The sequence below is a fragment of the Winogradskyella sp. UBA3174 genome (assembly GCF_002364335.1).
In the GTDB taxonomy this organism is placed as follows: domain Bacteria; phylum Bacteroidota; class Bacteroidia; order Flavobacteriales; family Flavobacteriaceae; genus Winogradskyella.
In genome coordinates, this window is the sequence record NZ_DEXW01000004.1 from 1 (window position 1) to 115,343 (window position 115,343).

The 115,343-nt window shown below is 32.0% G+C and carries 101 protein-coding genes, 1 tRNA gene and 2 pseudogenes (1 of these 104 running past the window's edge); 62 read left to right on the forward strand and 42 right to left on the reverse strand.

Translation table 11 applies throughout. The features are described from left to right. On the reverse strand, positions 1–247 hold a 247-nt coding region (locus B2U95_RS00075; protein ID WP_296311015.1), incomplete at its 3' end, for an RICIN domain-containing protein. 1,191 nt (positions 248–1,438) lie between these two features. Between B2U95_RS00075 and B2U95_RS00080 the strand changes: the two genes are divergently transcribed. The 7 genes from B2U95_RS00080 to B2U95_RS00110 all read left to right on the forward strand — a co-directional run bounded on the left by B2U95_RS00080 (position 1,439) and on the right by B2U95_RS00110 (position 9,537). After that, positions 1,439–1,798: a T9SS type A sorting domain-containing protein gene (locus tag B2U95_RS00080; protein ID WP_296311018.1), complete on the forward strand. Its 360-nt coding sequence runs from the start codon at positions 1,439–1,441 to the stop codon at positions 1,796–1,798. A 6-nt stretch (positions 1,799–1,804) separates the two neighbouring features. After that, complete coding sequence (locus B2U95_RS00085; protein WP_296311021.1) at positions 1,805–4,603, forward strand: RagB/SusD family nutrient uptake outer membrane protein; 2,799 nt, start codon at positions 1,805–1,807, stop codon at positions 4,601–4,603. Positions 4,604–4,734: 131 nt separating this feature from the next. Continuing rightward, positions 4,735–5,232, forward strand: a complete 498-nt coding sequence (locus tag B2U95_RS00090) for a hypothetical protein (protein WP_296311024.1) — start codon at positions 4,735–4,737, stop codon at positions 5,230–5,232. Positions 5,233–5,596: 364 nt separating this feature from the next. Beyond that, complete coding sequence (locus tag B2U95_RS00095) at positions 5,597–5,923, forward strand: hypothetical protein (RefSeq protein WP_296311028.1); 327 nt, start codon at positions 5,597–5,599, stop codon at positions 5,921–5,923. A gap of 618 nt (positions 5,924–6,541) precedes the next feature. Beyond that, positions 6,542–6,712 carry a hypothetical protein gene (locus B2U95_RS00100; RefSeq protein ID WP_296311032.1) on the forward strand — a complete coding sequence of 57 codons (171 nt, stop codon included), beginning with the start codon at positions 6,542–6,544 and terminating at the stop codon, positions 6,710–6,712. Positions 6,713–6,844: 132 nt separating this feature from the next. Then, positions 6,845–8,872 carry a tetratricopeptide repeat-containing sensor histidine kinase gene (locus B2U95_RS00105; protein WP_296311034.1) on the forward strand — a complete coding sequence of 676 codons (2,028 nt, stop codon included), beginning with the start codon at positions 6,845–6,847 and terminating at the stop codon, positions 8,870–8,872. After that, positions 8,869–9,537 carry a response regulator gene (locus B2U95_RS00110; protein ID WP_296311038.1) on the forward strand — a complete coding sequence of 223 codons (669 nt, stop codon included), beginning with the start codon at positions 8,869–8,871 and terminating at the stop codon, positions 9,535–9,537. Before B2U95_RS00105 ends, B2U95_RS00110 begins: the two co-directional genes overlap by 4 nt. Before the next feature lie 253 nt (positions 9,538–9,790). Here B2U95_RS00110 and B2U95_RS00115 read toward each other — a convergent pair whose 3' ends face one another. Then, positions 9,791–10,288, reverse strand: a complete 498-nt coding sequence (locus tag B2U95_RS00115; RefSeq protein WP_296311041.1) for a DUF456 domain-containing protein — start codon at positions 10,286–10,288, stop codon at positions 9,791–9,793. A gap of 121 nt (positions 10,289–10,409) precedes the next feature. On the opposite strand from B2U95_RS00115, the gene B2U95_RS00120 reads away from it, so the two are divergent. From B2U95_RS00120 to B2U95_RS00135, 4 genes are read left to right on the forward strand one after another with little or no spacing between them, the layout of a single operon-like run. Continuing rightward, positions 10,410–10,769, forward strand: coding sequence for a BlaI/MecI/CopY family transcriptional regulator (locus B2U95_RS00120; protein ID WP_296311044.1), 360 nt, complete (start codon positions 10,410–10,412; stop codon positions 10,767–10,769). Between the two features lie 2 nt (positions 10,770–10,771). Continuing rightward, positions 10,772–13,147: a M56 family metallopeptidase gene (locus B2U95_RS00125; RefSeq protein ID WP_296311048.1), complete on the forward strand. Its 2,376-nt coding sequence runs from the start codon at positions 10,772–10,774 to the stop codon at positions 13,145–13,147. Between the two features lie 23 nt (positions 13,148–13,170). Further along, entirely contained in the window at positions 13,171–14,298 is a 1,128-nt protein-coding gene (locus B2U95_RS00130; protein ID WP_296311050.1) for a tetratricopeptide repeat protein, read from the forward strand. 40 nt (positions 14,299–14,338) lie between these two features. After that, positions 14,339–14,815: a hypothetical protein gene (locus tag B2U95_RS00135; protein ID WP_296311053.1), complete on the forward strand. Its 477-nt coding sequence runs from the start codon at positions 14,339–14,341 to the stop codon at positions 14,813–14,815. On the opposite strand, the gene B2U95_RS00140 is transcribed toward B2U95_RS00135, so the two are convergent. From B2U95_RS00140 to B2U95_RS00155, 4 genes are all read right to left on the reverse strand, one after another. Then, positions 14,812–15,549 (reverse strand): Bax inhibitor-1/YccA family protein, encoded by a 738-nt coding sequence (locus B2U95_RS00140; protein ID WP_296311055.1) that lies wholly within the window; start codon positions 15,547–15,549, stop codon positions 14,812–14,814. The genes B2U95_RS00135 and B2U95_RS00140 overlap by 4 nt on opposite strands. Continuing rightward, complete coding sequence (locus B2U95_RS00145) at positions 15,549–16,412, reverse strand: hypothetical protein (protein WP_296311058.1); 864 nt, start codon at positions 16,410–16,412, stop codon at positions 15,549–15,551. The genes B2U95_RS00140 and B2U95_RS00145 overlap by 1 nt, the downstream gene beginning before the upstream one ends. Positions 16,413–16,475: 63 nt before the next feature. Continuing rightward, positions 16,476–17,630, reverse strand: coding sequence for a glycosyltransferase family 2 protein (locus tag B2U95_RS00150; RefSeq protein ID WP_296311060.1), 1,155 nt, complete (start codon positions 17,628–17,630; stop codon positions 16,476–16,478). Beyond that, a complete protein-coding gene (locus B2U95_RS00155) occupies positions 17,627–18,595 on the reverse strand; it encodes a lysylphosphatidylglycerol synthase domain-containing protein (RefSeq protein WP_296311062.1) in 969 nt (322 codons plus the stop codon). The genes B2U95_RS00150 and B2U95_RS00155 overlap by 4 nt, the downstream gene beginning before the upstream one ends. Positions 18,596–18,622: 27 nt before the next feature. Here B2U95_RS00155 and B2U95_RS00160 point away from each other — a divergent pair, with 27 nt between their 5' ends. From B2U95_RS00160 to B2U95_RS00235, 16 genes are all read left to right on the forward strand, one after another. Next, on the forward strand, positions 18,623–19,261 hold the full coding sequence (locus B2U95_RS00160) for a cell envelope biogenesis protein OmpA (RefSeq protein WP_296311064.1): 639 nt from the start codon (positions 18,623–18,625) through the stop codon (positions 19,259–19,261). A 2-nt stretch (positions 19,262–19,263) separates the two neighbouring features. Beyond that, positions 19,264–19,818: a crossover junction endodeoxyribonuclease RuvC gene (gene ruvC / locus B2U95_RS00165; protein ID WP_296311066.1), complete on the forward strand. Its 555-nt coding sequence runs from the start codon at positions 19,264–19,266 to the stop codon at positions 19,816–19,818. 36 nt (positions 19,819–19,854) lie between these two features. Then, positions 19,855–20,220 carry a hypothetical protein gene (locus tag B2U95_RS00170; protein ID WP_296311068.1) on the forward strand — a complete coding sequence of 122 codons (366 nt, stop codon included), beginning with the start codon at positions 19,855–19,857 and terminating at the stop codon, positions 20,218–20,220. 41 nt (positions 20,221–20,261) lie between these two features. Then, positions 20,262–21,389 carry a radical SAM family heme chaperone HemW gene (hemW, locus tag B2U95_RS00175; protein ID WP_296311071.1) on the forward strand — a complete coding sequence of 376 codons (1,128 nt, stop codon included), beginning with the start codon at positions 20,262–20,264 and terminating at the stop codon, positions 21,387–21,389. A 2-nt stretch (positions 21,390–21,391) separates the two neighbouring features. Then, complete coding sequence (locus B2U95_RS00180) at positions 21,392–22,141, forward strand: cyclase family protein (RefSeq protein WP_296311083.1); 750 nt, start codon at positions 21,392–21,394, stop codon at positions 22,139–22,141. Between the two features lie 47 nt (positions 22,142–22,188). Further along, positions 22,189–22,800 carry a DUF4230 domain-containing protein gene (locus B2U95_RS00185; RefSeq protein ID WP_296311085.1) on the forward strand — a complete coding sequence of 204 codons (612 nt, stop codon included), beginning with the start codon at positions 22,189–22,191 and terminating at the stop codon, positions 22,798–22,800. Then, complete coding sequence (locus B2U95_RS00190) at positions 22,797–23,162, forward strand: MmcQ/YjbR family DNA-binding protein (RefSeq protein ID WP_296311086.1); 366 nt, start codon at positions 22,797–22,799, stop codon at positions 23,160–23,162. The genes B2U95_RS00185 and B2U95_RS00190 overlap by 4 nt, the downstream gene beginning before the upstream one ends. A gap of 538 nt (positions 23,163–23,700) precedes the next feature. Continuing rightward, on the forward strand, positions 23,701–24,114 hold the full coding sequence (locus tag B2U95_RS00195) for a response regulator (RefSeq protein ID WP_296311087.1): 414 nt from the start codon (positions 23,701–23,703) through the stop codon (positions 24,112–24,114). After that, on the forward strand, positions 24,114–24,653 hold the full coding sequence (locus B2U95_RS00200; protein ID WP_296311089.1) for a heme NO-binding domain-containing protein: 540 nt from the start codon (positions 24,114–24,116) through the stop codon (positions 24,651–24,653). The genes B2U95_RS00195 and B2U95_RS00200 overlap by 1 nt, the downstream gene beginning before the upstream one ends. Beyond that, positions 24,653–27,493 (forward strand): PAS domain-containing sensor histidine kinase, encoded by a 2,841-nt coding sequence (locus B2U95_RS00205; protein WP_296311091.1) that lies wholly within the window; start codon positions 24,653–24,655, stop codon positions 27,491–27,493. Before B2U95_RS00200 ends, B2U95_RS00205 begins: the two co-directional genes overlap by 1 nt. A 2-nt stretch (positions 27,494–27,495) precedes the next feature. Continuing rightward, on the forward strand, positions 27,496–28,629 hold the full coding sequence (locus tag B2U95_RS00210; RefSeq protein ID WP_296311093.1) for an FIST signal transduction protein: 1,134 nt from the start codon (positions 27,496–27,498) through the stop codon (positions 28,627–28,629). Then, a complete protein-coding gene (locus B2U95_RS00215) occupies positions 28,629–29,675 on the forward strand; it encodes a sensor histidine kinase (RefSeq protein WP_296311094.1) in 1,047 nt (348 codons plus the stop codon). Before B2U95_RS00210 ends, B2U95_RS00215 begins: the two co-directional genes overlap by 1 nt. 4 nt (positions 29,676–29,679) lie before the next feature. Beyond that, complete coding sequence (locus tag B2U95_RS00220) at positions 29,680–29,997, forward strand: Hpt domain-containing protein (RefSeq protein ID WP_296311095.1); 318 nt, start codon at positions 29,680–29,682, stop codon at positions 29,995–29,997. 11 nt (positions 29,998–30,008) lie between these two features. Then, a complete protein-coding gene (locus B2U95_RS00225) occupies positions 30,009–30,719 on the forward strand; it encodes a LytR/AlgR family response regulator transcription factor (protein ID WP_296311097.1) in 711 nt (236 codons plus the stop codon). Positions 30,720–31,031: 312 nt separating this feature from the next. Continuing rightward, entirely contained in the window at positions 31,032–34,268 is a 3,237-nt protein-coding gene (locus B2U95_RS00230; RefSeq protein ID WP_296311098.1) for an ice-binding family protein, read from the forward strand. Positions 34,269–34,411: 143 nt separating this feature from the next. Further along, entirely contained in the window at positions 34,412–35,206 is a 795-nt protein-coding gene (locus B2U95_RS00235) for a DUF3050 domain-containing protein (protein ID WP_296311099.1), read from the forward strand. A 158-nt stretch (positions 35,207–35,364) separates the two neighbouring features. Here B2U95_RS00235 and B2U95_RS00240 read toward each other — a convergent pair whose 3' ends face one another. Next, positions 35,365–37,428, reverse strand: coding sequence for a tetratricopeptide repeat protein (locus tag B2U95_RS00240; RefSeq protein WP_296311101.1), 2,064 nt, complete (start codon positions 37,426–37,428; stop codon positions 35,365–35,367). Between the two features lie 155 nt (positions 37,429–37,583). Between B2U95_RS00240 and B2U95_RS00245 the strand changes: the two genes are divergently transcribed. Genes B2U95_RS00245 through B2U95_RS00255 form a run of 3 tightly spaced genes read left to right on the forward strand, consistent with a single transcriptional unit; the run spans position 37,584 to position 40,495 of the window. Continuing rightward, positions 37,584–37,865 (forward strand): STAS domain-containing protein, encoded by a 282-nt coding sequence (locus B2U95_RS00245; RefSeq protein WP_296311103.1) that lies wholly within the window; start codon positions 37,584–37,586, stop codon positions 37,863–37,865. A gap of 31 nt (positions 37,866–37,896) precedes the next feature. Next, the gene (locus B2U95_RS00250; RefSeq protein WP_296311105.1) at positions 37,897–39,246 is read left to right on the forward strand and encodes an oligosaccharide flippase family protein; all 1,350 of its coding nucleotides are present in this window, start codon (positions 37,897–37,899) and stop codon (positions 39,244–39,246) included. A gap of 22 nt (positions 39,247–39,268) precedes the next feature. Further along, positions 39,269–40,495, forward strand: coding sequence for a glycosyltransferase (locus tag B2U95_RS00255; RefSeq protein ID WP_296311108.1), 1,227 nt, complete (start codon positions 39,269–39,271; stop codon positions 40,493–40,495). On the opposite strand, the gene B2U95_RS00260 is transcribed toward B2U95_RS00255, so the two are convergent. From B2U95_RS00260 to B2U95_RS00270, 3 genes are read right to left on the reverse strand one after another with little or no spacing between them, the layout of a single operon-like run. Continuing rightward, positions 40,485–42,002 carry a glycoside hydrolase family 2 TIM barrel-domain containing protein gene (locus tag B2U95_RS00260; protein ID WP_296311109.1) on the reverse strand — a complete coding sequence of 506 codons (1,518 nt, stop codon included), beginning with the start codon at positions 42,000–42,002 and terminating at the stop codon, positions 40,485–40,487. The genes B2U95_RS00255 and B2U95_RS00260 overlap by 11 nt on opposite strands. Then, positions 41,995–43,212, reverse strand: a complete 1,218-nt coding sequence (locus B2U95_RS00265; RefSeq protein WP_296311111.1) for a hypothetical protein — start codon at positions 43,210–43,212, stop codon at positions 41,995–41,997. Before B2U95_RS00265 ends, B2U95_RS00260 begins: the two co-directional genes overlap by 8 nt. Continuing rightward, positions 43,212–46,301: a hypothetical protein gene (locus B2U95_RS00270; RefSeq protein WP_296311114.1), complete on the reverse strand. Its 3,090-nt coding sequence runs from the start codon at positions 46,299–46,301 to the stop codon at positions 43,212–43,214. Before B2U95_RS00270 ends, B2U95_RS00265 begins: the two co-directional genes overlap by 1 nt. A 184-nt stretch (positions 46,302–46,485) precedes the next feature. Between B2U95_RS00270 and B2U95_RS00275 the strand changes: the two genes are divergently transcribed. The 6 genes from B2U95_RS00275 to B2U95_RS00300 all read left to right on the forward strand — a co-directional run bounded on the left by B2U95_RS00275 (position 46,486) and on the right by B2U95_RS00300 (position 50,669). Continuing rightward, complete coding sequence (locus tag B2U95_RS00275; protein ID WP_296311117.1) at positions 46,486–47,673, forward strand: response regulator; 1,188 nt, start codon at positions 46,486–46,488, stop codon at positions 47,671–47,673. A gap of 20 nt (positions 47,674–47,693) precedes the next feature. Continuing rightward, entirely contained in the window at positions 47,694–48,185 is a 492-nt protein-coding gene (locus B2U95_RS00280) for a glycosyltransferase (protein ID WP_296311119.1), read from the forward strand. Positions 48,186–48,202: 17 nt separating this feature from the next. Next, positions 48,203–49,180 (forward strand): type I phosphomannose isomerase catalytic subunit, encoded by a 978-nt coding sequence (locus B2U95_RS00285; RefSeq protein WP_296311122.1) that lies wholly within the window; start codon positions 48,203–48,205, stop codon positions 49,178–49,180. 59 nt (positions 49,181–49,239) lie between these two features. Then, the gene (locus B2U95_RS00290) at positions 49,240–49,815 is read left to right on the forward strand and encodes a PhnA domain-containing protein (RefSeq protein ID WP_296311125.1); all 576 of its coding nucleotides are present in this window, start codon (positions 49,240–49,242) and stop codon (positions 49,813–49,815) included. 88 nt (positions 49,816–49,903) lie between these two features. After that, positions 49,904–50,161 carry a DUF1272 domain-containing protein gene (locus B2U95_RS00295; protein WP_296311128.1) on the forward strand — a complete coding sequence of 86 codons (258 nt, stop codon included), beginning with the start codon at positions 49,904–49,906 and terminating at the stop codon, positions 50,159–50,161. A 217-nt stretch (positions 50,162–50,378) separates the two neighbouring features. Beyond that, positions 50,379–50,669 (forward strand): hypothetical protein, encoded by a 291-nt coding sequence (locus B2U95_RS00300; protein ID WP_296311130.1) that lies wholly within the window; start codon positions 50,379–50,381, stop codon positions 50,667–50,669. Positions 50,670–50,755: 86 nt separating this feature from the next. Here B2U95_RS00300 and B2U95_RS00305 read toward each other — a convergent pair whose 3' ends face one another. The 4 genes from B2U95_RS00305 to B2U95_RS00320 form a co-directional block, all read right to left on the reverse strand. Next, on the reverse strand, positions 50,756–51,226 hold the full coding sequence (locus B2U95_RS00305) for a DUF4440 domain-containing protein (protein WP_296311133.1): 471 nt from the start codon (positions 51,224–51,226) through the stop codon (positions 50,756–50,758). A 147-nt stretch (positions 51,227–51,373) separates the two neighbouring features. Beyond that, on the reverse strand, positions 51,374–52,474 hold the full coding sequence (locus B2U95_RS00310) for a DUF4407 domain-containing protein (protein WP_296311136.1): 1,101 nt from the start codon (positions 52,472–52,474) through the stop codon (positions 51,374–51,376). Positions 52,475–52,601: 127 nt separating this feature from the next. Beyond that, positions 52,602–56,075, reverse strand: coding sequence for a M56 family metallopeptidase (locus tag B2U95_RS00315; RefSeq protein WP_296311139.1), 3,474 nt, complete (start codon positions 56,073–56,075; stop codon positions 52,602–52,604). A 2-nt stretch (positions 56,076–56,077) separates the two neighbouring features. Then, positions 56,078–56,443, reverse strand: a complete 366-nt coding sequence (locus B2U95_RS00320; protein ID WP_296311141.1) for a BlaI/MecI/CopY family transcriptional regulator — start codon at positions 56,441–56,443, stop codon at positions 56,078–56,080. 120 nt (positions 56,444–56,563) lie between these two features. Here B2U95_RS00320 and B2U95_RS00325 point away from each other — a divergent pair, with 120 nt between their 5' ends. After that, complete coding sequence (locus B2U95_RS00325) at positions 56,564–57,949, forward strand: M28 family peptidase (protein ID WP_296311144.1); 1,386 nt, start codon at positions 56,564–56,566, stop codon at positions 57,947–57,949. 1 nt (position 57,950) lies between these two features. On the opposite strand, the gene B2U95_RS00330 is transcribed toward B2U95_RS00325, so the two are convergent. Next, positions 57,951–59,339 carry a dipeptidase gene (locus B2U95_RS00330; protein ID WP_296311147.1) on the reverse strand — a complete coding sequence of 463 codons (1,389 nt, stop codon included), beginning with the start codon at positions 59,337–59,339 and terminating at the stop codon, positions 57,951–57,953. A 119-nt stretch (positions 59,340–59,458) separates the two neighbouring features. Between B2U95_RS00330 and B2U95_RS00335 the strand changes: the two genes are divergently transcribed. Beyond that, positions 59,459–59,540 (forward strand) — tRNA-Leu (locus B2U95_RS00335). Positions 59,541–59,607: 67 nt separating this feature from the next. Here B2U95_RS00335 and B2U95_RS16240 read toward each other — a convergent pair. Beyond that, a pseudogene (locus tag B2U95_RS16240) lies at positions 59,608–59,817 on the reverse strand (DUF4174 domain-containing protein); the annotation flags it as partial. Positions 59,818–60,003: 186 nt separating this feature from the next. Here B2U95_RS16240 and B2U95_RS00340 point away from each other — a divergent pair. Beyond that, a complete protein-coding gene (locus tag B2U95_RS00340; protein ID WP_296311149.1) occupies positions 60,004–62,376 on the forward strand; it encodes a GAF domain-containing protein in 2,373 nt (790 codons plus the stop codon). Here B2U95_RS00340 and B2U95_RS00345 read toward each other — a convergent pair. Further along, positions 62,366–63,595: a Pycsar system effector family protein gene (locus B2U95_RS00345; protein WP_296311153.1), complete on the reverse strand. Its 1,230-nt coding sequence runs from the start codon at positions 63,593–63,595 to the stop codon at positions 62,366–62,368. The genes B2U95_RS00340 and B2U95_RS00345 overlap by 11 nt on opposite strands. A 125-nt stretch (positions 63,596–63,720) precedes the next feature. Here B2U95_RS00345 and B2U95_RS00350 point away from each other — a divergent pair, with 125 nt between their 5' ends. The 6 genes from B2U95_RS00350 to B2U95_RS00375 are packed head-to-tail and all read left to right on the forward strand — an operon-like array spanning position 63,721 to position 72,672. Beyond that, positions 63,721–65,283 carry a protein adenylyltransferase SelO gene (locus tag B2U95_RS00350; protein ID WP_296311155.1) on the forward strand — a complete coding sequence of 521 codons (1,563 nt, stop codon included), beginning with the start codon at positions 63,721–63,723 and terminating at the stop codon, positions 65,281–65,283. A 20-nt stretch (positions 65,284–65,303) separates the two neighbouring features. Beyond that, a complete protein-coding gene (locus B2U95_RS00355) occupies positions 65,304–65,585 on the forward strand; it encodes a DUF427 domain-containing protein (RefSeq protein ID WP_296311158.1) in 282 nt (93 codons plus the stop codon). Continuing rightward, positions 65,585–66,808 (forward strand): bifunctional alpha/beta hydrolase/OsmC family protein, encoded by a 1,224-nt coding sequence (locus B2U95_RS00360; RefSeq protein ID WP_296311159.1) that lies wholly within the window; start codon positions 65,585–65,587, stop codon positions 66,806–66,808. Before B2U95_RS00355 ends, B2U95_RS00360 begins: the two co-directional genes overlap by 1 nt. A gap of 3 nt (positions 66,809–66,811) precedes the next feature. Next, the gene (gene egtB / locus B2U95_RS00365) at positions 66,812–67,978 is read left to right on the forward strand and encodes an ergothioneine biosynthesis protein EgtB (RefSeq protein WP_296311163.1); all 1,167 of its coding nucleotides are present in this window, start codon (positions 66,812–66,814) and stop codon (positions 67,976–67,978) included. Next, complete coding sequence (locus tag B2U95_RS00370) at positions 67,979–68,917, forward strand: L-histidine N(alpha)-methyltransferase (RefSeq protein WP_296311167.1); 939 nt, start codon at positions 67,979–67,981, stop codon at positions 68,915–68,917. 50 nt (positions 68,918–68,967) lie between these two features. Beyond that, positions 68,968–72,672, forward strand: a complete 3,705-nt coding sequence (locus tag B2U95_RS00375; protein ID WP_296311170.1) for a metallophosphoesterase — start codon at positions 68,968–68,970, stop codon at positions 72,670–72,672. Here the strand turns inward: B2U95_RS00375 and B2U95_RS00380 are convergent. Then, positions 72,669–73,478, reverse strand: a complete 810-nt coding sequence (locus B2U95_RS00380) for a hypothetical protein (protein ID WP_296311172.1) — start codon at positions 73,476–73,478, stop codon at positions 72,669–72,671. The genes B2U95_RS00375 and B2U95_RS00380 overlap by 4 nt on opposite strands. A gap of 30 nt (positions 73,479–73,508) precedes the next feature. Here B2U95_RS00380 and B2U95_RS00385 point away from each other — a divergent pair, with 30 nt between their 5' ends. After that, entirely contained in the window at positions 73,509–74,726 is a 1,218-nt protein-coding gene (locus B2U95_RS00385; RefSeq protein WP_296311175.1) for an NAD(P)/FAD-dependent oxidoreductase, read from the forward strand. Here the strand turns inward: B2U95_RS00385 and B2U95_RS00390 are convergent. Further along, positions 74,693–76,708 carry a hybrid sensor histidine kinase/response regulator gene (locus B2U95_RS00390; RefSeq protein ID WP_296311178.1) on the reverse strand — a complete coding sequence of 672 codons (2,016 nt, stop codon included), beginning with the start codon at positions 76,706–76,708 and terminating at the stop codon, positions 74,693–74,695. The two genes, B2U95_RS00385 and B2U95_RS00390, sit on opposite strands and share 34 nt — an antisense overlap. Positions 76,709–77,055: 347 nt before the next feature. Here B2U95_RS00390 and B2U95_RS00395 point away from each other — a divergent pair, with 347 nt between their 5' ends. The 12 genes from B2U95_RS00395 to B2U95_RS00450 all read left to right on the forward strand — a co-directional run bounded on the left by B2U95_RS00395 (position 77,056) and on the right by B2U95_RS00450 (position 89,153). Continuing rightward, the gene (locus B2U95_RS00395; protein ID WP_296311180.1) at positions 77,056–77,598 is read left to right on the forward strand and encodes a DUF1697 domain-containing protein; all 543 of its coding nucleotides are present in this window, start codon (positions 77,056–77,058) and stop codon (positions 77,596–77,598) included. 5 nt (positions 77,599–77,603) lie between these two features. Further along, the gene (locus B2U95_RS00400; protein ID WP_296311183.1) at positions 77,604–78,677 is read left to right on the forward strand and encodes a diphosphomevalonate/mevalonate 3,5-bisphosphate decarboxylase family protein; all 1,074 of its coding nucleotides are present in this window, start codon (positions 77,604–77,606) and stop codon (positions 78,675–78,677) included. Positions 78,678–78,700: 23 nt separating this feature from the next. After that, positions 78,701–79,630, forward strand: a complete 930-nt coding sequence (locus tag B2U95_RS00405) for a mevalonate kinase family protein (RefSeq protein ID WP_296311185.1) — start codon at positions 78,701–78,703, stop codon at positions 79,628–79,630. Positions 79,631–79,702: 72 nt separating this feature from the next. Then, positions 79,703–80,605, forward strand: coding sequence for a geranylgeranylglycerol-phosphate geranylgeranyltransferase (locus B2U95_RS00410; RefSeq protein WP_296311188.1), 903 nt, complete (start codon positions 79,703–79,705; stop codon positions 80,603–80,605). Beyond that, positions 80,606–81,553, forward strand: coding sequence for a carbon-nitrogen hydrolase family protein (locus tag B2U95_RS00415; protein WP_296311190.1), 948 nt, complete (start codon positions 80,606–80,608; stop codon positions 81,551–81,553). It abuts the gene before it with no gap. Between the two features lie 42 nt (positions 81,554–81,595). Beyond that, entirely contained in the window at positions 81,596–82,435 is an 840-nt protein-coding gene (locus B2U95_RS00420; protein WP_296311193.1) for a pseudouridine synthase, read from the forward strand. An 845-nt stretch (positions 82,436–83,280) separates the two neighbouring features. Continuing rightward, positions 83,281–84,726, forward strand: a complete 1,446-nt coding sequence (locus B2U95_RS00425) for an arginine decarboxylase (protein ID WP_296311195.1) — start codon at positions 83,281–83,283, stop codon at positions 84,724–84,726. Between the two features lie 35 nt (positions 84,727–84,761). Further along, positions 84,762–85,703 carry an agmatinase gene (speB, locus tag B2U95_RS00430; RefSeq protein WP_296311198.1) on the forward strand — a complete coding sequence of 314 codons (942 nt, stop codon included), beginning with the start codon at positions 84,762–84,764 and terminating at the stop codon, positions 85,701–85,703. Next, positions 85,693–86,667, forward strand: coding sequence for a deoxyhypusine synthase family protein (locus B2U95_RS00435; RefSeq protein WP_296311202.1), 975 nt, complete (start codon positions 85,693–85,695; stop codon positions 86,665–86,667). Before speB ends, B2U95_RS00435 begins: the two co-directional genes overlap by 11 nt. Next, the gene (locus B2U95_RS00440) at positions 86,667–88,196 is read left to right on the forward strand and encodes a bifunctional GNAT family N-acetyltransferase/carbon-nitrogen hydrolase family protein (protein ID WP_296311204.1); all 1,530 of its coding nucleotides are present in this window, start codon (positions 86,667–86,669) and stop codon (positions 88,194–88,196) included. Before B2U95_RS00435 ends, B2U95_RS00440 begins: the two co-directional genes overlap by 1 nt. Positions 88,197–88,241: 45 nt before the next feature. Beyond that, positions 88,242–88,568, forward strand: coding sequence for a hypothetical protein (locus tag B2U95_RS00445; protein ID WP_296311206.1), 327 nt, complete (start codon positions 88,242–88,244; stop codon positions 88,566–88,568). A 294-nt stretch (positions 88,569–88,862) separates the two neighbouring features. After that, positions 88,863–89,153 carry a hypothetical protein gene (locus tag B2U95_RS00450; protein WP_296311208.1) on the forward strand — a complete coding sequence of 97 codons (291 nt, stop codon included), beginning with the start codon at positions 88,863–88,865 and terminating at the stop codon, positions 89,151–89,153. Between the two features lie 15 nt (positions 89,154–89,168). Here the strand turns inward: B2U95_RS00450 and B2U95_RS00455 are convergent, their stop codons facing one another. Beyond that, positions 89,169–90,533, reverse strand: a complete 1,365-nt coding sequence (locus B2U95_RS00455; RefSeq protein WP_296311211.1) for a mannosyltransferase — start codon at positions 90,531–90,533, stop codon at positions 89,169–89,171. A gap of 238 nt (positions 90,534–90,771) precedes the next feature. Between B2U95_RS00455 and B2U95_RS00460 the strand changes: the two genes are divergently transcribed. Then, a complete protein-coding gene (locus tag B2U95_RS00460; protein ID WP_296311214.1) occupies positions 90,772–92,727 on the forward strand; it encodes an adenylate/guanylate cyclase domain-containing protein in 1,956 nt (651 codons plus the stop codon). On the opposite strand, the gene B2U95_RS00465 is transcribed toward B2U95_RS00460, so the two are convergent. The 5 genes from B2U95_RS00465 to B2U95_RS00485 are packed head-to-tail and all read right to left on the reverse strand — an operon-like array spanning position 92,717 to position 98,689. Then, positions 92,717–94,150 carry a cellulose synthase family protein gene (locus B2U95_RS00465; protein ID WP_296311283.1) on the reverse strand — a complete coding sequence of 478 codons (1,434 nt, stop codon included), beginning with the start codon at positions 94,148–94,150 and terminating at the stop codon, positions 92,717–92,719. The two genes, B2U95_RS00460 and B2U95_RS00465, sit on opposite strands and share 11 nt — an antisense overlap. A gap of 56 nt (positions 94,151–94,206) precedes the next feature. Beyond that, a complete protein-coding gene (locus B2U95_RS00470; RefSeq protein ID WP_296311218.1) occupies positions 94,207–94,896 on the reverse strand; it encodes a glycosyltransferase family 2 protein in 690 nt (229 codons plus the stop codon). Beyond that, complete coding sequence (locus tag B2U95_RS00475; RefSeq protein ID WP_296311220.1) at positions 94,893–95,720, reverse strand: toxin-antitoxin system YwqK family antitoxin; 828 nt, start codon at positions 95,718–95,720, stop codon at positions 94,893–94,895. The genes B2U95_RS00470 and B2U95_RS00475 overlap by 4 nt, the downstream gene beginning before the upstream one ends. Then, positions 95,720–97,300: a 4Fe-4S binding protein gene (locus tag B2U95_RS00480; protein ID WP_296311223.1), complete on the reverse strand. Its 1,581-nt coding sequence runs from the start codon at positions 97,298–97,300 to the stop codon at positions 95,720–95,722. Before B2U95_RS00480 ends, B2U95_RS00475 begins: the two co-directional genes overlap by 1 nt. 39 nt (positions 97,301–97,339) lie before the next feature. Further along, entirely contained in the window at positions 97,340–98,689 is a 1,350-nt protein-coding gene (locus tag B2U95_RS00485; protein WP_296311226.1) for an NAD(P)/FAD-dependent oxidoreductase, read from the reverse strand. 120 nt (positions 98,690–98,809) lie between these two features. On the opposite strand from B2U95_RS00485, the gene B2U95_RS00490 reads away from it, so the two are divergent. The 3 genes from B2U95_RS00490 (at position 98,810) to B2U95_RS00500 (ending at position 101,201) form a co-directional block, all read left to right on the forward strand. Next, positions 98,810–99,817, forward strand: a complete 1,008-nt coding sequence (locus B2U95_RS00490; protein ID WP_296311228.1) for a glycoside hydrolase family 113 — start codon at positions 98,810–98,812, stop codon at positions 99,815–99,817. Between the two features lie 3 nt (positions 99,818–99,820). Next, on the forward strand, positions 99,821–100,552 hold the full coding sequence (locus B2U95_RS00495; RefSeq protein ID WP_296311231.1) for a metallophosphoesterase family protein: 732 nt from the start codon (positions 99,821–99,823) through the stop codon (positions 100,550–100,552). Between the two features lie 118 nt (positions 100,553–100,670). Continuing rightward, a complete protein-coding gene (locus B2U95_RS00500) occupies positions 100,671–101,201 on the forward strand; it encodes a hypothetical protein (protein WP_296311233.1) in 531 nt (176 codons plus the stop codon). A gap of 66 nt (positions 101,202–101,267) precedes the next feature. On the opposite strand, the gene B2U95_RS00505 is transcribed toward B2U95_RS00500, so the two are convergent. From B2U95_RS00505 to B2U95_RS00585, 17 genes and pseudogenes are all read right to left on the reverse strand, one after another. Then, on the reverse strand, positions 101,268–101,966 hold the full coding sequence (locus tag B2U95_RS00505) for a TIGR04283 family arsenosugar biosynthesis glycosyltransferase (RefSeq protein WP_296311236.1): 699 nt from the start codon (positions 101,964–101,966) through the stop codon (positions 101,268–101,270). A gap of 77 nt (positions 101,967–102,043) precedes the next feature. Next, positions 102,044–102,940 carry a DUF547 domain-containing protein gene (locus B2U95_RS00510; RefSeq protein ID WP_296311240.1) on the reverse strand — a complete coding sequence of 299 codons (897 nt, stop codon included), beginning with the start codon at positions 102,938–102,940 and terminating at the stop codon, positions 102,044–102,046. 12 nt (positions 102,941–102,952) lie between these two features. Then, complete coding sequence (locus B2U95_RS00515) at positions 102,953–103,855, reverse strand: sterol desaturase family protein (protein ID WP_296311243.1); 903 nt, start codon at positions 103,853–103,855, stop codon at positions 102,953–102,955. Between the two features lie 46 nt (positions 103,856–103,901). After that, positions 103,902–104,870 carry an arsenosugar biosynthesis arsenite methyltransferase ArsM gene (gene arsM / locus B2U95_RS00520; protein ID WP_296311245.1) on the reverse strand — a complete coding sequence of 323 codons (969 nt, stop codon included), beginning with the start codon at positions 104,868–104,870 and terminating at the stop codon, positions 103,902–103,904. A gap of 76 nt (positions 104,871–104,946) precedes the next feature. Then, positions 104,947–105,759: a purine-nucleoside phosphorylase gene (locus tag B2U95_RS00525; RefSeq protein ID WP_296311248.1), complete on the reverse strand. Its 813-nt coding sequence runs from the start codon at positions 105,757–105,759 to the stop codon at positions 104,947–104,949. Position 105,760: 1 nt separating this feature from the next. Continuing rightward, positions 105,761–106,363, reverse strand: a complete 603-nt coding sequence (locus B2U95_RS00530) for a TIGR04282 family arsenosugar biosynthesis glycosyltransferase (protein WP_296311253.1) — start codon at positions 106,361–106,363, stop codon at positions 105,761–105,763. Further along, positions 106,356–106,871 carry a rhodanese-like domain-containing protein gene (locus tag B2U95_RS00535; RefSeq protein ID WP_296311255.1) on the reverse strand — a complete coding sequence of 172 codons (516 nt, stop codon included), beginning with the start codon at positions 106,869–106,871 and terminating at the stop codon, positions 106,356–106,358. Before B2U95_RS00535 ends, B2U95_RS00530 begins: the two co-directional genes overlap by 8 nt. 38 nt (positions 106,872–106,909) lie before the next feature. Further along, entirely contained in the window at positions 106,910–107,965 is a 1,056-nt protein-coding gene (arsS, locus tag B2U95_RS00540) for an arsenosugar biosynthesis radical SAM (seleno)protein ArsS (protein ID WP_296311257.1), read from the reverse strand. Between the two features lie 57 nt (positions 107,966–108,022). Next, the gene (locus B2U95_RS00545) at positions 108,023–108,358 is read right to left on the reverse strand and encodes an arsenosugar biosynthesis-associated peroxidase-like protein (RefSeq protein WP_296311259.1); all 336 of its coding nucleotides are present in this window, start codon (positions 108,356–108,358) and stop codon (positions 108,023–108,025) included. Between the two features lie 225 nt (positions 108,359–108,583). After that, entirely contained in the window at positions 108,584–108,709 is a 126-nt protein-coding gene (locus tag B2U95_RS00550; protein ID WP_296311262.1) for a hypothetical protein, read from the reverse strand. Positions 108,710–109,159: 450 nt separating this feature from the next. Next, complete coding sequence (locus B2U95_RS00555) at positions 109,160–109,678, reverse strand: SRPBCC family protein (RefSeq protein WP_296311265.1); 519 nt, start codon at positions 109,676–109,678, stop codon at positions 109,160–109,162. A 54-nt stretch (positions 109,679–109,732) separates the two neighbouring features. Next, the gene (locus B2U95_RS00560; RefSeq protein ID WP_296311267.1) at positions 109,733–110,209 is read right to left on the reverse strand and encodes a hypothetical protein; all 477 of its coding nucleotides are present in this window, start codon (positions 110,207–110,209) and stop codon (positions 109,733–109,735) included. A 142-nt stretch (positions 110,210–110,351) separates the two neighbouring features. After that, entirely contained in the window at positions 110,352–111,224 is an 873-nt protein-coding gene (locus B2U95_RS00565) for an RNA polymerase sigma factor (protein ID WP_296311270.1), read from the reverse strand. A gap of 216 nt (positions 111,225–111,440) precedes the next feature. After that, the gene (locus B2U95_RS00570; protein ID WP_296311273.1) at positions 111,441–111,926 is read right to left on the reverse strand and encodes a peptidoglycan DD-metalloendopeptidase family protein; all 486 of its coding nucleotides are present in this window, start codon (positions 111,924–111,926) and stop codon (positions 111,441–111,443) included. Positions 111,927–112,225: 299 nt separating this feature from the next. Beyond that, positions 112,226–112,540: a hypothetical protein gene (locus B2U95_RS00575; RefSeq protein ID WP_296311275.1), complete on the reverse strand. Its 315-nt coding sequence runs from the start codon at positions 112,538–112,540 to the stop codon at positions 112,226–112,228. Positions 112,541–113,704: 1,164 nt separating this feature from the next. Beyond that, positions 113,705–114,844, reverse strand: a complete 1,140-nt coding sequence (locus tag B2U95_RS00580) for a T9SS type A sorting domain-containing protein (protein WP_296311278.1) — start codon at positions 114,842–114,844, stop codon at positions 113,705–113,707. 238 nt (positions 114,845–115,082) lie between these two features. Further along, positions 115,083–115,343 (reverse strand): annotated as a pseudogene (locus B2U95_RS00585) (DUF885 domain-containing protein) (it continues 1,484 nt past the right edge of the window).

The following is a 115,343-nucleotide window of genomic DNA, read 5'->3' on the forward strand; positions in this document are numbered from 1 at the left end:
TTCTATAGGTGTTTTTTTCATTTTCCACAGGAACAAAAAGCCATTTTTGATTATTTATTTTCAACTTTTCGGTGTCTTGCCATTGAGCAATATTAGCTCCATTATTAGTCTTTTGTCCAGCTACATCTAAATAAAGATTGCTGTGTTTGGCTTTTATTTTATAGTAAGAGGTTTTACTAGGGGTTTGACCTTGAATCGCAAAAGTAAATAGTGTAAATAATCCAAGAAAAATATTTTTAATTTTCATTTGTTTTTATAATTAAATTAGAGCTAGCCACTTTATGACTAGAACTTCAAATTTAAAGCAATAAATAGGGCGGTCATATACGTAGTTCTACTTATTTTTTAAGTAGTGCTACGTATTTTTTTAGAATAGTTTTACTTTAATCAGGGGCCTATGTCAACCATAAAATGGATGTATTTTATTGAATTATCATATTACAAATAGTTAAATACGCGTTATACACTATTAAAGTGTGTTTATCAGAAAGTGATACGGATAATCTAAACAACTACAATCTGAAGCAAGGATGAAGCCGTTATTAAATAGCTTTGTACTGCATGAAACACACCTCTTATTTTAGTCAGACATTAAAGCGCAATGGTACTCCTTATCTCAGTCAGTATATGTTTGCCTTATACATGAATATAATGAATTTAGAGGGTCGTATAACTTAACAAACCTAGCGAGTAGGATGACCAAAAGTCTGTATAAAGGCTTAAAATTGATACTATAGAGGATAAAATAAAGGCACTTTCCAATAGGATGGAGCCTTTAAATTATTGCATTCACTTCTTGAGAATTCAATAATTTAAAGGCTTGCATGAAACAGCATCATTATTGTATAAACGACTATAATTTGAAGCAACTCTCTTGAGACTTTTATTTTGCCATACAATCGTATAGCAAGCTGTTAGTCGCACATAGAGTCCCATGCATTAGCATAGAGCAACATAAACACCTTTTTAATATCGTAGCTTAGAAAGTAGAGCGGTTAAAACAGAATAAAAAGGATGCTTTGGAAATTAAAATCCAATCATTGAGGATATCCGTAATTTATAAGCTTTTTATTTTTATAGTTTTGTTTTTATTAGCTGATTTGTATCATAAAATAGTTTCAGCTAGTAGTTTACCTTTGAATAACTGAATAACTGAATAACTGAATAACTGAATAAATATATAGAAGTAAATATTTCGCACAACTAATAGCTCTAGGAGATATAAACACCATAGTGTTTATCCTAACGTTGTGGGTAATGCAAAAAAAATTAACATTCTAAAATAGAAAACATGAATAAAACTTACTTTTTGTTAATCTTGTTGTTTTTAAGCAGCCTGCTTGGGAGCTCACAATCTTTATATGTCAATGATGTTAATGGTGATTTGAACATTTTGAGTATCAGTGACATAAAAAAAATTACATTTTCAAGTATAAATATGCGAATTACTCTAAATTCAGGTGATATAATATTTCAACCTTTAAATGAGCTAGAAAGCTATAGGTACGACCAAAATTCGTTAAGTCAATCAGATCTTGAATCTTTGAATAACGATTTAAAAATTTATCCAAACCCAACCAAACACTCTGTTACGTTTAGTTTTAATCCTAAATCTAATACACCCTATGATTACAGGTTAGTTGATATGTTAGGTAAAGTGATTTTAAGTAAAGATTTAGGCGTGCTAAGCGGTCCTTTCTCTAATACGCTTGACATACAAAGTTTACCATCTGGTGTATTCTTTTTAGAGCTCAGAAATGCAACAGAAAAAATTTCAAAAAAAATTATAAAATTTTAGATGGCTATGAAACAATTATTCTTTTTACTCGGCCTAATTTTTACTTTCAATTTAAGCTTTGCTCAAATTATGGAGGTAACGCACCAAACTAATGGAACCGTAATACAATTACCAATAGAATCTATAGATAGTGTTAAGATTAATACAAATAATAACCCTGTGTTAAAAACTGTTTATCAAAATAATGGTAACATTTTAGGTATTGCAATACAATCTATAGACAGCATAACTTATAGTGTACCTAATAGTTTAGATCTTCCAATATTAAATACAGTGTCAATAGTATCTATAACTTCTAATTCTGCAGTTGCGGGTGGTAATGTATCGTCTATTGGGAGTAGCGCAGTAATACAAAAGGGTGTTTGTTGGTCGCTCTCTGCAAACCCTACAATAGCAAATAGTTATACTATTGATGGTTCTGGTCTAGGTGCTTTTACATCACAGTTAATACCATTGTCTTCTAATACTACTTACTTTTTTAGGTCTTATGCTACAAACGCTTCTGGAACGGCTTATGGGAACGAATTAAGTTTTGCTACTACAAATACCGATCAATCTTCGGATTTACCAAGTGTTATTACAAATGATATACTTTATGATGATGGTTTGGTAGCATCTGGTGGTGGTTCGGTAACTCTAAGTAGTGGAAGCATAACGTCTAGAGGATTATGTTGGGCTATTGGTGCAACTCCAACTATTAATTCTAATCATACTTTAGATGGTGAGGGTTTAGGTACTTTTACTAGTGCTCTAAATGATTTATTACCTAATACACTTTATCGCGTAAGGGCTTACGCAACAAGTAGTGCTGGTTTAGCCTATGGTGAAGAAGTTTTATTTAGAACAAATGATTATGCTAGTATTTTTACTGCTAATGTTGCCGCTTCTTATACTAATACTATTGCTGTTGAGGCTAGTGTTTTATATGACGGAAATTCAACAATAACAGAACGTGGATTATGCTGGAGTACTGAACTTAACCCTACATTGCTAGATAATGTCATTAGCCTTGGCGCTGGTGAAGGTTCTTTCAATACCTTCTTACAAAGCGACTTAAATTTAGACCCAAATATAGTTTATTACTTTAGGCCTTTTGCGACAAACGGTGTCGGAACGTCTTATGGTAACTCATTCCCTGTACAAACTAGTAACACTATTATTAATTTATATGATATTTATGATTTCATGTATCAACAAGGTGCAGGTGGTACTAACGGTCAAGACGATTTTGGACAAAAATCTAATGATATATTTTCAGATATGCTTAGCAGTGATATGGCACTATCTAACAGTGCTTTTGGATGGTATAGATCAGGAATAACCGAGTTTGAATCCACGCAAGATGAGGATGAGACAGATGCAAATAATGATAATAAACAAGTGTTTAATTATTATTGGAGTATCATTTTACGATGTTCTACCATTATTGAAGCGCTTACTCCTTTTGATAGTACACCAACTGATGAAGCACAACGTGCTATTTTGGGACAAGCTCTAGCGTTAAGAGCACATTCTTATCTTTCCCTATTGCAGTTTTTTCAAGAAGATTACAACCCTAATGAGGCAGTTATTCCTGTATTTAGTGGTTTAGAAGCAAATACGGATCTAGCTAACACTGGTGAAGTATACACTTTAATTGAGAATGATTTAACTGATGCCATAGATTTTTTAGAGACTTATAATAGACCAACAAAAAAGTATATTAATCAGTCTGTAGCTAAGGCTATTTTAGCTTATGTAATTGCTTCTACTCGCACAAGATGGGATGAGGTTGCAGCTTTAGCTAATGACGTGTTAACTGAGTCTGGTGCAGTACTTATGCCATCAGACAATAGTACATTTGGTATATTAGGCGGTTTTAACAACGTACAAAACCCAAGTTGGTTATGGGGTGTAGGTATTAATTTTAGCGATGGTCTTGGAATAATTTCATGGTGGGGTCAGGTAGATTTTTTCTCTTACGGCTATGCTTCGGTAGGTGATTCTAAAGCTATAGATGCTGGTTTGTATGCAAGTATGAGGGCGGATGACATAAGAAGAGGTCAGTTTCTTAATTTAACAGGTGATCATTATTTACAACCTCTAAATAAGCAATTTGATGCCTCAAGAATTGAGTTTGGTGTAAATACTACTACGTCTTCTGATTATCATTATATGCGCTATGCAGAGTTTGTATTATTAAAAGCTGAAGCTGAGGCTAACATGAATTTAGATGCTGTTGCGAAAACAACATTAAATGAGCTCGTTGCTGCGCGTATTACGGATGCTTCTTATTTAAATGCTTTAAGTGGGCAATCACTCAAAGATGAAATATACAAACAAACACGTTTAGAACTTTGGGGTGAGGGTAAGTCTTACCTCGCAATGAAGCGAAATATGGCAACTACGCAAAGAGGTGCAAATCATTTATCTTTTGTGGGTGAGCCCATTGCCCATGATGATCATAGATTGACTTTTGATTACAGTGTGGTAAGCCCTAATTATACACCAAATGCCTTGGCAGAATTGAATTGTGATGAAGTAGTTTACAATGGTCAAGCCCCTGTAGAAAACGAATCTGTTTTAGGGTTTCAATTTACATTACCATATACAACAAATACTGGTGGTGATTATAGCGATATGATGATTCCTTCTCAAAATGTCTCAGGGCTGACAGCTTCTTTAGATGCAGGAACATTTGGTGAGTTTGAGGGCGAATTAGTGTTTAATGTTTCTGGTACTCCTATTAGTGCAGGTATCGCAAGGTTTGATATTAATATTGGTGGAAGACTTTGTACCGTTTCTTTTAATGTTGAAAACAATTAGTGTAATTCTTTTCTTATCCTTTTGTCTATTGAATTTGATGGAACCCAGAGGAAACTTATTGGGAGTTATATAGTACAACTAATCCTTCTATACCTCTGTTTTCTGCCGGTGTTAATAGTGCTTATGCAGACATGACTTCTATAGTCATACCATTTTGCCTTGAAGATGGGGACTATGTATTGTCATTTTTTGATACTAACAATAATAGTATGATTGGTGGTAATTATAAGTTACAAGATCTGGAAGGAAATTTATATGTATGTGGTGGTTTATATAATGACCAACAAATTTCTACGTTTTCAACTGAGGTTTTTAATGATTTAATAGAGGTTACATTCCAATTAACATTAGACACATATCCAGGAGAAACAACATGGGCGATTTTTGATGTTAGTGTTTCTCCAGCGGTAGAACTATTCTCAGGTGGGCCTTTTGTTGATCCTGATGATGACTTTGCTATTTTAACCTATAATTTATGTTTAGAACCAGGTAGCTATGATGTCTTAGTTAACGATGCATATGGTGATGGAATAACAGATGGCGGATTTACTGTAACTGTCGGTAATACTGAAGTAGTTAATAGTATTGTTAATGGTACTGGTAGTTCAGCCACATTTACAGTAGACTAGGTAATAATTTAATAAGTTTTAATTTAATGTAATAAAACCCACCAATGGCTTTGGGTGAGTTGTCATTAAATTCCCTTCCAGACCGCTAAAATTGCAAAAAAAAGCTCTAAGAAATTAGAGCTTTTTTAGTACAATGAAGTTGTGTTGTTCCAAGAGGAATCTTGGAGTAGTAGTAAGATTCTCAATTATATTGAGAACTTGCCGATGAAAGGCTTTCCTTTTTTCTGAACAAGAAAATCGGGATGCTTTTTTGTTTTGTAGCACAATGCGTTGTGTTCAATCTATAGATGTGTAAAATGTTGGAAGTGTTTTTGAAAATAACAGTATTATTTATGCGTTAACTTTAAAACATAATAAAACGACTATGAGATTTTTCATCCTTCTCTTCTTTTTAGTCCACTATCATTTTTTATATAGTCAGCATAGTGAGAGGTTTACAAATCTTGTTATAAACCTTATACCTATAGATTCTTTATATGTTCAAGATTATTATTCTGATGGTTCTATAAAAAGTAAGGTGCGTTATTGTATTATGATATGCCAGAATATAAATATTAAAAAAACTGGTTTATGGCTGCAATACTTTAATAATGGTGAAATTAAAATTAAATCATTGTATGATTTAGAGGGTTCTATTTCTAGTGAAATGATAGCCACCTTAATCTATTATTTAGCTTTCAAATCCGAATGACTATTTCCTAATGAATGAAGCGGAAACAATTACTTTAGGAATAAAGAACTATAAATTTGGTAAAGATATAGACGAAATTTATCTAAGAGAAATAGGACTTGTAACATGAGGTAAAAGAATAGATGTATGGAAGATATATACGCAAAAAGGAAAATTAGAAAAAGAAGTAAATTATGCCGAAAAATAAATTTAATAATTAGAGACTTTCTTTTTTACTTATACACCATAGCTTTAGCAAAGGTGTGTTAATGTAGATTGACGAGTTTTTCTATCGTATGTCATAAAACACCGTTAAAGTGAACTTTTCAACATGTTATGAACATACGTGTTGCTTTTAATCGATTAAAAAATACATTTAATCGGCATTTTACTTGTTTGTATATTTATTAATATTATATTTGTTTTTCTTTATTAAGACCTCAAATCGCTTATAAAGGAAAATTTTAGTCCATTTTACTAGTAGACACGTGTTGTCTAAAAAAACATCCCTCGTTTTTTATTTTAGTATAATTTTAGGTTTCACCTAGAATAGTTAATAATCCATTCCCTTCCCTCAACGCAATATTTTGTATTGCACGATTTAATGTTGACTATTATTTAAACCCTAAATTATAATTTATGAAGACCCTTAAAATTACTTTAATGTTAGTTGCAGTATTGTTATTAACTGTATCCGGTGTAAAACCTAATGACTTTGATAAGCAAGGACAAGAAATTAACAAACAGCCTACAAAAACCGACTTAATAGCTCACGGTAAAATTAAATTGAAGATACCTAGACAAGGATAGTACTTAAAATATTTAAATATAAAATAACAGCTCTTGTAACGTTTACAAGGGCTATTGTTGTTTATATATTTTAACTTAAAATGGTTGTGAAATAATTTTAACTTAAATTTGATTCTCTAAATAGTTAAAAAATTGAAGCAGCTTTTTTTATTTCTTGTATTAATTTCATTTCATCAAGATTCTTATACGCAACGGAACCAAAAAATCCTAGATAGTATAAGAGTCCTCCAGAGTAAGGTTGAAGAGAATAACAACTCTGATGATGATAAAATTAAAGTCTCAGAGGCTATTTATCAATTAGCTCTAAAAACTAAAATAGACTCTATTATTCTAAAAACTGGTAAAGACCTTTCTCTTGTGTATGCAAACGCAGGTAAATTTGATTTGTATAAAACTAAAAATGAAGAGAACTTAATCTTAGCAACTAAGCTAAAAGATACTAGTGCTATAGCAACTGCAAATTTTAATTTAGGGTGGTATTATTATAGGAATGATAAAAATTATGAGGCTTATAATTATTATTTAGAAGCATTAATAAACTTTGAACTTACTGGCAATATTCAATATAAAGCATCTTGTTTATTAAACATTGCTCATGTTCAAAAAGATGAGAAAGATTATTTAGGGAGTGAGCAGAATGCTATTAAAGCGCTTAGAATTTTTAATAGCTTACCAGAGGATAATAACACCTTATACGATAAAGATTCTGCTTATACCGTATTGGGTTTAACTTCTTTTAGTTTGGGTAACTATGAGAATGCATTGATTTTTCATAATAAAGCGCTAAATATTAGTGAAAAGTTAGATGATTATTTTGGTATTTTATATTCAAAAAATAATATTGCCATGACCTATAGGGTCATGGGTGATTTAGATAGAGCTAAAGGTATTTATAAGCAGCTATTATCTGAGCCTAATTTAGAAGAAAATGATCCGTCTTTTTATGCTTTAATTTTAGATAATGATGCCTACACGTCTTTTATATCTAAAGACTACAATAAGGAAAAGGTGGAAAATCAGTATAAGAAAGCATTAAGCATAGCAGATAGTATTGATCATAGCAAAACTAAGCTTATTATTTTTAAAGACCTTGCTAATTTATATCTAACTAATAACGAGTTAGATTCATCTTTAGTTTATTCCAACAAAACGTATGCGCTATCTAAAGAGATTTCAGCTAATGATTATTTATTAGAATCGATGTTATTGTTAGCAAAACTAAAAAGTGGAGACCAAAGCAAGACATATCTTGAAGAATATATAAAGTTTAACGATAGTCTACTTAAAGTAGAACGCGCAGTTCAAAATAAATATGCAAGATTAAAATATGGTACAGATGAATTGGAAGCTGAGAACGAACAAATTTCTAAAGAAAACTTATATTTAGTTATTCTATCTGTCGGACTTTTGCTTACAGCTATTTTGGTTTATTTATTTATCTCACAACGCGCTAAAAATAGAAAGTTAAAACTCATCCAAGTACAACAGAAAGCAAATGAGGATATTTATAACCTGATGCTTGGTCAACAAGATAAAGTTGATGAGGCTAGAGCTAAAGAAAAAGTAAGAGTTTCTAAAGAATTACACGATGGAGTCTTAGGTCGCCTTTTTGGAACACGCTTAAGTTTAGATAGTATGAATTTTAGAGATGGTAAAGAAGCCATGATGACCAGAGCTCATTATATTGGAGAACTTAAAACCATCGAAGAAGATATTCGTAAAATATCACACGAGTTAAATACAGATTTTGTTTCTGGTACTGGTTTTATGGATATTGTGTCAGAACTTATTGAGACTCAAACTATGGCTTACGGATTAAAGTATGAGTTCGATTATACAGATGATATAAGTTGGGATTTAGTATCAAATAAAACTAAAATTAATATCTATAGGATTATACAAGAATCCATGCAAAACATCTATAAACATGCTAATGCTAATAAATTAAAAATTAGTATTTCATTAGAAAAAGCTGTAATTTGCTTAAGAATTACAGATGATGGGGATGGTTTTGATACCTCTAAAAGTAAAAAAGGAATTGGTCTAAAAAATATGATATCTCGTGTTGAAGATATTGAAGGAATAATCTCTTTTACATCCCAATCTGGAAATGGTACAATTGTAAATGTTAACGTTCCCTACACCAACCAGCCAACATGAAACATATTAACATATTAATGGTAGATGATCATCCAATAATTATTGAGGGCTATCAGAATGTGTTAATGGCCACAAAAGCAGATGATCAAACGTTGTTAATTGATACAGCAAATAATTGTGATACAGCACAATTAATGATTGACAGAGCTTCAAAAGGTACTCACTATGACGTTTGTTTTTTTGATATAAGCCTGCCAGCTTCAGCTGATGGTAAATATGCTTCTGGAGAAGATTTAGCATTGTTAGCTAAGCAAGTGATGCCAAAGGCTAAGATTATTATATTAACGATGTTTAATGAGTCTTTTAGAATTCATAATATTATAAAAGAAATTAATCCTGATGGATTTTTAATTAAGAGTGATTTAACTTCTATGGAATTAGCCGACGCTTTTCAGCAAATTCTATATGCACCACCATATTACAGTAGTACGGTAAATAATTATGTAAAAAAGACTATAAGAAGCGAGATTTACGTGGACGATGTTAACCGAAAAATTTTGCATTTACTTTCTCAAGGTATAAAAACAAAAAGCTTAAACGAGTACATTCCACTATCTACAAGTGCACTAGAAAAAAGAAAAAAGCAACTTAAACTTTTATTTTCTGTAACAGACGGAAAAGACGAATCCTTGCTGCAAGAAGCTAGAGAAAAAGGCTATTTGTAGAAAAACTATAAAAAAGCACCATTTATTCAAGGTTAAAAAATACCTGTAACTACTGTCGTTATTGAAAACTACGGTTTTTCCACAACAAGTTTGCGGTTTTTCCGCAACAAAAATCTAAAACACTTATATATATTTACATCAGTCAACAAGAATTAATTAATCCCTTTTAAGTAATTGTTGAGTTAATAGCAAGAATATAAACCTGGTAGTATAAGCTACCAGGTTTTTTATTTTATAAAGCCAGATGTTATACCTATAGCCAAGGAGCATTATGCTCAGATAGCTTCACTATAAAAAATCCAAGAAAAATTATAGCAACTACAAACTTTAAAAATGTTGAGGCTATAAATCCTAAAAATGATCCAAAAGCAGCTTTAAGTGCTTTATCTAAATCATTCCTATGAATCATTTCACCAATAAGTGCTCCTATAAAAGGGCCAATTATTATTCCGAACGGTATTGGCGAAAATAAACCAACAATTAATCCCAGAGTTGTTCCAACCATTCCGGCTTTGCTACCTCCAAAACGTTTTGTGCCAAGTGCTGGTATAATATAATCTAACACATAAATAAATACGGCTACTAAAAGCGTAATAATTAGAAATGTTTGGCTAAGCTCAATACCATCGGTAAAGTGTAATACTAAAAGACCTGCCCAACTTGTTAGTGGTCCTGGTAATACAGGTAAAAAGCTTCCTAAGATGCCTAGTACCATTAAAAGTAGTGCGGCTAACACTAAAAAAAGTTCCATGTAATAATTTATTAATTCAAATGATAAGACGCAATAAGCAGACCAATGTTACATTTTAAACTACATAATTAGTTTAAACTAAAATATTAGTTATATTTGTTATAACTAAAAAATTAGTTCTATGAAGCAGTTGACAAAAGCAGAAGAAGAGATTATGCAAACCTTATGGCAATTAAAAAAGGCTAATGTGAAATCTGTCATAGAAATTTTACCAGAGCCCAAACCTGCATATAATACGGTTTCTACCATTATAAGAATTCTAGAATCTAAAGGGTTTGTAGATTATGAAAAGCAAGGGAAGGGTCATATTTATTTCCCAGTAGTTGCTAAAGAATCTTATAGTAATCAGTCTATAAATAAACTGGTAGATAATTATTTTCAAGGGTCCTTTAAAAGTATGGTCTCTTTCTTTGTAGAAAAGAATAACGTAGATGCTAAGGATATTGAGGTGTTACTAGAAGAAATTAATAAAAAGCAATAATTATGCTCCATACAATAATTCAAATTATAGCATTTCAGGCCTTATTTTTATTGGTTTATGATTTGTTTCTAAAAGGTGAAACCTTTTTTAATTATAACAGAGCTTATCTATTAATAACTTCTGTGTTGTCATTAATACTCCCTTTTATAAATCTACCAAAGCTTAAGACTATGGCAACGAATAATTTTATTATTCAGTTACCAGAAGTGTTTTTAGGAACCAAACCACCTACAGATTACGATATTTTCATTGCAGAACAAGCAGGTATAATTATAGATCAACCTACAACTCCACTATGGCAAACGGTTTTAATATCGGGTATTGTACTTACTACGCTGTTTTTCTTATTTAAAATTACAAAGCTGTATGTGATGAAAAAGCGAAATCCGCAACGTTGGAAAGGTAATATCCTTATTGTAAGCCTAATTAAAAGCACAGCTGCTTTCTCGTTTTTTAATACTATTTTTCTTGGTGAGCAGATTCCAGAAACTGAAAAACCTACCATATACAAGCACGAATTGGTACATATAAAGGAGTACCACACTGTAGATTTATTATTCTTTGAAGTCTTACGAATTTTTATGTGGTTTAATCCTTTAGTGTATCTCTATCAAAATAGAATTAAGGAACTACACGAATATATTGCTGATGAAAAAGCAGTAAAACATGATGGTAAGTCTATGTATTATCAAAATTTATTGAATCAAATTTTTGATGTTCATAACGTGTCTTTTACAAATACGTTCTTCAAAAAATCATTAATCAAAAAACGAATCGCTATGTTACAAAAATCGAAGTCTAAGCAGCTAAACCTTATTAAATATGCATTGCTTATACCTATGGTGTTTGGGATGTTAATCTATACGTCAACAGAAGTTAGAGCTCAAGAAAAAGTTGCAAGTAAAACTGAAGTAAACCAAGAACTCACAGATGCTGAACTTCAGAAAAAGTATTATGATGAGTTAGTTGCTATGGCTAAAAATGGTGCTTCATTTACGGAAATTATGAATTATGTTGGTTTTACGGATAAAAATAAACACAACTATATTAAATCTCGTAAAGAATATTTAAAGATAAGAGCCTACATGGAGTTTACGGCAGACGGAATGTTAGAAAGAAAATCTGAAAATATGACTCTAACACAACAAGATGTTAGTTCTGCTGAAAGGATGAAGCTCAATAGGTTTAAATCTTATGAAGATTATAGAGTATGGAAAAAAACAGATGAAGCAAAAGAGCTATGGGAACTAAATAAACAAGATGGAGTTTTAAGACTTGTTGTTAAGGATTTAGGTAATATGACCGACAAAGAACGAAAACGTTTTGACGATCTTAATAAACAAATGGGAAATGATAGTTATTTAAGAAAGCTAGTAGTTAGTGAGGCTCTCGGAGGTTCTCGTTTTATTGTTGATTCGCCAAACAATTCTCAACCAGATTCAAACGGTACTGTAGAAGTTTTGGAATCTATAGAAGTCCCATTCTCAGTCATTGAGGAAGTCCCAACACTAAAAGAATGCAAAGATTTAGCAACAAATACAGAACGTAAAAAATGCATTAGTACTTTCATAACAAAGTTTGTTAATAAACACTTCAATGTTGACCTTGCGGATTCGTTAGGTCTCTCTAGTGGAAGAAAACGTGTTTTTGTGTCCTTCAAAATAAATAAAGAAGGTTTTGTTAGTGAGGTGAAGGCAAGAGGTGCACATCTTGCACTCGAAACTGAAGCTGTTCGTGTTGTTAGTATGTTGCCACAATTTATTCCAGGGAAGCAAAAAGGTAAAGTTGTCACTGTACCTTATTCGTTGCCAATGGTGTTTCAAGTTCAAGGTGAAAACACTTCTAATACATCTATGTATGATGAATTTATTAAAGATTTACAAGACAAAAAAATAAATGAAGATTCATTATCTAAAGACAAAAAAGATGAATTATATAAATCTTACACTCAAAAAAGAAAAGAAGAACTTTATTTTAGATATTTAGAGGAAAAAATTAATCAATTAGAAGATAACACAGATGCAATTCCGTTTTCTGCAGTAGAGCTTGCACCAGCATTTGTAGATTGTGAGTTAATAACAGATAATAATGAGCGTAAAAAATGCACGTTTAACAGCGTTGCGAGTTTTGTGAATAAAAATTTCAATTTAGATTTGGCGTCTAAACTTGGTGTTAAAGGCAGACAGAAAATTTTTATATTCTTTATAATTGATAAAAAAGGTAATGTAACTAATATTCAATCTAGAGCGATGTATCCGGAATTAGAAAGTGAAGCAAAACGCGTTATAAATATGTTGCCAAAGTTTATGCCAGGAAAGCAAGAGGGTGAGGTAGTAGGTGTTTCTTTTTCAATACCTGTTGTTTTCGAAGTACAATAATCTATAAAGATGAAGTGGAATCTATGAAGTTAAAATTAGTACTAGTGTGTTTGGGTTTTGTTATAAACTTAGGAGCTCAAAATTCTGATAAGGCAGATCAACTTTATGCAACAGGTAATTATGCCAAAGCTATTAAAGCTTATAAAACATCTAAAGATGTTGAGACTGTTTTAGCTAAGATTGCTAAGTCTTATATAGCTATTGGAAATTATGAGGAAGGTCTTTCTTATTACATAAAAGCAATAGAAGCCAACTCAGATGATGCGTTATTAAAGTATGATTATGCCAAACTATTAAGTAGAACTAAAAGTTATGAAGCTGCCAATAGTATATTTAGTAATCTAATTAAGAACGACAGTTTAAACCCAAATTATCATTACGAATTAGGCCTCGTTCTGCAAAAACAAAAAGATACCACAGCACACGATGAATTTCTAAAAACGTTTGATTTAGACGCAACACATCAAAAAGCAATTTTTAAAGTTGCAAAACAACTTATTATTAAGCGAAAATTTGAAGAAGCACATCGTTTTTTAGATAAAGGTTTAGAAAGCTATGCGAATAATGTAGAACTTATAAGTCTAAAAGCACAAGCATATTACTTTCAAGAGTATTACACACATGCTGTTGTTTGGTTTAATAAGCTTATTGATTTAGGTGAAGTTTCAGAATTTATACATGAAAAATTGAGTTTAAGTTATGCTCAGAATTCAGATTACCAAGATGCCATAAAGCACAGAAAACTAGTGCTTAATTACAGTCCTAAAGATGCAAATGCTATGTTTGTTATAGGTGGTTATTACCAGCGTATTAGTGATTTCGAAAATGCAGAAAAATTTATTTCTGCAGCATTACAACTTCAAGATGTATCATTATCAGAAGAGTATCAAACCTTGGGAACCATTCTTAATCGTCAGAAAAAATATGAAGCTGCGATTAAAGCATTTCAAAAATCATTAAAAGAAGATGCGTCTAACATAATGGCCGAGTTTTTTTTATTAAGAACAAAAGATGAGTTTTATGCAGATATAGACACCAAGATTACGATGTACGAAAAGTATTTGGCAAAACACAAAAAAAGTATGTTTTTGACTTATGCAGAAAGACGCCTTAAAGAGTTAAAAGAAGAAAAGTTTTTACAGGAAGATTAAAATCTAAAAAAATCGTATTTTCGATTTTATATTACTGTCAATGAACCGATTTGCCTTTCTTTTTCTAATTATACTTTTCACGTCTTGCGATTATTTTGAAAAGAAAAAAGTCTATTCAGACGATTTACTCGAGGAAGAGCTAAAAACCTTTAATTGGAATGAGGTTGATACGTATCCCACGTTTAGTAGTTGCGATTCTATTACTGTAAAAGCAGATAGTAAAGTCTGTTTTCAGAATACATTAATTACAAATGTAAATCAGTTTTTATCAGAACAAAATCTGGTGGTGTCTAATGATATCAATGATACAATTACACTCAAAATCAGTATTGATAAAAAAGGAATTCTACAAGTAGAGTCAATCCGTTATAAACCAGAAACAGAACAAGAAATCCCAGAGATAGATAGTCTTTTAAGACAAAGTTTAAAGTCTATACCAAAAATATATCCTGCCATTAAAAGAGGTCAACAAGTCACTACAGCTTTCGAATTACCTATAATTGTAAGGATAAATTAAAACCGAATTACTAGCTTTTGCATTAAGCGTAAAATTTCTATATATAACCAAATAAGCGTCGCTAAAAGCCCCCAAGTAGCAATCCATTCTTTATATTTTGGAGCTTTGTTTTTATAACGCTCTATGTAATCAAAGTCTAGAAGCAACGCAAAAGAAGCTACTACGATAGCAATACCATTAAATGCAATGGCAAACCAAGACGTTCCCCAAATGTAATTTTTAATACTAAAAAAGCTTAGAACCCAAGAAATTAAATAAACAACCATAATACTTATAGTTGCAGTTATAATAACACTTCTTAGTTTTTTAGTAACAACAATGATACGCAGTTGGTAAAGTATAAGCATTACAAAAAATGTAATAATAGTGACACCTATAGCTTGGTATGGTAATTCCGGGGAATTGTGATTTGCATAAGCTGAAAAACCACCTAAAAAAAAGCCTTTGGCTACAACATAAAGCGGCACTAAAATGTGAGCCCAATTCTGACGTACAGAAATTAAAACACTAATAACTATTGCTGCAAACATACCACCAAGCGTAAACCATTTCATTGGTGTGCCTGCTTCGTTTAATTTCCATAAATAAGCTGTTATAGCTGCAATTACAAGAATACCAAACATAGATTTAATAAAAACACCAAAGACAGACATCGTCTTTATAGATGATTTTTCATCATCCCAAAAATATCTATTAAAAACAGGGTTTGAAGTTCTAAAATCTCTTAAACTCATTAAAGATTAAATTTATAGCCTATTGCTATATCTGTCGAAAAATTACCTTGATTATCTAATAAGCCAGCAAACAATTCGCCATAAATAATAGTAATAAAACTATTTTCACTCACTTTAATATCAGATCCAATCCCAAAAATCAGAGGCACATCAAATGCTGTTTCATTTAGGTCAACTTCCATATTGTTAGCATCTGTAAATGTCACATCTGTAAAGTTTAAAGTCGCCAGTTTTACTTGTCCGTAAATCGAAAAAGAAGAGGTATTAATAAACCTGTAGCGATAGCCTAAAGAGAATTCTGTGGTACTGTATTGAAAATCCTCATTATTAAAAGCATGGCGAGCTTCCAAAAAACCAGAAGATCTTGGTAAACCACGAGATTCAAAAATTTCTAATTCTGCACCTATAAGAGGGGTTTTTACGTTGTCTGGATTTCCAACAAACGGATTATTCGTTATACCACCAGAAAAACCTAATCGTAAGCCTATTCTTGGTTCAGGTTGCAATGATACATAACTAGAATCTACGGAAGTATTATACAGGTCAAAGTAGTTTCTTAAATCGTAACGTGTTAGTTTGAGTTTATATGTAGATTGTCCATTTGTGAATCCTTCAAGTAAAACCTTGTACTCTTCGTTATAGTTCTTATCTGCTCCTTTAGTGTTTTTTAATTCAGTAATAGTATTATCTTCTGTTCTAACAAAATATCTGTATTCACCATCTATTGTATTCCAAAGTAAATCTAATTGGCCTTCAATTTCTGTTATAAGTTCTAAAGTTTCTCCTTTAATTGTATAGGTCTGCTGGCTATAACTAAAAACACTTATACTTAGTAATGCGAATAATAGGATGCGTTTTTTCATTAATTATAATTTATCTTATTTGGGACTAGATTTGAGTAAAGCTATTAAAAATATTTAAAACACCTATTTTTTGAAGGTTCTACCTTTCCAATTAAAGGGTTTGTAAAATGATAATACCGCAATGTAGATGCTAAAAATTGGGTAAATAAAACTCGAAAACAGGTATGATAATAATAGAGTTTCTTGCTTAAAAAATCGAGAAGCTTTAAATAACAATAAAAAATCGATACCAAGTTTAATGACTAAAAGAGAAATGATTGTTTTAAAGCTTACTAACCCAAAAATAGCGAATGGAATAAACGCTAAACAAACAAAGTTTGCTAATAAGACAGTGATTCCAACAAGTTTTGCAAATCGGTTATTATAAGATGATGTTTTAGAAGCCCAGCGTAAACGTTGCTCAATTAAGGCTTTTAAATTTTCGGCTGGTTTTGTGTTTACAATCGCTTTATTAGATTTAAGATATTGAATGCTTTTAGCATCTTGTTTAATTAGTTTTTCTAATAAAAAAAGATCATCACCACTTGCAATATCAGTATTACCGTCAAAACCATTTAAAGCTATAAATGCAGATTTCTTGTAAGCGAGATTTGCACCATTACACATAAAGGGTTTTTTAATACCAAAGCCACCTATAGTTGCTCCTTGTAAACTCAAAAAATCTAAAATTTGAAACCGATTAAAAAACGAATTTTCACCTTTATATTTTACGGGAGCTACAATGCAGTTTGGCTGCTTCACTTGAATACACTCATCTATCGCATCTAACCAATATTTTGGTAACTTACAATCTGCATCTGTGGTAACAATCCAGTTGAATTTTGAAAGCGAAACCGCTGAGGTTATGGCATCTTTCTTAGGTGAGTTTGTAATTCTATTATTATGAGTTATCTGAATATTATCACTTCGACTGAAATCCTTTTTGAAGGATTTTGTAGCCATAATTTTTTCAATCACAGCGACCGATTGATCTTCCGATGCATCATTAACAAGAATAATTTCAAAATGAGATTTAGGATAATTTAAGTTAGAAATAGACTTTAGTAGTTCAGGTAAATTATCTGCTTCATTCCGAAACGGAATAATAATAGAAAATTTAGTGAAAGGCTTTAAATCTTGAAGTTTAAAACTTTCAACCTTATCAAAACCATAAGTTAAACTGCCAATGAGAATAAAATAAATTAGAATAACGGCTATGACTATTGTTGATAGTATCATTTTTCTGTTTGAGGTAATTTAAAATTGAGAACAAAGTAACTTCCAAATAAACTCGGAATGGCAAAGTTAAGCAACCACATTAATGTAACAATAGATAATATGGTGAGCTCGTTTACTTCAACATAACCGAACAAAAATACGGCAATACTTCCTTTAATTATAACATCGAATATTGAAATTGACGGTACTATGGATGCTAAAAAATACATACTTGTAATCACCACCATAGCTTTAGAATAATCCACATTCACACCAAAAAGTGTTAGCAGATAATAAAACTGAAACGAAAAAATTAAATATCTAATTAGTGAAAACCCGAGTGTTATAGTGTGCGTTTTTATGGTGATACGTTTTATGAAATCTATAATATGTTGAAACGAAAATCCCTTAATTTTAAACCGCTTTTGTTTAATGCCAAATGCTGTAAAAAGACTAATCATAAGTAAGATTAAAACAAATCGCAACACTTTATAATATTCAAAATCGATTTGATATCGGCTTATAAAAATCATAAAACCAACTAAGCCAAAAACAGTTGTAATTGCCATTTGAGCCATATTGCCCAAAAGATTCAAGAGAACAACTTTGGTTCTAAGTTTCTTAACATAATAAACAGCTTTGGCTCCATAATCACCAATACGATTTGGTGTAATTATAGATGCAGTTAAGCCACCTAAACTTTGTTCTAAAGCATTTCTAAATGAAATCTTTTGAATGGTTTTAACTAAATACTTCCACTTTAAAATTTCAAAAAACCAATTAAAAATAGATATAATGACTAAAAAAATGATGTTTTTTGGCGAAAATGCATCATTTTCCTTTAAAAATGAAATAAACGCATTGTATTGTAAATTCTCATTTTCTGAGATTCTTGTATAAATAAAATAAAAAGCACCAACAATAATACTCAACTTTATAAGAACAAAGAAGAATTGCTTAGTTTTGTATGGCACGTCGTAATGCATGTTACAAATAAAACTAAAAACATACAGATGCAGCAGTATTTAAAACAATACCTTTTCTTTTTTTTTGCGGTTTTTATAACATCTAGTAGTTATGCTCAATTTAGAGATACGAGTAAATGGAAAGCGCTTTTTGCAGTTGGTCTTAATTACCCAACAACAGATGGTTTTGTTAAAGGGACTTATGCGCAGCCTGTTAATTTACCTGCGGTAAATATTGGTATTCAGCATATGTTAAAACGTCAGTACGGTGTAAAGTTAGATTTTGGTTTTAATCGTTTTAAAAACGATGATGATTCTCCAGAGTTTAAAATAAACTATACACGGATTAATGCACAATTTATTTATAATCCTTCAGAGTATTTAGGCTTTCTTCCAGCGCGAATGCAAACTGTTTTACACTCAGGGCCAGGTGTTTCTTTTGTTAAGCCCTTAGGTAATTTAGGTGATAACAAGCAAACTTTTTTAAACCTTAATTTAGGTTTTGAATTGCATTATGCGATCAATAAAAAACTATCGATTTACACAGATATTGCTTATTTGTATGGAGTTACCTCTTTAGAAGATTACGACCCAGTATTAAGTGGGTTGGGAGCATTTAATGGTAGTGTATTAAACCTTACCTTTGGTTTGGCAGTTTCATTAAGTGGTTGCCAATACTGTGATTAGAAATGAGTAAAGAACAAATTATTTTAGGCATAGATCCTGGCACAACGATTATGGGTTTCGGACTCATTAAAATTGTGGGTAAGAAGATGGAATTTATGCAACTGAATGAGTTAATGCTCAAAAAGTACGATGACCATTACTTAAAACTAAAACTCATTTTTGAACGTACAATAGAACTTATAGATACCTATCACCCAGACGAAATAGCCATTGAAGCTCCTTTTTTTGGTAAAAACGTACAGAGTATGTTAAAGCTAGGCCGTGCTCAAGGTGTGGCAATGGCAGCTGGTTTATCTCGCGAAGTACCAATTACAGAATACGCTCCAAAAAAGATAAAAATGGCAATTACAGGAAACGGAAATGCCAGTAAAGAACAAGTTGCTAAAATGCTTCAAAGTATGTTGGGACTTAAAACAATACCAAAAAATCTAGATTCAATGGATGGATTGGCTGCTGCAGTTTGTCATTTTTATAATCAAGGTCGTGTAGAGATTGGTAAAAGTTACTCAGGTTGGGGCGCTTTTGTGAAGCAGAATGAAGGACGCGTAAAGAAGTAGATAGTCACAATCGCAGTAATCAGTTAAGAATAGTACATGAGAATCATTATCATCCTTTTAGTCTGCAGTCAATCTCTTTTTGTTTTTAGCCAAGGGCAAGTTGAAATGAATGATATTGCACACAAAAATTGGTCTCAATCTCAAAAAATTAAGGATTCTTTAGTTGTTGAATTATTGAAAATTAACAAAAACGATTCTACCTTTATTAAGACGTTTGAAGCTTCGGAAAAACTATGGAATACTTTTGTAGAAGAACAATTCAACCTTAAATTCCCAGCTTATGAATCTTGGGGAACCAGAAGAGAACAATATGGTAGTCAGTTTGATATGCTAAACTTTAATTTTATGAAATCGTATTGCGATTTACGGATTGCAACGCTATATGATTTGTTTGAAGAGTAATATGAAGAACTTTAATCTGAGACTGAATTCTGAAAACTAAAATGAGCGGCATCTACATCCATATACCATTCTGCAAACAAGCTTGTCATTACTGCGACTTTCATTTTTCGACCTCATTAAAAAATAAAGACCCACTTATTAATGCATTAGTCAGAGAATTAGAACTTCGTAAAGACGAACTTAAAAAGACAACAGTAGAAACGATATACTTTGGTGGAGGAACACCATCATTATTAACCAATGAAGAGTTGCGATTTATAATTGATGCAGTTTATAAAAATTATACCGTTTCAGATCATCCTGAAATAACTTTAGAAGCCAATCCAGATGATTTATCCAAAGACCGTATAATAGAACTATCTAAAAGTAGAATTAATCGTCTTTCAATTGGCATACAATCTTTTTTTGAAGCTGATTTGAAGCTTATGAATCGTGCTCATAATGCTAACGAAGCAAAATTATGTTTAGAAGAAGCCACTAAGTACTTTGATAATATTTCTTTAGATTTAATTTATGGAATACCAGGATCTTCAAATGAGCAATGGCTCGATAATATTGAAAGCGCTTTAAGCTATAATATACCTCATATTTCAAGTTATGCTTTAACAGTTGAGCCAAAAACAGCATTAGCATCATTCATTGAAAAAGGTATTATTGATAATGTAGATGATGAGCAAGCACACGACCAATTTCATATTTTAAAAGATAAATTAGAAGCGGAAGGTTTTGTGCATTATGAACTTTCTAATTTTGGAAAAGAAGGTTTTTTTAGTAAAAATAATTCGGCTTATTGGCAAGGAAAATCATACATAGGAATTGGGCCTTCCGCACATTCTTTTAATGGGAAACAACGTGGCTGGAATGTTAAGAACAATTCAAAATATATTAAAGTTATTCAGCAGGACGCATTACCGATAGAAATAGAGACCTTAACGCTTACAGATCAGTATAATGAATATATAATGACAGGTTTGAGAACTATTTGGGGAGTATCTTTTGAAAAAGTTGAACAAAATTTTGGTAATGCTTTTAAAGATTACCTAATTGAACAATCCAAAGTTTTTATAAATCAACAATTGTTGTATATTGATGATGAGCATTTGCGTGTCACTAAAAAAGGACAATTTTTGAGTGATGGTATTGCTTCAGAATTATTTAAAATAAACTAATATTGATTACAACAATACAATACAATACAAGAAAACTAAAAATAGATTTATCTCAACCTTTAGACATTTCAATACCTTTAAAAGGGGATGTCTCTAATGTAAATGCATGGAGTTTAGATGCGCCAAAAATCACACCAGAGCTCATAGAGGGACAGGAGGTTAGCGTAGTTAAAGGTGCAGCCGTTAATTTTAATACCATTACATTCAATCCGCATTCTCATGGTACGCATACAGAAACGGTTGGTCATATTACAGAAAAAGTGTATTCTATAAACAAACAGTTAAAGCAATTTTTTTTTTTAGCTGAAGTCGTAACCGTTGCACCAGAAAAATTAGGTGATGATTATGTGATTTCTAAAAAACAGTTGCAGTTTGCTATTGGAAATAAAAAGAGAGAAGCTATTGTTGTAAGAACGTTGCCAAATACCAAAGAAAAAAAATCACGACAATATTCTAATACAAACCCAACCTATTTATTAGAAGATGCTGCTATATATTTAAAATCAAAAGACGTTAAGCATTTACTAATTGATTTGCCAAGTATAGATAAAGAGCAAGATGGAGGCGAACTATTAGCACATAATGCGTTTTGGAATACCAAAGGAAAGCTGAGATTAGATGCTACAATAACAGAGTTTATTTACGTGTCTAATAAAATTAATGATGGCTGTTATATGCTTAACCTTCAAATTGCACCTTTTGAGAATGATGCAGCACCAAGCAAACCTATTTTATATAAAATCATGGATTAATTACTTGTGACTACAAGCACAAGTAAGTGTCACATAATTAAACACATATGGAAACATTTTTTATAATCATAATAAGTATTTTAGTAACCTTAGGCTTGGTTACTATTTATAAACAATGGAAAACGAAGCAGACGACAACGGCACAATCTATTTTACTTTTAGATAAAATAAAACGGGTTTGTAAGTTTATAACAGTCGAAGGGGATTTTGCTGAGATTTACCATTACGAGGACGTTAAGGAGACGTTTTTAAAACTGATTTCTAGCCGAAAAAAAGCACTAATCGTTATCAATGCTAAAGCTCATGTTGGATTCGATCTGAGTAAAGTAGAGATGAGCTCTAATTTAAAAGCAAAAACAGTGGTACTAACTCATTTTCCGCAACCCGAAGTGTTATCTATAGAAAGTGATATTAACTACTACGATAAACAAGACGGCATGTTTAATAAGTTTGAAGCTTCAGATTTAACAGAACTACACACCAAGGCAAAAGCGCACATCATTGATAAAATTCCTGAAAGTGGACTTTATAATGTGGCTAAGCAAGAAGCCTTAGAAGCGATTCAACTCATTGAGAATTTGGTTCAAACCATTGGTTGGGAATTAGATTATTCAGCATTAAAGATTGAAGAAAAGGAAGAGAAGAAGCTCTTGGAATGAATATAGAACAATACAGAAATTACTGCATGAATAAAAAGGAAGTGACAGAACACTTTCCTTTTGATAATGATACGCTTGTTTTTAAAGTTTGTAATAAAATGTTTGCACTAGCATCTTTAAAGAAATGGGAAAATGGCAAAGGTTTTATAAACTTAAAATGTGACCCAGAATATGCTCAAGAACTTAGAGCAGAATATGACAGTATAAAACCTGGCTACCATATGCATAAGCAACAATGGAATAGCGTTTATATCCATACAGGTGAACTCTCATCGAAACTTATTACCGAACTCATAGATCATTCTTATGCTATGGTGGTAAAGGGAATGACTAAAAAAAGACGTCAAGAATTAGAATTATAATTGTGTTCATCTACAGAAACTTACCATCCATCTAAAGAGATGTTACTTGCTACAGAATTTATTCATTAACTTAGGTTTATCAATATACATTTGTCTTTATATTAACTAAAGGCAGCATCAATATTATAAAACATATTTAAGTTATTATTTAAATTAAAAGAATTATTTTCTGGTGAAATTTTAATAAAAATTATAAAGCTTGATAATTCGAAAACGCTAAAAGGTGGGGATTAACATCAAGTGAACAATTACTTGCCAGTTTGAAACAGATAGAATTTATTAGTTTTTTTGAAAACCATAAAGATACTTTTAACGCGGATAGTTTCCCTTTGAACTTTTTAATAGAATTAGAGCATATAAAACATGCGTCTCAAATGAATGCTATTAGTTTCATTATGGACTAAGAATGTAATTCCCTAATTACCACTCGTCGACACTTAAGGGTTATTCGTCTACACTTAATTTGCTTTTAACGAAATATAATTTACATAATATGTAGTTAGTTTATTTTAATAGTTAATTCACAACATACCACCTCATGAGTAAAGCCCTTAAAATTCTTTTAATTGAAGACGACATTATAGAAGTCATGAAATTGGATAGAGTTATATCATCCTTGAAATTGAATCACCTAATCATTAAGGCCAAAAATGGAGAGGAAGCACTTGGGGTTTTACAGAAAAAGGAAATACTTCCTGATATTATTTTATTAGATTTAAACATGCCAAAAATAAATGGTATTGAGTTTTTAAGTATTTTGAAAACAGATGAAACACTTAAGTATATTCCAACTATTATTCTGACGACATCTAATAACCAAAAAGATTTGTTAGATTGCTATGAAATTGGGGTTGCGGGCTATGTAATTAAGCCATTGAAGTATGAAGATTATGTAGGTAAAATTGAGAAACTTCTCGAGTATTGGAGTATCAATGAGTTAATAAAATTATAATGAAAGGAATCGTTTTTACAGAGTTTTTAGAACTCGTTGAAGATAAGTTTGGATTGGAAATGGTAGATTATATTATCACAAATTCTGACTTAGAATCTGAGGGAATATATACTGCGGTAGGAACTTATAGTTTTTCTGAAATGTTACAATTGCTTAAGCACCTTAGCGAGAGAACACAGATATCCATAGACAACTTATTACTGGTTTATGGAGAACATTTTTTTAGTGTTGTAGAAAAGAGTTATCCTGGACTTTTAGGAGCTTATAAAGATCCAATTGAAATAATCTCATCTATTGAGCATCATATTCATATTGAAGTAAGAAAGATATATCCAGACGAAGAATTACCTACTTTCGAGGTCATCGAAAAGACAAATAATTCTTTAATAATGGATTATAAATCAAACAGACCAATGCATCATTTCGGATTAGGCGTAATGAATAAAACATTCGAGCATTTTAATGCTACAGCTGTTATTGCATTAGAGAAAATTAAGGAAGACGGAACAGAAGTAAGATTTGTAATACATAAAAATTAATGAGCCAAGAGGAGCTAGATATACTAAAACGTGCTCTTAAAAGAGAAAAGTCAGCTAGAAAAGCAGCTGAAACAATTCTTGAAGAGAAATCTAGAGAACTCTATAAAACGTCCCAAAAACTAGAACAGCTACTAGACGAAAAATCGTCTCAACTTCAAGGTATTTTTGAAAACATCGTTGATGCTTATGTTGTTATGGATATTAACGGAAATGTGCTTAAGTTCAATGAAGCAGCAACTAAACTTTTTGGTTATGATATTGATAAAGAAGCGGTTAATGTCATTGATCTTATATATAAAGAAGATTATCAATATGCGATGGGTTCTTATTTAGAGTTACAAACTAAAGGGTTTTTCAAAGATTACGAAGCTCGCATATATACTAAATCTGGCGAAATAAAATGGGTGCATATCAATGCGAGTATCGTTCTTGATAAGAATAAAGCACCAATTGCTGCACAAGGAATCGTCATAGATATTTCTCAGCAAAAAGCATCAGAAGAAAAATTTATTAAATCAGAAAGCAGATTATCTTCACTAATTCTTAACCTAGATAGTGGTGTTTTATTAGAAGATGAAAATCGTAAAATTATCTTAACGAATAAAAAATTCTGTGAGTTCTTTGATGTTCCTGGTGATCCCGAATTATTAAAGGGTCAAGATTGCTCTAACGCAGCAGAACAAAGCAAAGGATTATTCGATAACGAAGATGAGTTTGTGAAAAGAATTGACAACATCTTAGAGCATAAAAAGATGGTGCTTAGTGATGAGTTAACCATGAAAAATGGAAAAGTTCTCGAACGTGACTTCGTGCCAATTATTAAAGATAATGTTTATCTAGGACACCTTTGGGCGTATCGTGATGTTACACTTAAGAGGAAGTATCGTAAAAGTTTAGAAGCTCAAAAACAAAAGTATAGTAGTATTATTGCCAATATGAACCTTGGATTGGTTGAAGTGAATAATGAAGACGAAATCTTAATGATTAATCAAAGTTTTTCTGAAATGTCAGGTTATCTTGAAGAGGAACTTATAGGCAAAGCTGCTGGAGAAGTGTTTCTGGTAGATAAAGATTTTGATATCATTAAAACCGAAAATGTAAAACGTCAAAAAGGAATATCTAGTTCTTATGAACTTGAGGTAGAAATAAAATCGGGAGAGATTAGACATTGGCTTATTAGTGGAGCACCAAATTACGCTGATAACGGTAATGTTATTGGTTCAATAGGGATTCATTTAGATATTACAAATGCAAAACGAAATACGGAGTTAATCGAAGAACAAAAGCGAGAATTAGATGTTATTGTAAATAATTCACCAATAGGTATTGTTTTGACACAAAATGAACAAATTATCAAAACGAATTCAGCATTTCAAAAGATGTTGGGTTATTCTGAAGATCAGTTAAAAGAGTTAACCATAAAAGATTTATCATTACAAGAAGATTATCCAGAGTCTAAGGTTTTTATCGAGAAAATGAACAGAGGAGAAATTGATAATTTCACGGTCAATAAACGCTATAATAGGATATATGGATCTGTTATTTGGGCTAAAACAAATGTCAATGCTGTAAGAGGTAGCGACGGTAATATCAAATATCAAGTGGCTTTAATTGAAGATATTACGTCGGAAAGAGAAAAAACCTTGATTATTGATTTGATTAATAATATTATGAAATCTTTATTAGGTAAAACCAATATTAATGAGATTGCATGGGAAATCGTTAATCATATTGGTAATTACCTCGATTCACAAGATTGTGTGATTTACTTAGTGGATCATGATGACCAAACCCTAGAACAGGTTGCTGTTTATGGCAATAAATTAGGTAAAGATAATAAAATAGACAATAGGTTAATAATTCCAATAGGTGAGGGTGTTGTTGGAAACGTAGTTAAAACAGCATCCTCAAGAATTATTAAAGACACCTCTAAGGTGAATAGCTATATCGTTGATGATGAGCGGCGTTTTTCTGAAATAACTGTGCCTATAATAAGTAGTGGTCGCGTTATTGGAGTTATAGACTCTGAGCATAAAGATAAAAACTACTACACTCAAGAACATGTAAAAGCTCTAGAAAGTATCGCCAGTTTAGTGGCTATAAAATTGCGGACAGCATTAAATGTTAGACAGCGTAAACAAGCAGAAGTTAAAAATGAACAACTACGTATCAAATTAGAAAAGAGTAATGATGAACTTCAAGAATATGCGCATATCGTATCACACGATTTAAAGTCGCCATTGAGAAGTCTTAGTGCCTTAATTAGCTGGGTTAAAGAAGATAATTCTGGTAAGTTTGATGGCACGAGTTTGCAGAATTTTGATTTGATTGGTGCGACATTAGAAAGGATGGAACTTCTTATTTCTGATATTTTGACCTACTCAAGTATAGGCTCAGAAACTTTAAATAATCAAGAGGTAAATCTGAACCTTTTGGTTGATGATTTAAAGCAAATTCTATTTGCTCCAGAGCACATATCGATTACAGTATTAAATAAGCTTCCAACGGTAAAAGGTGATAAAACAAAATTACATCAGTTGTTTCAAAACCTTATAGGTAATGCTATTAAATTCAATGATAAAGACCAAGGACTTATTCAAATTAACGTGGAAGAGAAGAAGTCATTTTATCAATTCTCAATAAATGATAACGGTGTTGGCATTGATAAAATATATCATGATAAAATTTTTAAAATATTTCATTCACTTAATAAAAGTAAAGAGTGTACAGGTATTGGTTTATCAATAGTAAAAAAGATTGTCGATTTACATGATGGTGAAATTTGGTTGGAGAGTAAGCCTTCAGTAGGGACTACATTTTATTTCACATTAAAAAAGTAAGAATGAAAACAGTTCAATTAAGAAAACATAAATCTTCAGATTGGGAGTACCTTTCTGAAGCTATTGCGTTGCGAAACCCATTGGTTCTTGTTTTTGGCAATAGATATTTACTAGAAGATGATTCTATTTATAAACAATTACAGGATAAATTTCCTGATGGGCATTTGGTTTTTGGATCTACAAGCGGAGATATAACTGCAGATTTTGTAGATGAAGAAGGGATTACAGTAACCGCAATTGAGTTTGAAAAATCTCATTTCGAAATAAAAACGAGTAATGTATTACATAGAGATTTAGATAGTTTTCGTACAGGTAAAGACTTAGTTAATCAATTTTCAAAAGACGGGCTAAAGCACATTTTTGTAATTTCTGAAGGTAGTTTTATCAACGGAAGTCAATTGACAAAAGGCATGAATGCTGCAACAGACCAGAATTTATTAATTACTGGAGGACTTTGCGGTGATGCTGCGCGTTTTGAAAAAACAGTAGCGTCTTACAATGAGAACCCTAAACCAGGTGAAATTGTAGCTATTGGTTTTTACGGAGAAACATTCGAAGCTTCATTTGCTATACATGGTGGTTGGACCCCTTTTGGACCAGAACGTATTGTTACTAAATCAGAATCGAATGTATTATTTGAGCTAGATAATAAGCCAGCATTAGATTTATATAAAAAATATTTAGGTGAGAAGTCTAAAGAGTTACCAGGTGCTGCCTTATTGTATCCCTTAAATGTGAAGTCTCAATACGAAAAACAATCGTATGTGCGTACCATCTTAAATATAGATGAAGAAAAAAACACAATGATTCTCGCTGGTGACATTCCAGAAAATTCTAAAGTACAGCTCATGATGACCAATGTAGATAACATTGCAAATGCATCAGAATTAGCTGCAAAACAAGCTTTAGAGAAAAGAAAGAATAAACCACAGTTGGCTTTGCTTGTGAGTTGTATTGGTCGAAAATTAGTTTTAGACCAGCGTGTGGAAGAAGAAATTGATGAAGTGGTTTCTGTGATAGGAGACGACACAACCTTTTGTGGCTTTTACTCTTATGGCGAAATTGCACCTTTTAACTTAGAAATTAATTGTCAATTGCACAATCAAACCATGACAATAACCTTAATTAGCGAATAATGCCAACCTTATTAAAACGCCAAATAAGAAAATATTTAAACAAAGACTTAGCCGAAAGTAAGGACTTTGAAAAGTTCTTAGATGCTGTAAGTAGATCCTATACAAATTATAATGAGCAATTTGTGATGCAGCAACGTGCTATGACCATTAGTTCTAATGAGTTGTTTGAGGCCAACCAGCAGTTAAAGAATGAAGCTATATCACAGCAAGAGGTTATAGATAAATTAAAGCATGTCGTTGAAACCCTTAAATTTTACAAATTACCAGAACGACAAAACACGGATCATACTGACTTAGATAGTTCTAAGTTGGTCGATTTTATAGATAATCAAACCACCGAAATCGTAAAAATAAATCAACAACGAGAAAAACTGCTTGGTGAACTAGCGCACCAAAATCAAGAGTTGAGTGATTATGCACATATGGTATCTCATGATTTAAAATCACCTTTACGAAGTATTGATACATTGACCGCGTGGTTAAAAGAAGATTATAGAGATAAATTAGATGCCAATGGCAACAAAAATTTAGACCTTATTAGAAATAATGTTGAAAAAATGGATACCTTAATAAACGGTATTTTGGAGTACTCAACAATCGGTAAAAATCAAATTGACGCCTATGATGTTAATTTGAACACGCTAATAGAGGATATTTTGAATAGTATCCAAGTACCAAACCATATAGAAATCTCTAAAACGAATTTGCCAATTATTAAAGGCGATAAATACAGATTGCAACAGTTGTTTCAAAATTTGATTGATAATGCGATTAATCATAATGATAAATACAAAGGTCAGATTGAAATTGGTGCAGATGATAAAGGTGAGTTTTGGGAGTTTTGTGTTGCAGATAATGGTAAAGGTATTGACAGCGCTTACTTTGACAAAATATTTAAAACGTTTGAAACTTTAGAAAGTAACGTGCAATCAACGGGTATTGGTTTGTCTATCGTGAAAAAGATTGTCAACTTATATGGTGGAACTATTTGGTTAACTTCGGGAATTGGTCATGGCACAAATTTTTACTTCACTATAAAAAAATAATATAATGGAGCAACCAAATTTATCTTACATTGAAAGTATGTCTGGCGGCGACAAGGCTTTTGAACAGAAGTTGATTGATATCATAAAAGGCGAATTTCCGGAGGAAAAAAAAGTCTATTTTGAAAACAGTGCTGCTAAAAACTATAAACTTACAGCAGAGAATGTTCATAAACTTAAACATAAAATTAGTATTTTAGGCCTAGAGAAGAGTTATGAGGTTGCGGTAGCATTCGAAAACAATTTACTAGAGGGCAGTATAACACTTCAAGACGAATTCGAAGCTATTTTAATAAACATGACTAATTATTTGCAACAGTTATAATTAGGATTTACATGAATTGTATTATTATCGATGATGAAGCAACGGCAAGAGTTATAATAGGTCAATTGTGCTCAAACGTGCCTAGTCTAAATGTTTTAGAGGAATTTCCGAATGCAATTCAAGCTATAAAATATTTAAATCAGAATGAGATTGATTTAATATTTTTAGACATTCACATGCCAGACTTTACAGGTTTTGACTTTATAGATACCATCAAAAATCCACCAAAAATCATCCTTACTACTTCAGATCCAAATTTTGCGATTCAGGCATTCGGGTACGACTGTATTGTAGATTATTTATTAAAGCCTATAACACCTGAGCGTTTTGAAAAAGCTATTGATAAGGCAGAAGCGATTAAATTAAATATACCAGAAGACAAAATATCAAGTCAAGTAGAGACTAGTTCTGGTAATGACCTTTATGTTAATATTGATAGACGTTTAATAAAAATAGATATCCCAAGTATTTATTTGATAGAAGCTAAAGGTGACTATATTCAAGTGAAAACTGAAAATCAAAATTATACAGTACACTCAACACTTAAGAAAATTGAAGATAAGTTACCTAAGGACTTGTTTTTAAAAATACATCGCTCATTTATTATTAATGTTGATAAAATCATTGATATAGAGGATAATAGTGTGCTTATCAAAAAAGATATTATTCCTGTAAGTCGCTCTAATAGACCAGAATTAATGAAGCGTCTTAACCTGCTTTAAAATCATTCATCGACATGTAATTGCTATTCAATGAATCCTATGGTTTATCTAATGAACATCTATTTGTAGCACAATAATTCACAGTATATTTGACCCAAACTTCATAATATAATGGTTTGTGATTAACAGTATAAGGCGAGGCAAGAGAGACATCTTTTGCCTTTTTTGATATTAATATGGTTTGTAATTATAGTAAAAAAAACCATTCGACGATAGTAAGTTGTTTTCTAACGCTAGGGCCTTTATGTCAATCGAAAATTCAAAAACAATCCTTAATGTTAGTATACTTTTGTTACATAAATATATGATGTCATGAAAAAAATATTACTATTAATTGTTGTTATCTCACATAGTTTTAGTGTGATAGCTCAAAGTGGAACACCACTAATAGATTTTGATTTTGGCTCTGCAGCTGATTTTATACTGTTTACTGGAGCTGGAGCAGTAGCCAATACTGGAACTTCTGCAATTACAGGTGATGTTGGTTCACACGCAGGTGCGATAGCTGGTTTTGGGTCTCCTACAGTTTTAAATGGTACTATAGAAAATGCCAATAGCATTACTGTCAACGCTACTATAGATTTAGCAGCAGTTTGCGTTCAAATTCAAAATGTAACAGCAAATATAACAGATCATAGTGCCATTTATGGAAGTGTAGCTGGGGAGACTATTTATCCCGGAGTTTATTCTTCTCTAACAGCAGTAGCTATTACTGGAACTCTTATATTAGATGCCCAAGGGGACCCTAATGCTCAATTTATTTTTAAAATTACGGGAGCGCTTAACTCAGTTGCTGGAGCTACAGTTGTTTTGACTAATGGTGCCTCGTCTGATAATGTGTTTTGGATTGCTGTTGGGGCAGTTGCTTTGGGGGCAAACACCACTATGGTGGGTACGGCTATAGCTTATCCTGGAGCAGTGTCACTAGGAGCAGGTGGAGCTTTTGATGGAAGATTTTATTCTACTATTGGAGCCATAGCAATTGATACTTCAGTTGGGGCAATTCCTTTAGGTAGTCCATTTTATGATAGTCCATTTAATTGCGATTTAAATGCGTACTTATTTCAAGATAACGACATCTATACTATTGATTTAGCATCAGGGAGTTCATATCAATTAGCGGCAGATGTCACACCAGGAAATATAAATGCAGCAGCATATAATCCTGTTGATGGTTTTATTTGGGGATCATTATCGACGCCAGAGAAAACGATAGTTCGTATTGGTGAAAACTTTAGAACAAGAACGTATTATGTCGATGAATTACCAACAACTGTAAGGGATGTAGGTGATGTGAGTTCAAACGGAATCTATTATCTTAAAGGGGATGGAACAACGTATTATAAAATTGATTTAAATCCAGAATCTGTGAACTATACACAGCATCAGGCTACAGAAACCTTATCTATAGACATAAGTATTGATGATTGGGCTTTTAATGCTGTTGATGGATACATATATACAGTAGAAAAGAATACAAATATTTTATATCGTATTGATCCTTCCAACGGTAATGTGCTAGCGCTAGGTGAAGTGCCAATTTTGACAGGGTCAACCTATACGTATGGTGCAGTCTACTTTGATTTGTCGGGTCGTTTTTATGTGTCAGCAAACCAAACAGGAACCATATATGTAATTCAATCGGTTCAAACTATTGACACTGTTGAAGATATTGATTCTAATCTGTTTGCTTTCGGACCATCAAGCTCAAGTAATGATGGCGCACGTTGTCCAACAGCACCAGTATTACAAGAAATTTGTGATAATGGTATTGATGATGATGGTGACGGACTTATAGATTGTGAAGATCCTTCTTGTTCAGGTTTTGGAATATGTGATGTTATTGCATCGCCAACATCGAGCTCTAATTCTGGAGGCTTAGAAAGTAACAGTAGATTGTCTGAGCAAATTAATGCACGTAATTTTAAAAGAGCAAAAGCAGGATACACGTTCGATGCAGCTACTTCACCACGAATAGAAAGAGGATTGATGTATGCTAGTAAAAGTTCAAATTCTAGTTTTATATTACAAGATTTTGTGCCATTAACCACTATAAATGAAGATGAAGCTGTAGAAGCAACGCCATCAGATTTAATTGGTATTACCAATGCTACTGATATCTACGCTGTAGATTACTTAAAAAATAATAGTGCAGTTGCTTCAGTTTTAGTTTTAAAAACCGAAAATGGAGTTTACGAGCACACCAAATACATTTGCGATCGTTTGTTAGGTGCAGAATTAATCTCAGTATCTACAATAGATATTAGCGAGCAACAATTTATAAAATCGATTATTAAAAACGAAGACGGCACGTTCGAGTTTGTACTGAGTTTATCTGCTAAAGTTGTAAATAATGATGCTAACTTCGCTATAGAAAGCCACTGGAATATAGACCAATACGAAGAAAATGTTACTTTTTATAATTTCCAGATTTGGTCTAATACTATTGATGATTTATATGTCTTAGGACAAGAGGTTTTAAATTTACTAAACATAGAAAAACCAATTTCAAGTTATAACAATTCAACGCCACCATCGGTATTTGTTAGAAAAGGAAAATACATAGACGGAGGTTTAGATTTGCAAATTATAAACACAAACGGAACACAAAGTGTTGCCTTAGACGCTGGTTTTAGAGCCACAGAAACGGAAGATTTTAATAATCTCAATTCTACCATTAATTTAAATGGGCAATACATCACTAATCTAACGGTTGAGACAGGGAATTTATTCGATATCGGATTTAGGATTGGTGATGGCATTGCAACACCAGACGATTTATTTATGTCAGATGGTCCATGGGGAATTGACGATTCGCAAACAGAAACCAACGTAAGTCTTTACAATGTCACTACCAATGATTTTGAGTTTGATACTAATGATTTCGCAATTGAGCGTAATGTAGACTTAAACGCAACAACAAGTACCTATGTCGCAGCATATAGAGCATTAACACCAAGGTTTAAAGCAGTAGATCTTGCAGAGTACAACAGCTTTAAATTTAGCGCAGAAGGTAATGGAAATTTAGAAATTACCTTTGTAAAGCAGAGCATTACCGATTGGGAAGCGCAGTTTAAAACAACAGTAACATTAACAAGTATAATGCAAGATTTTACAATAAATATTGATGACTTACAAAACAGTTTTGGTGATGATGCTGAGTTAGATGATGTCATAACGCTAGTTTTTACTATGGTGTCTGAAGACGGAACAATGATCTCAAAGTTAATGAGCTTAAATAACTTACGTTTCTCACAAACCACAACATTATCTGTAAGTGAGTTTATTAATGACGCAATAGTAGTAAAGGCGTTTCCAAACCCAATGACAACTTACATAACACTTCAATTTACAGCAAGCCAAAGCGAAACGGTACAGATTGTAATGTACGATCAGTTAGGTAAGCAAGTGTATAACAAATCTTATAACGCTGTGCTAGGTAAAAACAGCATCACCTTAAACAGAGAAAATTTAAGCACAGGCTTATATTTCTGTAAAATCGTTAGTTGTGAGTATAATTTTAATCCCTTAAAACTGATTATTAATTAATAACTTAAGTGTGCATTAGGCAAAAGAGCAATCTTTTGCCTTTTGTTGTTTGTGGTCTTATGAGCATATTTAAGATATAATATTAATTTCTGGCACATAGGATTTTTTCTTTTCGTCATCCAGGGTTATATTTGCAAAAAAAAATGAATAGAATACAAAACATAGAATACGAGATTTCTGAATTAAGAAATCAATTGAGAAATCATAAGCTTTATGAAAATTTAAATAATATCGATGATATAAAAACTTTTATGGAAAATCACGTATTTGCAGTATGGGATTTTATGTCACTTTTAAAAAATCTTCAAATAAATCTGACTAAAGTAAAAACGCCTTGGACACCACCAAAAAACCCAAGGTTGTCTAGGTTTATAAATGAAATTGTTCACGGAGAAGAAAGTGATATTAACGAAATAGGAGAACCTAAGAGTCATTTTGAAATGTACTTAGATGCAATGGTGCAGACAAATGCAGATACGAATGAAATAGATAAGTTTATAAAACTTATCGAATCAGGAAATTCAATCGAACACTCATTAAATGAAATGAATATTGACTCAAGAGTAGCTGATTTTGTTAAATTTTCATTTTCAATTATTAGAACAAACAAACCACATCTTGTTGCTTCTGCATTTACGTTTGGACGAGAAGATATTATTCCAGATATGTTTATAGAAATTCTTAAGAATTCAGAGTCTGAAAACAAATCTTATAACAAACTAAGGTATTATTTGGAACGCCATATTGAATTAGATGGGGATGAACACGGACCTATTTCTCTAGAGATGATTGAAGAACTATGTAAAGATGATGACCTAAAGTGGAAAGAAACATTAACTGTTGCTAAGCAATCTTTAGAAAAAAGAATTAAGCTTTGGGATGCGATTTGTGATTTAATTCAAATTAAAAAGTTAGCATACAACACCGTTTCTAATTAATTACTTGGTGCTAAACTAATTGCGAAAGTAGCTATGTCATTTCTTGCGCTCGTGTCCACTTGAATTTCCTCTCTGTGATTTGTTTGCTTAATTAGTTACTTAAGCACGTAAAACCCGAGCAGAGAGAACAGGCGAGGCAAACCGTACACAAAACAGTTCTACTTCCTGAAAACTGCCTTATTCAAAAACGTCCACTTAAAACGTAAGCCAACTTCTGTAAAGGTGAAGCCAGCAGCAGTAGCTGAGGCAATATTACTATGGGTTCCATAAACATTTAATAAACTACGCTTAGAGAACTTATACCCAAATGCACCTTGAAAACGGTACGTACTTTGTTTCTCATCATCTTCAATGAATTGGTAACCATAAGCAGCTGTTAAATTATAAAACCATTCTTTTGGTTTTGCGCTGTCTTCATTTTTAATGATGTTCATAAAGACTTCATAAACATTAAATTTTTCTGGACTAAAATAGATTGTTGGGACTTGGTTTTTAAATGTAATGTACTGGTAGTTTAAACCTGCTTTTAGAGACGGATTTGGTAATAGATTATAGTACAATGATGTATATAATAAGTTTCTAGTGTTACCATCGTTTTGCGAGGTGTGCATCACTTGTGTAAACCAACCTAAGTTAAAGTTAGTACTGAGGTTATAGTTGGCGTAAAAATTATTTTGTACGAGTTCGCGATCTAATAAATCAGCATTAAAGCTCTCTATTTGGCGCTTATACCCAATATCTAAAGTTTGTAGTTTAAATGATTTAATATTAAAAGAGACATCTATTAAGAGTTGCGTGTAGTCTGTTGTTTCGGCTTTTGCAGAACTAATCCCAGCAGTTCCTTTAAAGGTGATACTTGGAATGAGTTGGTAAGCTAAACCTAAAGACAGATTGTGAGCATTTGCTGTATTATCTGTAACTGTATTATTTGTAGTTCTGTAATTGTAATTACCTAAGAGACTAAATTTAGTTGATAAAGGAAAGGCCACATTGTTGTTAAAGGCAAAAGCTTTGTTATTGCCATTATCAAATGTATGGGCTCCACTAGCTTCTATAGTTGGTGTAAAGCTAATATCCATTTTATTAATAAAGTTAACGGCATCTTTTTGGTTGTCGTAAAACTTAAGTGTGTTTTCTGCTGAGGAATAAGCATCGTCATAACGGCCTAATGCTTTTAAGACATTCGCTTTCCCTAAGTTACCATCAAAAGAAGTGCTGTCGTTTGCTAGTATTTTGTTATAATCGCTTAAACTCTTTTTAAAATTACTCTTGTAAATGTTTAAGGTAGCTCGTAATGCTAAAACCCAGTTTTCGTTTGGTTTCTTTTCTGCCAACGTATTAATTAGGTTGGTAGCCGCTTTGTATTTTTTATTCCAGATTAAAGCTTGTGCATAACGCTCTGTTGTTTGTTGTGTAATTGTTGTATCGGTAGTTTCGTTTAGAGTTTCATAAGCCTGTGTACTTATCTCTAAGGCCTTTTTTTCTTTTTCGTTTAAATGTTCAACTAATGCCAAACCATTTAAGGCTACAATTTTATGTTCTGGTTGTTCGGCTAATCTATTATATGTGACTTTTGCGCTATCGAACTTATTCCATATTAAGTACAAATTGGCGAGATTTAATAAAGTGTCTTTATCGTCACCAAATACTTCGAGATTCTTAGTTAAAAGTAACTCTGCGTTATCATAGTTTTGGGATTGCTGGTTCTGGTATGCATAACCTAAATAGATATACTTTTTAGAAGTCATTGCATTTGGGTTGCCAGGTAAAACTTCTAGCGCCTTATTTACATAGATAATTGCATTTTCATATTCTTTTAGATTAGAAAGTGTGTTTGCAAAACCTAATAGCGCAGGGAAACTTTTAGGGTCTTCGGTAACGAGTCCATTATAATAGAATTTGGCAGTTATGAAATCTGAGTTCCATAATAAAGACTCTCCATAATTAAGCTTCACTTCAAAATCATTTGGATAATCATTTAGGAGACTAGTAAATAAATTGTTTGCTTTTTCAGAATTACCATTTAAACCAACAGCACGTCCATAACAAAGTCTTGCCGTCTTATTATCTGGATAGTCTTTTAATATCGTAATAAAGAAAGACTCTGCTTGTGCATACTTTCTGGTTTCTAAATAGGTAAAGCCTTCCTTCATGTTTTGAGCTGTTACGCTAAAAACAATTAAGAAAAAGCTAATGTTTATGGCTAATTTTAAAGTATTCATATCTGTTTTATTTTACCTACTACAAGTTACGGAGCATTAGTCCTCCATTCATCTACAGCAACCTGCTATCCGTCGAAATATAAGGAGCATACATGGAAAAACACTTGATATTTGCGTCAGATTTAAACGAGTAACCATTAAAAAACAACAAAATTATGTCACTTACAATTAAAGAAAATAACAACGTATTTACAGTAGAAGGTTCAATCAATGCAAACACTGCGCAAAACTTTCAATCACATTTTGAAATGCTATTAAATGCATTTGGAGAATTAACAATTGATATTGAAAATGTATCAGAAATTGATGCTAACGGATTAGAAGCAATAAGAGTTTTACATGATAACGCTCTAAATTATAACAGAGGCTTTTTTATCTTAGGAAACACTTACAAAGATATATATGATGAATTGAGATACACTGAAGTTGCCGTATAAAACAATACACTAAAAACTAAGACGAAACATCATGCAATTATTAACAGCAATTAAATCAAAAAAGTTATCACCAGAACAATTATTTATGATAAGCGTTTTGGCTGTAAACGGAGGCAACTATCTATACAATGTAGTTTTAGGTCGTCTATTGGGACCTGCAAAGTTTGCTGATGCCGCAGTGCTTATTACCTTTTTATTAGTACTGTCATTTATGGCGATGACATTTCAATTGGTAACTGCTAAATTCTCAGTATTATTTGAGAATAACATCTTTACAAGTTTTATCGCTAAAGTCTATAAGCAAGCTTTTGCAGTTGGTATTGTATTAGGAGTCTTAATTATTGTTTTTGCAGAACAATTAAAGGCACTTTTTAATACGGAGTCGTCAACCATGTTTATCATTTTTGGTTGTGGAGTGCCTCTTTACTTTTTAATGAGCGTCAACAGAGGTGCATTTCAAGGAAAGAAAGCGTACAAGTCTTTATCAATTACGTATCAAGGTGAAATGTTAAGCAGATTATTGATCACATTGGGTCTCATTCTGTTGTTTAATATTCTGTCGTCAGCAGTCATCGCAATAGGAATTGTAGCATCTTTTGTTTTTGGTTTATTTCCTTTTAAATTTAAGCAGATCAGTTTTAATACATCTATTCCTTTAGAAGAGAAGTATAGTAAACAAATTAAAAACTTCTTTTTACTAACCGCTTTTTATGAACTCACACAAATCATCATTAATAATAGTGATATCTTATTAGTAAAACATTATTTCGATGCTCACGAAGCAGGTTTATATGCTTCATTAGCTTTAATAGGTCGCATGGTTTACTTTATCGCTTGGATGTTTGTGATGTTGCTTCTTCCAGCAGTGGTAGAATTAAAGAAAGAAGGCAAAGAAACGGCCTCTATATTATTTAAGTATGTATGCTATATTGCCATAATATCTATTAGTATAATATTAACCTGTTTATGTTTCCCAGAGTTAATAATAAATATTCTTTTTGGAGAACAATACCTCTCTATGGTACCTTTATTATGGAAGTATGCCATGGCAACCTCGATGTTCGCCATCTCAAATATTTTTGCCTATTACTACCTATCATTAGATAAATATGTACCCGTAATTATTTCTGGTGTCTTTGGTATGCTGCAAATGGTATTGGTTATATTTTATCACGATTCGTTAGCGCAAGTAGTACATATGCAAATCGTAGCAATGATTTTATTATTAGTGATTCAAATAGGTTTCTTTATGTTCGACTCTAAAGGCAACAAAAAGCCTAAATCTAAAGTAAGCTACCATTCATCTACAGCAAAAAGTAACCCGTCTAAGTACAACGATTTTAGTCAAATAGATAACGCAAATTTGTACTGTAAATACTAATAAACGATAAATAACATACATCATGAAACTAGCAATTGTAACTGCATATCCGCCAAGTAAAGTCACCTTGACCGAATATGCATACCATTTGGTAAAGCAGTTTAGACAAAACCAAAACGTCACAGAATTAATCTTATTAACGGACAGAACAGAAGGAGCGAAAGATATTCAGTTTGCGGAAGCGGGTTGTAAGGTTACGGTAACGGAATGTTGGTCTTTTAATAGTTATAAGAATATTTTTTCAGTAACAAAAGCAATCAATAAAACAAAACCAGACTCGGTATTATTCAACTTGCAATTTATGAAGTTTGGTGACAAGAAAGTAGCAGCAGCCTTAGGCTTAATGTTACCATTAGTATGCAAGCTAAAGAAGATTCCTAATATAGTTTTATTACATAATATTCTTGAAGAAGTAGATTTAGGAAGTGCAGGTTTTACATCAAATCAGTTAATGCAAAAAATTTACGGGTTTATTGGAACATCATTAACAAAATTAATTCTTCAATCAGATAGGGTTGCTGTGACAATGCAAAAGTATGTTGATGTTTTGGAAGTGAAATATTTAGCGACAAATGTAAAATTGATACCACACGGAACTTTTGAGATTCCTGAAGAACCAGATTACACCTTACCAGAAGGTCCATTACAAATTATGACCTTTGGGAAATTCGGTACTTACAAAAAAGTAGAGGGAATGATTGAAGCGGTAGAAATCGTAAGAACTAAAACAGGTTTAGATTTAGAAGTAGTGATTGCAGGAACAGATAATCCAAACGCACCAGGCTATTTAGCAAAAGTAGAAGCTGATTATAAGCATGTGCCTAAAGTACGTTTTACAGGTTATGTAGAAGAGGAAGATATACCAATTATATTTAATGAAAGTGCAGTAGTTGTATTTCCGTACACATCTACAACAGGAAGCTCTGGAGTGATGCACCAAGCAGGAAGTTATGGAAAAGCTATAGTGATGCCATATTTAGGCGATTTAGCATTATTAGTACAAGATGAAGGGTATCAAGGTGAATTCTTTGAGCCTACAAATGTAGAAAGTTTAGCCTCAGCTATAGAAGCAATTGTAACCAATGAAACACATAGATTAAAGTTAGCGAAGACGAACTATAAAGCGGCAACAGTGCATCCAATGTCACAAATCGCTCAACTATATATAGAAACGTTTCAACATATTATAGATGGAAATCGCGTTGTTAACCTTGAAATTAATAGCTCAACGCATAGAGTTATTCTTTAGAAATAAATTTAAAAGAAGGCTTTTGTATCCCATTTTCATCTATAAATCCAAAGTGCTTTTGAGCATTTTGGCGCCAAGGAAGTCGCCCAACGACTTCCTTTGGTATTTTGTCAAAATCGTATAAGGTCCAAGACATAAAAGGAATATCGTTTTTAGTAAAAACAGATTGAATGGTTTTATGATACGCGGCTTGGTCGTCTTCAGAATTACCAAATGGATTCCATAAACCACTATATGATGATACACCATATTCTGAAATAACAACAGGTTTATCTGGTATTTTAGTTTTTAAGGCTCTATAGGTGGCATCAAGTTCCTCTAACGCTTCATAATAATGAAAGGATACGAAGTCTAGTTTATCTTTTAAAATATTAGCACTTTGGGCATTAGACCAGCCAATAGTCACCGCATGATTTGGATCTTGAGATTTTACAAAATCAATCATTTTATCTAACCAAGCGGTTACGAGTTTTTCACCACGTGATTCAAAGTCTAAATTAGGTTCATTTTTGATATCCCAAAAAGATAAAGCTTTGTGATCTTTTAATGCATTTACAATAACTTTAGCATGGCGTTGCGTAAGCGTCCAATCTAAAACAGAATAATCGCCATAGAAATCAAAAAGCGTTACCATCACTTTTAAGTTTTTAGCTTCTGCAATGTCTAGTAATTTAAGAAATTGATCTAATTGCGTTGAATCTACACTAGATTTCCCAAAACTATCATAAGGCACAAAAACTCTGATACTATTTAATCCTGAGTCCCTAATTATATCAAAATCTGCAGTAATAATTTTAGTATCAAAGCTGTCACCAAACATGTCCCAAGGATTTACTTGCGGATAGTAATTAATACCTGTTATTTTTGAAATTTTTATAGGTGGGTTACCTTTTTCTTTTGCATACGGTTCACTATCAATCTTAACCAAATGACGAATTCTCCAAAATCCATCTTCTAATAAAAGCGTCACTTTATAACTTGACTTTTCCGTCACTTCAGTGATTAGTTTTTCACTTTTATAGATGCGCTTAAATTCTATAACATCATGATCTGTTAAAACGGCAAGTTGGCCATCTTCACTGAAAAATTCGAGACTTGGATGGTGTTCTAAAGTCGTAGCTTCAATCGTAGTTTTATTCTCAGTATTAATGGCTATAATATTAAAAATATTAGCTCTTGCACTTTTGGTGTAATAGTCATCAATACCTTGTTTTGTATTGGTTTTATAAGCTACATATTTTACATACCAAGCATCTAAGTAGTCATTTTCTATCTTAGAAAGGGTTTGCTCGTCTATAGGTCTCCCTTCGTTATCTAAAGGTGCCCATTGTAATTCCGGAAGATATTGATCGACTTGTTTAACTTCAGTATGTAACATTTTACTACGATCAGCACCTGTGTTGAGGTAACTGTATAACGCTCCAAAACCGTAAATTACCAATGTAATGATGATCACATAAGACAACAGAAGTAAACTTCGTAATATGTTCGTATTCGTTTTACTCATAGCTCATGTCACTAAAGGTTTTAGTCATTCCTGCGACTTTTATTTCTAAATTATAATTGCCTTTTGGAAAACGATCTGTATTTAAATGAAATTTCGTCTTACCATTAAATGAACTTTCAATAAACTGTTCTTGTAATAAACCGTCTTTATAAATTAATAAGTTTACTTGGAGTCCGTCGGGTGCGCGCTGACTCATAAAACTCTTTAAAGGCCCTATGTTTATCGTTCTTTTATCTTCAGAAAATACAACATCAAAATCAGAAATGGCTTGTTTATAATCTAATTCTATTTTATTACTATTGGCCATGCCTTCAACATAAGCTTTTATGGACCATTGCTCTTCATGATCGGGATGCAGTAGTTCTGCCACTGCAATGCCATTAATTGTCAGTCCAGAAGTTTTAGATTTATAGCCGTCTTTATTGGTTATAAAAAAGGTGACGAACGTGCCGTCACTTACATTATTACAATAGCGATCTTTAATAACAGTTGTTTTAAATGTGGTGATTTGATTCCCATCTGCATAATCATGAATGCGTTCTGCATTGATTTCAAAATTTGTGGGAATTGCAGGTACTACATTTACATCGTATTCTTTTGAGTTTAATTCTAAAACTTCTGAGCTGATGAGTATGCGGCCACTTTTTGTTTCAGAATAGATGTTTCTATACCCAAAACCATGCTCAGTAAATACATCTGAAGTATTTTGATTCACTAAAAATTGACGCTTTATCTCAACTTTAGTGCTATCTATAAGTGGATTGTCTAAGTCGTCCGTTGGAATAATAACGAGCATCGTAAAATCAGTTCCACCTGCTTCAATACTTGGTGGGCCTAAATAACTCTCAATAGTTTTAATGCTTGTTTTTGGTTTTATATTAACCTGACCTGTAACTTCTGTTTTATCTGATATTAATTGCCAATTTAAAATACCAGATTTCTTGGAAACGGATTTTGGAATCGAAAAGCTGAGTTTAGTGTTTGTTGCAATAGGATTTAAAACTACAGATCCATAAGAGTTGGAACAGTATAAATAAACATCAGCGTTACCGCTAAATAAGAATTTTAATTCAATAGTATCTCCAGCAGTGAATGTGCTTTGTTTTGAAAGTGATTTATAGTAACTGGATGCCTCACTGATCTGCAATGCAACCGTCGTTGAGATTAGAAGAATACAAAGGATCGATATGTATAGATACTTAAGTGTCATTAATTAGGATTTCCTATATAAGTGTTGATTTCTAGTTTTACAAATTTATATATGGGGTGATGTATAGCTTGTAATTCTTCATTGTTATGGTTGGTAATTCTATCAGTGACTATTTTATCCGAGATATGTTCATTTGGCAAACCGTTTACAAAACAATTACTCATATCATCATTAATAATGCGAACTACTTCATTGGTTAATAGTGGATATTGAAAGGCTTGTTTTCTTTGTTGACGAATCCCTTCTTTTATAAATAGGTGATCGACCCAAACTAAATTTTTATTCGCGTCGTAATAAGAGACTAATAACTGCGGAATTGTAACTTCCTCTGTTCCAACGTTAAAAAGACTTCCAGAAATATGTTGCTCATTAATATCTGATATCGATACCGTTGTGCTTTTAAATAAATCCGAACCTGAAACATTACCTGCTGCTTGTAGGTTAAACTTCGTCGGTTGCTCTTCTAATTCAATAGGTGTAAATTCATCGGGATTAAAAGTCTTCGGAATTGAGTCTTGTGTTTTTGACCAGGCAATACCTTCAAAATTAATCCTAAAAGAACTCACTTCCTTTGGCATTAATTTATGGTTGACATGGTATTTAGCATTGTAAGTGGCCAGCATTTTATTTTCATCATTGTAGAGTGTGCCTTTTAAAACCACATCAGCAGGCACGTTATCTATATTCTGAATTTCACCAACAATAGCGTAATGATTTTCAAACTTCACCAGTTTAGCGTTGAGTACTTCTAATACAGGTTGCTTTAAAACATCTTCGTGATGGGTTTGTTCTGTGGTAATGCGTCGTCGGCCTTGGTTGAAATAATTAGTGGTATTACTAGAGTATAACTGGTCAGGCGGAATATCTAAATCAATAGCTTCGGGTTGTATAAACCATTTATTGTTAATCTTAACCAAGGTCTTATAATACGTTTTCTTTATTTTTTCGAGTGGTGTAATCCAATCTGTAAATACTTTTAAACTTGCTAAACTATCAGTCTGGCTAATGGTTTCTGTAGTGATAGCGTCAAGTTTAGCATAAGAACTTAGCAAACCATCTGTAACTGATATCTCGAGCATATACTGAGAAATAGATAAGTTGCTTTTTGGATTGATTAGGTTATGAGCTTTTTTAAATTCTTTAAAATCTAAGGCATCATAATAAGCGAGTATTGCATTTTCTGGTGAGTGATGCGATTCATTTTTAATGTAGAATAGATAAACACCATAACCAATTGTAAGGGCTATAATGATGGACCATACATGTGTTAATTTTAAAACACCACGCGAGAACTTAGTATAATTGTTCTTAAAGTTTAAGTAGGCTGGTAATGGTTTGTTTTTAGTTTTTAAAAGCCTAATGAGAAGCATTTGTATGTTTAAAATAAAGGCAACTAAAACTGTTAAAAAGGGCATAACTCCCCATAGTATTTTTTGCCAAGTGCTCACATCTTCTTTTGGCAGTATTGACGAAAGTGGTGGTACATTTAGTTTTTTCCAAACCATGATACCGTTTTCTAATTGTCTTAAACGTTGCCAACCGCAGAAGTACAAAATAGGATCGTAAAACTTATCGTTAGAAAAAATGTATTTAAAGTTATATTTCTCGGGAGTGGTTAAAAATTGTTGCAAGGATCCTATCCCTTCAATACCTTTAAATTTAGAATTCTCTAAACGCTCAATTGGTCGTGTCGTTAATTCTGGTAAGCGTCTTGCGGAATGATAATTACCATCTACAGACATAGCTTTAGTCTGTGCAGACAACCAAGCCATTTGATCTCCGAAACCTAAAGTCATATATCTCCAGTGATCGTGCTGATCTTGATTCAGAAAATTAACTATAGGTAGCATTTTAATTTGTTGTGGCTGTGATGGTTTAAAATAACTTAGACTCATGGTAAAAATAGTCATGAACAAAAATAAACCAGCCAAAATACCACCTGTTAATCTGTGATATATCGCTCCAAACTTATTTTGAATAAGCGTTTTAAGATCACCTTCAACGAAACGATAAACAAACTCACCAAACAAAGGCAGAGACATTATGGAAGCCCAAAAGGTAAAACGGTCTAAGGTTAAAATATTGAATGCTGTTTCGCCAAGGACTAGTCTAGGAATTGGAGATGTGTCTCCAGTTCCTAGTATAAAAAGGATGGTTATAGATAGTCCGAAAAACAAATAGCGTTTACTGTAAAATCTATAGAATATGTATGGTAGTATTATGAGTAAAATCCCCCAAGGAATTAAAAAGAACACCAAACCAGATGAGGTAATCTCTAAAAAATTATCTCGAGAGCCATGAGGTATTGGTATTTGTGTAATTGGGTTGTTTTTTGAGTTAATCCAATATGGTAAAATACAGCCTATTATAATGACTAAAGATAGTATGCCAAAACTAATAATACGTTTAAAGAGTTTAAAGAAACTGCTTAAAAAGACTTTAAATGTAACAGCCTTCATTGAATCTACTTGTTCTCTAGAATGATCCATAATCACCATACCTATTAATGGAAATATAAAGAAGATAATTCCGAATATAGGTGTAACATGATGTGAAGTAACGGTTACAGCAATTAAGGATAATGAAGTTGCTAAATAGCACCATTTACCTGTTTTGAGCCACAAATAAATTTCTGGCAATGAATGCATAAGAACAGAAATTCCAATGATACTTGGTAGCTGACCGAATATGTGGAGGGTTTCTACAAAAGATGATGAAAACACAGCTAATATAGCAGCATAGCCAGCAACAGTTTTATTGGAAGTAATTAATAGCGAGAATCGATAAACACCAGTAATAAATAAAACAACACTTATAAGTGCTACTGTAAACATCCCAAACTTTAAGCCTCCAATTAACGATAATGCAGCAATCGATTGGTGCACCAAAGGGGGATAACTCATTACAGTAAAACCTGTGTACCATTTATAGTTCCATGGCTCAAACCAACTACCAGCATAATGATCTGCAAAAAACAGATGAATAAGTGCATCGTAAGTGGTTTCTAATGTGAAAAATATAGACGTACCATGAAATGCTATACCAATTAATAAGGCAACTATTAAATATTTATTTGACGTGTTTTTCATGTAAAACCTTGATAATATGATCACCACTGTAAATATATATAATTTAAATAGTGGTACAATTTTTAATTAACTACAGCTACCTACCATTCGTCTACACTTACTATTGGCTTCAGCTAAATTTAAATTTCAAAGATGTCATCTCTTGTACTTTTAACCTGTAAACAACCAATTAAAAACAATTATTATGAAGGTTTTAGCGATAGACGATCAACAACTTGTATTACTTCCATTACAAAAGCGATTAACAGAACTTGGTTACGAAGTGAAAATTGAAACGGATGCAGCAAAAGGATTGGATTTATATGATTCTTTTATTCCAGATCTAGTTGTCGTTGATATTAATATGCCTCAAGTTTCTGGTTTAGATGTGGTTAAGTATATAAGAACAACTAAGAATTCACAAACACCAATAATGATTTTGTCTGGTAATATTCAAGACGATACAATAACAAAAGCTTTTGATTTAGGAATTAATGATTATATGAAAAAGCCATTAAGTCTTAACGAAATTTGTGCTAGAGTAAAACGATTAATAGGATTGCCACAAGTTCAAAATGCTGTAAAAAGTAATTCTCATATCATGATTCAACAGCGCTGTGTTGGTGTTGTAATTCCATGCTATAACGAAGAGGAACGTTTGTTAAGTGATAAGTTCTTGACCTATATCGATAAAAACTCGGGTTACTATTTATGTTTTGTAAATGACGGCAGTAAGGATAAGACTTTAGAAGTGCTTCACGAATTACAAAAGGGAAGAGAAGATTTTATCACTGTATATGACTGTGAGAAAAATGGTGGAAAAGCAGAGGCTGTGCGTTTAGGAATGCTCTATATGGCAAAGAAAGAAGATTTAGATTATATCGGATTCTTAGATGCTGATTTGTCAACTGATTTAGCAGATTTTGATGATTTAGTGAAAACTATTGAAACTTCGGAATTTAAAATTGTTAGTGGGTCACGTATTGCAAGAATGGGAGCAAACATAACAAAAGAGTCTGCAAGAAAGATTATTAGTTTAACTATCAATTTTATTATTCGCAAGATCTTGTCTATGGATTTTAAAGACACGCAGTGTGGTGCAAAAATCTTTCATAAAGATGTCATCAATATCGCGTTTAAAGAAAAATTTGTAACGCAGTGGGTTTTTGATGTTGAGGTTTTCAAAAGAATGTCGATTTATTTTGGACTAAAAAAGGCAAAAGCAATGCTTTGTGAAAAACCTTTAAAACGATGGATTCATGCAGAGGGTTCTAAATTATCTATTAAGGATTCAGTAAAAATTGTTGGACAATTAGGACAGATTGCTTGGGTCTATAGATTAAAGAAGATAAGGTATAAAGCTGCTTTAACAAATGTATTAAATGTTGCATAATTAGCATAAAAGAGAGTAAGATGAAGATAGGAATTATAATCATATTCAATAATAATGAAGCACAATTCGAAAAGTGTTTTTTTATAGAACAGATCAACGCATTCAAAACAATAGAACTTTGTTTAGTTGATAATAATAGTAAAGACAAAACATTACAGTTATTAAAAGATGTAAAAGAAGCTTGCTCTTCTCAGGTATCAATTGTAGAGATCAAAAAACACAGTTCCGAAGATGCAGCAAAAAGAGCAGGAGCAAGATATCTATTTAGTCAATTTAACTTAAGACACATTGGGTTTATTAATGTAAACGCTAGTCATATCAAAGGTGAACATCTAAATACCTTAATTGAAGATGTGTGTAAAAATCAAGAATTTATTATAAATTTTAATATCGAAACTATTAAAGGGCAAGAAGTTAAGCAAACCCTTTTTAAAAATATTTTTTCAGTAGTTGACTATTTAAAGAGTATAAAAACACATACTAATTTTAATAATCTAAACCCAAGCGTTTAGTATATAAATAAAACACAATGGAGGCATATCCAATAAAATTTAGACCAATACTTAAAGAGAAAATTTGGGGAGGCGAAAAGCTTTCTGAAATTTTAAATAAAACATCAAATAGTAAAAATGTCGGTGAGAGCTGGGAAATTTCTGGAGTAAAAGATAATATCTCAATTGCTTCAAATGGATTATATAAAGGACAGTCTTTAAATGATTTTTTAGGAAAAGATAACATTGCAACATTCGGAGAGAATTTCCCATTACTTATGAAATTTTTAGATGCTAAATCTAATCTATCTGTACAAGTACATCCAGATGATGAGATGGCAAGTGCAAATCATAATTCTTTTGGTAAAACAGAAATGTGGTATATAATGGATAGTGATGAAGATGCAGAAATCGTATTAGGATTAAAAAATAATGATATTGATAAAAATGTGTTAAGTGATATAAATGCCTCTAATGTAGACGCTATCTTTAATATAGAAAAAATAAAAAGTGGTGATAGCTATTTTATTCCTGCTGGGAAGATACATGCTATTGGTGCTGGTGTTTTAGCTGCCGAAATTCAACAAACTAGCGATATTACATATCGCGTTTATGATTGGGGTAGAACAGACGACAATGGTGATCAAAGAGAATTACATACAAGTTTAGCACAAAAAGCAACAAAAGTATTCGCTTCAAATGGTAAAAGCAATTATAAATTAGAGGACGACAAAACCAGCAACCTAGTAGATTGCGATTTTTTTACAACAAATATATTTGAAGTCAAAGGGCCTCAAAAAAGAGATTATAAGAACTTAGATTCATTTGTAATTTTTATGTGTGTAGAAGGTATGGCAGAGATCACCATTAATAATCATACAGAGTTTGTGTGTATAGGCGAGACTGTTTTAGTCCCTGCAAATAGTGAAGATGTTATTTTTAATTCTCAAGGCTCTAAATTACTAGAGGTATTTATTGATTCTAAAGATTCTAACTATAAAAAATCAGCATCATAGTTTTTGTTTTAACTGATTAACAAAACCCTATTGTTATATTTGCTTATACAATCAATTATATGAGTTTAGAAAGAGAATTACAACAACGCAGTAGCTCAAAATGTGAGCTATGCACAAGCGAAGAAAAACTAGCTTCTTACACTGTGCCAGATATTAAAGAAAATGGTTTAAAAACTGTTCTATCTGCCTGCCATGTATGTACTGAGCAGATGGGCGATTCTGATAAGATTGAAGCAAATCATTGGCGTTGTCTTAATGATAGTATGTGGAGTGAACACGATGCTGTAAAAATTATGGCTTGGAGAATGCTAAACAGAATTAAGGACGATTGGACGCAAGACCTATTAGGTATGATGTATTTAGAAGAAGATACCTTAGAACTAGCCAAAGCTTCTGGTGATGGTGAAGTTGAAGAAGATAAAGTTATTCATCGCGATGTTAATGGTGTAATTTTAAATAATGGGGATTCTGTAGTTTTAATAAAAGATTTAAAAGTGAAAGGTTCTAGTATGGTGGCCAAACAAGGCGTCGCTGTTAGAAATATTAGACTAGATAGGGATAATGCAGAATTTATTGAAGGTAAAGTAGGACCAACGCTAACTGTAATTATTACTAAGTACGTAAAAAAGTTATAGTTTACGCCAGCTCGATTATTATGGTTTTTATCGGGAATGTATTGAGAACATATAAAACTCAAGAAGTTGTTTTTTAAAATAAGTACATATGCTAGAGATAAGACCAACATATGAAAACTGCAACAAAGCTTTGCCTTACGATTCTAAAGAGGCTATGATTTGCACATTTGAATGTACCTATTGTAAAGATTGTGTAACACTATTAAAAGAAGTCTGTCCCAATTGTGGTGGTGGTTTTGAAAAGCGACCAATTAGACCTAAAAACTTATTAGAAAAGCATTCTGTTTCTAAAACCCTTATACATAAGACTGTAGGTGTTGGGATACATCTACAAAAACTTAAATAAGCTTCTTTTTTCTTACAATACAGTCTTGTAATAATGTGTTGTTTATCGAAAAAACAAACAAACCTTTTCTAATTAACTAGTCAAAATTGTCATTTATCGATTTTATAATGCACTAACCTATCTTAAGTTAGATATTGCAGTATCCCTCTAATTAATAGCACCCAATTTACTGAATTAATAGCCCTAGATTTTTACTAATGCTTTAACACTATTTATTATGGATTTACAAATTTCAAACTACAACAACCAATTCCAATTAAAGGGAACACTAAACAAGTTAAACTTAAAAACGTTTAATTCCTATTTCTCTAATATCTTTGACAAGTTAGATGATATCTTAATCAATATTGAAAGTATTGAGAGTATAGATAGAGCAGGTGTAATGGCTTTAGCCAGACTGCATAACGAGTCTATTACAAAATCAAAGCGCTTATCTATTATAGGATTAGGTTGTAAAGAATTATACGATCATTTTAAAACTCAAGAGCAAACTACAGTAGCTGCTTAAGACATCATAAAAAAATAAAATAAGGTATTTCTAACTGCATTTATGGTGATAGATGAATGTTTTTAGATGTACCTTTTTTATTATTCTTAGCAAGACATGTCTGCTATAATTTTCCATTTTCCCTTTATCTTTTTAAAGATAATAATGAAGACTCCGTCAGCATTACCAACGTCACGTTTTAGATGATATTCACCCATTACCCAATAGTTATCTCCTTCAATATTAGAAATATCATTGATTACAAAATTTAGAGTCCCACTTTCTGCTTTTGTAGGGTAGCCTTTCTTGTAATTATTTAATGTGTTTTGCCAACCTTTAGTAAGACCGTTACTACCGTAAAATTTTAGCAAATCACTTTTCCAATAGCCTTGCATAAAACCTTCTAAGTCGTGTTTATTCCATGCTATTTCTTGTGCTTCCATAACTAACCTAATTCCGGCTTCAGCTTCAGCAATATTTGTTGAGGTTTGCGTTGTGGTTTCATTAGTTACATCTGCCCTTACACTGATACAACTCACAAATAGTAAGGCAAATACGATGGTATAAATAAATCTCATAGGTTTGAATTTTAATTTCAACCTAAAAGTAATAAACCTTTTCGAAATCAGTATCTAGAATTGTGCTAAATACTATCTATACATTTTTCAGTTTTCTATTAAAACTGGAAACCACTCGAACTGAGGGATAGTTCCAAATTCAAAAGTCTAAAGCACACTCTTTTGTTTTTTCAAAAATGCATCTGCTTGGTTTTGCATTAATTCGCGAGCCTTTTTTCGTTTATAGTTCATTACTTCTTCTTCGTCTGCAATTTCATTATAAACTTTGTTGTTAATGGCATTATCTGTTTTTAAGAGTAATTGACGCTCGGCAACTTGTTGCATAGTCCACGTTTTAATTGTGGTTTCTTGGTCTTCTAAACGAAAATCGAATTCACCTTTTGGCGATAAGAGTTTCGCAAATATCGGAGAGGTTTCAATCGCTAAGAACAAGAGAAAAATAAAGAATGAAGGTAACCAAGGTAACTCGCCTAAAGCGGTAACACGTGCCATTAAACCATCAAAATTATCTATTATAGGTTGCGATTGCGCAACGTTTGTAGTGTAATCTCCTTGTAAAGTTGTGATTTGAGTTTCTATAGCTTCAATTTTGGCTTTATTATCAGTTTTTAATTGTTGTAATTCTGCTAAACCAGCATCGTGTTTTTCTCGTTTTTCTTTATAAACAGGGCCCTTGCCTAGAAGGTTTGTGCCTGCTGTACCTTCAGCTTCAGAAATATAAGTGTCGTATAGGGCATTAACCTTTGCTTCTTTAGTGTCTGTTTGAGATTGTAAGCCTAGAATTTCACTTTCTAATTCAGTAATTTGAGGATTAAACTGTTCAGCAATTTGGTTTTGATTGGCTAAAGTTAAATTATTCTTTTGCTCTAATAAAACTTGGTTAATTTCTTTTTCAAAAATCTTAAGTTCTAAGGGCTTAGAAATGACTACAGCAATTATAACAGCTAAGAAAAGTCTTGGAGTAGCTTGCAGAATTTCGTCTATAACATTATCTCGTTTTTTAATAGTTGAGACAATGTAACGGTCTAAATTAAAGATAAGTAAACCCCAAATTAAGCCGAAGAAGATAGCAGAATACAAATTGTCAAAAACAGTAAAAAGCGCATAGCTACCTGCAATAGTTGCCATAACAGCGGTAAAGAATACGGTTGCTCCAATACCAGCATATTTGTTTTGTTCACCTATAGAACACGCGTTTAAAATATCTGTATCTGCTCCCGAACAAAGGATGAAGAATTGTTTTAACATGATTGATTTGATTTTGATTGATTGCCTATTAGAACGCTAAAACATAGGTTTTGTTACACTTTTAAACGAAAAAAGCCCTAGAAAGTTTTTAAAAACCTAATAGGGCTCAATAGAAATATTGTGTTTTTTAATTTTTACTACTTTTTGGTGGAGGTGGAGGTGGTTGGAGTAATTTTTTGTCTTCTTCAGTCAATTCACTTATTTTTTTATATTCTTTTTTACCATTAATTATTAATATGGCGTAAGGTAAAATCGGCGGTAGTGGTCTTATAATTTTTTGTTTATCTGCTTTAGACATTCTGAAATACATACCACCTAAATCAGAGAACAAATTATTCATTTGGTCTTGTTCTATGTTAGTTTTATAAATGTAATGAGGGGCTATTTTTTTTAGTGCCTCAAGTTTATTGTGTTTTTTCTTGTATTCACTTACAATATCTAAGTTTACTTTAGTATAATTTTCGTCATAATATTGTGCTGTATTATTAATAAAAGTATAATAGTATTTTTTACCATTTATGGTAATAAACCAGTTATCATGAAATCCAATTATTTTCGATTTAATAAACGAAGGTAAATTGTCTAAATTCTCGGATATTTTCACAACGTATTTACCGTCAGCATCTTTTTGAGTAAATATTTGAGTACTTTTTCCTTTATTGCTTTTTGCAATAGTTTTCGCCTCTTCTGCACTTATTTTTTTATATTCCATATAGAAGGAAGCACCTTTCTGTTCCATTTCTATTATGTACTCTAAAAAGGATGGGTTGGTATTACTTTGGGCTTTTTGAGATTTTAGTGGTGTTACAACAAACGTTGGGATGTTACTTCTTGTGTTTGGCTCATTAAATACTTCAGTATATACAGTTTGTAATTCGTCAGTACTCATCTTTTCTTCCTTTCGATTAGAAAATGATAATGTCAAACTTCCATCAGAATTATTAATGGTTTTAATTGAAGCTTCTGGATTAGAATTAACAAAGGTATAAACTTTTTCTAAAGAAGTAGATTGTCCTTCAATTTTATAACTAGCCTCTTTTTTCAGAGACTCAGCTGCTCTTAGAATTACCATTCTAGAGCTTAGTTGCTTTTTTTGCTCTTCGTTTAAACTTGAATTAACATTGGCGATATTTGTTCTATTATCGTCTTTGTTTGTAAATATATATCTTAGAGAATCATTTGGTTTTTGCTTAGTATAAGAGGATAAATTTGGCCCACCTTTTTGTTTGGTTTTATTTGGCATTTCTGGTGGTGGAGGAAAACTTGGCCATACTTCTGCATTTTGCTTTTGTGAAGCAGTCATAGCATTATAAATAGCTTTGTATCTATTTACGTCTTTTAGCTTTACAATTGGGTGCCAATTAGCATCATTAGTAGCTTTGACTTTTGCCATTGCAGTATTAATTTTCTTAGCCCAAGTATTGTATTCGGCTATTTGTTGTTTGGTTGCTTTTTCTCGAATAGCAGGCGCAGGTGGTGGTGGAAATGTCGCTATTTCTTCTGCGGTTAATTCGTTTCGTTTTTTATAATAAGTTTTACCGTTTAGAGTTATTTGCACATAAGGTTTAATAGGAGAAATAGGGCGCTTTACTTTGGCTTTATTTTCTCTAGACATTCTAAAATAGATACCTCCTAATTCAGAAAATAAAGCATCCATTTCCTTTTGTTGTTCTTTTGACTTATAAATGTAATGTGGTTGTTCTTTTCTCAAAGATTCATATCTTTCATATAATTCTTTATAATTATTATACTGGTATCTATTTACGTTTTCTACTGTGTCATAAACTGTAGTTTGGTTAGGTGAAACACTTATGGAAGTAATATTTTCCCCAATTGCTAAATGAATTTTATTTATTTCTTGTACACTAATTGATTTTTCAGAAATTAAATTTAGACTTGATTTTTCAGTTTTAATTAAAGCGTTAAAATCTTCTTTGATACTTTCAATTGAGGTTTTTTTATTATTAATCCACCAAGTTCCATCTTCTTTAATATTTAAGGTTGGGGTATTATTAATTATATCCAATTCTTTTTTAGTCGGAGGACATCCAGGAGGGAATTTAATACTATGTTTCTCGATATCTTCTTCAGAGAAGGTTGAGTAAATATCATGTGCCAATACAAATAGTATTTGTAGTTCTAAATTATCTTCTTGAGGTCCTTCTAGATATTTATTAATAGCATTTGTATAGTTTTGAATAGCTTTTTTATATTTATCTAAATCTGCTTCTTTATAAGTTTTTTGAAATCCTTTTTGAGTATAAAGATTAAATTGAAATGGTTGTGGGTATTTTGCACTTCGTGCATTTTCATAAACTTTAGAGCCTGTAAAATGCACGATATCGTTTACATTATATGTATTTAATTCTGAATTTTTTATAGGTTTACTATCAACCCAAATTGCAAACTTGTCACCATCTTTCCAAGATTCAAATTGAGAAGCTGTTGGTTTTTTAGCTTCAACTTTAGATAAGCTTCTTAGCGGAAATCGATGCTCAGGATATTTATCTACTGAGTTACGTTGTATTTCTGACATTAACTCATCATATATGATTTTTGCACGTTCGTATTTTTCGCCAATAATAATATTGGTGTCTTTAAACTTGGCTATAAAGTCGCGATACTCTTGCATTAATTTGTAAGAAGCACCATCTACAAATTCCATTTGTAAGGCATTAGCTTCTCTTAATTCGGCCTCAATAGCGTCAACAATATCCGAATTATCTTTTTCTACATATTCTTTTGTGCTAAAAATGAAAAAAAGAATAGCAATAATTGGCAGCAGTAGTAAACTACTGACCCAAATCCTGGTTTTTGATGTTTGTGTTTTCATAACTGTAAATCGTTTTTTGATGGATGAATAATTGATGGCACTCGACAGCTGATGCTCTTGAGCGTTTGATGAAAATTGTAATAATATATTTTGATAATTTTTAGTGTCTATGCCTTTGCTTAAAACAGCCTCGTCTGCTAAAAACTCATGATTTAGTTTTATGTGATGCTTAAGCATATAAATTAGCGGATGAAACCAAAACACAATTTGAAGCAATTCAACAATAATAATATCTAGGCTGTGTAATTGCTTGGCATGGGTTTCTTCGTGCAACTGTACTTCTTTAGGTATAGCGTTAGATTCATATATCGATTTATTAAAAAATAGATATTTAAAAAACGAATGCGGAATGCGATAGTCTTTTAATAACACATATATAAATGAGTCTTTAACGACGTTCTCATTATTAGAAATACGACGATACATATTTGTTAGATTCTTTATAAATCGGAGACTAAATAGTAAGGCTCCTAAACCGTAAACAAACCAAAGAACTGTTTCTAAATTCCAAAACGGAGGTTCCTCTATCGGAGTTTCTATAAAAGAAGGTTCTATAGGAATAAATAGTGGAGAGATTTCAAAATCTGTAGTTACAATAGGTTCTACATAATGCGTTATGGTTAAAAGCGGTATTATTAAGGCTGCAGCAAAAGCACCTAAAAGATAGAAGCGTTTAATATGATGCATTTTTTGGCGTTCTAAAATAAGCACATATACCAACCAAAATATGGCTAAACAAGCAGAGAATTTAAATAAATACGTCTCCATAATTATTTGTTTTTAATTTCTTTATCGATAATAGCTTTTAAAGCTTCTAATTCTACCTTTGTCAAATCCGTTTTACGTGTAAAAAAGGAGGCAAACTGAGAAGCACTATCATTAAAAAAAGTTTTAATGAGTCCGTTAACATGCTTAGAGAAGTAATCGTCTTTTTTTACCAAAGGGAAGTATTCTCTAGATTTGCCATAAGTTTTATAATCTACAAAGCCTTTACCAATCATACGCTTAAGTAGTGTCGCGACTGTTGTTGTTGCTGGTTTTGGTTCTGGATAGATATCTAATAGATCTTTCATAAAAGCTTTTTCGAGCTTCCAGAGGTGTTGCATTAGTTGTTCTTCGGTTTTTGAAAGTTGCATGCTCTACGTTTTTAGAATTAACTCTACAAATGTAGAGTAATAAAATGATGATTCAAAATTAAAACTGAAAATCATGTAAATGATTATATTTGTTTAAGTTGAAAAAGGAAATCCCAGGTTATGAAAAAAAAGTTCTACTTCGTATTGTTTTTACTGTGTGTTAATTTATCATTTTCGCAGTCAATACAAGATATAATCGATCAGGTCAGTAACGCTAATTTACAGTTAAGTGTTACTGAAATTTCGGGTGAGCAACCAGCAATGATTAACGGTGCTATGCAAACCATTACAAACCGAGTGCAGAGTAATAATGATCTAGCAGCGAGTTATATTCAGGAACGCTTACAAGCTTTATCAAATCTTTCGGTAACTATTCAAGATTTTAATACAAACGGTAAGAATGTTTTAGCAACACAATTAGGGCAGACCAATCCGGAAGATATTTATTTAGTCTGTGCACATTACGATTCCGTAACTACATTTTGCGCAGATGATAACGCCACAGGTGTATCTGCTGTTTTGGAAATTGCACGAATTTTATCCACCCAATGTTTAGATAAAACCGTAGTCTATGCGCTTTGGGACGAAGAAGAAATAGGCTTATTAGGCGCTAATTTTTATGCACAACAAGCTGCGGATACAAGCAATGGAAATACAAGAGATAATATTCTAGGTGTTATAAATATGGATATGATTGGTTTTGATGGTGATGCGCCAGGTACAGCAGGCGACAATCAGTTTGATATTGATGTAAGACCAATCGCTAATTCTTTAGAAATTAAAGATGATTTATTAGATATATTGAATACGTATACGTTTGATTTAAATCCAATAGTTGTAAACCCTGGAACCAATGCTAGTGACCACGCACGTTTTTGGAATCAAGGCTATTCTGCCGTTTTGGTAGGGGAATCTTGGGAAACTAATGACCAAACTCCAGATTATCATACGTCTAATGATAGAGCAGAGGACATAGATTTTCAATATATGACAGAGATTACCAAACTCGTAACCGCTTATATGGTTACTAAAGCTGGTTTGGTAAATTTAGATAATATGGTTTCTGTAACTGCTACACAATTAATAGCTAATGAAACATCTTCTGCATACCAATGGATAGATTGCGATACGGATTTACCAATTGTAGGTGAAACCAGTCAAACATTTACAGCAATTACAGACGGTAATTATGCTGTAACAGTTAGTAATGGTACATGTGATGAAATAAGTAATTGTGTTGCTTTTAGTATATTATCTACAGACGAATTCTTAGTGTCTGAAATTCAAGTATATCCTAATCCAGTAGTTTCAATTCTAAAGGTAGAAAACGCAACACTACAAGATTTGACTATTACAATAAATGATGTTTCAGGTAAATTAATAAATACCACAGATTCTAATAAAGCATACACAGAAATCAATCTTGAAAATAATACTACAGGTATTTACTTTGTAACGATTACTTCAAAATTAAAATCTGCGACTTTCAAAATTGTAAAGGAATAGTTTACTTTTTTAGTTCCGTAAAATACTTATAAAACCAAGGAATGGTTTCGATACCTTTTAGGTAATTCCATATTCCAAAATGTTCGTTTGGAGAGTGAATTGCATCACTATCTAAACCAAAGCCCATTAAAATAGTTTTGCTTTTTAGTTCTTTTTCAAAAAGAGATACAATAGGAATGCTTCCGCCACTACGTTGTGGTATTGGTGTTTTTCCAAAGGTTTGCTTATAAGCTTTTGAAGCCGCTTTATAACCAATACTATCTATTGGAGTTACATAGCCTTGACCTCCATGATGTGGTGTTACTTTTACTTTTACTCCTTTGGGAGCAATGCTTTCAAAATGTGTTTTAAATAATTCAGTAATGTCCTCCCAATCTTGGTTTGGTACTAAGCGCATAGATATTTTAGCATAAGCTTTGCTAGCAATCACTGTTTTTGCGCCTTCACCAGTGTAACCTCCCCAAATTCCGTTAACGTCTAATGTTGGTCGTATAGAATTACGCTCATTCGTTGTATAGCCTTCCTCACCATAAACTGCATCGATATCTAAAGCTTTTTTATAAGCATCTAGAGAGAATGGTGCTTTTGCCATTTCTGCGCGTTCTGCATCAGATAGATTTTCAACCTTATCGTAAAATCCAGGTACTGTAATATGATTATTTTCATCGTGAAGTGATGCAATCATTTTGGTTAACACATTAATAGGATTTGCAACTGCTCCTCCATATAAACCAGAATGTAAATCGCGATTAGGACCAGTAACTTCAACTTCAACATAGCTAAGACCTCTTAAACCAGTGGTAATAGATGGCACATCTGGTGCAATCATACCCGTATCAGAAATTAGAATAACATCGTTGGTGAGTTTTTCTCTATTTGAAGCAACATATTTCGCAAGGTTAATACTACCAACTTCTTCTTCACCTTCAATCATAAACTTTACGTTACAAGGCAATTCATTATTAGCTGTCATGTATTCCATTGCTTTTACATGCATGTACATTTGTCCTTTATCATCACATGCTCCACGCGCAAAAATGGCACCTTCGGGATGCAATTCTGTTTTTTGAATAACAGGTTCAAAAGGTGGTGAATTCCATAAATCTAAAGGATCTGGTGGTTGCACATCATAATGCCCATAAACTAAAATAGTTGGTAAATTTTTATCAATTATTTTTTCACCGTATACAATTGGGAATCCTTCAGTTTCGCAAATTTCAACATGGTCGCAACCTGCTTTTTCTAGGCTTGTTTTAATAACATCTGCTGTTTTTAATACGTCTGCTTTATAAGCGGAATCTGCACTAATTGAAGGGATTTTTAATAAATCTATAAGTTCGTTAAGGAACCTGTCTTTGTTGTCGTTTACGTAAGATTGTACGGTTTTCATATAATGAATTCTGTTTTACACAAAAATAAGAATTTAAGAACGATTATATTCTTAAATAAATCCTATTTGAATATAGAAACTATTGTTTATATTTGCATCCCATTATTTAATGGGAAATTGCAGGCGTGGTGGAATTGGTAGACACGCTAGACTTAGGATCTAGTGCTTTACGGTGTGAGAGTTCGAGTCTCTCCGCCTGTACTTTGTTAAAAGCTTCTTGGAAACAAGAGGCTTTTTTATTTTTATGATGCCTTATCTCAGAACGACGCATTGGCTTCTTATCTATTTTAGAAAAGAGTTTTTCAGCCGTTAAAATTGAATTTTGTTCAACCTTAATACCACCACCTAACCCAATTAATAAAACCTTAAACTCAACTTGGTCTGAATTGTAACTGTTATAAAAATCAAAGTCTTTTGTCCAAGACTTATTTTCTGAATTTTCAATCTTATATTTATAAGGAAGTACTTTATAAACTATTAATTTTCAAGTTTTAAAATCGTCACTTTCAAAGTTAAATTCTTTTAGTTTATGTTCATTGAAGTGGTAGATTACCAGAAAAGGATTTGTTTTTTAAGTTATACTTAACAAAAATTTAGTAAGGATATCAGTTATTTGCTGACTAAACCAATTATTTAGTAACTTTACTAATATAAAAATTACGTTTTGGATATTAACGACAACATAGAATCACCTCTTATACTTAAGGTTAGCTTCAATAAATTGTTAAATCAGTATGAAGATTTAATCAAAGCAGACAATGATTTTATTGCAACCAATGCGAGACGTGTGCTCAAGATTGCAGAACAGAACCCAGTCTTAAGAGACGGATTTAGTGATTTAGCTGTGTTCAAGACCTATGGGAAAGAAATTGAAGGCATTCTTCAGGATTCGTTTAGTCCTATTTTAACTAAAAACGAAATAAAGACGGCTTCGGTGCCTTTTCATAATCTTATTTTTAATTCTTCAGAACGTTTTAAGTCCATTTTAAAAACAGCAGGTGAGGATTTTGAGTTACAAATAAAAAACATGCCTACAGACCAAAGGTATATCATTGCTTGTACGATTATTTTGAACGCTTGTTACGGTTATAATCTTAATTTTAAACGACCTTTTTTTTACGAAATCCCTGATTCAGAAGGTGTAATGCGTTATTACAAGATTCTATATAATGCAGATTTCACTGAAATTGTTCCAAAGGAAAATGCTCCTAAAATCACTATAGAAGATTACGAAGATTTATTAGATAATTTTGATAATATAGACTTATGGAAAGAGAAGTTTCCATTAAATAGTTATGAATTTAAAGGCTTTGTAATTTCGAATATTTTTGATGTTACGGATGACCAATCGATTTCAAATGTCAAATCAACTTTAATTGGTGAAGATAGGCGCAAGGATGAAAGTTTCATGGAAGACTTTCACGAGATATTCCGCTCCTTATTAGGTTTAAAGGATATTAGAGTTGGTTTTTCTATTTATAATGAAGAAGAAGATAGTTTTGAACGCGTTTATGACGTTGGAATAGATAGTTATTTACTAAATAAAAACACGAGCCTTAAATGCTCTGAAGCTATCTGCAGTATGTCTTATAAGGCTTTACTAAAAGATAAAAAGTTTTATACAGTTTCAGATGTAGATAAATTTTTTAAGCTATCAAAAGGGAAAGCACCTCAGTATAAAACACTAAAAGATCAAGGCATTAAAAGTGCAATTTTAGCACCTATCGCAAATGAAGATGGTTTAATGGGTATTCTTGAAATTGTTTCTGATAAACCCAAGGTTTTAAATAGTATCAATGCGAATAAATTAGTCGATGTTATGCCTTTTATTGTATCTGCTGTAGAACAGTCTAAAAATGATGAAGCGAATTTAATTGACGCTATTATTCAAAAAGAATGTACATCAATACATCCAAGTGTACATTGGGTTTTTGAAAAGGAAGCTAAAAATTTCATAAAAGATCAATTAAACGGAAAAGAACCAAGTTTTAATAAGATTGCCTTTGAAAATATATATCCACTCTATGGACAAATAGATATAAAAGGATCATCTGATGCTAGGAATTGGGCAACTCAACAAGATTTATCATTACAGTTAAATAGTATTAAATCCATTATTGAGGAGGCATTTCAAATTGAAAACTTGCCAATTTATGAGCAATATTTGTATCAAATAAACGACTTTTTAGAAGCCTTAAATACCCATTTTCAAGTTGACAGTGAGCAGCAAATCGCCGCATTTATAAAACAAGATATCAGTCCTGTTTTAGAACATTTATTATCAATTAAAAGCTTAAAGCCACAATTAGAGTCCTACTTTAATAGTATAGATGATAAAGTTGATGTTTTATATAACCATAGAAAAAACTATGATAATACCATTGCATTAATCAATAAAGAAATGGCTGCGCTTTTAGATAAAAAGCAAGAAGAGGCACAAGCAATGTATCCTCATTATTTTGAGCGGTTTAAAACAGACGGTGTAGAGCACAATATGTACATTGGCGAATCCATTACTAAAGAAGATAATTTTAACCCTATTTATCTTTATAATTTAAGGTTATGGCAATTGCAAGTAATGTGCGAAATGGAAAATGCCTTCTATTTAATGCAATCTAGCTTTCCGGTAAAATTGGATGTAGCTTCAATGATTTTAGTGTTTAATCAATCTTTGTCTATTAGTTTTAGAATGGATGAAAAACATTTTGATGTTGATGGCACTTATAATGCACGGTACGAAATTGTAAAAAAACGTGTTGATAAAGCTTATATAAAAGGAACTACTGAACGGGTCACCCAAAAAGGAAAAATAAGTATTATCTATTCACAGAAACAAGACGAAATTGAATATTTAAGATATGTGAAATTTTTACAGTCTAAAAAATATCTAGATGATGATGTAGAGATTGTTGAGCTTCAAGATTTACAGGCAGTCACAGGATTAAAGGCTATTCGTGCAAGCGTATTGTACCATAAAGAGAAAGATGATAAAGCTTTTTATACCTACGAGGATTTAATGAAAGAAATTAAAGCTTAATCGATAGCATAGCTTTTACTGGTGTTTCTAAACCAGAAAATTGAAATGCAACACCAAAAGCAATAACACTTACAATAATCCCTACAGCAAAAACAGTATAAGTAAGTCGTAGTATATTATACTTTCTATTCAAAACTAAACCTAAGAAGTACAAGTCTTTTGTAAGTGAACTGTAGAGATAATCTTTGTCTTGCATCATTTCTTTCATGGCCCATTCAAACTCATCAAGTTTCATTTTATGAAAGTTTCCAAAAAATAAAAGATTTACTTTTTTATTGGCTACATCTTCTTTTGTGAATTTTCCGCCAGTTACATTTGGTCTTGTTGCTAAAACGGATAAAATAATTGAAACTACAGTTGATATAGCAAATATTGCTGTTGGCCAAATTAAATAACCATTTGAGGGATTATCGAGTTTAGAAACTAAATTAGATAATACTAATGATATAATAATAGCATTCACCGATAGTAAAATATTTGCTTTTGTGTCAGCGATATCACTAAGCGTAATGTGATTTCGAAGCGCTACTCTAAACATGGTCTCTACTCCACGGTCTGGTAGGTCTAACTTTTCTTTCTTAAAGTTTAATTCTGCTTTTTTCTGCTTCAACTTTTCGGTATCATCTTTAACCTTATTCTGATTTTGTAAAAGATTAGCTAAATTTTTTCCTTTGCGACTTTCCCATTTACTCACAGCAGCATCAGAATGGAAGGTGTGATGTGTTAAAAATTCAATATTTTCTTCAAACCATTCTGTTTTAGATATCTTTCGGTTGAGCGTTAGTTCCCATTCTTTTCTCAGTAAAGCAGCATAATCATTATAGCGTTTACTAGATATATGTGCACAATCAGCATCTTTTATTAGTCCTTCTAACGTGTTTTTTGGTTCAAAGCTCATTTCAGTTGCCATAATAACTTCCGCTATAGTTTTAATGTTTGCCTCAGAAACCTCGTGAGCTTCCAAAAATTCCGAAGCAATTTTTACACTTACTTTTTCGTGTCCATCTATAGTTTTGGTAAACCCAGTGTCATGAAACCAAGCAGCAATAAGTAGCTGATATTCCTCATCCTCCTTTAAAGAACTCTCTTTAATTAATTCTTCAATTTTACTCACAACACGTTGCGTATGTGCTAAGTTATGGTATACAAACGATGCATCTAAATTATCATTTAAATAAGAGACTACATACTTTTCTGTTTCTTCTAAAATGTTCTTCATAAGATTTACTATAGCTGCTAATTTAAGAATTATTTATCAGCTATATGATTTGTGAATTAGTAACTTAGCAAATGTGGTTACATAATTATAACAGTCGTTAACCTTCAACCGCATTACTTAATAATATGCAATTAAATATAAAAGATACATTCAGTAGAGAATTACCTTCAGATTCTGTAGAGGAAAACACGAGACGTAAGGTTTTTGAAGCTACACATTCTTACGTTAGTCCCAGGTTACCTAAAAAACCGCAATTAATTCATGCGTCTAAAGAAATGGTAAATGCAATTGGTTTAGATAAAGATGCTATAAATTCTAATGATTTTTTAGAAGTATTTTCTGGGTCTAAAGTTTATCCAAAAACAAAGCCTTATGCCATGGCTTATGCAGGGCATCAGTTTGGTAATTGGGCTGGCCAACTTGGTGATGGTCGAGCAATTAATTTATTTGAAGTTGTTCATAATCAAAAACGTTGGGCGTTACAGTTAAAAGGGTCTGGTGAAACACCATATTCTAGACAAGGAGATGGTTTAGCAGTTTTAAGATCTTCGGTCAGAGAATACTTGTGTAGCGAGGCAATGTATCATTTAGGTGTGCCAACGACAAGAGCTTTAAGCTTAATGTTTTCTGGAGATGACGTTTTAAGAGATATGCTTTACGATGGTAATTCAGACTACGAAAAAGGCGCTATTGTAAGTAGAGTTGCACCAACATTTATTCGTTTTGGTAATTTTGAATTGTTTGCAGCAAGGAATGATAAGAATAACTTAAAGAAGCTTACAGATTATACTATTAAATACTTTTATCCGGAAATTGGAAAACCTTCAAAGGAAACTTACATCAAGTTTTTTAAAGCTGTTTCTGAAAGAACTTTAGAAATGATTGTGCATTGGCAACGTGTTGGTTTTGTGCATGGAGTTATGAATACCGATAATATGTCCATACTCGGTTTAACTATAGATTATGGACCATACGGATGGTTAGAAGGCTTTGACTTTGGTTGGACACCAAATACTACAGACCGTCAAAATAAAAGATACAGATTCGGAAATCAGCCAAATATTGGACTATGGAATTTATTACAATTAGCTAATTCACTCTACCTATTAGTTGAAGAAGCTGAACCTTTTGAAGCTATTTTAAATGATTATAAAACAAATTTTGAAATTAAATCGCTTCAAATGATGCGCTCAAAATTAGGATTTGAAATTGAAGATGAAAACGATGCGAAATTAATAGCGAATCTCGAAGATTGCCTTATATTATCTGAAACAGATATGACCATATTTTTTAGAGTATTAGCTAACTATAAAAAAGGTGAAGGTGGTAAAGGGTTAGAGATAATAATGGAAGCGTTTTACAAACCAGAAGAGATTAAAGATTTGATTTCTGAAAAATGGAAAGTTTGGTTTAAAACTTACGACCAAAGATTAACCAAAGAGGTATTAGTGGATAATCAAAGACTAAGTAAAATGAATTTGGTTAACCCAAAATATGTGCTTAGAAATTATATGGCACAACTAGCAATTGATAAAGCAGATAAGGGTGATAATACTTTAATTAATGAGCTCTTTGAGCTTTTAAAAAAACCATATGATGAACAACCAAAACACCAAGAATGGTTTGCTAAAAGACCAGAATGGGCTAGAAGCAAAGTCGGTTGTTCAATGTTGAGTTGTAGTTCTTAAAAATTAAAAGAATAGTAGATATGAAGGCAATTTGGAATAATAAAATAATTGCAGAAAGTAATGATACTGTAGTTATAGAAAACAACCACTATTTCCCGCATGATAGTATTAAAAAAGAATTTTTCAATAAAAGTGAAACGCATACTAACTGTCCTTGGAAAGGTGTAGCTTCATATTATACTATTAATGTAGACGGAAAACAAAATACAGATGCAGCTTGGTTTTATCCGGAAGTATCAGAATTAGCAAAAGGTATTAAGAATAAAGTCGCTTTTTGGAGAGGTGTTAAAATTGAAGATTAATGAAGAGCACGAAACTTAAAATAGAAAACAGAAAGGGTATTGTTTTAAATGCATATCTAGAACTACCAGCTAATCAGAAACCGAATTACTATGCCATTTTTGCGCATTGCTTTACGTGTAGTAGTAGTTTAAGTGCTGTAAAACATATAAGTAGAGCATTGATCCAAGACGGTTTTGCGGTTGTACGATTCGACTTTACAGGTTTAGGTAGAAGCGAAGGAGAATTTGCAGACAGTCATTTCTCTGCTAATGTCAATGATTTATTAGATGTCCACAATTATATAAAACATAATTATGAAGCGCCTAGTCTTTTAGTAGGTCATTCTTTAGGCGGTGCTGCTGCGATTGTTGCGGCTTCTAAAATAAATGATATTAAAGCTGTTGCTACTGTTGGTGCACCATCAAATGTAAGTCATGTAAAGCATTTATTTTCTCATCAGTTTGAAGAGAATAACGAAAAAGGAGACGTTAAGGTTAATATAGGCGGAAGACCATTTGTTATAAATCAAGATTTTGTGGCTGAGTTTGATAAGACAGATTTACCAGCAATCATTAAAGACTTACGAAAACCAATATTAATATTACATTCACCATTCGACAAGATTGTAGGTATTGAAAATGCGCAAGAGTTATATCATAACGCACATCATCCTAAAAGTTTTGTGACATTAGATGATGCAGATCATTTGTTATTAAACGAAAAGGATAGCCAGTATGTTGGTAATATTATTGGTACTTGGGCACAACGTTATTTTCCAAAAGTTGAAAACCTAATGTTAAGTACTGAAGGTGAACAATTGGTTGGGCATTTAAATATTGAAGAAGATAACTTTACAACATCTATTCAAACAAAAAATCATACGTTAATTGCTGACGAACCTGCCAGTGTTGGAGGTAGTGATTTCGGACCCTCTCCATACGAGTATCTTAATGCAGCTTTAGCAGCATGTACTGTAATGACATTAAAAATGTATGCGCAAAGAAAGCAATGGGATTTAAAGGAGGTTTTTGTCTATATTTCTCATTCTAGACAGCACAGTGATGACTTGCAAATGGAAGTAGATAAGCCAAAATACTTAGATCATATCAATAAAAAATTAAAATTTGTAGGTAACTTAGATACTTCTCAAAAAGAACGTTTAAAAGAAATAGCCTCACGTTGTCCAGTTCACAAAACAGTTGCTAGCGAAGTTATTTTTGAAACTCAAATATTAAAATATTAAACCTTGGAGACGCCTACAACTAATTATATAACAAAAGAAGAGTTTTTAGAAAAACGGCATCAAACCGAAGCTATCTGTAGATCTTTAAAACCAGAAGATACGTCGATACAACCCGTAGAATATGTGTCGCCACCAAAATGGCATTTAGCACATACAACTTGGTTTTTTGAACAATTTGTTTTAAAAACACACAAAGAAAGTTATAACGTATTTCATGAAGATTTTGGCTACTATTTCAATAGCTATTACAATACTATTGGTGATCGTGTTATTAGAACAAACCGAGGTTTAATGACAAGACCTACTTTAAACGAGGTTTTAGAATACAGAGCTTATATTAATGAGCAAATCTCCGAGTTTATAGCGAAAGGCATAACAAAAGAAATTTCAGAAGTCATTAAAATTGGCTTACAACACGAGCAACAACATCAAGAATTATTGATATATGATATTAAATATATTTTTGGGCATCAACCTTCATTTCCAATACTAGATTTTTCAATTCAGTTACAACAAGAAAACGAACACCAAAAATTTATTTCTATTTCAGAAGGTTTGTACGAGATAGGTCATAAAACTGATGATTTTTCTTGGGATAATGAATTAGGTCTTCATAAGGTGTTTTTGCATGATTTTGAAATTTCAAATCGTTTAGTCACCAATTCAGAATATATAGAATTTATTGAAGCTGATGGTTATAAAGATTTTAATCTTTGGCATGCAGAAGGTTGGGATTTTGTTCAGAATAATGACTTACAAGCACCAATGTATTGGCATAAAATAAACGGTAAATGGATGTGTTATACCTTGCAAGGTTTCAAAGAGGTTGATGGAGACTTACCAGTTGGTCATGTCAGTTTTTATGAAGCATTTGCATTTGCACAATGGAAAGGTATGCGTCTGCCAACAGAATTTGAGTGGGAAATAGCATCAGAGCAATTTTTATATGGACAATTATGGGAATGGACTAATAGTGCTTATCTGCCTTATCCAAATTACACAAAAGCAGATGGTGCTATTGGTGAATACAATGGTAAATTTATGGTTAATCAAATGGTACTAAGAGGCGCTTCCATCGCTACTGCAAAAAACCATAGTAGATCAACTTATAGAAACTTTTTTCACCCTGAAATGCGTTGGCAATTTTCAGGAATTAGACTCGCAAAATAAATGACAGATACTTTTGCACAAGATGTACTTAAAGGTTTAACTGCTAAAAATAAATATATATCATCAATGTATTTTTATGATGATAACGGTAGTCGCATATTTCAAGAAATAATGAATATGCCAGAGTATTACCCAACAAATGCTGAGTTTGAGATTTTTTCTATGCAGTCTAAACAGATTTTTGAAGCTCTACAGTTTTCAGGACCTTTTAATATTGTAGAATTAGGGTCAGGCGATGGCTTTAAAACCTTTAAACTATTAGAGTTTTTAGTAAATAACAATGTTGACTTTCATTATATACCCATAGATATTTCTCAACAAGCTGTAGATATGCTTACTGTAAGTTTGAAAGAAAGATTGCCAAATTTAAAAATTCATCCTAAAGTGGGCGATTATTTTGAAATTTTAAAAGCTAATAAAGCTAGCGATTACCAAAGTCTACTTTTATTTTTAGGAGGTAACATAGGTAATTATGTACAAGAGAAAGTAGATCAGTTGTTGCAGCTTTTTAATGAGAACATGAAGACAGGTGATAAATTGTTGGTAGGTATTGATATAAAGAAAAACCCAATTATAATTCATAGTGCCTACTATGACAAGCATGGTATTACCAAACGTTTTAATCTGAATTTATTAGTTAGAATTAATAGAGAATTAGACGCAGATTTTAAAATTGATGACTTTGATTTCTATTGCCACTATAATCCCATCACAGGAGATTTAAAAAGTTATATTGTAAGCCTTAGAAAACAAGTAGTAGAAATAAAAGCGTTAAATCAAATTATTGAGTTTGATTATAATGAATTGATATGGACAGAACTCTCAAAAAAGTATAGTCTTGAGGATATTAGTAGTTTAGCTAAAAATTCAAAATTCAACTTAAATAAGAACTTCCTAGATTGTAAACATTATTTTGTAGATAGCATGTGGGAAAAGTAAGTGAGTAATTTTTATTATATTGCCTTGCTATTAATTATAAAACCCTCAACATGAATTTCTTACGTAAGTGTATCATTCTCTTTGCAATTTTATTTCTTTTTAATGCTTGTGCTACTTTAAAAAAGCAAATCTCCGATGGTGTTGAGGTTGAATTTCCAACAAATAAAGAGATATCACATAGCTTCTATCTCATTGGAGATGCTGGTAATTCTTTAGCAGGAGAAACTGATCAAGCTATAAAAGATTTTGAAAATGCTTTAAACAAAGCCTCTTTTAACAGTACTGCCATCTTTCTTGGGGATAATATTTATCCAAAAGGATTTACAGATAAAAAATCTGAAAGTAAAGAATTAGCAGAACACAGATTAAAAGTGCAAATAGATGCTGCAAAAAAATATAAGGGTAATACTATTTTTATACCAGGAAACCACGATTGGTACAGTGGTCTAAAAGGATTAAAAAAACAAGAAAAATTTGTTGAAGATGCTTTAGGTAAAAATACATTTTTACCAGAAAATGGATGTCCTATCGAGAAAGTGAAAATTTCTGATGATGTGGTATTATTGATTATCGATTCTCATTGGTACATCACAAATTGGGATAATCACCCAACAATTAACGATGATTGTGATATAAAAACTCGTGTAGATTTTTTAAGTGAATTAGGTAGCCAAATAAAAAAAGCAAGAGGTAAAACAACATTGATTGCGATGCATCACCCAATGTTTAATAACGGTTCTCATGGAGGACAGTATTCTTTTAAAAGCCATATGAAACCATTACCGGTTATTGGCACTCTAAAAAATTTAGCAAAGAAAACGGGAGGTGTCATTAATGTTGACTTGCAGAATAAAATGTACAATGAGTTAAAGAATAGAGTTGTAACTCTGGCACAGCAAAACGATAAAGTGGTTTTTGTTTCTGGGCATGAGCATAACCTTCAATATTTAGTTGAGGCAGGTCTACCCCAAATCATTAGTGGTTCTGGATCAAAAATATCGGCAGCGCGATTAATTGGAAACGGACAATTTGCGTATGGAGTAAACGGATATACACGTTTAGATGTCTTTAAAGATGGCTCTTCTTTTGTTCGTTTTTACGAAGCCGGAACTGATGAGGTAGTTTTTAAAACAGAGGTGTTAAAGCCTAATAAAAATAAAGATACTACCTCATATCCAAAAGACTTCCCAAGGGAAAAGGTCTCAGCGATATATACTGAAGAAGAAATTGATGTATCTGGTTTTCATAATTTTCTTTGGGGTGATCGTTATCGCAAGCAATTTGGTACTAAAGTTATGGTACCAACGGTAAGCTTAGACACATTATTTGGTGGAGTAGTGCCAGTAAGAAAAGGGGGAGGTAATCAGTCTAAATCTTTAAGATTAGAAGATAAAAATGGTAGACAATATGTGATGCGCGCACTCAAAAAGCAGGCTTCTCGGTATCTACAAGCTATTATGTTTAAAGACCAATATATTGGTGATAAGCTAGACGATACTTTTGCAACAAATTTATTATTAGATGTATTTACAGGAGCTCATCCTTATGCTCCTTTTATCGTAGGTGATTTAGCAGATGCTATAGGTGTGTATCACACAAATCCTGTGCTTTATTATGTACCTAAACAGAATGCGTTAGGAGATTTTAACGTTGATTTTGGGGATGAATTATATATGATAGAAGAACATACATCAGAAGGGCATGATGATAAGGCAAGTTTTGGTTACAGTAATACGCTTTTGAGTACGGAGGATATGATGAAAAAAATCCGCAAAGATGAAGATATTATTATAGACGAGGCGGCTTATATTAAAGCACGTTTGTTTGATATGTTAATCGGAGATTGGGATAGGCATCAAGACCAATGGCGTTGGCTAGAGTTTAAAGAAAATGGTAAAAAAGTTTATAGACCTATGCCAAGAGATAGGGATCAAGCATTTTCTAAAATGAGTGATGGGTTTCTGTTAACAACTGCGATAGCACTAGTGCCTACTGCTGGCTTATTAAGAAAGTATGGAGATGACTTACAAGACGTAAAAGTTATTAATGTAGAGCCGTATCCTTTAGATATGGAACTTATTGAACGATCAGATAAAACGGTTTGGGATGCGCAAGTAAAGCTTATCCAAGAAAATGTAACCGATGAGATTATTGAAAAAGCATTTTTAAATGTACCACAAGAAGTTAGAGATAATGATTTAGAAGACATAAAGAAGATGTTAATAGCAAGGCGTGGTAACCTTCAAGATATTACAAACAGATACTATGAGGTTATTAACAAGTTTGCTGTTATAAAAGGAACTAATAAAGATGATTGGTTTGATATTGAACGTATGCCAAATGGAATAACTAAAGTAACAGGTTACAGAATTAAGGACGATAAAAAAGCTGACATATTTCATCAGCGTATTTATAACAAAGATGAAACTAAAGAAATTTGGGTTTATGCTTTAGATGATGATGATGTTTTTAATGTGTTTGGTGAAGGTGATAGACTAATTAAAGTAAGATTAGTTGGTGGCCATAATAATGATACGTATGATATAAAAAACGGAAAGAAAGTTAAATTCTATGACCATAAATCAAAGAAGAATACAATTTTAACAAAGAATGGTCGCCAAAAAATAACTGATGACTACGAATCGAATGTTTACAACTATAAAAAATTAAAAAATAGTACAAATCAACTTTTGCCTTCTATTGGAGCAAATCCAGATGATGGTTTTAGTATTGGTATTGTAAACAAATTAACTAATTATAATTTTGAGCGTAATCCATTTTCATCGCAGCATACATTCTCAGCAGGTTATTATTTTGCTACAAATGGTTATGATCTTGGTTATAAAGCTGAGTTTGCTAATGTTATTGGTAGTGCTAATTTAAGTTTAGACGTAAACTTTACTAGTCCAAATTTTGCAAGAAACTTTTTTGGTTTTGGAAACAGTACCGTAAATCCAGAGTCAGTTGAAGATGATGGTTTAGATGTAAATTTAGATTATAATCGTGTAAAAATAAGAACAATAAGTGTTGCTCCTTCATTAGTTTGGAAAGGACAAGAGGGCTCACTTTTTGAAGTTGGTGTGTCGTATGAGTCAAATGAAGTAGATCGTACTTCTGGTCGTTTTCTTGAGAGTATAACAACAGCTGATAATAATTTATTTGATAAACAAAACTTCATTGGTGCACATGCAAAGTATGTTTACGATGTTAAGGATAATTACACATTCCCAACATTAGGTATGCATTTTGGATTAGAAGCAGGGTTTAAAAATAATTTAAGTACCTCAGACGGTTTTGGTTATATCGTCCCAGAATTAGGGTTTAATTACAAATTAGTTCCGGAAGGGCAGGTGGTTTTGGCTACTAAATTAAGAAGTCATATTAATCTAGGCGATGATTTTGAGTTTTATCAAGCAGCGGTTTTAGGCGATCAAACTGGTTTAAGAGGTTACAGAAGAGAACGTTTTTCTGGAAAACAATCTTTTGTACAAAGCACAGATTTACGTTTTAATCTAAGACGTACCTCTTCTAATTTTTTACCTTTTAATATTGGGTTTTACGGAGGATTCGATTATGGTCGTGTTTGGATAGATGATAGTGAAGTAATAGATACCGCATTTAATGCTGATAAATGGAATACGTCTATAGGTGGAGGTGTCTTTATAACGGCTTATAGTATGTTTAGTGCTAATATTTCAGCATTTAGTAGTGATGATGGTTTGCGTTTAGGGTTTAGATTAGGTTTTGGGTTTTAATTAATCTTAAAACTGTAAATATTACCACCTTCAAAGCCATTGCGTTCATCAGTAATAATGATTTGGGTGTTTGTTTTAAAGCAAACACCTTCTTTTTGAGAATCATGTTCAAAAGATAGTTTTTCAATTTTTCCAGAAAAGAAGTCATCGTTTTTATAGTTCGTTAGTTTCCAAACTTTATCATGGTTTAATAAAACAATTATCTTTCCATCAGTGCTAATATCAGCAGAAGTAATTTTATTTTTCTTTCCATCAAGATTATAATTAGATTTCAAAGTAGCAATATGACTTCCGATTTTATTAGGAACTTTCACAAAAATAAATTTCTTAGTCTCTTTGCTAAATATGTAGAAGGCTTTGTTGTAAATAAAAAAGGCCTCAAAATCTCTAGAATCTTCGGCTTCAGGTAATGTAAATTCAATAATATCTGCGGTAACAACATCCTTGGTTAAATCGCTATGATTTATTTTATAAATTTTAAACTTTTTACGATGCTCATTATTATTACCAAAATCTCCAATATAGATATTACCTTCTGTATCGATAGTTAAATCTTCCCAATCTTTATTTTTAGCGTTACTAACAGAAATACGTCTAGTAATTTGGCCTTTTTTATCCAAGCCAAATAAATCATTACTATTACCAGCGTCTTCTATTATCCATCTTATATGAGACGTTGCATCTAGCTCTACGGCCGAAACTTCTTTTAATTCATTAACTATATCTGCTTCAAACTTAAGTTGTCCTATAGATTGGCAAGATGTAACAATAAGTATTATAAATATTAGTCTTTTGATGTATATCATTGTAATTTTATCGTTTATACTTTTCTTATTTTGAATAAACGTAAAGATATTATAATTATTGGTGGTGGTGCAGCAGGTTTTTTTGCAGCCATAAATATTGCTGAGAAAAACCCAAACATATCAGTGGCAATTTTAGAGCGTGGAAAAGAAGGTTTGCAAAAAGTAAAAATTTCTGGAGGTGGTCGCTGTAATGTTACACACGCAGAATTTATTCCATCAGAATTAGTGTTAAACTACCCAAGAGGAGAGAAAGAACTATTAGGTCCTTTTCATAGCTTTATGACAGGTGATACTATTGCTTGGTTTGAAGAGCGAGGTGTGGAATTAAAAATTGAGGAAGATGGAAGAATGTTTCCAATTTCAAATTCATCTCAAACCATTATTGATTGTTTTTTAAATGAAGCAAAAAAACATAAGGTTGAGGTATTATATAACCATTCGGTTAAATCAATTATTACAAACGACAATAATTTTTCTATTGAAACTTCTCATGGTGTTTTAGAATGTAATAAAGTTGTTGTTGCAACAGGAAGCAATCCTAAAATATGGAAGTTACTTGGTGGCTTAGGGCATACAATTGTGCAACCTGTACCTTCTCTATTTACGTTTGATATTAGGGACAATAGAATTAAAGATATTCCGGGAGTTGTAGCGCAAAATGTTGAAGTAAAGGTTATTGGGACCGATTTAGTTTCTGAAGGACCATTATTAATTACACATGTTGGTATGAGTGCACCAGCTATTTTAAAACTTTCTGCTTTTGGAGCTATTGAACTAGCAAAAAGAAATTATAATTTTAAGATTGAAATTAATTTTATTCGGTACGATTTTAAATTGTGTTTAGAACAACTTAAAAATTTCAAACAAGACTTTGCAAAGAAACTGATTGTTAACTTAGCACAATTCGATTTACCTAAACGCCTTTGGAAACAACTAGTTTTAGCTTCTAGTATTGGTGAAACAGAACGTTGGGCAGACATTAATAAAGAGCAATTATATGGGCTATCTAAGCAATTAACTGAAGCTGTATTCCATGTTACAGGCAAAAGTACGTTTAAAGAAGAGTTTGTTACAGCTGGAGGAGTTGATCTAAAAGAATTAAACTTTAAGACTTACGAAAGCAAGTGTGTTCCGCACTTATTTTTGGTAGGTGAAGTTATTAATATAGATGCTGTTACAGGAGGTTTTAATTTTCAAAATGCATGGACAGGCGCTTATATTGCTTCCAAATCAATTTTATCCAAATAGCGTTCTCTTTTAGTATCGTACGATAAAACAATAGCTTTAAAGTCTTCAAAAATATAAGGTTTAGTAATAATTTGATTTATGCCCACACCTTCTGCTTTTATGGATATTTCAGAAGAATTTAATGCTGTTAACGCTAAAATAGGAATAGTAGAGTTAAACATTCTTACATGCCTAGTTACCTCGTATCCATCCATGTCTGGCATGTTAATATCCATTAAAACTAAATCAAAGGCCTTGTTTTTAATCATAGAAATAGCTTCTTTTCCATTAGACATAACTTCACAAGTGCAGCCATCAATTTTTTCTATGTTCTTTTTCGTAATTAATAAATTAATCTTATTATCGTCAACTATCAAAATATGCATCTCTGGTCTAGACCCTGAAATTGGTACTGATTCTTTAAAGTTTAACGAATGAACAATATCAAATGTAATTTCAAAGAAAAAAGAGGTGCCTTTATTAGTTTGAGAAATAAAATCTATATCAGAGTTATGACTCTTTAGTAAGGTTTTTACAATATGTAAACCTAAACCAGAACCGCTACTATTTTTATGTAAAAATGCTTTGTTTTCAAAAGCACTAAAAACAACAGGTCTGTGCTCTTCTTTAATACCAATACCAGTGTCGTTAATCTCAAAGCGTAATGTTACATCTTTCGTTGTGCGTGTTTTCTCAATGACTAATAGAGTCACATGTCCTTCTTTTGTGTATCGTATAGCATTATAGGCTAAATTGATTAATATTTGGCTAAAAGCTACTTTGTCTATTAAAATGAGCTCATTCTCATCTGAAGCATCAATATTCGTTTTTAATTCTAATCCTTTATTTTTTGCTGCGATTTTAACTGTACTAATTACATGATTAACAATTTTGCAAATTTTATCTGGTTTTAACCTTAGACTTTTCTCTTCAAATCTTAATTTATTAGCTTGAAGGATATTATCTATAAGAATAGATAAATAGTTGCTAGATGATATTAGAGAGTCTAAGTAAGATTGACGTTTACTTTCGTCTTTCTCTTGATTAACTAGTGTCGCTAGACCTGTAATGCCATAAATAGGTGTTCGTAATTCGTGACTTAGAATAGAGAAAAATTCTAATCGATCTTTATCAATTTCTACTAGCTTTTCATTAGACGTTTTAAGCTCTTTATTCATTAATTGTATGTTTCTTTTAGCTTTAAAATAAAAATAGAATACAATTAATGTAGCGAAGAGTAATATGCTCGTTAATATGGTTGTAATTAGAAAAAGTTGAGAAGCTTTAGCGTCTTTCTTTCTAATCTCGTTGGCAAGATTTAGTTTTTGTTCTGTATTAATGATTTTATAAATAAGTTCTCCATTTCTAGAATTTCTATTTTCATATAAAGATAACGCTGTATACTTGTAGGAGTCTGACTTTAAGAGATATGAATTAGCGGAATCTACATTTTTATTAGCTTCATTAAAATAGCGGTATTTATAATAATTAAACGTTGCTAATTTACGATAAGAATCTAAATCTCCCTCAAAAGCTTCTTTCAATTCATCCTCATTAAGTTTAAATAAAAGATTAAAACCTTCAGCTTTATAATTAGCAAATTTAATGTTAGCTATTGCATTATAAAACTTGTATGACTGTAACAGTTTATGTCTTAAGTTTTTTTTAGAATAGTCATCAGAAAAACTTAAATTTTTAAAATCTAAAGAGTTTAAAGTATCAATTGCAAAACGGGTAATCTTTAAAAGTGAGTCATTCTGACTCTTATAGTAATATTTTTTTATTTTGTTTTCTAAATTTACAAAATAGAGCTCACTATTTAAAAGCTTTGAAATTTGCTGTGCTTTTGTATATATACTATCAAATTTCGTGTAATTTTTTTCAGATAAATAATTGTAAATTAAAGAAGAAAGGACTCTGTTTTTACCTTCAGAATCTTCAAAAGCATCATATATATCTAGAGCCTTTAAATGATATATTTCTGCATTTTTATAATTAGACATTTTGGTTAAAACTTTGCCTAAATAATAGTAAGACTTCGCTTGTGTGGGCTTAAGATTATATTTTTCAGAAAAATTAACGGCCTCATTTAAAAGTGTTGTAGCTTTATATAAACTATCGTTTTTAAAGAGTAAATTTAATTTTGAAGTATCAAAGGAACATGATTTCGTGCTATCATTAATTCTAAGTAACTGTCCTTGTCCAAAAGAGTAAAGGCTGTTAAAAAGAAAAAGAAAGCATATTATAATAATGTTAGATTTAGGGCATCTCATTCATTTTTAAAATATAAGTATCAAACATAGCGTTTTTTTCGATAAAAACCCAATATTACCGATAAAAAGTATTTAATATGAACAACAATAAAATATATATAGCCCTTCTTAGAGGTATTAATGTAGGTGGTCATAAGAAAGTACCGATGGCTATTTTAAGAGAATTATTAACTAATGCTGGCTTAGACGATGTAAAGACTTATATACAAAGTGGTAATGTTGTTTTTCAATCTATAGAGTTAAATACATCTGTTTTAGAAGATTTAATAAGTAGTACAATTAAAAATTATTTCCAATTTGAAGTGCCAGTTTTGGTTAGAACGAGAACCGATTTAAAAACTATTTTTGATAATTGTCCTTTTCCTGAAGAGAAAAAATTAAATAGTTACTTCACTATGCTGAGTGAAATTCCTAATAGGGAATTTGTAGACGAATTTTCAGAGAAAACAAACCCGAATGAGGTGTTTCAAATTATAAAGGACTGTATTTATTTTTTTTCTGCAAAGGGATATGGTAATGCTAAATTCAATCTTAATTTTTTTGAAAAGAAACTGAAAGTCAATGCCACATCTAGAAACTATAAAACAATGGTAAAACTGTTATCTTTGTCAGATATTTAGTATTCATGACAGAACAAGATTTTATCCTCAAAACATACAATTCTAATATTAAAAGTGGCTCAGTTAAATGGTCATCACCAAGTAATATTGCTTTGGTTAAATATTGGGGGAAAAAGGAAAACCAAATTCCAGAAAACCCTTCAATAAGCTTTACGCTTTCAGATTGTAAAACAATTACTGAGGTAATATATACCAAAAAGAAAAGCAACGATTTTAGTTTCGACGTTTTTTTTGAAGGTAAAAAAAACGAGGCCTTTAAACCTAAAATTCAAACGTTTTTTGAGCGTATTGAAACTTATATGCCTTTCCTAAGAGATTATTATTTTAAAATCGAAACATCAAATACCTTTCCACACAGCTCTGGTATTGCCTCTTCAGCATCAGGCATGAGTGCTATTGCATTATGTTTAATGAGTATTGAAGAAGATTTAGATACCGATCATATAGATGATTATTTCAACCAAAAAGCATCCTTCTTAGCTAGATTAGGTTCAGGAAGTGCTTGTCGGAGCATTGAAGGCGAACTTGTTGTTTGGGGTAAAAATGAAAGTACTGAAAGTTCAGATTTGTTTGGTGTAAAGTTTGAAGGTGAAGTACATCCTAATTTTAAAGAGTACCAAGATGCTATTTTACTCGTAGATAAAGGTGAAAAGCAGGTGAGTAGTACTGTTGGTCATAAATTAATGTTTGGCCATCCCTTTGCTAAAGAACGTTTTTCTCAAGCCCATAATAATTTGGCTGAACTTAAAGCTATTCTAGCTTCAGGTGATTTAAAAGCATTTGTGAAAATTGTAGAAAGCGAGGCCCTAACCTTACATGCGATGATGATGACAAGTATGCCGTATTTTATTTTAATGAAACCAAATACACTAGAGATTATTAATAAAATTTGGGCCTATAGATCTGAAAATGATTCTAATATTTGCTTCACTTTAGATGCAGGTGCAAACGTTCATGTTTTGTTTCCTAAGGCAGAAAAAGAGCAGGTTTATGAATTCATTAAGAGCGAGTTAGTTGCATATTGTCAAAACGGTCACTATATTTGTGATAGTATTGGTAAAGGTGCCAAACGGTTGTAACCCAATCCAACCCAAAACGTTTTATGAAAGGACCACTGTTTTATTCTAAGATTCTGTTATTCGGAGAATACGGAATTATTAAAGACTCTAAAGGTTTATCTATTCCTTATAATTTTTATAATGGTGCACTAAAAGTGGATGAAAATCCTAATCAAGAAGCACAAGATTCAAACGCAAGTTTAAAACGTTTTGTTACGTATTTAAAGGACTTAGATAAAGACTTAGTGATTTTTGATGGTGATGCATTACAAAACGATGTTGATGCTGGTATGTATTTCGATTCTTCTATTCCACAAGGTTATGGAGTAGGAAGTAGTGGAGCATTAGTAGCAGCGATTTATGATAAATATGCAGCAGATAAAATTACGGTTTTAGAGAATTTAACGCGTGAAAAATTGTTGAAGTTAAAATCAATTTTTTCTGAAATGGAATCCTTCTTTCATGGTAAATCTTCTGGTTTAGATCCTTTAAACAGTTATTTGAGCCTTCCTATTTTAATAAATTCTAAAGATAATATTGAAGCTACAGGCATTCCATCTCAAAAAGTAGAAGGTAAAGGAGCTGTATTTTTATTAGACAGCGGTATTGTTGGAGAAACTGCACCGATGGTAAGTCTTTTTATGGAAAGCATGAAAAACGAAGGGTTTCGTAGTATGTTAAAAGATCAATTTATAAAGCACACGGATGCTTGTGTCGATGATTTTTTAAAAGGAGATATGAAATCTTTGTTTAAGAATACAAAACAATTATCTAAAGTGGTTTTTAATAATTTCAAACCTATGATACCAGATCAATTTCACGAGCTTTGGAAAAAAGGTATTGAAACTAATGATTACTATTTAAAGCTTTGTGGCTCTGGTGGTGGAGGTTATATTCTAGGGTTTACGGAGAATATAGATAAAGCTAGAGAATCTTTAAAAGGGCAGAAGTTAGAAGTTGTATATAACTTTTAGAATCTCTATAGTCTTTATGTAATTATCTTTTTTTTAATATTAGCTTTCAGACTTTCATTCAAATTTTAGTTTATGTTATCAAGAAGCCAGAAACACATTATTCTAAAGTTTTTTAGTATGTTTTCTGTTGTTAGAGGTTATAATATACTTGTCGTGGTCATTGCTCAATACCTAGCATCAATTTATATTTTTGCACCAAGCAAAACGATAAATTCAGTTCTTTTTGACCCTAATCTTTTAATGCTTGTATTAGCCTCATCAGCGACTATTGCTGCTGGTTATATTATCAATAACTTCTACGATTCAGAGAAAGATTTAATAAATAAGCCTACAAAAACCATGCTCGACCGCTTGGTGAGCCAAAACACTAAATTATCCTTTTATTTTGTGCTTAATTTTTCAGCATTAGTTGTTGCTAGTTATGTCTCATTTAAGGCTGTTATATTTTTTGCATTATACATATTTGCTATTTGGATGTATTCTCATCGTTTAAAGAAACAACCAATGACTGGTAATATTGTTTCTGCAATACTAACAGTTACTCCATTTTTCGCCATTTTCATATACTATCAAAATTTTGAATTAGTTGTTTTTGCACATGCCATTTTCTTGTTTTTACTAGTTTCAATGCGAGAGTTAACCAAAGATTTAGAAAATATAAAAGGAGATTTAGCTTTAAACTATCGTACTGTTCCTGTTGTTTATGGAGAAAGAATATCTAAACTAATGCTTTCTGTAGTTGCTGTATTAACGATTTTTACTGGTATTGTGCTAATTTTATTTTTTGAAATCGGACTTATGTATTATTTCTTTTATTTAAGTCTAATGTTACTTATAATTTTTCTAATTATACTCTGGAAATCTAATAAGAAAACACATTATTTACTTCTTCATAATATCCTTAAATTTATTATTGTAGCTGGTATATTTTCTATTTTACTAATTGACATATCTGTTGTTTTAAATCGAATATAAATGAACACCACTTTAAAAATTGCAATGGCACAAATTGCGCCAGTTTGGTTAGATAAAGTTGCCACTTTAAAGAAAATTGAAAATTCAATACTAGAAGCTTCAAAAGAAAAATGTGAGCTTGTCGTTTTTGGTGAAGCGCTATTACCAGGATATCCGTTTTGGTTAGCACTTACTAATGGTGCAGAATGGAATTCAAAAGTAAATAAAGAGTTGCATGCACACTATGTAAATAATTCTATTTGTATAGAAAAAGGCGAATTAGATTCAGTTTGTAAATTAGCAAAACTGAATAAAATAGCAGTTTATTTAGGGGTTATAGAGCGACCAACAGATAGAGGCGGTCATAGTATCTACGCTTCTTTGGTTTACATAAATGAAGAAGGAGAAATAAAGTCTGTACATAGAAAATTACAACCAACTTATGATGAGCGTTTAACTTGGGCTCCTGGAGATGGAAATGGTTTACAAGTACATCCGTTAAAAGCGTTTACTGTTGGTGGACTGAATTGTTGGGAAAACTGGATGCCATTACCAAGAACTGCATTATATGGGCAAGGTGAAAACCTTCATATAGCGGTATGGCCAGGAAGCGATCATAACACCAAAGATATTACGTGTTTTATAGCCAGAGAATCACGCTCTTTTGTAGTTTCAGTATCTTGTTTAATGGCTAAAGCAGATTTTCCTGAAAACACACCACATATTGAATCTATTCTTAAAAATGCTCCAGATTCTTTAGCGAATGGAGGAAGTTGTATTGCTGGGCCAGATGGTGAGTGGATAGTAGAACCTGTTTTGCATAAAGAAGGTATAATTATTCAGTCTATAGATTTTAATCGGGTGTTAGAAGAGCGACAAAATTTTGATCCTGTCGGTCATTATTCTCGACCAGATGTAACCAAATTAATAGTAAACACAGAACGGCAAACTACAGTGGAAATTAAATAGTTAATTTAAACTATTGTTATAACTTTGCGAAAAATTACGATTATGAGCAAACATCAAAGTGGCAAGGATAAGGGGAAACCTAAAGGAAGAGGAAATGATAATAATAAAGCAAAAAGTTTTGCTAAGGAAAATGCTCCATTCAAAAAAAAATCACAATCAGCAAGATCATCTAATCCAGATGAGATTCGTTTAAATAAGTACATTTCAAATTCTGGGATGTGTTCTCGCCGTGAAGCTGATGAGAATATTGCCATTGGTTTAGTATCAGTAAATGGTACTATTGTAACCGAAATGGGTTATAAAGTAAAGCGTACAGACGATGTTCGTTTTGATGGTAGACGTATTACACCAGAAGCAAAAGTCTATGTGTTGTTAAATAAACCAAAAGGGTTTGCGACAACAAATTCAGAAGGCAAAGGAAGAACCGTTATGGATTTGGTATCCAATGCAACTAACGCAAACATTAAGCCTATAGGGCGTTTAGGTAGAAACTCTTTAGGTTTATTGTTGTTTACAAATGACGAAGTAATCGCACAAAAATTCACCCACTCTAAAAATGGTGTAGGACGATTATTTCAGGTAGAATTAGATAAAAACTTAAAGTTCGAAGACTTTAAAAAAATTCAAGAAGGCTTTAAGGTTGAAGGTAAACTTGTTGCGGTGGAAGAGATTAGTTATATACAAGGTGAATCTAAAAACCAAGTAGGTATAAAAATTAAGAACACAGGAAACACCATTCTACGTACCATCTTCGATAACCTCAATTACGATATTGTTAAAATAGATTGTGTATCGATTGGTCACTTAACCAAAAAAGATATTCCTCGTGGTAGCTGGAAACATTTAACTGAGCAAGAATTGAATACTTTGAAGATGATTTAATTTAATCTACAACTTCGATTGTATAAGTAGATTTTAAATAGTCATCAATGTAAAAGTGTACATCATAAAACCCACTGCTTTTGAATTGATGCTCTAATGTTAAGTGGTTACTTTTTATGTAGGTTTCGTTTTCAAGACACTGAAACCATCGTCAATTAAAAAATTAATATCTTCAGCTTTAACAAACTGTTTTAACTCATATTCATTACTAACAATACCTTTTACTATACATTTTTATTTAGATAGTTTCTCTTTTGTTTGAGTCTGTTTATACTTAGGGTTAAAAGCGAATAGTGTCTATACTATTATACCTATAAAGTTTAAAGTATTAAAGATGTGTTTCTGAGGTGATGTTAATTTTGTTTTCATAATATTAATGTGTTGTTTACATCAAATCTATGGGCTTGTTATACAAGTTAACAATAGTCTTGAGTATAAGTAATGGTTTTGGTTAGAAAAGATGTTTTTTACCGTTTTCTGTAGTGTTAGAAACTTACCTGCATTTAAAATTAAATAACCACGAAAAGAACCATTAAAATAACTTAAAAAAAATACAAAAAAAGTTTTGCATATCAATAAATAAATTAAATTTGTGACGCTTTTTAGCTGAACAATTGAAACATGTTTTTATGTTCGGGTTTTTGAAAATTAGGAAGACAATTTCAAAAGCTGCTTATAAGATAAGTAACCGAATTTTAGAGCTAACTTCCGCTTCTGCGATTGCTGCTAGTCAGCATATTTATGGTTTTGTTCCTACGACACGAAGCCAAATTCAGGTATGATACAACGTGAGTTTTAATCAGACACGTTGTTATTTATAATTTTCACCTGAATTTTTAATCAAAATGAATACAAAATACATTGATCTCATAGATCAATCTTTCGACTTTCCTCAGCCAGAATTTAAGCTACAGGACAAAGCCTTACATTTCCATGATATTGACCTAATGAAATTGGTTGAAGAACATGGTGTACCACTAAAATTTACCTATTTACCACAAATATCTAATAATATTCAGCGTGCCAAAAAATGGTTTGCTGATGCGTATAAAAAGTATAATTACAAAGGAGAATATAACTATTGCTATTGTACAAAAAGTTCACATTTTAAGCATGTTTTAGATGAAGCTTTGACTAATAATATCCATATAGAAACCTCTTCGGCTTTCGATATTGATATTATAAAAGCACTCAAAAAAGAAGGTAAAATTACAGACAAAACTTATGTATTAAGTAACGGATTTAAACGCGAACAATATATTAATAATATTGCTGATCTTATTAATGATGGTCACGAAAACGCAATTCCTATTATAGACAACTATGAGGAAATCGATTTGTTATCTCAGGAAATAAAAGGGAAGTTTAAAGTAGGTATAAGAATTGCTTCTGAAGAAGAACCAAAGTTTGAATTCTATACCTCACGTTTGGGCATTGGATACAAAAATATAGTACCTTTTTATAAGAATCAAATTCAGAATAATAAAAAAGTAGAACTTAAGATGTTACACTTTTTTATCAATACTGGGATTAGAGATAATGCGTATTATTGGAACGAATTAACAAAATGCCTTAAGGTGTACACGGCATTAAAAAAGATTTGTCCAACATTAGATAGTTTAAATATTGGTGGAGGTTTTCCTATTAAAAACTCATTAGCCTTCGATTTTGATTATGCATATATGGTAGATGAAATCGTAAATCAAATTAAGCAAGTATGTGAAGAGGAAGAGGTGTGTGTGCCAAATATTTTTACAGAATTTGGGAGTTTTACAGTAGGTGAAAGTGGTGCTGCTATATATAAAATTTTGTATCAGAAACAACAGAACGATCGTGAAAAATGGAATATGATTAATTCATCGTTCATTACAACATTACCAGATACTTGGGCAATAAACAAGCGTTTTATAATGTTGCCAATTAACCGTTGGAACGAGAGTTACGAGCGTGTACTTTTAGGAGGATTAACCTGTGATAGTGACGATTATTACAATAGCGAGCAACATACTAACGCTATTTATTTACCAAAATACAATAAGGACAAACCGTTATACATTGGTTTTTTTAACACAGGAGCTTACCAAGAAACTATTGGAGGGTTTGGTGGTTTGCAACACTGTTTAATTCCGTCTCCAAAACATATTTTAATTCAGCGAGATTCAAATGGAAATCTAACGACTAATGTGTTTGCGGAACAACAGAAAAGCGAAAATCTATTAGGTATTTTGGGATACGATACCGCAGAAGCTACAAAAGAATTAAAGGTCACAGAATTACAAAGTCAAAACTAAATATAAACTTTCCTTAAAACGGAAAATAACAAAAAATGAACATAAAAACTTACGCTGGGATTCCAGAAGAATTAGCGAAATTAGAAACTGCTAAAATTGTTTTAATTCCTGTGCCTTACGATGGCACAAGTACATGGCAAAAAGGAGCTGACAAAGGACCTGATGCTTTTTTAAATGCTTCAGAAAACATGGAGCTTTATGATATTGAAACAGATTCTGAAGTATACCAACAAGGTGTCTATTTAGCAGACGCTGTTTCAGAAAATAGATCTCCTGAAGCTATGGTAGAAGCAGTTCATCAAGCGACAAAGACTTACATTAAGAAGAACAAATTTGTTACAATTTTTGGTGGTGAACACTCTGTTTCTATAGGGACTATTAGAGCGTTTAATGAAATGTATACGAACCTAACAGTTTTACAATTAGATGCACATGCAGATTTAAGAGCATCTTATGAAGGCTCTAAGTGCAATCATGCTTGTGCAGTTTATGAAGCAAGTCAGACAACTAACTTAATTCAAGTTGGTATTCGTTCTATGGATGCGACTGAAAAAACAGTTATGGACGAAGAGAAAACTTATTTCGCCCACGAAATGGCTGAAGATGATAGTTGGATGGATTCTGCCATTGACCAAATGACAGACAATGTGTTTATTACTATAGATTTAGATGCTTTTGATCCGTCAATACTACCAAGTACCGGTACACCAGAGCCAGGAGGCTTATTATGGTACGAAACACTAGAGTTTTTAAAGCAAGTGTTTCAAGAGAAAAATGTAGTAGGGTTCGATATTGTTGAACTTTGCCCTAATCCGAATGAAAAATCTTCAGACTTTTTAGCAGCGAAACTTTACTATAAAATGTTAAGTTATAAGTTTCAAGGAGCAGATGCAAGTGATGATTACGATAATGCTTTTGAAGGTGCAATAGTAAGTAAAAATAACAGTTCAAAATTTAATGAAGACGATGAGTACTAAAGGAGAAATTTCAAAATTTATAGAAAAGTACTATTTACACTTTAATGCAGCAGCTTTGGTTGATGCGGCAAAAGCTTATGAAGATCAATTAAACTCAGGTGCTAAAATGTTAGTGTCCTTAGCTGGTGCAATGAGTACAGCTGAGATAGGTAAGATTTTTGCTGAAATGATCCGTCAAGATAAAGTACAAATTGTGTCTTGTACAGGTGCAAATTTAGAGGAAGATATTATGAATCTAGTTGCACACTCACATTACAAACGCGTACCAAATTACAGGGATTTAACACCTCAAGACGAATGGGATTTGTTAGAAAAAGGCTTAAACCGTGTTACTGACACTTGTATTCCAGAAGAAGAAGCGTTTAGACGCATACAAGAACACATTGTTAAACTTTGGAAGGATGCTGAAGCCAAAGGCGAACGTTACCTTCCACATGAATATATGTACAAACTATTATTATCAGGTGTGTTAGAACAGTATTACGAAATAGATATCAAAGATTCTTGGATGTATGCTGCCGCAGAAAAAAACTTGCCGATTATTTGTCCAGGTTGGGAAGATAGTACCATGGGAAATATTTTTGCAAGCTATGTTCTTAAAGGTGAATTGAAAGTAAGTACTATGAAATCTGGAATTGAATACATGACCTTTTTAGCCGATTGGTACACTAATAATTCTGAAAACGGTATTGGTTTCTTCCAAATTGGAGGAGGTATTGCAGGTGATTTTCCAATCTGTGTGGTGCCTATGTTATACCAAGATATGGAACGACCAGATACGCCATTCTGGAGTTATTTTTGCCAAATCAGCGATAGCACAACTAGTTATGGGTCTTACTCTGGTGCTGTGCCAAACGAAAAAATAACATGGGGGAAACTAGATATTAATACTCCAAAATTTATTATTGAAAGTGATGCGACCATTGTGGCACCACTAATTTTTGCTTACCTCTTAGATATGTAATGGAAGACCAGAAGATTAAAAATATAGAATTACAATACTTAACTGTTAATGATTTTGAAGAATTAAAATCAGCAACATTAGAGTCTTATAGAGGTGTTTTAGATTCCTATTGGAAAAAGTACCATATCGAAAGGTTGACGTCTATTTTTCCGCAAGGACAAGTAGTTATAAAAATTGATGGTAATATTGCAGGATGTGCGTTATCTCTTATAGTAGATTATGATACCATAGATGACCACCATACTTATGCACATATTATAACTGGTGATTCGTTTAAAAACCATGATTCTGATGGTGACGTCCTTTACGGTATAGATGTGTTTATTAAACCAGAATTTAGAGGCTTACGTTTAGGTAGGCGCCTTTATGATTACAGAAAAGAAATCTGTGAAACTTTAAATTTAAAAGGTATTGTATTTGGTGGTAGAATGCCAAATTATCACAAGCACAAAGCGTTGACTCCAAAAGAATATATTGAAAAAGTAAAACGGAAAGAGATTAATGATCCGGTGTTAAACTTTCAAATATCTAATGATTTTCATCCAGTTCGAATTTTAAAAGGCTATTTAGAAGGTGATACGGCATCAAATGAATATGCTGTTTTAATGGAATGGGATAATATTTATTATACAAAAAAGAGTAAAAAAGCAAGTAGTGTAAAAACGATTGTACGATTAGGTTTAATACAATGGCAAATGCGTACCTATAATAGTTTGGAAAAACTGATGCAGCAAGTAGAGTATTTTGTAGATAGTGTGGCAGCTTATCGCTCTGATTTCGCATTGTTTCCAGAGTTTTTTAATGCTCCTTTAATGGCAAAATACAACCACATGTACGAGCCAGATGCAATTAGAGAATTGGCAAAACATACATCTGTTATTGTAGAAAAAATGCAACAATTATCTATATCGTATAACATCAACATTATTACGGGTAGTATGCCAGAGCTTATTGATGATAAGTTATTTAACGTTGGCTATTTATGCCGTAGAGATGGAAGTTTAGAGCGTTATGAGAAAATTCATATTACACCAGATGAAGCGAAAGTTTGGGGAATGCAACGTGGACATAAATTACAAACATTTGAAACAGATGCTGGTAAAATTGGTATATTAATTTGTTACGATTCTGAGTTTCCAGAATTATCACGTTTATTAGCAGATGAAGGTATGGACATTTTATTTGTGCCATTTTTAACTGATACGCAAAATGGCTATTCTAGAGTACGTTTATGTGCTCAGGCAAGAGCAATTGAAAATGAGTGTTATGTTGCTATAGCTGGTAGTGTAGGAAATTTACCTAATGTTAATAATATGGACATCCAATATGCGCAATCAGCCGTGTTTACACCATGCGATTTTTCATTTCCAAGCAATGGTATTAAAGCAGAAGCAACAACAAATACTGAGATGATTTTAGTTGCAGACGTTGATTTAAGTTTATTAAGAGAATTACATTCTTTTGGTGCAGTAAAAAATTTAAAAGATAGAAGAAAAGATGTTTATAATGTTATTCGCGTAAAACAATAAATAGTATATTTAAAAAAAAAATTAGCTCCAAAAATAGTACAGTAGATGAAACCAAAAGATGCACATTTAAAACGAGTAATAGTTGATTTCAAAAAATTAACTCCAGAGATCTTAGCACTATTAGTAGAAAAATATCCTCATGGCTACGATGACGATCATGTAGTCTCATTTAAAAATGCAAAAAACGAAACTGTTGAAGCTGTTGAAGTGACTACAGAAGACACAAAGTTTTTAGTTAAGGTAAGTACAAAGTTAGAACAGACGATGGAAAATTACGATGAAGATGATTATGAAGATTTTGATGATGGTGATGCAGATGCCGTAGTGGATCCAGATTTGGAACCAGGTACTGAGGATCAGGATTTTGACTAAATAGGTCTTTTTTATTAAGAATATTTTGTAAATTAATATATTATAAATTGTTACAGTTTTAAATAGCTAAAGCGCTATTTAACTTTGGTTATGTGCCATATTTAATGTAAAATTATTAGAGGCCAAAGAAAGAATTCTTCCAAAAAAACCACAGTAATCGTAACCAAAAGGTTGCGGTCTAAAAGCATTTGGGCTTGAGGTGGTAAACTCCCAAAAACGAGATAGAAATAAAATTTTCAATTGCTGCTACTTTCCATATAGCTTAGAAGTAACAGTTTTAAAAAACTTAAAGAAATGAAAAACAAACGATTTTTATTAGTATTTGTATGCTCAATTTTGGTATTTAGTGCTAATGCTTCATTAGAGAATAAGAGCCAATTTCAAGAAAAAAGGATAATGACAGTTGCTGGTAATTTTGATGGTTACGATAATGAAGATGGTTACTCCTTTATAATAAAAGGGGAAGAAGATGATGATGAAGAAGTAATATACTTTACAGAGATTACTGAATATGAAGAAACAGATGAAGAAGGTTTTACCGAAACCTATGAAATATTCAAAATAACTCAGCTTAAAAAGTTCTAATAAAGGAAATGACTGCTAGATAACTGGCAGTCTTTTTTTTAGGAAAACTTCCCAAATAAAAGCACTAAATACAATAAGATATTCTAATCCAATAATCCATAAATTTTCTGAGTTTGAAGTGTTAGAATATGCTAAATAACTTAGAACAACTGCTAGTGACCAAACCAATGGAAATCTATAGTTAGTAAATACACAAAGAATAACTAAGGTGGCAATATACCAAGGATGTATCGTAGTACTCAAAAATAAATAGAAAGTAAAAGCTAATAAAATTGAAGTCACCAATTTAGAGATGGTATTATTGTGCTTAAAAAACGAATACCCTAAAATTGTAAATACAGAAATTATTGGTAAAAATTTGGTGATAATAGCAATTTCATTAAACCCAGTCATCGCATAGCCAATTTCCCTTACCGCATAGTAAATACTTGCGTTAAATTCAAAATCTCCAAACCAAAGCCCAACCGTTTTAGAGTAGTTGCTTATAAATTCTATAGAAAAAAAAGGAAGAAACATCAACATAAGAGTTGCTCCACATATTGCGTAAAAACTGACTAATTTTTTTATACCAATTAAGATGTTCCCTTTTTTAATAAACCAGCCAAAAAATAAAGTCAAAAACAGCAAAGGAATTAACTTTACAGAAATCGAACAAGCCAATACTACAGCAGCCCATTTCCATTTGCCAGAATGTAGTAAATACAAACTCCAGACTAAGAAGAAAATCATCACACCTTCGAAATGAAGATTTCCAGTTAATTCAATAATAATAAACGGATTTAAAATGTACCAGAAGATTCTGTTTGAGGGAAGTTTTAAGCGTTCTAATAGCTTTTTTCCAAAATATAATGTTCCTATATCAGCAGCTATTATTAATAAGCGCATTGTAATAACTGAGCCTAAAATGCTTTTTCCAGAGAATAGAGCCGCAATAGTAAAACAAAGTTGATTTAATGGTGGGTAATTTGTATAATGAGATGAACTTAAAGTACCCATGCCATTATATAAATCTTGCGCCTGTACGAAAGGAAATTTACCGTTTTGAATAAAAGAATCTGGTGTGAAGAGATAAGGGTTTAATCCAGATAAAATCATTTGTCCATCCCAAATAAATCGGTAAAAATCTTGAGATAAATTAGGAATTGTAAACAAAAACAAAAGTCTAAATAGTATAGCAGATACAACTAGTACTCTAAAATAAAAACCTGTTTCTTTTATAATTAGGTATGCAAAAACAAATAATGCAACATACAACACTACTAACTTTGATAAATCTGTTCTTACCAAGTCGTAAGCAAAAGATAAATACATAATAACACTAAGCCCTACAAAGAGTAGTGGGATTTTTTTGTTTTTAAATAAGTTGGTTAGTCCGAGCATAGAGTCAAAGATAGAATTATTTGAAACGGAGATATAATCGTTATAAAAAAAGATTATAAAACTATATGAAATAGGGTTTCTTATTCCTATTTAGAACAAAGGTTAAATTTAATAATATACCAAAATATGCTTTTCGTCGAAGGAGTTTGGAAATATCGTTAAAATAATATAACTTATTCATTTAAAACCTGTTAACCCTTCCCTGTGATTAAGACTAAATTACTTTAATTTCAATTTAATGATTCGATTTTTACTAATTCTTTATGCTCTAACTACAACTGTTCTAATCAATGGGCAAACCAGAAAAGGGGAAGATTCAAATTTTCAGAAATGGAAAAATGAAAATATGTCTTTAGATGAAAGAACTGCAGCATATAATAATTTTATAGAGAGAAATTATTTGTATTCAAAACCAGATAGTGTTGCTTTTCATACTAAGAAATTAATGAATTTTTCAATTAAAGAAAATTTCAATTTAGGTGTCGCAAGAGCTCATGTCTTAAATGGTAATAGTAAACTAGTTCAATCTTTTTTTCCTGAAGCCAGATTTGAGTATGAGAAGGCTATCGAAACATATAAACAAATAGATGATTTAAGAGGCCTAGGAATCTGTTACGCAAACATGGGAAGTACATATAATTATCAAAGCAATCATCCTAAGGCTCTAATCTTTTATTTAAAAGCTTTGAAAATCTTTCAAAAAGATGATTTTAATTTGGGTATAGCAGGTACCTCTAATAATATTGGGATATTATACCAATTATTTTTTGACTATGATAATGCTTTGAAATATTATAAAATTGCAGAAACTATTCATAGTAAGGATAATGATTTAAAAGGTCTTGTTATAGTATATACTAATATGGCAGGAATATATGATGAACAAGATAAGGATTCAATTGCGCAAGAATATTATCAAAACAGTATTAATTTAAGTAACAAAATATCATATAAATCAGGTTTAGCAATCGCAAAATCTGGTTTGGGTAGTTATTATAAAAAACGTAATAACATTGAATTGGCTTTATCTAATTATAAATCTTCAATTGTGCTCAATAGAGAAATTGGAGATAATTATGGATTAGCTCAAACTTTATCTTTCATTGGTTTAGTTTATACATATGAAAACAAACCTGATAGAGCTTTAAAATATTGTGAAGAGGCAATAAGTATAATTGATGATTATGAATCTATACGAGAAAGATTGGATATTTATTGGTGTCTATATGAAAGTTTTAAATTAAAAAATAATGCCACTAAATCTCTATACTATCACGAATTGTATTTAGTTACATCTGATAGTTTAAAAAAGCAAGAAACTACTAAAAAACTTCAACGTATGGAGTTTGAAAAAGAAGTTCTAGCAGATAGTTTACAACAAGTAGAAAAAGGACTCAAGGTAGAGATGTTACATCAAACAGAGATAAATGAAAAAAAAAGAAATACAAGTATTGCATTAGCAGGTGGTTTCTTCTTTTTACTTCTCTCTGGTGGCCTTTATAGCCGTTGGAACTACGTTAAAAAATCTAAAGCAATCATTGAGAAAGAGAAAGATCGTTCGGATAATTTACTGCTCAACATCTTACCTTTCGAAATAGCAGAAGAGTTAAAAGCCAAAGGTAGTGCTGACGCAAGAGATTTTGATTTAGTATCCATTCTCTTTACAGATTTTAAAGGTTTTACAGAAGCGTCAGAGAAGCTAACAGCAAAAGAACTTATTGGTGAAATTAATGTGTGTTTTAAGGCTTTTGATTTGATATGCGAGGTGTATAAAATTGAAAAAATAAAAACAATTGGAGATGCATTTATGGCAGCTGGTGGCTTACCAGTACCTTTTGATGATTCTGTTAAAAATACGGTACTTGCCGCATTAGAAATGCAAGAGTTTATTAATACTAGATTAGAAGAAAAAGAATTAATCAATGAAACTGCTTTTAAAATGAGAGTTGGTATTCATACAGGACCTGTTGTTGCGGGAATTGTTGGAGTAAAGAAGTTTCAATACGATGTCTGGGGAGATACTGTAAATACAGCATCTCGTATGGAAAGTAGCGGAGAAACAGGAAAGGTTAATGTTTCTGAAGTTACTTACAATCTACTAAAAAATGATACTGATTTTATATTCGAATCACGAGGTAAAATAAGAGCTAAAGGTAAAGGAGAAATAGAGATGTATTTTATTTCTAAATCTTAGAAGTCAAAGACTTAAAAAACACATAGCCAAAACCAATAAATAGCATGAGGTGAAACGGAAATAACCCAAAGTCACCACCTTGGTCACCAACAACAAATGCACTGTATAAACCAAAGCCAAAATAAACTACAAGGATGCCTTCAATAATAACATGAGGCGATACGTTCTTTCTTAAATACTTATTGCCTTTCCAAGAATCTTTAATAGTACTAATATTAAATTTTGGTGTACGTACAAACTCGCTTCGTTTACCAATATGGCCTTCTATTACAGCAATTGAGTTGTGTAGAGAAAAACCCATTGCTATTGAGAAGAAGGTAAAGAACATACCAACGTAGCCAAAGAATTTTTTAAAACCACTACCATAGATGCTTTTGTACATAAACCAATAGCAAACAAAGAATATAAGCGTGCTCATTACAAAGAAACTCATTACGTAAAAATAGTCACGCAAATGCTCATATTCATTCTTTATGTAAAGCATAGGAATACTTAAAATAGCAACAGTAAAAATGCTTAAAAACATAGTGCTATTTAATAAATGAAGTAAGCCGTGTATTTTTGTTTTTACAGATATATTTTCAGATTTAATAACCCGCCACATCATTTTTCTAAAGTTTTCAGCACCACCTTTGTTCCATCGGAATTGTTGAGAACGTGCTGCGCTAATAACTACAGGTAATTCTGCAGGAGTTTCTACATCTTCAAGATATTTAAATTCCCAGTTTTTAAGTTGTGCTCTATAGCTTAAGTCTAAGTCTTCAGTGAGTGTGTCTCCTTCCCAATTACCAGCATCGATGATACATGTTTTTCTCCAAACACCAGCTGTACCATTAAAATTAATAAAGTGTCCTTTGCTATTACGACCAACTTGCTCTAACGTGAAATGTGCGTCTAAAGCAAAAGCCTGAATCTTAGTTAATAGTGAGTAATTTCTATTAATATGTCCCCAACGTGTCTGTACAACACCAATCTTTTCGTTTTTAAAATAAGGAATAGTGCGTTTTAACCAGTTTGGTTGTGGTAAAAAATCAGCATCAAAAATGGCAATAAAATCGCCTTTTGCAATTTTTAAGCCTTCTTTTAGTGCGCCAGCTTTAAAGCCACTTCTGTCAGTTCTTGTAATATGAGTTATATCTAATCCGGTAGAAGCTAATTGATCTACGTGTGCTTTTGTAGTTACAAGCGTCTCATCTGTAGAATCGTCTAAGACTTGAATTTCTAATTTGTCTTTTGGATATTCTAATAACGCTATGTTATCTAGCAACCGCTCCATAACATACATTTCGTTATAGACAGGTAATTGAATTGTTACGTATGGAATTTCTTCTGCATTAGAGAAATCAAAAGTATCACACGTTTCTCTTTTCTTTTTTGATGAAAGATAATTGTAAAGTAGATTTAATTGCGCCAATGCATACATAAAGATGAGCACAATCGCAATGGTGTAAATTACAATGATGGTATATTGAAAGTAGATCACTTAAAACTATATTTAAAAATCCATGTTAAGATTTTTACACCTGCAAAGATAGCACCTTTTATGGTTCCTGAAACTTTTGAGACACCTATTCTGTTTCTGTAATTAACAGGAATCTCTCTGTAACTAAACTTCTGCTTTAATACTTTAAGTTGCATTTCTACTGTCCAGCCATAAGTCTTATCTTCCATTTTTAGATCTAATAGTTTGTTATATTTAATAGCTCTAAACGGACCTAAATCTGTAAATGTTGACGCAAAAAATAATTTCATTAAGCTTGTTGCTAACCAATTTCCAAATATTTGTGGTTTAGTCATAGACCCTTCTTCTCGCAATTCTTTAACTCGTGCGCCAACAACAAAATCCATATCGTCTTCAATTATTGGTGTAATAATTTTGGTTAATTCTTCTGGGTAATCACTAAAATCGCCATCTAAAAAGACAACAATATCTGGTTTCACGTCTTGTTTTTCGATATATTCCATACCCTTTAAACAGGCAAATCCATAACCTTTTTCTTTTTCAATTAAAACGGTTGCACCAGCTTCTTTAGCATTAACTTCCGTATTATCTGTAGAGTTATTACTAACAACAATAATTTCGTGTACGATTTGGGGTATAGCTTTTACAACTAACGGAATAGAGGCTTCCTCATTATATGCAGGAATTATAACTTTAATGTTGGTCATTTAAGATCGCTAAATTTATTTTCTTTTCTAAATGTTGCCAAATCTGTCCATTCTTTAATTTGTTTTCCTTTAGAATATTTAATTGCTGAAATCAGTTTTTTATTTTTATACATTAGACAATAGCCGTTTTTTTGATTATTGTCTAATTGGCATTTATGGTTAACATTTTCGTTAGTGTCGTAAAATAACCACCAATTTGCTTTTTTACCATTTACAAAAGAACCTTCAGAAAGCTTTTTTCCGTTTGGGCCGTAAAATTGCCAATAGCTTGTGAATTTTCCAAACTTAAAGGGACCATCTTTTGCGAGTTGTCCATCTTTATAATAAAACTTCCAATATCCTGAAGCTTTTCCTCCTAAAAAATCACCTTCCTTTTCTAGATGTCCTGTAGTATGATATTTTTTCCAATGCTTGGTTTTCAGTCCATTGTTATAATTTCCTTCTTCTTTTAATTTTCCGTTAGAATGATAAAATTTCCAATATTTTGTTTCTTTACCACTCGCATAGTAACCTTCTTCATTAAGTCTGTTATTAATATAGGTTTTCCAATAACCCGTTTTCTTTCCATCTTTATAATTACCTTTTTTATAAAGGTTTCCTTCAGAATCATAAAAATACCAGAAGCCATCTTGTTTATTATTTTTGAAATACCCTTGCCTTGAAAGCTGACCATTTTTATGATAGAATTTCCAATAGTCAGTTTTAAGATTGTTTTCTATCCAACCTTCGGAGCTCATACTAGCACTTTCAAATTGATTTTTTTGATAGGTTTTTTGTCCAAACGCAACAGATGTAAAAAGAAAGACAACAATTATTAATCGCATTATTTCTGGTTTATTAAGTCCATTAAATCAACATCATTTCCTAATAAAATTTCAGTCGGATTAATACGTCCTTTTTCTGGTCCATTTTCTAATTTTAAAACACCACGAGGGCAAACAGCAGAACAAATGCCACAACCAACACAACTAGAGCGTATAATGTTTTCTCCTTTTTGAGCATAAGCTCTTACATCAATTCCTTGTTCGCAATAGGTAGAGCAATTTCCGCAAGAAATACATTGTCCGCCATTAGTCGTAATTCTAAAGCGTGATTTAAAACGTTGCACAAAACCTAAGTAAGCGGCAAGGGGACAACCAAAACGACACCACACGCGATTTCCAAAAATAGGATAGAAACCAGTGCCAATAACTCCAGCAAAAATAGAGCCTACCACTAAACTATAAATACTTTGTACGGTTGAAGTCTTTATACCTAAAACCATACCTGTATCAGTAAAAAAGCTATACAAAGTCATGCCAGTCATTATTAAAACAAAGCCTAAAACGGCATGGATTAAATAACGTTCAACCTTCCATGCAAATAATGATTTATCCGAATGTTGTCTGTAAGGATCACCAAGTGTTTCGGCTAAACCACCACAACCACAAACCCAAGAACAGTACCAGCGTTTGCCAAAGAAATAGACCATAATCGGCACAATAACTAAGGTTAAAACAATTCCCCAAACCAGAATAAAAATTCCTATTCCACCATTAGCTATGAGGTCTTTTAAATTCCATTGAAAAAAGAAATCATAATCTAAAGGAAAGGCATTTTTAAAATCATAATATGGCATTTGCAGTCTTACCATAATTTCTGGAATAAGAAATGCAAATACAATTTGAAAGAATAAAACCGAAGTAGTTCTAAATACCTGATAAATATTATGACGGTATTTAATATACATTCTCACTGCCATTACGCTCATAACTGTACAATACATAAAACCATAAACAAACCAATGGCCTGCAGGGTTTCCACTTAAAGCTTCACTAATTGGATCTACTAAAAGTGTCCAATTAGTCGCATATTCAGAAGCAAAATAAAGCACTAAATAAAATGAGACTAAAAAGATAAACACCATCCAGCCAATCCAGCCTTGATTTGTAGCACTTTCATGATAAATACCGTCGTTCTTAATTCCTTTTTTACCTAACAGAATAACGTTTGGTAGAATGAACATTAAAGCACCAAGAATACCTAACCCAAAAGTGAGCAACCACATTAAGCCTTTGTTATTAGCAATAAATCCGTTGGCTGATTTTTTACCAATCATTGCTGCCATATCGCTAGACTTGGTATAGATTTTTTTATCCCATTCCTTCTTTTTGGTGTGCGTTTCGTTGGCATTTTCTATGGCTTTAGATATTTTTGGTGATAAGGTTTGCATGCCATTAAAATCTTGCCCTACGATATCAGATTTTATAGCGTTTATAAAAACGTCGCTTTTAATGTTTTGACCCTTAACAATTGTATTAAAATCAGCTTCGTTTAAGTTGAAGGTTCCTAAAAGTGGTAAAGTGGTGAAAATGGCTAAGCCTAATAAGAATATTACCAATCCTATATTTTTAATTGCTTTCATGAGCTTGTGTTAATTTGTTAGAGTTAAAAAATGGTAGAACTAGGCTTTACTGAAAATGCGTTTCCAACTCTTTTTATGCGCAGTAAGGTTAGTATTAAATTCACTATTGTATTGTGTTATAATTTCATTTTCATATGCTTTATAAAATTCTGGATCAAAATTGGCGTCTTTTAGGTAGCTCATTACGTAATCTACATCTCTTTTTTCAGTCAGCCATTTGTCAAAAATTTCGTGGCGCATTCTTATTCCGAAAGTATTAATACCTAAAAATTCATTTGTGTCTTTGTGAAAAGAAACAGTAATACAAATATCTTCTTTGTTATGTTTCCAATGAAAATGCTTTTCGTACTCTGGTCTGCCACGCACACCAAATACCCAACCATAAGTTTGATATTCGATATCTAAAAATTTAGCGGAATTAAACCAATGACCTGGTTTGTATTCTATGCGATTACCACAAATAGTTTGCGCTAAAGTTTCTCCCATCATACGACCAGTGTACCAAACGGCTTCAATTGGTCTTCGGTTTCCTATGGCTTCATGCTGTTCGGCACAATCACCAATAGCATATACATCTGGTATATTGGTTTCTAAAAAACGGTTGACTTTAATACCTCTGCCTATTTCAATTTCAGAATCTTTTATAAAATCTATGTTTGGTGACACGCCTGCTGTTAATCCAACCACATTGCATTCAAGTTCTTCACCAGTTTCTTCGATAATTATCGATTTTACTTTTCCGTTTTCGTCCGATTTTATTTCCTTTAAATTAGTTGAAAGTCGTAAATCAATATGATGATTTTTTATATGCTTATTTAACATTTGGCTTTCGCCTTCAGGCAACACACCATTCCAGAAACTAGATTCACGAACTAAAAAGGTAACAGGGATTTTTCTAGAATTCAACATTTCAGCGAGTTCAATTCCAATTAATCCACCGCCAACAATCACAGCACGTTTGCAAATGTCCTTATTGGGAGCTTGCATTTCTAGATTATCTAAATCTTGCTTGTGATACATGCCCATAACACCTTCTAAATCTTGTCCTGGCCATCCAAATTTATTAGGCTTACTTCCTGTAGCAATGACTAATTTATCATATTGTAAAGTATCTCCTTCTGTAAAATGAAGTGTTTTTGATGCTGTTTCAACCGTTTTTACATACCCCTTTTTGAGTTCTATTCTGTTTTTTTTCCAGAACCAATTTTCGTAGGGTTGGGTGTGTTCAAACTTCATATGTCCCATATACACATACATTAATGCCGTACGAGAAAAGAAGAAGTCTGTTTCAGCAGAAACAATAGTGATTTTTTTGTCAGAAAGCTTTCTGATGTGCCTTGCAACAGTGACTCCAGAAATACCATTACCAATAATTACGATGTGTTCCATAAAATTGTGGTTGTTGTTTCAATTTTAAAAAGGTTGTCTTATTAAGCTATATGTCGAAGGTTTTGTTAAAACCTTAATCGCTTTGTCGATTTTCTTTAAATTTAGGCATAATTTTAAAGTATGCGTCGTTATTTTTATTTCCTTTTAGTTCTCGTTTTTATAGGTTGTGCAGCAGTTTCATTTAAACCCTTTAAAATAAATGGAGTAAGCTTTGTTGCTGCAGGAAATGCCGTTGATACAACCCATACGAGTCCACTGGTTAATATAAATGCTAATGCTGCGGCAATTATGCCTTTTGGATTTATAAGAGATAAAAGCAACCCTGAAATCATCCATAACACAGAGCGTCAGTGGTTCGGAGAGACTAGAGCAGGTGCAAAACAATATATTGAAACACTTAGAAAAGACAATATAAACATAATGATTAAGCCACATATTTGGCTTTGGCATGGTGAGTTTACAGGATTTTTAAAAATGGAAACTGAGGCAGAATGGAAAATACTCGAAGAATCATATTCTAGTTTTATTTTAGAGTATGCAGAACTAGCTGAAGAAATTAATGCTGAAGTTTTTTGTATTGGTACGGAGCTCGAAGAATTTGTTAAAAACAGACCAGAGTATTGGTCTAATCTCATTAAAGAAATCAGAATTATTTATAAAGGAAAATTAACTTATGCTGCAAATTGGGATGAATTTTGGCGCACACCATTTTGGACAGAAGTTGATTATATTGGGATAGACGCTTATTTTCCTGTGAGTGATTTGCAGACACCAACTCTAGAAGATTGCATTAAAGGTTGGGAAAAGCATAAACAAGGATTAAAAACATTTTCCAAAAAACATGATCGACCAATTCTGTTTACAGAATACGGTTATAGAAGTGTCGATTATACTGGAAAAGAACCATGGAGATATGATCGGTCTATGACCTCTATTAATCTCGAAGCACAGAATAATGCAACGCAAGCTTTGTTTGATGCCGTTTGGAACGAAGAGTGGTTTGCAGGAGGTTACCTTTGGAAATGGTTTACAGATCATAATAACGTAGGTGGTATAGAAAACAATCAATTTACACCACAGAATAAACCTGTAGAAGATATTATTAAAACATTTTATAAGGTTAATTAATCTATGAGAACATTTGCAGTAGGAGATATTCACGGAGGATTAAGAGGGTTGGTTCAACTTTTAGAAAGACTTAAAATAACAAATACTGACCAATTAATTTTTCTCGGAGATTATGTTGACGGCTGGAGCGAGTCTGCTCAGGTTATTCAGTATTTAATTCAGCTTTCAGAAACAAACGATTGCATTTTTATTAAAGGGAATCACGATGCATGGTGTGAGGATTGGTTGCGAACAAATGAAGGAGATTCAATATGGTTAGCACATGGAGGAGAAGGAGCAGTAGCGAGTTACCAAACTTTTTCTGAAGAACAAAAGAAAGTGCATCTTCGTTTTTTTGAAGCGATGTCTTTGTATCATATTGATGATGATAAACGACTCTTTATTCATGCTGGTTTTACTTCCATGCATGGAGTCGAGAAAGATTATGATTTCCGTACGTTTTATTTTGATCGCACGCTTTGGGAAATGACATTAACTATGGACAAACGGATTGCAAAAGACTCAAAATTATACCCAAAACGATTAAAGCATTACTTAGAAATTTATATTGGTCATACTCCAACTACTAATTATTTTAAAATGCATCCAATGAATGCTGCTAATGTTTGGAATATTGATACGGGAGCTGCTTTTTCAGGGAGATTGTCAGCAATTGATATAAATACAAAAGCTATTTTTCAAAGTGATATTTTGAAAGATTTGTATCCAAATGAACTAGGTAGAAACAAAAATTAGTAATAATCCAAGAATACGTTATAGTTTTAGAACTTTTAATACTGTCTTAAAAATTAAATTAAATTAACTAGCAATTAGGTTGTTTTATATCTTTGCGGATTAATAAAATCAAATCGATATGAAAATTTTAAAATTCTTTTTATTTACTGCAGCTATATTAACTTTTGCAGCATGCAGCAGTGATGATGATGTAACTACACCAGTTGTAGAACTTACTAATGCTAATTTAGCTGGGACTTATGAAATTGTATTTTATGAAGGTTCTTACACTACTACAACAGAAGCATCTAACGGAAGTACAGTACTGGTTGAGTCTGAGACTTTTACTACTGATACTTTTACAAATGCTACTTTTACATTTAATGAAGATGGGACTTATGCATCTTCTGGTAATTATAGAGTTACTTATGTATTAACTATAGCAGGACAGGCACCAGAAACAGAAATTGAAATTGAGCAATTTGATAGTGATGGTACTTTCACTACAAATAATACTAGTAGAACTATAACTTTTGATTTTGACTCTATTGCAGATGTTCTTTTATTTGATGGTACTCTATTAAACATTATGGGTGGAGATGTAGATGTTTTTCAGGGTAATACAGAAACAGATGAGTTTGAAATTCGTTTAGTAAGAATAACAGACTAATTCTTAGTTAAAAATATACTATAAAGAAAGCTGTCATTTTTGGCAGCTTTCTTTATGCCTTAATTTTTAGTCAATCTGTTTTTTATAATAAGTAAATAACTCATCTGCGGAAGCACCAAACCATCTCTTTACATAAATCATCCAGAAGTAGTATTGCAATTTCCAAACACCATGCTTTTTATACAAGCGTGCTGAGGTTTTAATTTTATCTTGAATAACTACAAACTCGTTTCGAACATATAATTCATTGATTAAGATATTATCTTCATAAATAATATAATCTTCATCATAACCACCAATAGTATCAAAAAGTTCTTGTGTTATAAACTGACTTTGGTCACCGCCTCTGCATGCGCGCCAGCTAAATTGCGTTAACCAGCTTGCTAATTTTAACCACCAATGATTGCTATCAAATTGCATTCTAAAACAACCAGCTTTATTGCCTTTTTCGACTTCCTTTATAATTAATTTATCGTATCTATTTGGTGGAAATGAATCTGCATGTAGAAAATATAAAACAGAACCTTTTGCCTTGGTAGCCCCTAAGTTCATTTGTTTTGCTCTGCCTTTTTCAGAATTTAAAAGAATGATGTTTAAATCTAGTGTTTTGACAATATTTTCAGTTCCATCTGTGCTTCCTCCATCTACAACTATAATTTCTGAAATTGAATCTAACGACGCATTATCTATTAAGTGAAACAGTAAGTCCTTTATAGTTACAGACTCATTTAAAACGGGAATAATGATAGAAATCTTGTGCTTCATATTTTTTATGCTGAATTTATTTCAGCATCTATAACGTAATGCGATTTTAAAACAAGTTCAGTGTAACAAGTTGAAGATTAATCATTCAAATCCCAATTATAATCCATAAAACTTTTTTTCGCTTTACTCGAAATTGAAATATCAGCATATTGATTCAGAAAATCAATTAAACTACCGTTTTGTTCAAAATCTTTCTTAAACCATTTAAATATCTTAGATAGTTTTATATAGTCTTTTGAAAGCTCATTTTTAGTTTTGTCTGTTATAAATTCTTTTGTTGCGTTAGTGAGTTGTTCTTCTAAATTTGAAGCTGTAAAAGCTTTATTTTGAAGTTTAGGACAAGAAATAGAAGCACAAACAATAGCAAAATGAATTCTTGGTTCATTCATTTTTCTGAGTATTTCATGCTCAATATCATTAAGATTTTGCCATTTATCTCCAAACTTCCAAAGACGTTGATCCCAAGGGTCTTTAATGTCTTTTATACTTTCTGTTGGGTAATTGCGAAGTATTAAATCTATGGTTAACGCGTTATAGGAATTGATCCAGTAGGCAAGTTTGTCGCTTTTTGACCAAGTATCATTAGGTTGGTAAGTTTTGAGAAGTGTTATATAACTTTGTAAAACTTTAGAGTCACTTTTAAAACTGCTATAATCTACATTACCATATAGAGATACATGTTTCTTAAGTAAATCATTGAAGCTAGAATGATCAAATGCTTCGTCATAAATAATTTCTGTAGTTATTGAAATACCGTCATCAGTTAGTGTTCCGTCTTCACCTAAACTTATTTTTGTAGCATTATCTTTTGGTGGCTGAGGTGGTTCAGCAATAGAAGGTGTTTCAATGATTTCAATTACGTCTTCTATAATAGCAATTTCTTCAGTTTGTTTTGGCGGATTTTCAAAAACCGCTTTATTTCCAAAACAGGATGTAATAAGTAAAACAAATAGTAAAGCTAAAAAATGTTTCATTTTGCGTAATTTTTATTGACGAGACTCCAGCTTTCGAGAGAATACAGGATACAATTCCTGACTTATAAAATCTTTAGGAAACGTTTCATCATCTTCAAAACCTAATTCAATATCTCTACCACTATGTGGTATGTAATTAGTTTTAAAGATGTAGTCCCAAATACTTAATGTTAGTCCAAAGTTTACACCATGCCTTACATGTTTTGGTAATTCTTTTGCATGATGCCAAATGTGCATTTTAGGATTGTTGAAGACGTATTTTAAAATGCCATAATCCCAACCCAAATTAGCATGATTTAGATGACCAATAGCAATACTAAAGAAATAAACAATGGCGACATCTTGCGAGCTATAGTTTGCAATAATCGCTAAAGGAATATATCTAATTGAGTTATAAACGACAGGTTCCATCCAATGATAGCGAAGATGTGCAGCAAAACCCATTTGCTTAACGGAGTGGTGGACTTTATGAAAATTCCACAGCCAAGATACACGATGTAATAAGCGATGTGTATTCCATTGCACAAAATCATTGACTAAAAAGAATATAAACAGTCCTAACCATTTGGGGAGTTGCGTAGAATCAAATAATTGAAAACTAGAGAGTGAAAGTCCAATACCACCTAAAATGTCATTAAAGAATTCTGAAACTGTATTTGATAATGCAATAAGAATAATAAGATTTAGAATAAAGAAATTGAAGAACATGTAAAAGGTATCTAACCAAAAATCTTTTCTAAATAGTGATTGTTTTTTTCTCCAAGGAAATAGTATCTCTAATAACCAAACGATAAGCGAAATAGCAATAAGACCATAAAAAAAGTTATCCCAATGATTAAGATCAATGAGCTCGTATTGAAGATAGTTCCAGTATCCCGAATATGAGTTTTTTATAATGTCTATGTATTTTTCCATAAATAGTTTTCACATTAGAGTGAAATAAGCAAATGGCGATTATCGCCTAGCAACAACCTCCACCATCATAGTGAAACGTAGATTCGCTAAAATAAATATCATCTCTACCTAAAGTTTGTAATGCTCCAGCAGTTTTATCACAAATTGCTAAAGGTTGATTTTTTAATAATATGTGTCCAGCTTTATCATCAAAATAATCTTCATCACCATAATAAATAGCTGCTTTCCCTGTAAAAACACAAGGACCATCTTCTGGCATTGGATCTTTTATAGCAGCAACTTCAATAGATTCGATATAAATCAATTCATCTGTCGGATAATTTTTTGTATCTAAAATTCTGTAAGGCTTTCTTGCTCTAATTTCAATAGTACCAAATCCAGCATCAGTTAGCGCTTTTACATATTCAGCAATTGGTAAACTACCACTTAGGCAAAGTGCTCTAAGACGATCGTCATTTCGCAACTCGTCATTCATAGGTTGTTCACAAGTTGGGTCACTCATTACTAGCTTGCCATGAGGTTTTAAAACGCGATACATTTCTTCGATAGCTTTCTTTAAATCTTCAGCTTTAAAAATGTTGAATAAACAGTTTTGTGCAGCAACATCAATAGAGTTGTCTTCAACATTTAAGTTTAAGGCATCACCTTTTACAAGATCAACAAATTCAGATTTAAACCAATCGTTTTGTGCTTCAGCTTCTTTAAAGTTTTTTCGAGATGCTTCTAACATTTCATCTACCACATCAATTCCAACAACACCTCCTTTTTGCCTGTTGAAGTATGAGAATTGTAATAATTCCATACCTCCACCAACACCAACATAAAGCATTTTTGGATTATTTGTTAAATCGCGAGCATGCACTGTAGAACCACAACCGTAGTTCATCTCTTGCATGATTTTTGGAATTTTTAATCCTGGTAATTCCCATATAGGATTTGTAGTACAGCACAAACCAACATCTGGAGTTAGTGCTGCTTCTTTATATAAATCGTTTGTTGCTTCTAAGTAACTCATTTCTTTTTAGTCTTTAGTTTGCAATCGCAGTTTGCAGAGAGTATCAGTTTAACTGAAAACTGCGACTATTTACTATCTATAACGTTTTTATTAATTCTTTAAATAATGTAATCATGTCGGGTTCTGCTTTGCCAGCCATGGCGATAATTTCGCTTATATCTACAGGTTTTAAATTGCTGGGATCACATTCGTCCGTTAAAACAGAAACAGCTGCAGCTTTTAAGCCTAAATGGTTAGCTACTATAATTTCTGGCACTGTACTCATCCCAACAGCATCAGATCCAATAATTTTCAGCATTCTATATTCTGCTCGTGTTTCTAATTGTGGTCCAACAACACTAGCGTAAACGCCTTTATGTAATTTTATATTATTGTCTTTGGCAATGGTTTCAAATTTAGAGTTGATTGCAGCATCATATGGAGCACTCATGTCTGTAAATCGCTCACCTAATTCTGAAACTCCTTTAAATGCTAGCGGAGAACCACCTTGTAGATTAATATGATCATCAATAAGCATTAATTCTCCTTTTTTAAAGTTGAGATTAATAGCGCCAGAAGCATTAGAAACTAAAAGTGTTTTTATACCCAATTTTTCCATAATTCTTACAGGAAAAGTTACATCTTGTAATGTATAACCTTCGTAAATATGAAAACGCCCTTGCATTACAACCACTTTTTTACCACCCAATTCTCCGTAAATGAGTTTGCCTTTATGAAACTCTACAGTTGCGGTTGGGAAATTAGGGATATGATTGTAGCTAGCTTCTGCTATAATATCTATTTCGTCAACTAATTGCCCTAAGCCGGTTCCTAAAATAATGCCCACTTCAGGATTCTCAAAACCTTTGGCTTGTAAATATTCTGTGCTTTCTGTTATAAATTTAATCATCTTAATTATAAAATTGTTTGAGCGTTTTATAATGCTTCATATCCTCAAAGGTATCAATATCATTTAGGTTGTCTAATAAAGATACACTACTATTTTTTAAGTTATTTAGCGTTGCTTTTCGCACTGTATCGGTTCCCCAATCTTTATTTTTAAAGAGTTGTTGGTGCATCGTTTTCATTCCTAAAAGATAGTAGCCACCATCATCAGCTGGGCCAATAACTACATCATTCAAACTTAATTCATCAAATGCTTGCTCTATAATTGTTTCGTTTAAGTCTAAGAGGTCACTTCCTATAATTATAACTTTTTCATAACCATGATCTAATAATTCTAAAAAGGCATTATACATTCGTAGTCCTAAGTCCTCACCTTTTTGAAGCTTTTTGTTAAATAAGTCAGAACTCCAAATATCTTTAATATTTATGTTTTGAGAATAAAACACATAACGAGCAGCGTTCACTTTTTTAGCAATATCAGCAGTATGCTGAAGTAAGTATTTATAAATATTTAATGCAGATTCGTCTCCAACTGTTTTTGCTAATCGTGTTTTGCATTTTCCTAATTCAGGATTTCTAGTAAAGATGATTAAGGCTTTTTTAGTCATTTTTCAACCCGTCTTTAGTGTAAATTTTTTCGCCTTTTTTCAGCCATTTACTCCATTTTTTAGAAAACGCATGTACTTTATCTGTCTCTTTGTTTTCAGAGTTATAGACTGCATAGCCGTTATTTTTCCATTCAAAAATTCCACCAAATAGATTGTAAACGTTAGTGTAATTCGCCTTTTTGAGTTGTTCGGCAATATCCTCAGAACGAATGCCTAAAGAACAGTAAACGACTATAGTTGTAGATTTATCTGTGATTTGATTTGTGATTCTTTTGATATTGAAATTATCATAACCAACATAAATAGCATCTTTTAAATGACTCGTTTCAAACTCTATGATTTCTCTCGAATCTAACAAAATAGCTTTAGTTTTTGGCATAGCTAATTCTTGTACTGTTATATACGGAATACTTTCAGAATTGTATTTTTTTAATAATTCTGAAACACTTTCTTGAGCGAAACTAATGTTCAAAAGAAATAGTAATGTGTATAGAATTTTATTTTTCATAAATTGAGTTTCCCCATTTGGTTAATTCAAGGGACTTTTTAGGCGACACTACCTTGGCAACTACTTCCTGCTCCTGCAGTACAGCCATAACAATGTTGTGAAATGACGATCTTACGACCTTCTAATAATTCCTCGTTAAATTCTGAAATATGTTTAGATTTGCTGTTAACTGGTAACTCTAACATTTGGTTAAAATCGCAATCAAATAAATAGCCATCCCAACTTATTGATAATGTGTTTGTACACATTACGTTTGCTACAGCTGCAGGATTATATGCTTCTACCAAGGCATACATATAATCTTCGTAATTTTCGGAAGCAATTAAATAATCTAAGAAACGCGCAATTGGTAAATTAGTAATAGCAAATAGATTGTGAAATTGAATATCAAAATCTTCTGATAAAGCCTTTTTAAAATCTTTTTCCATAGCGGCTTGGTCTCCAGGTAAAAACGCTCCAGAAGGATTGTAAACCAAATCTAATCTTAGATCACTATCTGGCATTCCGTAACCAACGGCATTAAGTTCTTTTAAGGCTTTAATGGACATATCAAAAACGCCTTCACCACGCTGCTTGTCTGTTTTGCCTCTTGTCCAGTGCGGCATAGAGCTTACGACATGAACATTGTGTTTTTTAAAGAACTCTGGTAAATCGTAGTATTTTTTATTTGCGCGTATAATTGTGAGGTTAGAACGCACAATAAAATCTTTAATACCAACTTTAGATGCCTCTTCTACAAACCATCTAAAATCCGGATTCATTTCTGGTGCACCACCAGTTAGATCTAAAGTGTGTGCGCCAGAAGTTTTAATCACTTCTAAACATTGACGCATGGTGTCTCGCGTCATAATTTCTTTACGGTCTGGTCCAGCATCAACATGGCAATGTTCACAAACTTGGTTACACATATACCCAACATTAATTTGTAAAATCTCTAATTTATTTGCTATTAAAGGAAACTGACTGGTTTCTGAAATTTTAGCTTTAAAGGTTGGTAATTCACCATTTTTGAAAATACCGTTAGAGAGTATTTCTAGTTGCTTATTGCTTTGCGCTAATTCGCTTCCTGATTTTTTAAGGGACTTTGTTGCCATTAATAAGTTGTCTAAATATATAAGTTCTTTCGTAATAAATGAGCCGGATTTTTTATACTATCCGTCGAGTTTATTTACTTTATTCATCATCTGAACACCATGTACAAGTGTTGCTCCACTTTTAATTGCAGCACCAACATGTATGGCTTCCATCATTTCTTCTTTTGTTACACCGCGTTGAAGGGTGTCTTTAGTATATGCATCTATGCAGTATGGGCATTGTTCTGTATGGGCTACAGCTAGTGCGATAAGCGACTTTTCGCGAGCAGTGAGCGCTCCTTCTTCAAAAACTTTTCCGTAGTAATCAAAAAATTTATTACCAAGCTCTTCGTTCCATTCTGTGATTTCCCCAAATTTTCTAAGATCTGCAGCATCGTAATAATTCTTAGCCATAATGTTGTAAATATTTTAAAATCAAAATTAGTTCGTCGAAGATAAAACTTAAAGATTACAGAAAAAAATGAAAAATTTAGAATTTTATGTCTAGATGGACTAGGACTAAGTGTAATCTTTAAGGTGTGAAATTTTTATTTTTCAATCTTTGAAGAGATAGTAAATCAACTTAAAAATAATAATGAATATACTATTGTTAGAATCAGTTTTCAAATAAGTAAAAAATCAGTTACTTATGTTAAGGAATTTATCAAACGTACCCTCAACTAAACGAGGTGCATCTAAAAGTTGAAATTCGTCTTTTATAGCATTATCCTTCCATACAGTTTTTACAACTAACTGTTCCCTCATATAGTGTGAATCGTATCTAGATGTTAAGAGGGCATATAAATAATTGTTCAATGGAGTGTCTCGGTAAAACTTAAGAACAGCTCCAATGATATAGAAAAAATTCTCGTTACAATCTGCGTTTATACTATGGCAACAAAAAACAGGACACTCTTTTTCTTACCAAATCTTAAAAGAGATAAGTAAACGTGCTATTAACCAATCTATCATTAATAAAGAGATGAATTACTATTTAAGGTCTTGTCTTCTCTCTTTAAAAAAACAACTAGTTTTATGTTAGGAATGTTTAGTTATTTCTGAAACAAAATTAACTATTTTAAAATGAGATAGATATGACTTTGGGTGTCATGTCTAAAAATAGTTTATACTATCAAAAAAAGTCTAATCTTGAGTATTGGACTTTTTTAACTTTTAGAAGCCAAATTTTCCCTGTTGTTTATTTAGCTTTTCTTCTTATTTCGATAGCTTTTTCATCGCCTTAATTTTTCTAGGATGAGGAGTGCCATTCTCAATATAAAACTGTAACTCCTCCATAATATCTCCTATAAAGTTTCCAAATCCTATTCTAAGAAGAGGCCAAAGTATAAATCCTAAGGGCTTAATATCCGAACGGAATTTCCACGTCATTTCAGATGTACCTCCATCTATATTTTTCAATGAGAAATCAAGTGTGTTAAATTTAACAGGAAAGAAGAAAGGAGTATTGAGAAAATCAATCCTAACAGTTGCCTTTTTATTCTCTTCACTATATGCTAAGAACTGCTCCGAAGCCTTTATACCTTTTCCGTCTGAACTTAGTTCGCAAACTCTCCCCTGTGATTGACATCCTTCAAATGATTCGCCATTATTTTTAGCGAAAGAATGATTTACGGATGCCATCCATTTATAAGCATCATTAAACCCATGTGCAAATATTCCCCATACCTTATCGGCATCGGCATTAACTATTGCTTTTTTTGTAAACTTGATCATACTATTTTGAATTTTGTTCCTTTAATTTGGTGATATTTTTAGCACTAATTTTAATTACGCATTGTGTTTTCGAGGATACAAATTTCCAGTTTCAACATAATGTTTTAAATCTTCCAGCATGTCATTCGAAGATTTATGTAGCCAGCTTTTAACTTCTGATACTTTCTCTTCAGTAATACCCTCTTTTAATTCCAGCTTGACAGTAATGGACGCTTTGCTTGTATTTTCGTCAATGATTTCGAGAGCCCATTCTGCTCCAGCTTTATTAGCAAAAGGAGGAGCTCCTGCGGTTACTGTATAGGATAAAATATAGTGTTCAGAATCAAATAAATCAAGTGAATGTGTATTTGTACCTCCCTCAACTACAGTATCTCTAGCTGAAAAATTAATTCCATCAAATTTGTTTTCACCAGAGGGTTTTGAATCTTTAAAAAAGCTTGCCCAAGCATGAATTTTATCAAATTGAATGCCTATAACTTGCCAAATATCATTAGCCTTTTTTTGTATAATTACTTCTGTTCTAATATTCATTTATACGATTTAATTAGCAATAATTTGTATTGCCTTCTAAAGTTTAGATGCATGAGATATACAGGTGTTACAGAAAAACACAAAAAAAGAGATCACAAATTGTGATCTCTAGTAATAAATAGGAGTTAATGCAGTAATAACATTATATATTAAACAGGTTTTTAATTGTCTGATCATTAACTATTTTGTTAATAACGGTTTCAGCATCGAATTCTGATTTACTAGGGTGATCTCTAAAAATCTCCACGTACTTCTGGTCTAGTACCTCTATCATTTCATCTTGATTTTCTGAAACAAAATCACCTATTTGTTTCGTGTAGGATGGTTTTAAAATCATGTTGTTCTCGTTTAATACGCCCATTTTTAATGCGCTTTTTGCTTTTTTAACACATCTACATGGGTTTGCCTTATTGATGAGGCCGCATCTGTATTCCATGTAATTGTGCAGTTCTTTTCTTGCTCTGCTCAGTTTTACTCTGAAGTTTTGGGGTGAAATACTAAAAATTTCAGCACCTAAGTTATGATTAATACCAAAAGACTCTCCCAACAAGTAGATTAGTCTTTGCTCTCTGTCTAAGCAGATAAGCATTGCAGAGGTGCATCTAAATTTAACCTCTCTAGTGTAGTCATTTAATTCAAGCTCCTCTGCAGGTGTCAATTCTGGATCTGGAACAGCATTTAACTGTCTATCATGCTCTTCGAAGCTAGGGAACGCTTCTTCCTTCGCTTTTCTCTTTGATCGTAAAAACTCATTAAACACAATGCGATACAACCAGGTTCTGAAGGCACTTTTCTTTTTAAAGGTCGACAACTTGGTGATTACTTTTATAAGGACTTCCTGAGTTAAGTCAAGTGCATCTTCATTACTGTGTGTCATTTTCCATGCTACATTGTAAATGAAGGCTTGGTGAATATCTACAAGCTTGTCAAGAGCTTTAGAATCTCCGTTAAGCACTTTGTCCACAAGAAGTAGGTTGTCCTTTTCCGAGTATTTATCTGATAATGGGTTTTTCATAGTTATTCCTTTAGATACTTGAAAAAGTAAAGTGCTAAATTATGTAGCCTTTATTCAGGACGGGTCATAATGCACTAGAACATAATGTGTATGTTTAGTTGCGTGGTTAAGCAACTAATTTAATAAATAAAATTACTAACAAAGAAAGTCCATCTGGACTTTCGTAAATAAGCGATCTGCCTGCAATTAATTTTATACGGTGTTAGCATAAGTATTTTATACTATTTCAAAATTTATTGGGTTTCCAAAACCATAACCAATATTAGGATTCCAATAACCATACGACCAATTTCCAGATGATTGAGTTGTATAATCTCCATTATTTTGCCAATTATAAAAATCTTCATTTTCTATTTCAGAATTTCTATAAAATCTAATTTCAAAATGGAGGTGTGGACCTCCCATAGTACCAGAATATAAATTTTTAGAAATAAGGTCTCCTTTATTTATATATGTTTCATTCAATTGTATTGATTGGTTTTCGTCCAAATCTAAATCGATATGCGCATATAGGGTAATTAACTTTCCAATACTGTTATTTTCGGAGTCTTTAATTTCTTTAGTAATCGTTAAGTAGTGTCGATATTTAGGGCTATCAATGTATGTGTTTATGATTCCTTCGTGAGCAGCACAAATATTAATGCTTGATGAATTATCAGGATGTAAATCTATCGCTGGATGGTGTTGCGATGTTCCACCCATTCCAATTCCAGTTCCAAACTCTCTGTTGATTGAATAAGGTGCAATATCTCAGTTTGAATTTTGAAGCGGATGTTGATAGCCTTCCAGTCTTGCAAAGTGAATAAACTTATTAATTTCATCTCTCAAATCATTTTCATTAGAATTGTAATAGTTTGGAGTTAAAAAGTTTTGATGTGTTCGTTTTCGTTAATTTCATAAGATGTTTGCTCTACAAAATCAATTGTATCTTTTTTTTTACAACTGATCGAAAATATTAATATTATTAGAATTAAATAAGATGTCATTTTCTTTATTAAGACTTAAAAATTGATGAGTAGTTTAATTTTGCAAGCATAATTTGAATTATCAGCAGTGGTTTTTATGTGGGTTAAGGAACATAGTTTAGACAAGTTAAAGATTAGACTATAGACTAAATTTTGACTAAGCCTTATTAATATTTGTTTATTTCTAATGTTCATATCATCAAAGTAACCTAAAAATACATTATAATAAAATACGCTCCGAATGCCATTTCCTAATTCCTCAACACCCACATATTTTCCTTTAAGAGCAATGCTTAAATAGACCCAATGTTTTGACTTCCATCTCACCGCACCGTTTTGTGTCATTTTCATTATTTTAAATTATAATCACATAGTTTAATTCTTTCATGAAAAGGAAGTGTAGAAAACGGATGCACAGAAGTGGGTGTTTCCATCTCTAAAGTTTCATGTGTACGTATGTGGTTACCTTCTTTTACAAAGTGATTTAAACGCCTTTGTTGTGCTTTTAAACCATAAGCTGAAGGCTTACACAAGCAGTCTTTAAATCACGATGCATTTGTTTGTGTCTTCCATTTTGTTCTGGGTCTCTTGGGTCTGAAAAAATAAGCATAATTCCGAGTTTAATAAACCAATAAGATAGTTAGGTAAAACGCTGAATTGCTCTTGCAGATCCAAATGGACTTCCGTTATCTGTGTGTATTTGTTTTGGTATACCATATGTTCTAAAGGCCTTTGTAAACTCTGCTTTAACGTTCTTTAGAGTTTCTTTATAATGTCCTTTTACCGAGCATACAAATCTACTTTTTGAGTCCGCAATTGTGAGTGGATGATAATAGATTTTATACCCATTAAGAACTTTCCTTTGTAATCAGCAATCCATACTTTATTACAGTGTTTAGGGTCAAAAATAGGGAATAGAGGCTTGACTCTTTTACAGCGTTTTTGAGGTATAACTAAACTTTTTATATAATATATTATGAACCGTAACCACACTTGGAATATCGTTTTCAACACAAACGTTAAACAACAATTTCCTAATTTTTTTTGCGCCTTAGAGTTTGTCTTTTTCTTTGAGTTTTAGAATGTTTTTACGACGTCTTGCTTAGTGCTATTCGGATGCATTTGAGGTGCTTTCTACTACTCTTTTAAGCCTTTAATTCTTTCTTTTTCAAACCTAGGAATGAATTTGTATGAAGTGTGGTGAGAAATTTTAAATGCCTTGCATAATTCTGTAATCGAATACTTTTGGGTTCTCCATTCACAGATGAATTCTACTTTTTGTTCCATAGTTGTCCTTTCTTTATAAGGCATAATTTCTGATTTTACTCAGAAAATTAGTCTTTAAAAAGTGTAAACGATGTGCCTTTAACGCACCTAATTATTGCCAACACAGTGTATAATTAATTGCTTTGTCAAGTGATTATACACTGTGTTAGCGATAGTATTTACAAATTTAATATTTGATAAGCCCAATGCATTTGTAAAAAGCATTAGTGATGTTGCATTTAAATAAGTTTAATTTTTTACAACTTTTTTTGTTATTGTGCCTTTAGAAGTTGTAATACTTAATAAATAAACGCCTGTATTTAAATTAGTTAGGTCTATGAGTCTATTAGTTGGTTTTAAGTTTAAATTTACTCCTAAAGTATTGCAAATAATTATCTCTTTAATTTCCAAAGGATTACTAGTTTCTATATTAATTACATTATTTGTAGGATTTGGAAAAATACGAATGGTATTTTGTAGATCTTCTAAATTTGGAAGTGATAGTGTATTATCTATATGATTTTGAAAAAATAGCCAGGCTTCTTCACCAGCATTAATATCCATATTTCCCCAAGCTCCAGGCCAATCATGTCCACCACCTACTACTTCATAATACCATACTTCGTTATTATTAATACCATTTAAATACTTTTCACTATTAACAAAGCTTCCATCAGAGTTATCGATATTTGGTAATGTTTCAGTATTGGTTGGTATACATTCATTTTTTTCCACAAAATAATTTATTGTAGAGGGTATACTTGGGTAAGCTCCCCATCCATCATTATTATTTGGATCTCCTGATAACGGTGTTACGTTATCTTGAGAGCCATGTATTTCAAACAAAGGAATTGGTGGACTATTATCACAGTCATTTAAAATATCTTGTAGAATCATTCCTGCTACAGGTGCCACTGCTTTAAACGTGTTATAGGATTGACAAGCTAGCATGTAACACATTTCTCCCCCATTAGAAAAGCCAGTTGCAAAAGTATAATCAGGATTCAAATTATGGGTTATTTGAAGGTATTCAGCTAATTCTGTTAAAAAACCAACATCATTTACTGTTTCAGTTTGATGGAACGCATATCCGACATTCCAGAATCGATTTCCACCCGAATCGAAAGTCCCTCTAGGATAACAAACTGCAAAACCGTATTGATCGGCAATTTGATTCATTTCAGAATAATTTTTCATACTATTAGCATCACCAGTATAGCCGTGCATAACAAATACTAAAGGCATATTCTCATTTAAATTTGTAGGTTCATAGTATAAATATTGACGGTCAATACCATCATGTTCGAATGTAATAAATTGTGCTTGTGTTATTAAATGAGAAAATAACATAACAATTATTAAAGTAGTGAGTTTATACGTTTCGTTCATTTTTGAGGATTTAGAATTGAGTATGAATTTAAAAGCATAGATATAGTAATTCTAATTTGATATTAAAAAGTGAGCATTTACCTATTATTGCTAACATGATGTGTATAGTTAATAACTAATTTAGTAAACAAATCACACATATAAAATTCTAACGGAATTTTCATAAGCTGCTGAGTACTAGAAATAAATTATATACTGTATTAGCCTTTGTTATTTTTATATTACTTGTTTCTTTAGTTTAGCAATTGCTCTTTTCTAGAGCGTCGCTAATATAACCATTAATAATTTCCTCTAAAATATCTAAAGGAACAGCACCATTTTTTAAAACCACGTTGTGAAACTCTCGTAAATCGAATGTATTACCAAGTTCTTGTTTTGCCTTTTCTCTTAGTTCTAATATTTTCATCATTCCTATTTTGTACGCACAAGCTTGGCCTGGCATAACGATATAACGTTCTATTTCTGATGTGACTTCAGATCTGTTATTCCCCGTATTTTC

Coding starts and splice junctions, on each gene's coding strand:
- B2U95_RS00160 (WP_296311064.1), top strand. CDS start 18,623: ATGCAGCAGTATTTAAAACAATACCTTTTCTTTTTTTTTGCGGTTTTT.
- B2U95_RS00210 (WP_296311093.1), top strand. CDS start 27,496: ATGAAAACAGTTCAATTAAGAAAACATAAATCTTCAGATTGGGAGTAC.
- B2U95_RS00240 (WP_296311101.1), bottom strand. CDS start 37,428: ATGAATACTTTAAAATTAGCCATAAACATTAGCTTTTTCTTAATTGTT.
- B2U95_RS00495 (WP_296311231.1), top strand. CDS start 99,821: ATGAGAACATTTGCAGTAGGAGATATTCACGGAGGATTAAGAGGGTTG.
- B2U95_RS00245 (WP_296311103.1), top strand. CDS start 37,584: ATGTCACTTACAATTAAAGAAAATAACAACGTATTTACAGTAGAAGGT.
- B2U95_RS00400 (WP_296311183.1), top strand. CDS start 77,604: ATGACAGAACAAGATTTTATCCTCAAAACATACAATTCTAATATTAAA.
- B2U95_RS00545 (WP_296311259.1), bottom strand. CDS start 108,358: ATGGCTAAGAATTATTACGATGCTGCAGATCTTAGAAAATTTGGGGAA.
- speB (WP_296311198.1), top strand. CDS start 84,762: ATGAACATAAAAACTTACGCTGGGATTCCAGAAGAATTAGCGAAATTA.
- B2U95_RS00310 (WP_296311136.1), bottom strand. CDS start 52,474: ATGTTAAAACAATTCTTCATCCTTTGTTCGGGAGCAGATACAGATATT.
- B2U95_RS00475 (WP_296311220.1), bottom strand. CDS start 95,720: ATGCGATTAATAATTGTTGTCTTTCTTTTTACATCTGTTGCGTTTGGA.
- B2U95_RS00140 (WP_296311055.1), bottom strand. CDS start 15,549: ATGAGTTTAAGAGATTTTAGAACTTCAAACCCTGTTTTTAATAGATAT.
- B2U95_RS00410 (WP_296311188.1), top strand. CDS start 79,703: ATGTTATCAAGAAGCCAGAAACACATTATTCTAAAGTTTTTTAGTATG.
- B2U95_RS00170 (WP_296311068.1), top strand. CDS start 19,855: ATGAGAATCATTATCATCCTTTTAGTCTGCAGTCAATCTCTTTTTGTT.
- B2U95_RS00265 (WP_296311111.1), bottom strand. CDS start 43,212: ATGACACTTAAGTATCTATACATATCGATCCTTTGTATTCTTCTAATC.
- B2U95_RS00235 (WP_296311099.1), top strand. CDS start 34,412: ATGAATAGAATACAAAACATAGAATACGAGATTTCTGAATTAAGAAAT.
- B2U95_RS00380 (WP_296311172.1), bottom strand. CDS start 73,478: ATGATATACATCAAAAGACTAATATTTATAATACTTATTGTTACATCT.
- B2U95_RS00580 (WP_296311278.1), bottom strand. CDS start 114,844: ATGAACGAAACGTATAAACTCACTACTTTAATAATTGTTATGTTATTT.
- hemW (WP_296311071.1), top strand. CDS start 20,262: ATGAGCGGCATCTACATCCATATACCATTCTGCAAACAAGCTTGTCAT.
- B2U95_RS00110 (WP_296311038.1), top strand. CDS start 8,869: ATGAAACATATTAACATATTAATGGTAGATGATCATCCAATAATTATT.
- B2U95_RS00100 (WP_296311032.1), top strand. CDS start 6,542: ATGAAGACCCTTAAAATTACTTTAATGTTAGTTGCAGTATTGTTATTA.
- B2U95_RS00270 (WP_296311114.1), bottom strand. CDS start 46,301: ATGAAAAACACGTCAAATAAATATTTAATAGTTGCCTTATTAATTGGT.
- B2U95_RS00550 (WP_296311262.1), bottom strand. CDS start 108,709: ATGAGGGAACAGTTAGTTGTAAAAACTGTATGGAAGGATAATGCTATA.
- B2U95_RS00390 (WP_296311178.1), bottom strand. CDS start 76,708: ATGTCTAATTATAAAAATGCAGAAATATATCATTTAAAGGCTCTAGAT.
- B2U95_RS00510 (WP_296311240.1), bottom strand. CDS start 102,940: ATGAAACATTTTTTAGCTTTACTATTTGTTTTACTTATTACATCCTGT.
- B2U95_RS00435 (WP_296311202.1), top strand. CDS start 85,693: ATGAGTACTAAAGGAGAAATTTCAAAATTTATAGAAAAGTACTATTTA.
- B2U95_RS00280 (WP_296311119.1), top strand. CDS start 47,694: ATGAAGATAGGAATTATAATCATATTCAATAATAATGAAGCACAATTC.
- arsM (WP_296311245.1), bottom strand. CDS start 104,870: ATGAGTTACTTAGAAGCAACAAACGATTTATATAAAGAAGCAGCACTA.
- B2U95_RS00330 (WP_296311147.1), bottom strand. CDS start 59,339: ATGAAAACCGTACAATCTTACGTAAACGACAACAAAGACAGGTTCCTT.
- B2U95_RS00220 (WP_296311095.1), top strand. CDS start 29,680: ATGGAGCAACCAAATTTATCTTACATTGAAAGTATGTCTGGCGGCGAC.
- B2U95_RS00215 (WP_296311094.1), top strand. CDS start 28,629: ATGCCAACCTTATTAAAACGCCAAATAAGAAAATATTTAAACAAAGAC.
- B2U95_RS00350 (WP_296311155.1), top strand. CDS start 63,721: ATGCAATTAAATATAAAAGATACATTCAGTAGAGAATTACCTTCAGAT.
- B2U95_RS00120 (WP_296311044.1), top strand. CDS start 10,410: ATGAAGCAGTTGACAAAAGCAGAAGAAGAGATTATGCAAACCTTATGG.
- B2U95_RS00500 (WP_296311233.1), top strand. CDS start 100,671: ATGAAAATTTTAAAATTCTTTTTATTTACTGCAGCTATATTAACTTTT.
- B2U95_RS00445 (WP_296311206.1), top strand. CDS start 88,242: ATGAAACCAAAAGATGCACATTTAAAACGAGTAATAGTTGATTTCAAA.
- B2U95_RS00320 (WP_296311141.1), bottom strand. CDS start 56,443: ATGCAACTTTCAAAAACCGAAGAACAACTAATGCAACACCTCTGGAAG.
- B2U95_RS00225 (WP_296311097.1), top strand. CDS start 30,009: ATGAATTGTATTATTATCGATGATGAAGCAACGGCAAGAGTTATAATA.
- B2U95_RS00525 (WP_296311248.1), bottom strand. CDS start 105,759: ATGATTAAATTTATAACAGAAAGCACAGAATATTTACAAGCCAAAGGT.
- B2U95_RS00490 (WP_296311228.1), top strand. CDS start 98,810: ATGCGTCGTTATTTTTATTTCCTTTTAGTTCTCGTTTTTATAGGTTGT.
- B2U95_RS00150 (WP_296311060.1), bottom strand. CDS start 17,630: ATGATACTATCAACAATAGTCATAGCCGTTATTCTAATTTATTTTATT.
- B2U95_RS00440 (WP_296311204.1), top strand. CDS start 86,667: ATGGAAGACCAGAAGATTAAAAATATAGAATTACAATACTTAACTGTT.
- B2U95_RS00565 (WP_296311270.1), bottom strand. CDS start 111,224: ATGAAAAACCCATTATCAGATAAATACTCGGAAAAGGACAACCTACTT.
- B2U95_RS00085 (WP_296311021.1), top strand. CDS start 1,805: ATGAAACAATTATTCTTTTTACTCGGCCTAATTTTTACTTTCAATTTA.
- B2U95_RS00185 (WP_296311085.1), top strand. CDS start 22,189: ATGGAAACATTTTTTATAATCATAATAAGTATTTTAGTAACCTTAGGC.
- B2U95_RS00230 (WP_296311098.1), top strand. CDS start 31,032: ATGAAAAAAATATTACTATTAATTGTTGTTATCTCACATAGTTTTAGT.
- B2U95_RS00555 (WP_296311265.1), bottom strand. CDS start 109,678: ATGATCAAGTTTACAAAAAAAGCAATAGTTAATGCCGATGCCGATAAG.
- B2U95_RS00325 (WP_296311144.1), top strand. CDS start 56,564: ATGAAAAAAAAGTTCTACTTCGTATTGTTTTTACTGTGTGTTAATTTA.
- B2U95_RS00260 (WP_296311109.1), bottom strand. CDS start 42,002: ATGAGTAAAACGAATACGAACATATTACGAAGTTTACTTCTGTTGTCT.
- B2U95_RS00275 (WP_296311117.1), top strand. CDS start 46,486: ATGAAGGTTTTAGCGATAGACGATCAACAACTTGTATTACTTCCATTA.
- B2U95_RS00575 (WP_296311275.1), bottom strand. CDS start 112,540: ATGAAAATGACACAAAACGGTGCGGTGAGATGGAAGTCAAAACATTGG.
- B2U95_RS00360 (WP_296311159.1), top strand. CDS start 65,585: ATGAAGAGCACGAAACTTAAAATAGAAAACAGAAAGGGTATTGTTTTA.
- B2U95_RS00375 (WP_296311170.1), top strand. CDS start 68,968: ATGAATTTCTTACGTAAGTGTATCATTCTCTTTGCAATTTTATTTCTT.
- B2U95_RS00460 (WP_296311214.1), top strand. CDS start 90,772: ATGATTCGATTTTTACTAATTCTTTATGCTCTAACTACAACTGTTCTA.
- B2U95_RS00135 (WP_296311053.1), top strand. CDS start 14,339: ATGAACCGATTTGCCTTTCTTTTTCTAATTATACTTTTCACGTCTTGC.
- B2U95_RS00560 (WP_296311267.1), bottom strand. CDS start 110,209: ATGAATATTAGAACAGAAGTAATTATACAAAAAAAGGCTAATGATATT.
- B2U95_RS00255 (WP_296311108.1), top strand. CDS start 39,269: ATGAAACTAGCAATTGTAACTGCATATCCGCCAAGTAAAGTCACCTTG.
- B2U95_RS00450 (WP_296311208.1), top strand. CDS start 88,863: ATGAAAAACAAACGATTTTTATTAGTATTTGTATGCTCAATTTTGGTA.
- B2U95_RS00300 (WP_296311130.1), top strand. CDS start 50,379: ATGGATTTACAAATTTCAAACTACAACAACCAATTCCAATTAAAGGGA.
- B2U95_RS00505 (WP_296311236.1), bottom strand. CDS start 101,966: ATGAAGCACAAGATTTCTATCATTATTCCCGTTTTAAATGAGTCTGTA.
- B2U95_RS00130 (WP_296311050.1), top strand. CDS start 13,171: ATGAAGTTAAAATTAGTACTAGTGTGTTTGGGTTTTGTTATAAACTTA.
- B2U95_RS00095 (WP_296311028.1), top strand. CDS start 5,597: ATGAGATTTTTCATCCTTCTCTTCTTTTTAGTCCACTATCATTTTTTA.
- B2U95_RS00145 (WP_296311058.1), bottom strand. CDS start 16,412: ATGAAAAAACGCATCCTATTATTCGCATTACTAAGTATAAGTGTTTTT.
- B2U95_RS00535 (WP_296311255.1), bottom strand. CDS start 106,871: ATGAAAAATAAAATTCTATACACATTACTATTTCTTTTGAACATTAGT.
- B2U95_RS00570 (WP_296311273.1), bottom strand. CDS start 111,926: ATGGGTGGAACATCGCAACACCATCCAGCGATAGATTTACATCCTGAT.
- B2U95_RS00290 (WP_296311125.1), top strand. CDS start 49,240: ATGAGTTTAGAAAGAGAATTACAACAACGCAGTAGCTCAAAATGTGAG.
- B2U95_RS00425 (WP_296311195.1), top strand. CDS start 83,281: ATGAATACAAAATACATTGATCTCATAGATCAATCTTTCGACTTTCCT.
- B2U95_RS00420 (WP_296311193.1), top strand. CDS start 81,596: ATGAGCAAACATCAAAGTGGCAAGGATAAGGGGAAACCTAAAGGAAGA.
- B2U95_RS00480 (WP_296311223.1), bottom strand. CDS start 97,300: ATGAAAGCAATTAAAAATATAGGATTGGTAATATTCTTATTAGGCTTA.
- B2U95_RS00470 (WP_296311218.1), bottom strand. CDS start 94,896: ATGACCAACATTAAAGTTATAATTCCTGCATATAATGAGGAAGCCTCT.
- B2U95_RS00080 (WP_296311018.1), top strand. CDS start 1,439: ATGCGAATTACTCTAAATTCAGGTGATATAATATTTCAACCTTTAAAT.
- B2U95_RS00405 (WP_296311185.1), top strand. CDS start 78,701: ATGAAAGGACCACTGTTTTATTCTAAGATTCTGTTATTCGGAGAATAC.
- B2U95_RS00465 (WP_296311283.1), bottom strand. CDS start 94,150: ATGTATGCATTGGCGCAATTAAATCTACTTTACAATTATCTTTCATCA.
- B2U95_RS00295 (WP_296311128.1), top strand. CDS start 49,904: ATGCTAGAGATAAGACCAACATATGAAAACTGCAACAAAGCTTTGCCT.
- B2U95_RS00285 (WP_296311122.1), top strand. CDS start 48,203: ATGGAGGCATATCCAATAAAATTTAGACCAATACTTAAAGAGAAAATT.
- B2U95_RS00155 (WP_296311062.1), bottom strand. CDS start 18,595: ATGCATTACGACGTGCCATACAAAACTAAGCAATTCTTCTTTGTTCTT.
- B2U95_RS00355 (WP_296311158.1), top strand. CDS start 65,304: ATGAAGGCAATTTGGAATAATAAAATAATTGCAGAAAGTAATGATACT.
- B2U95_RS00115 (WP_296311041.1), bottom strand. CDS start 10,288: ATGGAACTTTTTTTAGTGTTAGCCGCACTACTTTTAATGGTACTAGGC.
- B2U95_RS00530 (WP_296311253.1), bottom strand. CDS start 106,363: ATGACTAAAAAAGCCTTAATCATCTTTACTAGAAATCCTGAATTAGGA.
- B2U95_RS00200 (WP_296311089.1), top strand. CDS start 24,114: ATGAAAGGAATCGTTTTTACAGAGTTTTTAGAACTCGTTGAAGATAAG.
- B2U95_RS00305 (WP_296311133.1), bottom strand. CDS start 51,226: ATGAGATTTATTTATACCATCGTATTTGCCTTACTATTTGTGAGTTGT.
- B2U95_RS00395 (WP_296311180.1), top strand. CDS start 77,056: ATGAACAACAATAAAATATATATAGCCCTTCTTAGAGGTATTAATGTA.
- B2U95_RS00315 (WP_296311139.1), bottom strand. CDS start 56,075: ATGGAGACGTATTTATTTAAATTCTCTGCTTGTTTAGCCATATTTTGG.
- B2U95_RS00485 (WP_296311226.1), bottom strand. CDS start 98,689: ATGGAACACATCGTAATTATTGGTAATGGTATTTCTGGAGTCACTGTT.
- B2U95_RS00415 (WP_296311190.1), top strand. CDS start 80,606: ATGAACACCACTTTAAAAATTGCAATGGCACAAATTGCGCCAGTTTGG.
- B2U95_RS00515 (WP_296311243.1), bottom strand. CDS start 103,855: ATGGAAAAATACATAGACATTATAAAAAACTCATATTCGGGATACTGG.
- arsS (WP_296311257.1), bottom strand. CDS start 107,965: ATGGCAACAAAGTCCCTTAAAAAATCAGGAAGCGAATTAGCGCAAAGC.
- B2U95_RS00195 (WP_296311087.1), top strand. CDS start 23,701: ATGAGTAAAGCCCTTAAAATTCTTTTAATTGAAGACGACATTATAGAA.
- B2U95_RS00455 (WP_296311211.1), bottom strand. CDS start 90,533: ATGCTCGGACTAACCAACTTATTTAAAAACAAAAAAATCCCACTACTC.
- B2U95_RS00370 (WP_296311167.1), top strand. CDS start 67,979: ATGACAGATACTTTTGCACAAGATGTACTTAAAGGTTTAACTGCTAAA.
- B2U95_RS00125 (WP_296311048.1), top strand. CDS start 10,772: ATGCTCCATACAATAATTCAAATTATAGCATTTCAGGCCTTATTTTTA.
- B2U95_RS00345 (WP_296311153.1), bottom strand. CDS start 63,595: ATGAAGAACATTTTAGAAGAAACAGAAAAGTATGTAGTCTCTTATTTA.
- B2U95_RS00250 (WP_296311105.1), top strand. CDS start 37,897: ATGCAATTATTAACAGCAATTAAATCAAAAAAGTTATCACCAGAACAA.
- ruvC (WP_296311066.1), top strand. CDS start 19,264: ATGAGTAAAGAACAAATTATTTTAGGCATAGATCCTGGCACAACGATT.
- B2U95_RS00090 (WP_296311024.1), top strand. CDS start 4,735: ATGACTTCTATAGTCATACCATTTTGCCTTGAAGATGGGGACTATGTA.
- B2U95_RS00205 (WP_296311091.1), top strand. CDS start 24,653: ATGAGCCAAGAGGAGCTAGATATACTAAAACGTGCTCTTAAAAGAGAA.
- B2U95_RS00190 (WP_296311086.1), top strand. CDS start 22,797: ATGAATATAGAACAATACAGAAATTACTGCATGAATAAAAAGGAAGTG.